110 protein-coding genes and 1 riboswitch (2 of these 111 running past the window's edge) are annotated in these 109,510 nt (G+C 73.4%); of the genes, 62 read left to right on the top strand and 48 right to left on the bottom strand.

What is annotated here, in order from left to right; all coding sequences use genetic code 11:
* Both ACFYUS_RS13105 and ACFYUS_RS13100 read left to right on the top strand, forming a co-directional pair.
* Positions 1–891 carry the 3' portion of a DEAD/DEAH box helicase gene (locus ACFYUS_RS13105; protein WP_388849651.1) on the top strand. Its footprint begins 1,623 nt before the window's first position, so only the last 891 of its 2,514 coding nucleotides appear in the window; its start codon lies off the left edge, out of view; the stop codon is at positions 889–891.
* A gap of 12 nt (positions 892–903) precedes the next feature.
* Positions 904–1,767, top strand: coding sequence for an acyl-CoA thioesterase (locus ACFYUS_RS13100; RefSeq protein WP_388849648.1), 864 nt, complete (start codon positions 904–906; stop codon positions 1,765–1,767).
* 12 nt (positions 1,768–1,779) lie between these two features.
* Here the strand turns inward: ACFYUS_RS13100 and ACFYUS_RS13095 are convergent, their stop codons facing one another.
* Positions 1,780–2,850: an RNA ligase (ATP) gene (locus tag ACFYUS_RS13095; RefSeq protein ID WP_388849645.1), complete on the bottom strand. Its 1,071-nt coding sequence runs from the start codon at positions 2,848–2,850 to the stop codon at positions 1,780–1,782.
* A gap of 149 nt (positions 2,851–2,999) precedes the next feature.
* Between ACFYUS_RS13095 and ACFYUS_RS13090 the strand changes: the two genes are divergently transcribed.
* Positions 3,000–3,737 carry a hypothetical protein gene (locus ACFYUS_RS13090; protein WP_388849641.1) on the top strand — a complete coding sequence of 246 codons (738 nt, stop codon included), beginning with the start codon at positions 3,000–3,002 and terminating at the stop codon, positions 3,735–3,737.
* Here the strand turns inward: ACFYUS_RS13090 and ACFYUS_RS13085 are convergent.
* A complete protein-coding gene (locus ACFYUS_RS13085) occupies positions 3,726–3,953 on the bottom strand; it encodes a DUF6011 domain-containing protein (protein WP_388849638.1) in 228 nt (75 codons plus the stop codon). The genes ACFYUS_RS13090 and ACFYUS_RS13085 overlap by 12 nt on opposite strands.
* A gap of 36 nt (positions 3,954–3,989) precedes the next feature.
* Between ACFYUS_RS13085 and ACFYUS_RS13080 the strand changes: the two genes are divergently transcribed.
* Positions 3,990–4,472 (top strand): glutathione peroxidase, encoded by a 483-nt coding sequence (locus ACFYUS_RS13080; RefSeq protein ID WP_388849635.1) that lies wholly within the window; start codon positions 3,990–3,992, stop codon positions 4,470–4,472.
* A complete protein-coding gene (locus tag ACFYUS_RS13075; RefSeq protein WP_388849632.1) occupies positions 4,465–5,232 on the top strand; it encodes a putative protein N(5)-glutamine methyltransferase in 768 nt (255 codons plus the stop codon). The genes ACFYUS_RS13080 and ACFYUS_RS13075 overlap by 8 nt, the downstream gene beginning before the upstream one ends.
* Positions 5,233–5,289: 57 nt before the next feature.
* On the opposite strand, the gene ACFYUS_RS13070 is transcribed toward ACFYUS_RS13075, so the two are convergent.
* A complete protein-coding gene (locus tag ACFYUS_RS13070) occupies positions 5,290–6,663 on the bottom strand; it encodes a cytochrome P450 (RefSeq protein WP_388849629.1) in 1,374 nt (457 codons plus the stop codon).
* 157 nt (positions 6,664–6,820) lie between these two features.
* Between ACFYUS_RS13070 and ACFYUS_RS13065 the strand changes: the two genes are divergently transcribed.
* Positions 6,821–7,291, top strand: coding sequence for a VOC family protein (locus ACFYUS_RS13065; RefSeq protein WP_388849627.1), 471 nt, complete (start codon positions 6,821–6,823; stop codon positions 7,289–7,291).
* 7 nt (positions 7,292–7,298) lie between these two features.
* Here the strand turns inward: ACFYUS_RS13065 and ACFYUS_RS13060 are convergent, their stop codons facing one another.
* Positions 7,299–8,513 (bottom strand): acyl-CoA dehydrogenase family protein, encoded by a 1,215-nt coding sequence (locus tag ACFYUS_RS13060; protein ID WP_388849625.1) that lies wholly within the window; start codon positions 8,511–8,513, stop codon positions 7,299–7,301.
* Positions 8,514–8,675: 162 nt separating this feature from the next.
* On the opposite strand from ACFYUS_RS13060, the gene ACFYUS_RS13055 reads away from it, so the two are divergent.
* Positions 8,676–9,323, top strand: coding sequence for a TetR family transcriptional regulator (locus ACFYUS_RS13055; RefSeq protein ID WP_388849623.1), 648 nt, complete (start codon positions 8,676–8,678; stop codon positions 9,321–9,323).
* Positions 9,324–9,361: 38 nt separating this feature from the next.
* Here the strand turns inward: ACFYUS_RS13055 and def are convergent, their stop codons facing one another.
* Positions 9,362–9,919, bottom strand: coding sequence for a peptide deformylase (gene def / locus ACFYUS_RS13050; RefSeq protein ID WP_388849621.1), 558 nt, complete (start codon positions 9,917–9,919; stop codon positions 9,362–9,364).
* A 126-nt stretch (positions 9,920–10,045) separates the two neighbouring features.
* Here def and ACFYUS_RS13045 point away from each other — a divergent pair, with 126 nt between their 5' ends.
* The 5 genes from ACFYUS_RS13045 to ACFYUS_RS13025 all read left to right on the top strand — a co-directional run bounded on the left by ACFYUS_RS13045 (position 10,046) and on the right by ACFYUS_RS13025 (position 14,729).
* Positions 10,046–11,293 (top strand): MurT ligase domain-containing protein, encoded by a 1,248-nt coding sequence (locus tag ACFYUS_RS13045; RefSeq protein WP_388849619.1) that lies wholly within the window; start codon positions 10,046–10,048, stop codon positions 11,291–11,293.
* Positions 11,294–11,312: 19 nt separating this feature from the next.
* Positions 11,313–12,041: a type 1 glutamine amidotransferase gene (locus tag ACFYUS_RS13040; RefSeq protein WP_388849617.1), complete on the top strand. Its 729-nt coding sequence runs from the start codon at positions 11,313–11,315 to the stop codon at positions 12,039–12,041.
* A 158-nt stretch (positions 12,042–12,199) separates the two neighbouring features.
* Positions 12,200–13,225, top strand: coding sequence for a 6-phosphofructokinase (locus tag ACFYUS_RS13035; protein WP_388849614.1), 1,026 nt, complete (start codon positions 12,200–12,202; stop codon positions 13,223–13,225).
* Positions 13,226–13,327: 102 nt separating this feature from the next.
* On the top strand, positions 13,328–14,278 hold the full coding sequence (locus ACFYUS_RS13030) for a cytochrome c oxidase assembly protein (protein ID WP_388849611.1): 951 nt from the start codon (positions 13,328–13,330) through the stop codon (positions 14,276–14,278).
* Positions 14,279–14,525: 247 nt separating this feature from the next.
* Positions 14,526–14,729 (top strand): hypothetical protein, encoded by a 204-nt coding sequence (locus tag ACFYUS_RS13025; RefSeq protein ID WP_388850615.1) that lies wholly within the window; start codon positions 14,526–14,528, stop codon positions 14,727–14,729.
* A gap of 4 nt (positions 14,730–14,733) precedes the next feature.
* On the opposite strand, the gene ACFYUS_RS13020 is transcribed toward ACFYUS_RS13025, so the two are convergent.
* A complete protein-coding gene (locus ACFYUS_RS13020; protein WP_388849608.1) occupies positions 14,734–15,759 on the bottom strand; it encodes a DUF3048 domain-containing protein in 1,026 nt (341 codons plus the stop codon).
* A gap of 78 nt (positions 15,760–15,837) precedes the next feature.
* Here ACFYUS_RS13020 and ACFYUS_RS13015 point away from each other — a divergent pair, with 78 nt between their 5' ends.
* Positions 15,838–16,527, top strand: coding sequence for a lysophospholipid acyltransferase family protein (locus ACFYUS_RS13015; RefSeq protein WP_388849605.1), 690 nt, complete (start codon positions 15,838–15,840; stop codon positions 16,525–16,527).
* On the opposite strand, the gene ACFYUS_RS13010 is transcribed toward ACFYUS_RS13015, so the two are convergent.
* Positions 16,496–17,173, bottom strand: a complete 678-nt coding sequence (locus ACFYUS_RS13010; protein WP_388849602.1) for a 2-phosphosulfolactate phosphatase — start codon at positions 17,171–17,173, stop codon at positions 16,496–16,498. The genes ACFYUS_RS13015 and ACFYUS_RS13010 overlap by 32 nt on opposite strands.
* 113 nt (positions 17,174–17,286) lie before the next feature.
* Between ACFYUS_RS13010 and ACFYUS_RS13005 the strand changes: the two genes are divergently transcribed.
* The gene (locus tag ACFYUS_RS13005; protein WP_388849599.1) at positions 17,287–18,321 is read left to right on the top strand and encodes an NAD-dependent epimerase/dehydratase family protein; all 1,035 of its coding nucleotides are present in this window, start codon (positions 17,287–17,289) and stop codon (positions 18,319–18,321) included.
* A gap of 63 nt (positions 18,322–18,384) precedes the next feature.
* On the opposite strand, the gene ACFYUS_RS13000 is transcribed toward ACFYUS_RS13005, so the two are convergent.
* From ACFYUS_RS13000 to ACFYUS_RS12965, 8 genes are all read right to left on the bottom strand, one after another.
* Positions 18,385–19,962 carry an alpha/beta hydrolase gene (locus ACFYUS_RS13000; protein ID WP_388849596.1) on the bottom strand — a complete coding sequence of 526 codons (1,578 nt, stop codon included), beginning with the start codon at positions 19,960–19,962 and terminating at the stop codon, positions 18,385–18,387.
* 142 nt (positions 19,963–20,104) lie between these two features.
* Positions 20,105–20,848, bottom strand: a complete 744-nt coding sequence (locus tag ACFYUS_RS12995) for an urease accessory protein UreD (protein WP_388850582.1) — start codon at positions 20,846–20,848, stop codon at positions 20,105–20,107.
* Positions 20,845–21,522, bottom strand: a complete 678-nt coding sequence (gene ureG, locus ACFYUS_RS12990; RefSeq protein WP_388849592.1) for an urease accessory protein UreG — start codon at positions 21,520–21,522, stop codon at positions 20,845–20,847. Before ureG ends, ACFYUS_RS12995 begins: the two co-directional genes overlap by 4 nt.
* A gap of 25 nt (positions 21,523–21,547) precedes the next feature.
* Positions 21,548–22,210 carry an urease accessory protein UreF gene (locus ACFYUS_RS12985; protein WP_388849589.1) on the bottom strand — a complete coding sequence of 221 codons (663 nt, stop codon included), beginning with the start codon at positions 22,208–22,210 and terminating at the stop codon, positions 21,548–21,550.
* A complete protein-coding gene (locus ACFYUS_RS12980) occupies positions 22,210–23,931 on the bottom strand; it encodes an urease subunit alpha (protein ID WP_388849586.1) in 1,722 nt (573 codons plus the stop codon). The genes ACFYUS_RS12985 and ACFYUS_RS12980 overlap by 1 nt, the downstream gene beginning before the upstream one ends.
* On the bottom strand, positions 23,924–24,262 hold the full coding sequence (locus tag ACFYUS_RS12975; protein WP_388849583.1) for an urease subunit beta: 339 nt from the start codon (positions 24,260–24,262) through the stop codon (positions 23,924–23,926). Before ACFYUS_RS12975 ends, ACFYUS_RS12980 begins: the two co-directional genes overlap by 8 nt.
* A 13-nt stretch (positions 24,263–24,275) precedes the next feature.
* Entirely contained in the window at positions 24,276–24,578 is a 303-nt protein-coding gene (locus tag ACFYUS_RS12970; RefSeq protein WP_388849580.1) for an urease subunit gamma, read from the bottom strand.
* 163 nt (positions 24,579–24,741) lie between these two features.
* Entirely contained in the window at positions 24,742–25,374 is a 633-nt protein-coding gene (locus tag ACFYUS_RS12965) for a TetR/AcrR family transcriptional regulator (protein WP_388849577.1), read from the bottom strand.
* Positions 25,375–25,480: 106 nt separating this feature from the next.
* On the opposite strand from ACFYUS_RS12965, the gene ACFYUS_RS12960 reads away from it, so the two are divergent.
* A complete protein-coding gene (locus ACFYUS_RS12960) occupies positions 25,481–26,488 on the top strand; it encodes an ABC transporter permease (RefSeq protein ID WP_388849574.1) in 1,008 nt (335 codons plus the stop codon).
* Between the two features lie 75 nt (positions 26,489–26,563).
* Here ACFYUS_RS12960 and ACFYUS_RS12955 read toward each other — a convergent pair whose 3' ends face one another.
* Positions 26,564–26,842 carry a type II toxin-antitoxin system Phd/YefM family antitoxin gene (locus ACFYUS_RS12955; protein ID WP_388849571.1) on the bottom strand — a complete coding sequence of 93 codons (279 nt, stop codon included), beginning with the start codon at positions 26,840–26,842 and terminating at the stop codon, positions 26,564–26,566.
* 66 nt (positions 26,843–26,908) lie between these two features.
* Between ACFYUS_RS12955 and ACFYUS_RS12950 the strand changes: the two genes are divergently transcribed.
* The 4 genes from ACFYUS_RS12950 (at position 26,909) to ACFYUS_RS12935 (ending at position 29,382) form a co-directional block, all read left to right on the top strand.
* Positions 26,909–27,526: an ATP-dependent Clp protease proteolytic subunit gene (locus ACFYUS_RS12950; protein ID WP_388849568.1), complete on the top strand. Its 618-nt coding sequence runs from the start codon at positions 26,909–26,911 to the stop codon at positions 27,524–27,526.
* A 7-nt stretch (positions 27,527–27,533) separates the two neighbouring features.
* The gene (locus ACFYUS_RS12945) at positions 27,534–27,839 is read left to right on the top strand and encodes a hypothetical protein (protein WP_041128054.1); all 306 of its coding nucleotides are present in this window, start codon (positions 27,534–27,536) and stop codon (positions 27,837–27,839) included.
* 400 nt (positions 27,840–28,239) lie between these two features.
* Positions 28,240–28,361: riboswitch (cyclic di-AMP (ydaO/yuaA leader) on the top strand.
* Positions 28,362–28,364: 3 nt separating this feature from the next.
* Positions 28,365–28,841 carry a C40 family peptidase gene (locus tag ACFYUS_RS12940; protein ID WP_388849564.1) on the top strand — a complete coding sequence of 159 codons (477 nt, stop codon included), beginning with the start codon at positions 28,365–28,367 and terminating at the stop codon, positions 28,839–28,841.
* 97 nt (positions 28,842–28,938) lie between these two features.
* Entirely contained in the window at positions 28,939–29,382 is a 444-nt protein-coding gene (locus ACFYUS_RS12935; RefSeq protein WP_388849561.1) for a cytidine deaminase, read from the top strand.
* 8 nt (positions 29,383–29,390) lie between these two features.
* Here the strand turns inward: ACFYUS_RS12935 and ACFYUS_RS12930 are convergent, their stop codons facing one another.
* Positions 29,391–29,828, bottom strand: a complete 438-nt coding sequence (locus tag ACFYUS_RS12930; RefSeq protein ID WP_388849557.1) for an ATP-binding protein — start codon at positions 29,826–29,828, stop codon at positions 29,391–29,393.
* A gap of 170 nt (positions 29,829–29,998) precedes the next feature.
* Positions 29,999–31,192: an 8-amino-7-oxononanoate synthase gene (locus ACFYUS_RS12925; RefSeq protein ID WP_388849554.1), complete on the bottom strand. Its 1,194-nt coding sequence runs from the start codon at positions 31,190–31,192 to the stop codon at positions 29,999–30,001.
* 143 nt (positions 31,193–31,335) lie between these two features.
* Between ACFYUS_RS12925 and bioB the strand changes: the two genes are divergently transcribed.
* The 8 genes from bioB to ACFYUS_RS12885 all read left to right on the top strand — a co-directional run bounded on the left by bioB (position 31,336) and on the right by ACFYUS_RS12885 (position 38,651).
* The gene (gene bioB, locus ACFYUS_RS12920) at positions 31,336–32,586 is read left to right on the top strand and encodes a biotin synthase BioB (protein WP_388849551.1); all 1,251 of its coding nucleotides are present in this window, start codon (positions 31,336–31,338) and stop codon (positions 32,584–32,586) included.
* Positions 32,579–33,859, top strand: coding sequence for an adenosylmethionine--8-amino-7-oxononanoate transaminase (locus tag ACFYUS_RS12915; protein WP_388849548.1), 1,281 nt, complete (start codon positions 32,579–32,581; stop codon positions 33,857–33,859). The genes bioB and ACFYUS_RS12915 overlap by 8 nt, the downstream gene beginning before the upstream one ends.
* 49 nt (positions 33,860–33,908) lie before the next feature.
* Positions 33,909–34,640, top strand: coding sequence for a dethiobiotin synthase (gene bioD / locus ACFYUS_RS12910; protein ID WP_388849545.1), 732 nt, complete (start codon positions 33,909–33,911; stop codon positions 34,638–34,640).
* Between the two features lie 4 nt (positions 34,641–34,644).
* A complete protein-coding gene (locus ACFYUS_RS12905; RefSeq protein ID WP_388849542.1) occupies positions 34,645–34,989 on the top strand; it encodes a VOC family protein in 345 nt (114 codons plus the stop codon).
* 10 nt (positions 34,990–34,999) lie between these two features.
* A complete protein-coding gene (locus tag ACFYUS_RS12900; protein WP_388849539.1) occupies positions 35,000–35,653 on the top strand; it encodes a class I SAM-dependent methyltransferase in 654 nt (217 codons plus the stop codon).
* A 40-nt stretch (positions 35,654–35,693) separates the two neighbouring features.
* Positions 35,694–36,122, top strand: a complete 429-nt coding sequence (locus ACFYUS_RS12895; protein ID WP_388849536.1) for a GNAT family N-acetyltransferase — start codon at positions 35,694–35,696, stop codon at positions 36,120–36,122.
* A gap of 172 nt (positions 36,123–36,294) precedes the next feature.
* Positions 36,295–37,635: a hemolysin family protein gene (locus ACFYUS_RS12890; protein ID WP_388849533.1), complete on the top strand. Its 1,341-nt coding sequence runs from the start codon at positions 36,295–36,297 to the stop codon at positions 37,633–37,635.
* Positions 37,632–38,651, top strand: coding sequence for a hemolysin family protein (locus tag ACFYUS_RS12885; RefSeq protein WP_388849530.1), 1,020 nt, complete (start codon positions 37,632–37,634; stop codon positions 38,649–38,651). The genes ACFYUS_RS12890 and ACFYUS_RS12885 overlap by 4 nt, the downstream gene beginning before the upstream one ends.
* 51 nt (positions 38,652–38,702) lie before the next feature.
* On the opposite strand, the gene ACFYUS_RS12880 is transcribed toward ACFYUS_RS12885, so the two are convergent.
* Positions 38,703–39,719, bottom strand: a complete 1,017-nt coding sequence (locus ACFYUS_RS12880; RefSeq protein WP_388849528.1) for a maleylpyruvate isomerase N-terminal domain-containing protein — start codon at positions 39,717–39,719, stop codon at positions 38,703–38,705.
* Between the two features lie 64 nt (positions 39,720–39,783).
* On the opposite strand from ACFYUS_RS12880, the gene ACFYUS_RS12875 reads away from it, so the two are divergent.
* The 3 genes from ACFYUS_RS12875 (at position 39,784) to mug (ending at position 42,682) form a co-directional block, all read left to right on the top strand.
* Positions 39,784–40,566: an SGNH/GDSL hydrolase family protein gene (locus ACFYUS_RS12875; RefSeq protein WP_388849525.1), complete on the top strand. Its 783-nt coding sequence runs from the start codon at positions 39,784–39,786 to the stop codon at positions 40,564–40,566.
* Between the two features lie 119 nt (positions 40,567–40,685).
* Complete coding sequence (gene purB / locus ACFYUS_RS12870) at positions 40,686–42,128, top strand: adenylosuccinate lyase (protein ID WP_179199748.1); 1,443 nt, start codon at positions 40,686–40,688, stop codon at positions 42,126–42,128.
* 62 nt (positions 42,129–42,190) lie between these two features.
* Positions 42,191–42,682, top strand: a complete 492-nt coding sequence (gene mug / locus ACFYUS_RS12865; protein WP_388849521.1) for a G/U mismatch-specific DNA glycosylase — start codon at positions 42,191–42,193, stop codon at positions 42,680–42,682.
* Positions 42,683–42,697: 15 nt separating this feature from the next.
* Here the strand turns inward: mug and ACFYUS_RS12860 are convergent, their stop codons facing one another.
* Positions 42,698–43,135 carry a hypothetical protein gene (locus ACFYUS_RS12860; RefSeq protein ID WP_388849518.1) on the bottom strand — a complete coding sequence of 146 codons (438 nt, stop codon included), beginning with the start codon at positions 43,133–43,135 and terminating at the stop codon, positions 42,698–42,700.
* A 151-nt stretch (positions 43,136–43,286) separates the two neighbouring features.
* Between ACFYUS_RS12860 and ACFYUS_RS12855 the strand changes: the two genes are divergently transcribed.
* Positions 43,287–44,444 carry an ROK family transcriptional regulator gene (locus tag ACFYUS_RS12855; RefSeq protein WP_388849515.1) on the top strand — a complete coding sequence of 386 codons (1,158 nt, stop codon included), beginning with the start codon at positions 43,287–43,289 and terminating at the stop codon, positions 44,442–44,444.
* Positions 44,445–44,490: 46 nt separating this feature from the next.
* Here ACFYUS_RS12855 and ACFYUS_RS12850 read toward each other — a convergent pair whose 3' ends face one another.
* Both ACFYUS_RS12850 and ACFYUS_RS12845 read right to left on the bottom strand, forming a co-directional pair.
* The gene (locus ACFYUS_RS12850) at positions 44,491–45,231 is read right to left on the bottom strand and encodes a GntR family transcriptional regulator (RefSeq protein ID WP_388849512.1); all 741 of its coding nucleotides are present in this window, start codon (positions 45,229–45,231) and stop codon (positions 44,491–44,493) included.
* Positions 45,232–45,477: 246 nt separating this feature from the next.
* Positions 45,478–46,368, bottom strand: coding sequence for an RNA polymerase sigma-70 factor (locus tag ACFYUS_RS12845; protein WP_388849509.1), 891 nt, complete (start codon positions 46,366–46,368; stop codon positions 45,478–45,480).
* Between the two features lie 157 nt (positions 46,369–46,525).
* On the opposite strand from ACFYUS_RS12845, the gene ACFYUS_RS12840 reads away from it, so the two are divergent.
* Complete coding sequence (locus tag ACFYUS_RS12840) at positions 46,526–47,356, top strand: alpha/beta fold hydrolase (RefSeq protein ID WP_388849506.1); 831 nt, start codon at positions 46,526–46,528, stop codon at positions 47,354–47,356.
* Positions 47,357–48,289: 933 nt separating this feature from the next.
* On the opposite strand, the gene ACFYUS_RS12835 is transcribed toward ACFYUS_RS12840, so the two are convergent.
* The gene (locus ACFYUS_RS12835; protein WP_388849503.1) at positions 48,290–49,267 is read right to left on the bottom strand and encodes a helix-turn-helix domain-containing protein; all 978 of its coding nucleotides are present in this window, start codon (positions 49,265–49,267) and stop codon (positions 48,290–48,292) included.
* A 108-nt stretch (positions 49,268–49,375) separates the two neighbouring features.
* On the opposite strand from ACFYUS_RS12835, the gene ACFYUS_RS12830 reads away from it, so the two are divergent.
* The 6 genes from ACFYUS_RS12830 to ACFYUS_RS12805 all read left to right on the top strand — a co-directional run bounded on the left by ACFYUS_RS12830 (position 49,376) and on the right by ACFYUS_RS12805 (position 59,767).
* Positions 49,376–50,491, top strand: coding sequence for a saccharopine dehydrogenase family protein (locus ACFYUS_RS12830; RefSeq protein ID WP_388849500.1), 1,116 nt, complete (start codon positions 49,376–49,378; stop codon positions 50,489–50,491).
* Position 50,492: 1 nt separating this feature from the next.
* Positions 50,493–51,902 (top strand): PLP-dependent aminotransferase family protein, encoded by a 1,410-nt coding sequence (locus ACFYUS_RS12825; protein WP_388849497.1) that lies wholly within the window; start codon positions 50,493–50,495, stop codon positions 51,900–51,902.
* A 278-nt stretch (positions 51,903–52,180) separates the two neighbouring features.
* Complete coding sequence (locus ACFYUS_RS12820) at positions 52,181–53,773, top strand: alkaline phosphatase D family protein (protein ID WP_388849494.1); 1,593 nt, start codon at positions 52,181–52,183, stop codon at positions 53,771–53,773.
* A 69-nt stretch (positions 53,774–53,842) separates the two neighbouring features.
* Complete coding sequence (locus tag ACFYUS_RS12815; protein ID WP_388849491.1) at positions 53,843–55,219, top strand: SWIM zinc finger family protein; 1,377 nt, start codon at positions 53,843–53,845, stop codon at positions 55,217–55,219.
* Between the two features lie 103 nt (positions 55,220–55,322).
* Positions 55,323–58,250: a DUF6493 family protein gene (locus ACFYUS_RS12810; protein WP_388849488.1), complete on the top strand. Its 2,928-nt coding sequence runs from the start codon at positions 55,323–55,325 to the stop codon at positions 58,248–58,250.
* 89 nt (positions 58,251–58,339) lie between these two features.
* Positions 58,340–59,767, top strand: coding sequence for a GNAT family N-acetyltransferase (locus ACFYUS_RS12805; RefSeq protein ID WP_388849485.1), 1,428 nt, complete (start codon positions 58,340–58,342; stop codon positions 59,765–59,767).
* Here ACFYUS_RS12805 and ACFYUS_RS12800 read toward each other — a convergent pair.
* The gene (locus tag ACFYUS_RS12800) at positions 59,679–60,905 is read right to left on the bottom strand and encodes a trans-sulfuration enzyme family protein (RefSeq protein ID WP_388849482.1); all 1,227 of its coding nucleotides are present in this window, start codon (positions 60,903–60,905) and stop codon (positions 59,679–59,681) included. The two genes, ACFYUS_RS12805 and ACFYUS_RS12800, sit on opposite strands and share 89 nt — an antisense overlap.
* 59 nt (positions 60,906–60,964) lie before the next feature.
* On the opposite strand from ACFYUS_RS12800, the gene ACFYUS_RS12795 reads away from it, so the two are divergent.
* The 3 genes from ACFYUS_RS12795 (at position 60,965) to ACFYUS_RS12785 (ending at position 63,735) form a co-directional block, all read left to right on the top strand.
* Entirely contained in the window at positions 60,965–61,462 is a 498-nt protein-coding gene (locus ACFYUS_RS12795; protein ID WP_388849479.1) for an Lrp/AsnC family transcriptional regulator, read from the top strand.
* Positions 61,463–61,511: 49 nt separating this feature from the next.
* Positions 61,512–63,215 carry a DUF885 domain-containing protein gene (locus ACFYUS_RS12790; protein WP_388849476.1) on the top strand — a complete coding sequence of 568 codons (1,704 nt, stop codon included), beginning with the start codon at positions 61,512–61,514 and terminating at the stop codon, positions 63,213–63,215.
* A gap of 70 nt (positions 63,216–63,285) precedes the next feature.
* The gene (locus tag ACFYUS_RS12785) at positions 63,286–63,735 is read left to right on the top strand and encodes an Lrp/AsnC family transcriptional regulator (protein ID WP_388849473.1); all 450 of its coding nucleotides are present in this window, start codon (positions 63,286–63,288) and stop codon (positions 63,733–63,735) included.
* Here ACFYUS_RS12785 and ACFYUS_RS12780 read toward each other — a convergent pair.
* The 3 genes from ACFYUS_RS12780 to ACFYUS_RS12770 form a co-directional block, all read right to left on the bottom strand.
* Positions 63,725–66,757, bottom strand: coding sequence for an AAA family ATPase (locus ACFYUS_RS12780; RefSeq protein ID WP_388849470.1), 3,033 nt, complete (start codon positions 66,755–66,757; stop codon positions 63,725–63,727). The genes ACFYUS_RS12785 and ACFYUS_RS12780 overlap by 11 nt on opposite strands.
* Positions 66,754–67,923: an exonuclease SbcCD subunit D gene (locus tag ACFYUS_RS12775; RefSeq protein WP_388849467.1), complete on the bottom strand. Its 1,170-nt coding sequence runs from the start codon at positions 67,921–67,923 to the stop codon at positions 66,754–66,756. Before ACFYUS_RS12775 ends, ACFYUS_RS12780 begins: the two co-directional genes overlap by 4 nt.
* Positions 67,924–68,080: 157 nt before the next feature.
* Positions 68,081–68,707: a YigZ family protein gene (locus ACFYUS_RS12770; protein ID WP_388849464.1), complete on the bottom strand. Its 627-nt coding sequence runs from the start codon at positions 68,705–68,707 to the stop codon at positions 68,081–68,083.
* A 169-nt stretch (positions 68,708–68,876) separates the two neighbouring features.
* Between ACFYUS_RS12770 and ACFYUS_RS12765 the strand changes: the two genes are divergently transcribed.
* Positions 68,877–69,317 (top strand): CoA-binding protein, encoded by a 441-nt coding sequence (locus ACFYUS_RS12765; RefSeq protein ID WP_388849461.1) that lies wholly within the window; start codon positions 68,877–68,879, stop codon positions 69,315–69,317.
* 12 nt (positions 69,318–69,329) lie between these two features.
* Here the strand turns inward: ACFYUS_RS12765 and ACFYUS_RS12760 are convergent, their stop codons facing one another.
* The gene (locus tag ACFYUS_RS12760; RefSeq protein ID WP_388849458.1) at positions 69,330–69,893 is read right to left on the bottom strand and encodes a YbaK/EbsC family protein; all 564 of its coding nucleotides are present in this window, start codon (positions 69,891–69,893) and stop codon (positions 69,330–69,332) included.
* 139 nt (positions 69,894–70,032) lie between these two features.
* The gene (locus tag ACFYUS_RS12755; RefSeq protein ID WP_388849455.1) at positions 70,033–70,605 is read right to left on the bottom strand and encodes a helix-turn-helix domain-containing protein; all 573 of its coding nucleotides are present in this window, start codon (positions 70,603–70,605) and stop codon (positions 70,033–70,035) included.
* A gap of 104 nt (positions 70,606–70,709) precedes the next feature.
* Here ACFYUS_RS12755 and ACFYUS_RS12750 point away from each other — a divergent pair, with 104 nt between their 5' ends.
* Positions 70,710–71,573 (top strand): EamA family transporter, encoded by an 864-nt coding sequence (locus ACFYUS_RS12750; RefSeq protein ID WP_388849452.1) that lies wholly within the window; start codon positions 70,710–70,712, stop codon positions 71,571–71,573.
* Positions 71,574–71,582: 9 nt separating this feature from the next.
* On the opposite strand, the gene ACFYUS_RS12745 is transcribed toward ACFYUS_RS12750, so the two are convergent.
* Positions 71,583–72,350 carry an acyltransferase gene (locus ACFYUS_RS12745; RefSeq protein WP_388849449.1) on the bottom strand — a complete coding sequence of 256 codons (768 nt, stop codon included), beginning with the start codon at positions 72,348–72,350 and terminating at the stop codon, positions 71,583–71,585.
* 147 nt (positions 72,351–72,497) lie between these two features.
* Between ACFYUS_RS12745 and ACFYUS_RS12740 the strand changes: the two genes are divergently transcribed.
* On the top strand, positions 72,498–73,025 hold the full coding sequence (locus tag ACFYUS_RS12740) for a gamma carbonic anhydrase family protein (protein ID WP_388849446.1): 528 nt from the start codon (positions 72,498–72,500) through the stop codon (positions 73,023–73,025).
* A 148-nt stretch (positions 73,026–73,173) separates the two neighbouring features.
* Here ACFYUS_RS12740 and ACFYUS_RS12735 read toward each other — a convergent pair whose 3' ends face one another.
* On the bottom strand, positions 73,174–73,827 hold the full coding sequence (locus ACFYUS_RS12735) for a DedA family protein (RefSeq protein ID WP_388850579.1): 654 nt from the start codon (positions 73,825–73,827) through the stop codon (positions 73,174–73,176).
* A 249-nt stretch (positions 73,828–74,076) separates the two neighbouring features.
* On the opposite strand from ACFYUS_RS12735, the gene ACFYUS_RS12730 reads away from it, so the two are divergent.
* Complete coding sequence (locus ACFYUS_RS12730) at positions 74,077–74,607, top strand: hypothetical protein (RefSeq protein WP_388849443.1); 531 nt, start codon at positions 74,077–74,079, stop codon at positions 74,605–74,607.
* 51 nt (positions 74,608–74,658) lie between these two features.
* On the opposite strand, the gene ACFYUS_RS12725 is transcribed toward ACFYUS_RS12730, so the two are convergent.
* The gene (locus tag ACFYUS_RS12725) at positions 74,659–75,102 is read right to left on the bottom strand and encodes a DUF4442 domain-containing protein (RefSeq protein WP_388850576.1); all 444 of its coding nucleotides are present in this window, start codon (positions 75,100–75,102) and stop codon (positions 74,659–74,661) included.
* A 121-nt stretch (positions 75,103–75,223) separates the two neighbouring features.
* Here ACFYUS_RS12725 and ACFYUS_RS12720 point away from each other — a divergent pair, with 121 nt between their 5' ends.
* Both ACFYUS_RS12720 and ACFYUS_RS12715 read left to right on the top strand, forming a co-directional pair.
* On the top strand, positions 75,224–76,354 hold the full coding sequence (locus ACFYUS_RS12720; protein ID WP_388849440.1) for a hypothetical protein: 1,131 nt from the start codon (positions 75,224–75,226) through the stop codon (positions 76,352–76,354).
* Positions 76,355–76,481: 127 nt separating this feature from the next.
* Entirely contained in the window at positions 76,482–77,804 is a 1,323-nt protein-coding gene (locus ACFYUS_RS12715) for an MFS transporter (RefSeq protein ID WP_388849437.1), read from the top strand.
* Here the strand turns inward: ACFYUS_RS12715 and ACFYUS_RS12710 are convergent.
* The 3 genes from ACFYUS_RS12710 to ACFYUS_RS12700 form a co-directional block, all read right to left on the bottom strand.
* Positions 77,766–78,611 (bottom strand): spermidine synthase, encoded by an 846-nt coding sequence (locus tag ACFYUS_RS12710; RefSeq protein ID WP_388849433.1) that lies wholly within the window; start codon positions 78,609–78,611, stop codon positions 77,766–77,768. The two genes, ACFYUS_RS12715 and ACFYUS_RS12710, sit on opposite strands and share 39 nt — an antisense overlap.
* A 77-nt stretch (positions 78,612–78,688) precedes the next feature.
* Positions 78,689–79,558, bottom strand: coding sequence for a patatin-like phospholipase family protein (locus tag ACFYUS_RS12705; RefSeq protein WP_388849430.1), 870 nt, complete (start codon positions 79,556–79,558; stop codon positions 78,689–78,691).
* Positions 79,559–79,614: 56 nt separating this feature from the next.
* Complete coding sequence (locus ACFYUS_RS12700; protein WP_388849427.1) at positions 79,615–80,316, bottom strand: DNA alkylation repair protein; 702 nt, start codon at positions 80,314–80,316, stop codon at positions 79,615–79,617.
* A 118-nt stretch (positions 80,317–80,434) separates the two neighbouring features.
* Here ACFYUS_RS12700 and ACFYUS_RS12695 point away from each other — a divergent pair, with 118 nt between their 5' ends.
* The 7 genes from ACFYUS_RS12695 to ACFYUS_RS12665 all read left to right on the top strand — a co-directional run bounded on the left by ACFYUS_RS12695 (position 80,435) and on the right by ACFYUS_RS12665 (position 89,888).
* Positions 80,435–81,190 (top strand): TVP38/TMEM64 family protein, encoded by a 756-nt coding sequence (locus tag ACFYUS_RS12695; protein ID WP_388849424.1) that lies wholly within the window; start codon positions 80,435–80,437, stop codon positions 81,188–81,190.
* Between the two features lie 93 nt (positions 81,191–81,283).
* Entirely contained in the window at positions 81,284–82,159 is an 876-nt protein-coding gene (locus ACFYUS_RS12690; RefSeq protein WP_388849421.1) for an undecaprenyl-diphosphate phosphatase, read from the top strand.
* 366 nt (positions 82,160–82,525) lie between these two features.
* Positions 82,526–84,424 (top strand): FHA domain-containing protein, encoded by a 1,899-nt coding sequence (locus tag ACFYUS_RS12685; RefSeq protein WP_388849418.1) that lies wholly within the window; start codon positions 82,526–82,528, stop codon positions 84,422–84,424.
* Positions 84,425–84,586: 162 nt separating this feature from the next.
* On the top strand, positions 84,587–86,101 hold the full coding sequence (locus ACFYUS_RS12680; RefSeq protein WP_388849415.1) for an SDR family oxidoreductase: 1,515 nt from the start codon (positions 84,587–84,589) through the stop codon (positions 86,099–86,101).
* A 70-nt stretch (positions 86,102–86,171) separates the two neighbouring features.
* On the top strand, positions 86,172–87,083 hold the full coding sequence (locus ACFYUS_RS12675; RefSeq protein ID WP_388849411.1) for an SDR family oxidoreductase: 912 nt from the start codon (positions 86,172–86,174) through the stop codon (positions 87,081–87,083).
* 40 nt (positions 87,084–87,123) lie between these two features.
* Complete coding sequence (locus ACFYUS_RS12670) at positions 87,124–87,612, top strand: MarR family winged helix-turn-helix transcriptional regulator (protein WP_388849408.1); 489 nt, start codon at positions 87,124–87,126, stop codon at positions 87,610–87,612.
* 200 nt (positions 87,613–87,812) lie between these two features.
* A complete protein-coding gene (locus tag ACFYUS_RS12665; protein ID WP_388849405.1) occupies positions 87,813–89,888 on the top strand; it encodes an MMPL family transporter in 2,076 nt (691 codons plus the stop codon).
* Here ACFYUS_RS12665 and ACFYUS_RS12660 read toward each other — a convergent pair.
* Positions 89,876–90,769 (bottom strand): oxygenase MpaB family protein, encoded by an 894-nt coding sequence (locus ACFYUS_RS12660; protein ID WP_388849402.1) that lies wholly within the window; start codon positions 90,767–90,769, stop codon positions 89,876–89,878. The genes ACFYUS_RS12665 and ACFYUS_RS12660 overlap by 13 nt on opposite strands.
* 217 nt (positions 90,770–90,986) lie before the next feature.
* Between ACFYUS_RS12660 and ACFYUS_RS12655 the strand changes: the two genes are divergently transcribed.
* Both ACFYUS_RS12655 and ACFYUS_RS12650 read left to right on the top strand, forming a co-directional pair.
* Entirely contained in the window at positions 90,987–92,360 is a 1,374-nt protein-coding gene (locus tag ACFYUS_RS12655; protein ID WP_388849399.1) for a cryptochrome/photolyase family protein, read from the top strand.
* Positions 92,361–92,566: 206 nt separating this feature from the next.
* Positions 92,567–93,190, top strand: coding sequence for a sigma-70 family RNA polymerase sigma factor (locus ACFYUS_RS12650; protein ID WP_388849395.1), 624 nt, complete (start codon positions 92,567–92,569; stop codon positions 93,188–93,190).
* Positions 93,191–93,241: 51 nt separating this feature from the next.
* Here ACFYUS_RS12650 and ACFYUS_RS12645 read toward each other — a convergent pair whose 3' ends face one another.
* Both ACFYUS_RS12645 and ACFYUS_RS12640 read right to left on the bottom strand, forming a co-directional pair.
* The gene (locus ACFYUS_RS12645) at positions 93,242–94,243 is read right to left on the bottom strand and encodes a MerR family transcriptional regulator (RefSeq protein WP_388849392.1); all 1,002 of its coding nucleotides are present in this window, start codon (positions 94,241–94,243) and stop codon (positions 93,242–93,244) included.
* A gap of 72 nt (positions 94,244–94,315) precedes the next feature.
* Complete coding sequence (locus ACFYUS_RS12640) at positions 94,316–94,909, bottom strand: flavin reductase family protein (protein WP_388849389.1); 594 nt, start codon at positions 94,907–94,909, stop codon at positions 94,316–94,318.
* Positions 94,910–94,977: 68 nt separating this feature from the next.
* Between ACFYUS_RS12640 and ACFYUS_RS12635 the strand changes: the two genes are divergently transcribed.
* Positions 94,978–95,424 (top strand): nuclear transport factor 2 family protein, encoded by a 447-nt coding sequence (locus tag ACFYUS_RS12635; protein WP_388849386.1) that lies wholly within the window; start codon positions 94,978–94,980, stop codon positions 95,422–95,424.
* 57 nt (positions 95,425–95,481) lie between these two features.
* Positions 95,482–97,092 carry an apolipoprotein N-acyltransferase gene (lnt, locus tag ACFYUS_RS12630; protein ID WP_388849383.1) on the top strand — a complete coding sequence of 537 codons (1,611 nt, stop codon included), beginning with the start codon at positions 95,482–95,484 and terminating at the stop codon, positions 97,090–97,092.
* On the opposite strand, the gene ACFYUS_RS12625 is transcribed toward lnt, so the two are convergent.
* Positions 97,037–97,942: a Gfo/Idh/MocA family protein gene (locus ACFYUS_RS12625; protein WP_388849380.1), complete on the bottom strand. Its 906-nt coding sequence runs from the start codon at positions 97,940–97,942 to the stop codon at positions 97,037–97,039. The genes lnt and ACFYUS_RS12625 overlap by 56 nt on opposite strands.
* A gap of 53 nt (positions 97,943–97,995) precedes the next feature.
* Positions 97,996–99,222: an FAD-dependent monooxygenase gene (locus tag ACFYUS_RS12620; protein WP_388849377.1), complete on the bottom strand. Its 1,227-nt coding sequence runs from the start codon at positions 99,220–99,222 to the stop codon at positions 97,996–97,998.
* A gap of 116 nt (positions 99,223–99,338) precedes the next feature.
* Here ACFYUS_RS12620 and ACFYUS_RS12615 point away from each other — a divergent pair, with 116 nt between their 5' ends.
* The 3 genes from ACFYUS_RS12615 (at position 99,339) to ACFYUS_RS12605 (ending at position 101,195) form a co-directional block, all read left to right on the top strand.
* Positions 99,339–99,956, top strand: coding sequence for a TetR/AcrR family transcriptional regulator (locus ACFYUS_RS12615; RefSeq protein WP_388849374.1), 618 nt, complete (start codon positions 99,339–99,341; stop codon positions 99,954–99,956).
* Positions 99,957–100,024: 68 nt separating this feature from the next.
* The gene (locus ACFYUS_RS12610) at positions 100,025–100,561 is read left to right on the top strand and encodes a DinB family protein (protein WP_388849371.1); all 537 of its coding nucleotides are present in this window, start codon (positions 100,025–100,027) and stop codon (positions 100,559–100,561) included.
* Between the two features lie 154 nt (positions 100,562–100,715).
* On the top strand, positions 100,716–101,195 hold the full coding sequence (locus tag ACFYUS_RS12605; protein WP_388849368.1) for a hypothetical protein: 480 nt from the start codon (positions 100,716–100,718) through the stop codon (positions 101,193–101,195).
* A 19-nt stretch (positions 101,196–101,214) separates the two neighbouring features.
* Here the strand turns inward: ACFYUS_RS12605 and ACFYUS_RS12600 are convergent, their stop codons facing one another.
* The 8 genes from ACFYUS_RS12600 to ACFYUS_RS12565 form a co-directional block, all read right to left on the bottom strand.
* A complete protein-coding gene (locus ACFYUS_RS12600; protein ID WP_388849365.1) occupies positions 101,215–101,688 on the bottom strand; it encodes a hypothetical protein in 474 nt (157 codons plus the stop codon).
* A 70-nt stretch (positions 101,689–101,758) separates the two neighbouring features.
* A complete protein-coding gene (gene ung, locus ACFYUS_RS12595) occupies positions 101,759–102,442 on the bottom strand; it encodes a uracil-DNA glycosylase (RefSeq protein ID WP_388849362.1) in 684 nt (227 codons plus the stop codon).
* Between the two features lie 94 nt (positions 102,443–102,536).
* Positions 102,537–104,114 carry an ABC transporter substrate-binding protein gene (locus ACFYUS_RS12590; protein ID WP_388849359.1) on the bottom strand — a complete coding sequence of 526 codons (1,578 nt, stop codon included), beginning with the start codon at positions 104,112–104,114 and terminating at the stop codon, positions 102,537–102,539.
* 149 nt (positions 104,115–104,263) lie between these two features.
* On the bottom strand, positions 104,264–105,031 hold the full coding sequence (locus ACFYUS_RS12585) for an SDR family oxidoreductase (protein ID WP_388849356.1): 768 nt from the start codon (positions 105,029–105,031) through the stop codon (positions 104,264–104,266).
* 28 nt (positions 105,032–105,059) lie between these two features.
* On the bottom strand, positions 105,060–105,821 hold the full coding sequence (fabG, locus tag ACFYUS_RS12580; protein ID WP_388849354.1) for a 3-oxoacyl-ACP reductase FabG: 762 nt from the start codon (positions 105,819–105,821) through the stop codon (positions 105,060–105,062).
* 169 nt (positions 105,822–105,990) lie between these two features.
* Complete coding sequence (locus tag ACFYUS_RS12575; protein ID WP_367827267.1) at positions 105,991–106,374, bottom strand: DUF3037 domain-containing protein; 384 nt, start codon at positions 106,372–106,374, stop codon at positions 105,991–105,993.
* Positions 106,371–107,216, bottom strand: a complete 846-nt coding sequence (locus ACFYUS_RS12570; protein ID WP_388849349.1) for a HipA family kinase — start codon at positions 107,214–107,216, stop codon at positions 106,371–106,373. Before ACFYUS_RS12570 ends, ACFYUS_RS12575 begins: the two co-directional genes overlap by 4 nt.
* A 27-nt stretch (positions 107,217–107,243) precedes the next feature.
* The gene (locus ACFYUS_RS12565; RefSeq protein ID WP_388849346.1) at positions 107,244–108,047 is read right to left on the bottom strand and encodes a TetR/AcrR family transcriptional regulator; all 804 of its coding nucleotides are present in this window, start codon (positions 108,045–108,047) and stop codon (positions 107,244–107,246) included.
* Between the two features lie 185 nt (positions 108,048–108,232).
* Here ACFYUS_RS12565 and ACFYUS_RS12560 point away from each other — a divergent pair, with 185 nt between their 5' ends.
* A protein-coding gene (locus tag ACFYUS_RS12560; RefSeq protein ID WP_388849343.1) for a glycosyltransferase crosses the window boundary here: on the top strand, positions 108,233–109,510 show its beginning. Its footprint extends 1,350 nt past the window's final position; only the first 1,278 of its 2,628 coding nucleotides appear in the window; its start codon is at positions 108,233–108,235; the stop codon falls past the right edge of the window.

The raw sequence follows: 109,510 nt of genomic DNA, 5'->3' as shown, positions 1-109,510 counted from the left end.
TCGACGCTCGACGACCCGCGCCAGATCCTCGCCGCCATGCAGAACAAGGCGCGCGGGGAGGCCGTCGGGCAGATGAAGGCGGACGGCGTCGAGTACGAGGAGCGGATGGAGCGGCTCCAGGACATCTCGTACCCGAAGCCGCTGGAGGAGCTGCTCTGGCACGCGTACAACGTCTACCGGAAGTCGCACCCGTGGGTCGGCGACCACCCGGTGTCGCCGAAGTCGGTCATCCGTGACATGTACGAACGGGCGCTGACCTTCACGGAGTTCACCTCCTGGTACGAGCTGGCGCGCACCGAGGGCATCGTCCTGCGGTACCTGGCGAGCGCGTACAAGGCGCTCGACCACACCATCCCGGACGATCTGAAGACCGAGGACCTGGAGGACCTGATCGCCTGGCTGGGCGAGATGGTGCGCCAGGTGGACTCCTCGCTGCTCGACGAATGGGAGCAGCTGGCCAACCCGGAGGTCCAGACGGCCGAGGAGGCCCAGGAGAAGGCCGACCAGGTCAAGCCGGTCACGGCGAACGCCCGCGCCTTCCGGGTCCTGGTGCGCAACGCCATGTTCCGCCGGGTCGAGCTGGCCGCCCTCGACAACGTCGACGCGCTCGGCGAGCTGGACGCCGAGGCCGGCTGGGACGCGGACGCGTGGGGCGAGGCGATGGACGCGTACTGGGACGAGTACGACGACCTCGGTACGGGTCCGGACGCGCGCGGCCCGAAGCTGCTCGCGATCGAGGAGGACGCGGCGCACGGCCTGTGGCGCGTCCGGCAGACCTTCGCCGACCCGAACGGCGACCATGACTGGGGCATCAGCGCGGAGGTGGATCTCGCGGCCTCCGACGAGGAGGGCCGGGCGGTGGTCCGCGTGACGTCCGTCGGACAGCTGTAGGAGGAGAACCGGATGACGAACCCCGCCGAGAGGCTCGTGGATCTGCTCGACCTGGAGCGGATCGAGGTGAACATCTTCCGCGGGCGCAGCCCGCAGGAGTCGCTGCAACGGGTCTTCGGCGGGCAGGTCGCCGGCCAGGCCCTGGTGGCGGCCGGCCGCACCACGGAGGGCGACCGGCCGGTCCACTCGCTGCACGCCTACTTCCTGCGGCCGGGCCGTCCCGGGGTGCCGATCGTGTACCAGGTGGAGCGGGTCCGCGACGGCCGCTCGTTCACGACCCGACGCGTCACGGCGATCCAGGAGGGGCGGACGATCTTCAACCTCACCGCCTCCTTCCACAAGCCGGAGGAGGGCGCCTTCGAGCACCAGCTGCCGCCGAGGCATCTCACCGACCCGGAGACCCTGCCGAACCTGGCGGACGAGATCCGCGAACACCTCGGCACGCTGCCGGAGGCGCTGGAGAGAATGGCTCGTCGGCAACCCTTCGACATCCGCTATGTGGACCGGCTGCGCTGGACGGCGGAGGAGGTCAAGGGCGCGGACCCGCACTCCGCGGTGTGGATGCGGGCGGTGGGCCCCCTGGGCGACGACCCGCTCGTCCACACCTGCGCCCTGACGTACGCCTCGGACATGACGCTCCTGGACGCGGTGAGGATCCCCGTCGAACCCCTCTGGGGGCCGCGGGGCTTCGACATGGCCTCCCTGGACCACGCGATGTGGTTCCACCGGCCGTTCCGGGCGGACGAGTGGTTCCTCTACGACCAGGAGTCCCCCATCGCGACGGGCGGCCGGGGCCTCGCCCGCGGCCGCATCTACGACCGCGAGGGCCGGCTGCTGGTGTCGGTGGTCCAGGAGGGCCTGTTCCGGAAGCTCTGACCCCGGCTCAGGTCACTCGAACTCGGTGCCGCCCTTGCGGGTCAGGTAGGCCGGGCTGACCGCCTTGGCGATGGCCCGGCCGCCGGTGACCGGGCTGTACCGCTCGGTCGCGGGCCGGATGACGACGCCCTCCCGCAGGTGCGTCTCCCGGCCGGAGACGGTCTCCCGGCCGCTCGCGTGGGCGAGGACGGTGTCGAGGTCGTACGGGCCGGAGTACAGCCGCGGTACGAGGGGGACCTCGCCGCTCTCCAGGACCGCTTCCGGGTCGAGCCACCGCACCTGTCCGTCGATCTCGGCGGACACGTCGAAGAGCGCGTAGCCGACGGTCTCGGAGCGGGCGTCGGCGCCGTAGGCGAGGTCCTGCACCCCGGAGCCGTACACCTCGCCGAAGAGCCCGACCCTCCGCGCCCCGAGGCGTTTCGCGAGCCGCTCGGCGACGGCGGCGAGACCGTGGCCGTGGACGGCGCGCCAGTACAGGTTGCGCGGGTCCTCCTGGAGGGCGAGCCCCTTGGCCCCGAAGCCCTTGGAGGAGACCTGTACGCGGCCGTCCTCGGCGTGGAAGGTCAGCAGGCAGGCGGTGCCGTGCAGCTTCTCCGTCAGGACGACGGGCTCGCCGGCCTCGAACAGGTCCGGATAGCGCTTGAGGTTCTCGATGTCGACCCACGGCAGCAGGTCGGGAGCCGCCTCCACGTCCCCGTTCATCGTCGGCGGTATCGGCGGGACCCACTTGGTGATCCCGAGCACCTCCGCGAAGTCGGTCCCCTCGGCCGCGGCCGTCACGAGGTCGGCGTCCGCGAGCGCACGGGGCCGGCACACGATCCCCTGCGACAGCTCCCCGCGCAGCCGCACCGCCTTCACCCGGTCCGCGTTCCCTCCGGCGAGCCGCCCGGTCAGCCCCAGCTCGTCGACGAGCGCGAGGGGCAGCACGGCCTGCTCGGGGATGTAGACGGCGACATCGCCCGTCGTATAGGCCCCCTTGGCCACGACGGCCCGGTAGAGCCCGACCTGGGCGAGCTCCAGGGCGTCGGCGTTCGGATGCGGGTGGACGGTCAGGACTTCGGCGGTGACGCGCAGGGTCGACATGGTTCAGGACTCCGGTCGCTCGGGTTTCGATCTCATCGCGGCCCACCCTCGCGGGCCGGGAAACCGCTGGCCCACCGTTTTTGACGGCTGGTAACGTCCCTCTCTTCGCCCGGCGCGCCGCGCCGGCGGAGTCCCGTCAGGACCACGCCGTGACCTCTCCCGCCCTTGCCTCCGCCCTGCGCCGCGTCGACGCCGTCTTCGGCGGGAAGACCGCGCCCGCCGGGGGCTGCACCTACTGCTACGGCGCCGAGGAACTGGCGTTGCTCGCCGTACCCGGGGCACCACTGGGCGACGATCTGGTGCGGCGGTTCTTCCACGAGGTGCCCGACCACTTCGACGGCCATCCGGCCGTGGTCCGGCGGTTGCTGCCGGAGTTCTTCGCCTTCCTGGCGGCCGGCCGGTTCTCCGGCCTGGGGTACGGCCCGACCGGTCTCGGCCGGGTGAGGTGGCAGGAGTGGCCGGCCGAGCAGGCTGACGCGATCGCGAACTTCCTCGACGTGTGGTGGCGGGAGACGCTCGCCGATCCGGCGCCCGTGTACGGGGTGGGGGCGGTGTGGGACCTGTGCGTGGAGATCCACCAGTCGCTCGCCCCCGTGCACGACGTCTGGGCCGCCGCTCCCCGGGGCGGCACGGAGGACCGGCACCTCGGCGACTGGGTGGCGGACAGGATCGACGACCTGCTCCAGGACGACACCTGCGTCATGCCCTGGTACGTGGACCTGGACGGCGTGCTCCTGCCCGAACTCCAGACCTGGCTCGTCGAGCACGCCGTGCCCCGGCTCGCCGGGCACCCCGATCCGCTGCTCGCCCGGAAGGTCGCGCTGCTGGCGCTCGGGGAGGAGGGGCGCTGGGTGGCCCACTCCGAGCTGATCGCCTCAGCCGGCTGACGGGTCCATCCCCGGCAGCGTGTCCTGCTCCACCTCGTGGCGGCGGGTGCGGATGTCCGGGGCCGGCGGGTGCAGCTTGGCGTCGCAGGTGGGGCCCAGGCCCGTGCGGCGGGAGTCCGCGCCGGTGAGGGGGCGGCCGCAGAGCCGGCAGTACACCCGGCGCGGTCCCTTCTCCGGCGTGGAATCGATCGCGATTGCCAGTGGTTCGTCTCCCATGCTGAGATCAAACCCTATTCCGACGAGGAGCAGTCCATGAGCCTGTACGACATCCCCCTGAAGACGCTGGCCGGCGAGCCGGTCTCCCTTGCCGACTACCGCGACCAGGCGGTGCTGGTCGTGAACGTCGCCTCCAAGTGCGGGCTCACCCCGCAGTACGCCGGTCTGGAGCGGCTGCAGAAGGAGTACGGGGAGCGCGGCTTCACCGTGCTCGGGGTGCCCTGCAACCAGTTCGCCGGGCAGGAGCCGGGCAGCGCCGAGGAGATCGCGACCTTCTGTTCGGCGACGTACGGGGTGTCGTTCCCGCTCCTGGAGAAGACGGACGTGAACGGGGACGGACGCCACCCGCTCTACTCGGAGCTGGTGAAGGTCGCCGATGCCGAGGGCGAGGCCGGTGACGTGCAGTGGAACTTCGAGAAGTTCCTGATCGGCCGTGACGGGGCGGTCACCCGCTTCCGTCCGCGCGTCGAGCCCGAGGCCCCCGAGGTCGTCTCCGCGATCGAGGCCCAGCTTGTCTGACCTGGGGGTCGTCGAGCGGCTGCGGGCCGCCGGGTGCGTCTTCGCCGAGGAGGAGGCGGAGATGCTCCTCGCGACCGCCACCGGGCCCGCCGAGCTCGACCTGATGGTCCAGCGGCGGGCCTCCGGCCTGCCGCTGGAGCACGTCGTGGGCTGGGCCGGGTTCGCCGGGCTGCGGATCGAGGTGGACGGCGGGGTCTTCGTGCCCCGGCGGCGTACGGAGTTCCTCGTCGGGCAGGCGGTGGAGCTGGCCCGGCCCGGCGCCGTCTGCGTCGACCTGTGCTGCGGCTCCGGCGCGGCGGGCGCGGTGCTGCTCGACCGGGTCGAGGGCGTGGAGGTGCACGCCTCGGACATCGAGCCGGCGGCGGTGCGCTGCGCCCGGCGGAACGTCGAGCCGCGCGGCGGCCGGGTGTACGAGGGAGATCTCTTCGCCCCGCTGCCGGAGGGACTGCGGGGCCGCGTCGAGGTGCTGGTCGCGAACGTGCCGTACGTGCCGACCGAGGAGATCGGGCTGCTGCCGCCCGAGGCCCGTGACCACGAGCCGCACGTCACGCTCGACGGCGGGACGGACGGGCTCGACGTGATGCGGCGGGTCGCCGCCGAGGCTCCGGAGTGGCTGGCGCCGGGCGGGCACCTGCTGGTGGAGACGAGCGAGCGGCAGGCGGAGACGGCGCTCGCGGTGATGGCCGCGGCCGGTCTGGCGCCTCGGGTCGTCACCTCCGAGGAGTGGTGGGCGACGGTCGTCGTCGCGAGCAGGCCGTAGGGGGAGCGTCGGGAGCGGCCCCGCGCCGGGCCGCTCCCGCTTCCGCTTCCGGAGCGGCTACGCCGTCCTCGGCACGAGGCGGCAGCGTGCCGGGCCCTCCTGCGTGAGGGTGATCGCGGAGCCGACCGGCACCTCGGTGTCGACGACCTCCAGGCCGTACTTCTGGAGGATCATCGCCAGGGCGATCACCGACTCCAGCATCGAGAAGTGCTGCCCGATGCAGGCGCGCGGGCCGCCGCCGAAGGGGTACCAGGCGTACCGGGGGCGGGCCGCCTCCGCCTCGGGCGTGAAGCGGTCCGGGTCGAAGCGCTCCGGGTCCTCCCAGTAGGCGGGGTGCCGGTGGGTGACCCAGGAGGCGACGATGACGTCCGCGCCCGCCGGGATGGTGACGCCGTCGATCACGGTCTCCGCGACGGCGCGGCGGCCGGTGGCCGGGGCGGCGGGGAAGAGACGCATGGTCTCCTTGAGGACGCGGGTGATGTAGGGCAGCGCGTCGAGGTCGGCGGCGCCGGGGGTACGGCCGCCGAGGACCCGGTCGACCTCCTCGTGGGTCCGCTTCAGCACCTCCGGGTGCTTGGCAAGCAGGTGGAGGGCGAAGCCGAGGGACGTGGCGGTGGTCTCGTGCCCGGCGAGCAGGAAGACGAGGACCTGCTCGCGCAGCTCTGTGGCGTCGAAGCTGCCGTCCTCGGCGCTCTCGGCCTCGACGAGCAGGGTGAGGAGGTCGTCGCCCTCGCCGGAGGCCCGGCCGGAGTCGCGCCGCTCGGCGATGATCCGGTCGCAGACCTCGTAGAGCGCCTGGTGGACGGCGGCGGCCTTGCGGTTGCCGGGGGTGGGCCAGTCACGCGGGAACTTCACCGGGGAGTAGCCGCGGCGGAGCACGTACGCGCCGAGTTCGGGGAAGCAGCGCTCGACGATCTCGACGGCCGCGTCCACGTCGGTGCCGAAGAGGATGCGGGCGACCGCGCGCAGGGCGAGGCGGGTCATCTCGTGGAGGACGTCGACGGTCTCGGCGCCGCCGTCCTGCCATTCGCCGATGAGGGTGGTGACCTCGGCGGCGACGGCCCCCGCGTAGCCGTCGACGCGGCGCTTGGTGAAGAGGGGCTGGACGAGCCGGCGCTGGCGGAGGTAGTCCTCGTCCTGGCTGGTCAGCAGGCCGTTGCCGAAGGACTCGCGGATCTCCTGGTAGAAGGCGTTGTCCTTGCGGAAGTTGGCGGATTCCCCGGCGAGGACCTGCTGGGCTCCCTCGGCGGAGAAGACGCCGTAGAAGGTGGCACGGATCCCGGGCGGGCCGGCGGTCAGCTTCACGACGTCCCCGTGCTCGCGCTGGGCACGCAGGAAGGTGCCCAGCGAGTCCTTCTTGAGGTCGAGCATGGACCCGAGGAGCGGATTCCCCGCGAGCTGTGGTGCTTCGGTACCTGTGGTGGTGGCCATGATCGGTTCCCCCTTGATCGTCACTGGCCCGGTGATTGTCCCTCAGGAAGTAACGCACAGGCAGCCGGGGCCGAACAGCCTGTCGGATCCGGCCTTTTGGCGTGAAACGCTTGACGCTCCGGGCCCGTTGTCAGTGGCGTCTGCGAGGCTCGCCCCCATGGACGAGCGACCCGAACTGACGCTGCAACTGACCATCGACTGCGCCGACCCCCAGCGCCTGGTGCCCTTCTGGATGGACGCCCTGCGGTACGTCCCCGATCCGCCGCCCGCCGGCCATGCCACCTGGCGGGCGTACTGGGAGGCCATCGGCGTGCCGGAGGACGAGCTGGGCGAGGACGCCGGGGAGCTCCCGGAGTCCATCGTCGACCCGAAGGGGGTGGGCCCCCGGGTCTGGTTCCAGCACGTCCCGGACCCCAAGACCGTCAAGAACCGCGTCCACCTCGACCTCAAGGTCGGCGGCGGCCGCGAGGTCCCGCTCGCCGTCCGGCGCGAGCGCGTGGACGGCGAGGTGGCCCGGCTGACGGCGCTCGGCGCGACCGTGCTGTACACGATGGACGAGCCGAACGGCATGGACTACTACGCGGTGGTCCTCCAGGACCCGGAGGGCAACGAGTTCTGCCTGGTCTGAGCCGTGGCTACTTCGCGAGCGCGCGGCTGATCACCATGCGCTGGATCTCGCTGGTGCCCTCGAAGATCGTGTAGATGGCGGCGTCGCGGTGCATGCGCTCCACCGGGTACTCGCGGGTGTAGCCGTTGCCGCCGAGGATCTGGATGGCCTGGGCGGTGACCTTCTTGGCGACCTCGCTCGCGTACAGCTTGGACATGGAGCCCTCGGCGGAGGTGAAGGGCTTGCCGGCGGTGGCCATCCAGGAGGCGCGCCAGACGAGGAGGCGGGCGGCGTCGATCTGGGTGGCCATGTCGGCGAGCTGGAAGGCGACGCCCTGGTTCTCGATGATCGGGCGGCCGAACTGGACGCGGGTCTTCGCGTAGTCGAGGGCGACCTCGTACGCGGCGCGGGCGGTGCCGACGGCCATGGCGCCGACGGCCGGGCGGGAGGCCTCGAAGGTGGCCATGGCGGCGTTCTTCACGCGCTCGCCGCCCGCCTTGGCCTTCTCCCGGGCGCGGGCGAGCCGCTCGTCCAGCTTGTCCTTGCCGCCGAGGAGGCAGTGGCCGGGGACGCGGACGTCCTCCAGGACGACCTCGGCGGTGTGGGAGGCGCGGATGCCGTGCTTCTGGAACTTCTGCCCCTGGGAGAGGCCGGGGGTGTTCGGCGGCACGATGAAGGAGGCGTGGCCCTTGGAGCCGAGCTCGGCGTCGACGACGGCGACGACGACGTGGACGTTGGCGATGCCTCCGTTGGTCGCCCAGGTCTTGGTGCCGTTGAGGACCCACTCGTCCTTGGCCTCGTCGTACACGGCGCGGGTGCGCATGGAGGCGACGTCCGAGCCGGCGTCGGGCTCGGAGGAGCAGAAGGCGGCGACCTTGACGTCGTTCGCGTCGCCGTACATCTGCGGGACCCAGGTGCCGATCTGCTCCTCGGTGCCGTTGGCGAGGACGCCGACGGCGGCGAGGCCGGTGCCGACGATGGAGAGGGCGATGCCGGCGTCGCCCCAGAAGAGCTCCTCCATCGCCATCGGGATGCCGAGGCCGGTCGGGTCGAAGAACTGCTGGGCGTAGAAGTCGAGGGAGTAGATGCCGAGCTTGGCCGCTTCCTGGATGATCGGCCAGGGGGTCTCCTCACGCTCGTCCCACTCGGCGGCCGCGGGGCGCATCACATCGGCGGCGAAGCCGTGGAGCCAGTCGCGGACCTGCTTCTGGTCCTCGTTGAGTTCGAGCGTGAACTCGCCCATGTTCCCTCCCAGCATGACGTTACTTGCGGTAACAGCAGTCTGTTACCGGTGGGTAGAGGCTGTCAACCTGCAAGGGAGCCCTTCGGCCCGACCGGCGCCGGATCCCGGCCGGGTGTTACGTTGCGACAGCCTCACGAATCGCACGGGCGGGGAGACACGCACATGGACATCGCACACCGGGCCACCGACCAGCAGACGTCCGCCGAGCAGCGGCGCCGCGAGCTGTTGGAGGCGGCGGACCGGGTGGTGCTCCGGGACGGCCCCAAGGCCTCCATGAACGCGATCGCGGCCGAGGCGGGCATCACCAAGCCGATCCTCTACCGCCACTTCGGCGACAAGGGCGGCCTCTACCGCGCCCTCGCCACCCGGCACACGGACGCGCTCCTCGCCTCGCTCCGGGCCTCGCTCGACGCGCCCGCCGACCGGCGCCGCCGCGTCGAGGCCACCCTCGACACCTACCTGGCGTCGATCGAGGCGATGCCCCAGGTCTACCGCTTCCTCATGCACCCGGCGGAGGAGCCGCACCAGACCGAGCAGGGCTTCGACGTCGGCCGCCACTCGGCCCCGCTGCTCCGGCGCATGGGCGAGGAGCTCGGCCAGGTCATCGCCGAGCGCGTCGACCTGGGACCGGCCGCCGAGGCCCGCGCCCGGATCTGGGGGCACGGCATCGTCGGCATGATGCACGCGGCCGGCGACTGGTGGCTCGGCGAACGCCCCTGCTCCCGCGCGGACCTCGTCAAGGCCCTGGCCGACCTCCTGTGGGGCCGCCTCGCGGAGGCCGACGACCTCCCGGGCGGGCCCGGCTTCTAGAACGATCACCGGGGCGGCCCGGCTTCCGGGAGATCGGGCTAGGCGATCCGGTCCGCCCCGCTCCCCCACGGCTGCTTGCGGATCGTGCGCAGGAGACGTGACTTGCGCCACCCCGTGACGTGGTCCGCGTAGACCCCGCCCTCCAGGTGGTCCGTCTCGTGCTGGAGGCAGCGGGCGAAGAATCCCGTGCCCTCGATCCGTATCGGAGTGCCGTCCAGACGGACCCCCTCCACCACCGCGCGGTCGAAGCGGGGCGTCGGCGCCTCCAGGCCCGGCAGGGAGAGACAGCCCTCGGGGCCCCGGATCTCGTCGCCGTCCGCCTCCACCAGGCGCGGGTTCACCACATGGCCCAGGTGGCGGTTCTCCTCGTCGTCGGGGCAGTCGTACACGAAGACCCGCAGGCCCACGCCGACCTGGTTCGCCGCCAGGCCCACGCCGTGCGCCGCGTACATCGTGGCGAACATGTCCTCGACGAGCCGGGCCAGTTCGGGCCCGAAGTCGGTGACGGACTCACAGGGCGTGTGCAGTACGGGGTCGCCGAGGAGCGTCATGGCTCGGACGAGGCCGGAACTGCCGGGGATGGGGCGGTTTCGCATGGCCGTAAGGGTACGGTCCGCCGTGACCTCCCTGTTTCGTGCGGCCGCTCGACGGTGCCGCTGTTCGGGCTGCTGGCCGGATCTCGATAGGCTGAGCCCCGACCGACGCAAGGAGGATCAAGAACGATGTCTGGACACCCCGGTAATCCAGAGCCGCTGACGCCGCGTGCCAAGCTGGCCGTGACGGCGGGCAAGGCCGCGGCCGCGGTGTCGCGTGCGGCGGGACGCGGCAGCGGATCGGTGATCGGCGGCCGGGTGGCGCTGAAGCTCGACCCCGACCTGCTCGGACGGCTCGCGCAGCATCTGGACGTCGTCCTGGTGTCGGCGACCAACGGCAAGACGACGACGACCCGGCTCATCGCGGAGGCCCTGCGCGCCGCCGGGCCCGTGGTCTCCAACGCCCTGGGCGCCAACATGCCCGCCGGCATCACCTCGGCGCTGGCCGGCGGCACGGACTCCAAGTTCGGCGTGATCGAGGTCGACGAGAAGTACCTCGCCGGCGTCGCCCGTGACACCACGCCCAAGGTGATCGCGCTGCTGAACCTCTCGCGCGACCAGCTGGACCGCGCGGCCGAGACCCGGATGCTCGCCGAGAAGTGGCGCGAGGGCCTCAACGGCACGAAGGCCGTCGTCGTCGCCAACGCCGACGACCCGCTGATCGTGTGGGCCGCCTCCTCCTCGCCGAACGTGGTGTGGGTCGCGGCCGGCCAGGAGTGGAAGGACGACGCCTGGTCGTGCCCCGCCTGCGGCGGTGTGATGCAGCGTCCGGGCGACGACTGGTTCTGCGGCGAGTGCGGCTTCCGCCGTCCCGCGCCGAGCTGGGCGCTCAGCGGCGACCACGTGCTCGACCCGCACGGTTCGGCCTGGCCCATCCGGCTCCAGCTGCCCGGCCGCGCCAACAAGGCGAACGCCGCCACCTCGGCCGCCGTCGCCGCCGTCTTCGGGGTGCCGCCGCAGGTGGCCCTGGAGCGCATGTACCAGGTGCAGGCCGTCGCCGGCCGCTACGACGTGGTCTCCTTCCAGAACCGCGACCTGCGTCTGCTCCTCGCGAAGAACCCGGCCGGCTGGCTCGAAACGTTTTCCCTCATCGACGGCCCGCCCGCCCCGGTGATCCTCTCGGTCAACGCGCGCGGCGCCGACGGCACCGACACCTCCTGGCTGTGGGACGTGGACTACGGCCGGCTCGCCGGCCACCCGATCATGGTGATCGGCGACCGGAAGCTGGACCTCGCGGTCCGCCTGGAGGTCGCGGGCGTGGACTTCCGCGTCTGCGAGACCCTCGACGAGGCCGTCGCGATGGCCCCGCCCGGGCAGATCGAGCTGATCGCCAACTACACCGCCTTCCAGGACGTCCGCCGCCGCGTCGGCAACTGACCCGTAGAGGACTTGCAGCATGAGTGACAGCAGCCTGCGCCTGGTCTGGGTCTACCCGGACCTGCTCAGCACCTACGGCGACCAGGGCAACGCCCTCGTCGTCCAGCGCCGCGCCGAACAGCGCGGCCTCAGCGTCGAGCGCGTCGACGTCCGCAGCGACCAGCCCGTCCCCACCTCGGGCGACATCTACCTGATCGGCGGCGGCGAGGACCGTCCGCAGCGGCTCGCGGCCGAGCGGCTGCGGCGGGACGGCGGCCTGAGCCGGGCCGCCTCCAACGGCGCGATCATCTTCTCGGTCTGCGCCGGGTACCAGATCCTGGGCCACGAGTTCATCAACGACCTCGGCGAGCGCGAGCCCGGCCTCGGACTCATCGACGTGATCTCGACCCGCGGCGAGGGCGCCCGCTGCGTCGGCGACGTCCTCGCGGACATCGACCCGCGCCTGGGCCTCCCCCAGCTGACCGGTTTCGAGAACCACCAGGGCATCACCCACCTCGGCCCGACGGCCCGGCCGTTCGCCCGCACCGTCTACGGCAACGGCAACGGGACCGGCGACGGCACCGAGGGCGCGTACAACGACACCGTCTTCGGCACGTACATGCACGGCCCCGTCATGGCGCGGAACCCGCAGATCGCGGACCTGCTCCTGAAGCTGGCCCTCGACGTGAACGCGCTGCCGCCGACCGACGACCGCTGGTACGAGGCGCTGCGCGCCGAGCGCATCGCGGCGGCGAGCCAGCCCGCCTGAGTCAGCCCGGGCACCGCCGTTGGTCCCTCGTACGAACGTACGTTGTCCACTGTGCGGACATCCGGTTCGGCCCCGCCACCCTGCGGCGATAGGGTGGCGGGGATCCAGCCGGACGACGTGGTCCGGGAGTCGGCCCACGTTGCAAAGGTTTTTGGGCTATGCGCATTGGCGTACTCACCTCCGGCGGAGACTGCCCCGGTCTGAACGCTGTCATCCGTTCCGTCGTCCACCGCGCCGTCGTCGACCACGGCGACGAGGTCATCGGCTTCCACGACGGGTGGAAGGGCCTCCTGGAGTGCGACTACCGCAAGCTCGACCTCGACGCGGTGGGCGGCATCCTGGCCCGGGGCGGCACCATCCTCGGCTCCTCGCGGGTCCAGCCCGCGCACCTCGTGGACGGCGTCGAGCGGGCCAAGGGCCACGTCGCCGACCTCGGCCTCGACGCGATCATCCCGATCGGCGGCGAGGGCACCCTGAAGGCGGCGAACCTGCTCTCCGAGGCGGGGCTCCCGATCGTCGGCGTCCCGAAGACGATCGACAACGACATCGCCTCCACCGACGTCACCTTCGGCTTCGACACGGCCGTCACCGTCGCCACCGAGGCCCTCGACCGGCTGAAGACCACCGCCGAGTCGCACCAGCGGGTCCTGGTCGTCGAGGTCATGGGCCGCCACACCGGCTGGATAGCACTGCACTCCGGCATGGCCGCCGGCGCGCACGCCGTGGTCGTCCCCGAGCGCCCCTTCGACATGGACGAGCTGACCTCCCGGGTCGGCGCGCGCTTCGAGGCCGGCAAGCGGTTCGCGATCGTGGTCGTCGCCGAGGGCGCGAAGCCGCGCGAGGGCTCGATGGACTTCAAGACCGCCGGCACCGACATCTACGGCCACGAGCGCTTCACCGGCATCGCCAACCAGCTCTCCGCCGAGCTGGAGCGGCGCCTCGGCAAGGAGGCCCGCCCGGTCATCCTCGGCCACGTCCAGCGCGGCGGCACCCCCACCGCGTACGACCGCGTCCTCGCGACCCGCTTCGGCTGGCACGCCGTGGAGGCGGCGCACCGCGGCGAGTTCGGCATGCTGACGGCGCTGCGCGGCACGGAGATCACGATGGTTCCGCTGGCCCAGGCCGTGGAGACCCTCAAGACGGTCCCGGCCGACCGGTACGACGAGGCGGAGTGCGTGCTCTGACGACTCCCGTACGTCACAACCGCCCCCGGTCGCAGTCGCGGCCGGGGGCGGTTCTAGTCTGGTGCGGACAACAAGCGCGAATCGGGCTCCAGGAGTGTACGGATGGATCACAGCGGGCACGGCATGACGATGGATCTGCCGCCGTTCACGCTGGGGCGGGGCCTGGAGTTCTCCCCCGACCTCTTCTTCCTGATCGGATGCCTGACGGCACTCGGTCTGTACGGCTGGGGAGTGGTGCGGCTGCGGCGGCGCGGTGACGCGTGGCCGATCAGCCGGACGGTGTTCTTCACCGTCGGCGTGCTGACCATCGCCCTGGTGATGTGCACCAAGCTCAACGACTACGGCATGGTCATGTTCAGCGTGCACATGGTGCAGCACATGGTGATCTCCATGCTGTCGCCGATCCTGCTGCTGCTCGGCGCGCCGGTGACCCTCGCGCTGCGGGCGCTGCCGGTGGCGGGCCGGGGCTCGACGGGGCCGCGCGAGCTGCTCCTGAAGCTGCTGCACAGCCGGTACATGAAGGTGATCACGCACCCGGTGTTCACCATCTCCATGTTCATCGCGAGCCTGTACGCGCTGTACTTCTCCCCGCTCTTCGACTTCCTGATGGGCTCGAAGGCCGGTCACATCGGCATGATGGTGCACTTCCTGATGGTGGGCCTGGTCTTCTTCTGGCCGATCATGGGCGTGGACCCTGGCCCGCACCGGCCGGGGTACGTGATGCGGATGCTGGAGCTGTTCGCGGGCATGCCGTTCCACGCGTTCTTCGGCATCGCGATGATGATGGCGACCCAGCCGCTGGTGGAGTCGTACAAGAACCCGCCCGCCTCCCTCGGGATCGACGCCCTCGCCGACCAGAACGCGGCGGGCGGCATCGCCTGGGCGTTCAGCGAGATCCCGTCCGTGCTCGTGCTGATCGCGCTGGTCTACCAGTGGTACCACTCCGAGCAGCGGCAGGCCGTCCGCAAGGACCGGGCCGCCGACCGGGACGGCGACAAGGAGCTGGAGGCGTACAACGCGTATCTGGCGAGCCTGCAGACGCGGAGTCGCTGACCTTCGGATCCAACATCCCGGATCCAGGATGTTGGATCCAGGATGTTGGATCCGAACCCAGGATTTTGGATCCGAATCCAGGATTTTGGATCCACGGTCCCCTTCCGGGCCCGGTGCCGCTCACGGCGCCGGGCCCGGTTCGCGTTCCGGCGCACGCCGGAGCGTCCGGGGAGTAGCGCGCGCCCCTCTCGCGGGGCCACGATGGGACGGACGGCTTCCGCGGCCCCGGTCGGGAGGAGGCGGGCTGATGTCCGGTCCCACGAAGACGATGACGGTGCTGACCTGCGCGGCGCTGCTGCTGACGACGGCCTACACGGTGGCGCTCGGCAGCAGCGGCTGGCTCTGGTTCGGCCTGGTGGTGCTGGTCGTGGTGACGATCGGGATGGCGGCGGCGGACAGCACCGTACCTCCCGCTCCTCGGCCCCGCCCGCCGGACCCCGAGGCGTCCTGAGGTCCTAGCCGCGCGGGGCCAGGACGATCCAGACCTGGCCCGGCGCGAAGGGCAGGGGCGCTCCGTCCGGGGTGGTGAAGGTGGTGCCGGAGGAGGCCGAGGGGCGGGACCACCGGGCCTCGTGGGCGCGGCCGTCGCGCAGGACGAGCGCGGTGCCGCTGCCGACGGTCTCGCTGTACGGGGAGACCGAGCCGAAGCGGTCGTGGAACCGGGAGGGGCGGATCGTCACGCGCTGGACGACGACCGTCTCCGGGGTGAGCGGGCCCGTGTCGGTGGCGCGGGCCTCGCGGCCGTCCATGGCCACCCGCCAGGCCCGGTCGGCGGCGGACCAGGTGAAGGAGTAGCGGGCGGCCGGGTAGCGGACGGTCGAGGTCGTGACGGGGGTGCCGCCGGCCGGGTCGGGCCCGAAGCGGAAGCCGATGTCGTGGGGCTCGTCGGCCCCCGGGGCGGCGGCGAGGGCGCGGCCGGGGCGCAGGTAGAGGTTGTGCGGGGCGGGCCGGTCCGGTGAGCGCAGGAAGGCCTGGGGTGTGGTGCCCTCGGTGACGAGGTGGAGCGGTGCGGCCCGGAGGAGCGGGGTCAGGGCGGACTGGGCGCCGGAGTAGGCGAGGACCGGGTGGCCGAAGTCGCCGAGGAGGGCGATGTCGGACTCGCGGGCGCTGCGGACGGGGCCGGTGAGGTCGGGGAGGTGGGAGGAGTAGACGGCCATGAGCCGGGTGACTCCGCCCTCGACCTGTTCGACGTAGACGAGGTCGGCCTTGCCGAGCCCGGTGTGGGGGCGGGCCGCAGGCACGTTGTCGAGCTTGACGGCGAGGACGGGGGCGGGCTTCGCGGGAAGCCCGGTGAAGGGCGAGACGCCGGTGGGCGGGGTGGCGGGCGCGGTCGTCGGCGTGGGCGTCGGCGTGGGGCTCGGCTCCGAGGGACCCGAGCCGGAGCAGCCGTACAGCCCGGCCGCCGTCAGCGCGCACAGCAGCGCGGTGAGGACGCGACCGGGGCGCCCGGAGGGTGTCGTGGCCCTGCGCTCGCCTGTCATGTGACGCTCCCCCACCAGTGGACCACGGGCCCGCGCGGGGATACAACGGGGCGTGACGGACGACGAACGGGGGTCTCGGTGTTCTACCGGCTGATGAAGTACGTCCTGATCGGGCCGCTCCTCAAGCTGCTGTTCCGGCCGCGGATCGAAGGACTCGAACACATCCCGGAGGAGGGAGCCGCGATCGTCGCGGGCAATCACCTCTCCTTCTCCGACCACTTCCTGATGCCCGTGGTCCTGGACCGGCGGATCACCTTCCTCGCGAAGCAGGAGTACTTCACGGGCCCGGGTCTCAAGGGCCGGCTCACGGCCGCCTTCTTCCGCGCCGCCGGGCAGATCCCGGTGGACCGGTCGGGGAAGGAGGCCGGCCAGGCGGCGATCCGCGAGGGTCTCGGCGTCCTCGGCCGCGGCGAGCTCCTCGGGATCTACCCCGAGGGGACGCGTTCGCACGACGGACGGCTGTACAAGGGCAAGGTGGGGGTGGCGGTGATGGCCCTGACGGCCGGGGTGCCGGTGGTGCCCTGCGCGATGGTGGGGACCTTCGAGATCCAGCCGCCGGGAAAGGTCGTCCCGAGGATCCGCCGGGTCACCATCCGCTTCGGGGAGCCGCTGGACTTCTCCCGCTTCGCGGGGTCGGCGGGCGAGAAGGCCGTGGTCCGCGCGGTGACGGACGAGATCATGTACGAGATCCTGCGTCTGTCGGGCCAGGAGTACGTGGACGAGTACGCGGCGGTGGTCAAGGCAGCACGTGCGGACGCAGCACCATGAGCGAGTCCTCCGGGCTCGCCACCATGGCGAAGGGGAACCGGTCGACCTCCAGGCAGAGCGCGACGTCGTCGGGATGGGCTCCCTCGCGCATCCCCCGCGTCAGTTCGGCGGCGGCGCGCGATCCTGCGGCGCGGCGGAGGAAGTCGGCGGCGTCCGTCCCGGTCCCGGTGGCCCTCCGGGCGATGTACTGAGCGCACGCCAGGTCCTCGTCGGCGCGCCCGTCCTCGCCGGTGACCACGAAGGTGACGGTGTCGCTCCCGTGTGTCCGCAGGAGCCGGGCCGTCGCCTCCGCCACCACGAAGCCGGCGCACAGCACCAGCGACGCGTCCTTGACCGCGAGGGCGCCGACCGTCCCCGCCGTGGTCTTCTGCACGACGGTCCGTCCGGCGAGGTCGGCGGAGCGCAGCACGCCCGGCGAGTTGACCAGGTCGAACCCGGGTGCGGGCGGACCGTCCTTGAGGGCCACCCAGTCCGGATGGCGGGCCTTGAGCGCCAGGGCGTCGTCGAGCGACTCGGCGAGCACGATCTTCTCGGCCCCCTGGGCGAAGACCCAGGCGGCCACGGTGTAGGCGCGCATGACGTCGACGACGACCGCCACGGACGGGGTCTCGGTCAGCTCGCTGATGGCAAGGAATCGGGCGTCCATGCCGGTCATGATCACGTATGCCCGGTCCGGGCGCGGGAGAGTGCGCCGAGAGCGGATCCGCGCACGGCGCAATCCCCTGGGCCGCCGCCCGGCGCACCCCTAGCGTCCCTTGCATGACCAAGGGAAACGCGTTCGTGCTGGGTGCGACGGGACAGGTGGGGCGGGCGGCCGTGCGGGCGCTCGTGGCGGACGGCTGGGAGGTGACGGCCGCCTCGCGGGGCGGTGGCGGGGACGAGGGGTGGCCTGAGGAGGTCCGGTCGGTGGGGCTCGACCGGAACGAGGAGGGCGCGCTGGCGTCGGCGCTCGGCGAGGGGACCGACGTCCTGGTGGACATGGTGGCGTACGACGCCGGGCACGCCGCCCAGTTGACCGGGCTCGCGGACCGGATCGGCTCGGCGGTGGTGATCTCCAGCGGGGCGGTGTACGAGGACGAGCGGGGCCGCAGCTTCGACACCCAGGACCGGCCGGACGGCTTCCCGCGCTATCCGGTGCCGATCCCGGAGTCGCTGGCGACGGTGGCCCCGGGCGACGGCACGTACGGCACCCGGAAGATCGCCCTGGAGCAGGCGCTGACGGCGGCCGGGGAGCTGCTGCCGACGACGCTGCTGCGGGCGGGCGCGATCCACGGGCCGCACTGCCGGTCGCCGCGCGAGCTGTTCTTCGTGAAGCGGGCGCTCGACCGGAGGCCGGTGCGGGTGCTCGCGTACAACGGCCTGTCGCGGTTCCACCCGGCGGGCGTGGAGAATCTGGCCGAGCTGATCCGGCTCGCGGCGGCGAAGCCGGGCACGCGGGTGCTGAACGCCGCCGACGGGGAGGTGCCGACGGTCGCGGAGATCTCCGCGGCGGTGGACGCGGTCGTGGGCGTGGAGAGCGAGCTGGTGCTCGTGGACGGGCCGCCGCCGGTGGGCGTCGTGGGCGAGACGCCCTGGGGTCTGGACGCGCCGATCGTGTACGACATGACGGCGGCGGAGCGCGAGTTGGGCTACCGGCCGGTGGTGGGGTACGCGGAGTCGCTGCCGGCGACGGTGGAGTGGCTGGCGGGGCGGCTCGCGGGCCGGGGGTGGCTGGAGGCCTTCCCCAACCTCGCCAAGTACGGGCAGGACTGGTTCGACTACGCGGCCGAGGACGCCTGGCTCGCCTCGCGTTGAGGCACACGCGCGGAGGGGCGGCCGCCCTGTGGCGACCGCCCCTCTTTCTACGCCGTGCGGGTGTTACGGCTTGGGCGTGGCGTGCGGCTCGCACGTCACGTCCTGGCTGTCCACCTCACCGGTGAGCAGGTACGTCTCGACCCGCGGGTTGATGCACGGGTTCACCAGACCGGTGACGCCGTGCGAACCCGCGTTCTTCTCGGTGATGAGACGCGAGCCCTTGAAGCGCTTGTGCAGCTCGACCGCGCCGGCGTACGGCGTCGCCGCGTCACGCTCGGACTGGACGATGAGCACCGGCGGGAGGCCCTTGCCGGTCTTGACCTGGGTCGGCTTCTGCTGCGGCGCGGACCAGGTGGCGCACGGCAGGTTCATCCAGGCGTTCGCCCAGGTCATGAACGGGTACTGCTCGTGGAGGGCCGAGTTGTCCCGGTCCCACCGGTTCCAGTTCGTCGGCCACGCCGAGTCGGCGCACTCGACGGCGGTGTAGACCGCGTTGCCGTTCTCCGACGCGATGTTGCCGGCGGTGTCCGTGAGGTCCGCGGCGGCACCGTCGATCAGCGGCTGCGGGTCACCCGCGGCGTAGGCGCTCCAGGCCTCGGCGACCGGGACCCACGAGGAGTCGTAGTACGGCGCGCTCTGGAAGAAGCCGATGAGCTCGGCCGGACCGACCTTGCCGCCGAGGGGCTCCTTCTTCGCGGCGGCACGCAGGGTCACCCACTGCTGCTGGACCTTCTCCAGGGTGTCGCCGAGGTGGTAGGTGGCGTCGTTCTGGGCGACCCAGTTCATCCAGTCCTTGAGGCGACCCTCGAAGGCGATGTCCTGCTCCAGGTTGGCCTGGTACCAGATGTTGCTCTTCGCCGGGTTGACCACGCTGTCGACGATCATGCGGCGCACGTGGTTCGGGTACAGCGTGCCGTAGACGGCGCCCAGGTAGGTGCCGTAGGAGACGCCGATGAAGTTGAGCTTCTTCTCGCCGAGCGCGGCCCGGATGACGTCGAGGTCACGGGCGGTGTTGCGCGTCGTCATGTAGGGCAGCATGTCGCCGCTCTTCTCGGCGCAGCCCTTGGCGTACTCGGCGGCCAGCTTGCGCTGGGCGAGCTTGTCCGCCTCGCTGTCCGGGACCGGGTCGAGCTTCGGGCCCTTGACGAAGTCGGTCGGGTCGACGCAGGAGATGGGCGCCGAGTGGCCGACACCGCGCGGGTCGAAGCCCACGAAGTCGTACGCCTTCGCGGTGTTCACCCAGAGCGGGCTCTTGGTGGTGACCCGGCGCGGGAAGCGCAGGCCGGAACCGCCGGGGCCGCCCGGGTTGTAGAGCAGCGCGCCCTGGCGCTCGGCCGGGGTGCCGGTGGACACGGCGCGGTCCACCGCGAGCTTGATCTTCTTGCCGTGGGGCTTGGCGTAGTCGACCGGGACGGTGACCCAGCCGCACTGGATGGGCTTGGCGAAGCCCCAGTCGGCCGGGCAGTCCTGCCAGTCGATGCCGGCCTTCGCGGCCTCGGCGGCGGCGACGGTCGCGCCGCGCGCCTCGTCGTCACGGTCCTGACCGGTGACGGCACCGGCCGTCGGCGCCGCGAGCGCGGTCGCCATGAGCGTGCCCGCTATCAGAGTGCCGGCCGAGCCGAGCACTGCTGTGCGTCTCAATGGTCCTCCCCCAGAAGGAGTCTGTGTGTCCGGGGGATCCTTTCGTTTCCGGGGCTCCGGACGAAAGGTCGTACACGTGTTTCTTTACCTAACCAATAACCGGTGACAGGTGTACCGCTGAGCGGTGAACGATCGGAGACGGTCAGAACGGGGCGAACACGGACAGGGCTTCGTCGAGGAGCCGGCGCAGCGCGAGCGCGTCCGGCGCGACGGCGGTGACGAGCGCGGCGGGCCCCGCGAGCGGACTGACCACCGCGTTCTCTCCGTACAGCCGCGCCTCCACCGGCTCCTTCTCGAACGCCGGGTCGACGACGAGGAGTTGGCCGGTCGCCCGGTGGCCACCGAGGACCGCGCCGCCGTCCCAGCCCCCGGGCGCGCCGGGCCCGAAGGCCAGTTCCTGGTCGAACAGGGGGCGGCCGGCGCGGCGGACGGTGAGGCGGGTGGTGAGGGTGCCGGGCCCCTCACCGTGCCGGCCGAGGACCTGCTCCTCGCGGAGGACGAGCCGTGCCGTGGGCGCGAGGTCGACGGTGGTGCGCATCCGCAGGTGCGAGCCGGCCGCGGAGACGAGCTGCTCGGGCAGCCAGTGGAGCACCCCTTCCTCGCCGACGGAGATCCTCACGTCGTACGCGGCGGGTTCGGCGCTCCGGCCGGGCAGGGCCAGGGTGGCGGCGGCCGAGTCGACCAGGAGCCGGGCCCCGTCCCGTACCTCGGTCTCGATCGCGAGCCGGTCCCCGCCGAGCGGGGCGCTCATCGCCCCGACGACGGTGACCCGGGTGTACGGTCCGGCGGCCCGGGTGCGGCGCAGGGCGAGGGGGCCGTCGCTCACCAGGAGCGGCAGTCCCCCGTCGGCGTCGGCCGCGATCCGGGCGGTGGCGCGCAGGCTCACGCGGTCCACGCCGCGAGCTGTGCCCGGACCCAGTCGGCGACGGGTGCGACGCCGTTCTCGCCGCGCAGGGAGGTGAAGGCGACGGGCAGTTCGCCGCGCTGCTCCTTCGCGTCGCGGGCCATCCGGTCCAGGTCGGAGCCGACGTACGGGGCGAGGTCGGTCTTGTTGACGACGAGGAGGTCGGCGGTGGTGACGCCGGGCCCGCCCTTGCGGGGGATGTCGTCGCCGCCGGCCACGTCGATGACGAAGATCTGGGCGTCGACGAGGCCCTTGGAGAAGGTGGCGGTGAGGTTGTCGCCGCCGGACTCGACGAGGATCAGGTCGAGCGGCCCCACGGTGTCCTCGAGTTCCTCGACGGCTTCGAGGTTGGCGGAGATGTCGTCGCGGATGGCGGTGTGCGGGCAGGCACCGGTCTCCACGGCCTGGATGCGCTCGGGCGGCAGGACGGCGTTGCGGAGGAGGAACTCGGCGTCCTCGCGGGTGTAGATGTCGTTGGTGACGACGGCGAGGGAGAGGGTGTCGCGCAGCTCCCGGCAGAGGGCGGCGACGGTGGCGGTCTTCCCGGAGCCGACGGGTCCGCCGAGCCCGATGCGCAGGGCGCGGCGGGTGCCGTCGGGCCGGTGGGCGTCGGCGGAGACGGCGCCGTGGTGGGTGTGGGCGTGGTCGAGGTGCATGGGGGGGCTCCTGGGGTTCTGCGTGCTACGACGCGAAGAGGCGGACGGGCCAGGCCGCGTGCTGTTCGGCGGTGAGGTCGAGCAGCGGCGCGGAGGCGGCGGGCAGGGCGTCGACGCCCTGCCGGGCGGCCGCGGCGGCGCGTTCGGCGACCTGGTCCATCTCGGGCGCGAGGCGGGCGAGGACGGCGGTGGCCCGGTAGGGGTCGAGGCTGAGGAGGCGGACGGCCGCGGTCGCCGGGCCGCCGACCGTCTCGTACGCGACGCAGTGCGCCGCGTCCTCGGGACCGAGTCCGGCGGCGCGCGCGGCGGTGCCGAGGACGACGGGCTGGTGGGCGCCGCGCGGGAACGCGGCGGCGAGCGCGTCGAGTTCGGGGCTCGGCCAGGTGGCGCGGGCGGCCCGCATCAGCTGGCGGCCGAGCCTGCGGGCCGCGGCGCGCAGGGCCGCCGAGGGGGTACGGGCGTCGGCCGCCGCGTCGAGCTCGTACGGGTCGAGTCCGTGCGCGGCCCCGGCGGCGAGCGCCGCCGAGGTCAGGCCCGTGGTGTGCAGGCGGCCCCGGCAGAAGGCCTCCAGGTCGGCGGCGTCCTTGATGCGGCCGGCCTTGACGGCGGCCTCGGCGCCGCCCGAGTGGGCGTGCCCGCCGGCGGGGAAGCGCCCGTCGGCGAGCACGAGGAGAGCGGAGCGCGACATCAGAAGAGGAAGTAGCGCTGGGCCATGGGAAGTTCGGCGGCGGGGGCCGGTTCGACCGTCTCGCCGTCGATGGTCACCGAGAAGGTGTCGGCGTCGACCTCGACCCGGGGCAGGGCGTCGTTCTCGCGCATGTCGGCCTTGGTGACCCGCCGGGTGGAGCCGATGGCGGCGAACTCCTTGTGCAGGCCGAGCTTCCGGGGCAGGTCGTCCTCGATCGCCGCCTGGGCGACGAAGTTGACCGAGCCGGCCGCGGCGGCACGGCCGAGCGCGCCGAACATCGGGCGGGGCAGGACCGGCTGGGGCGTGGGGATGGAGGCGTTGGCGTCGCCCATCTGCGCGTACGCGATCTGGCCGCCCTTGACGACGACGAGCGGCTTCACGCCGAAGAAGGCGGGCTCCCAGAGGACCAGGTCGGCGAGCTTGCCGGGCTCGACCGAGCCGATGAGGTGGTCCATGCCCTGGGCGACGGCCGGGTTGATCGTGTACTTGGCGACGTAGCGGCGGGCCCGGTGGTTGTCGGCGGCCCCGTCGCCGGGCAGGGCGCCGCGCCGCTTCTTCATGACGTGGGCGGTCTGCCAGGTCCGCATGATCACCTCGCCGATCCGGCCCATGGCCTGGGAGTCGGAGGAGATGATCGAGATGGCGCCCAGGTCGTGGAGGACGTCCTCGGCGGCGATGGTGGAGGGCCGGATGCGGGACTCCGCGAAGGCGAGGTCCTCGGGGACGGCCGGGTTGAGGTGGTGGCAGACCATCAGCATGTCGAGGTGTTCCTCGATGGTGTTGACGGTGTGCGGCCGGGTCGGGTTGGTGGAGCTGGGCAGGACGTACGGCTCGGAGACGACGGTGATGATGTCGGGGGCGTGCCCGCCTCCGGCGCCTTCCGTGTGGTACGCGTGGATCGTGCGGCCCGCGATGGCGGCGAGGGTGTCGTCGACGAAGCCCGCCTCGTTCAGGGTGTCGGTGTGGATGGCGAGCTGGGCGCCGGTCTCCTCGCAGACGCTCAGGCAGGCGTCGATGACGGCGGGGGTGGCGCCCCAGTCCTCGTGGATCTTGAAGCCGAGGGCTCCGCCGCGCAGCTGGGAGTGCATCGCCTCCCGGGACGTCGTGTTGCCCTTGCCGAGCAGGCCGATGTTGACGGGGAAGGTGTCCAGGGCCTCGAACATCCGGGCCATGTGCCAGGGGCCGGGCGTGATCGTGGTCGCCTTGGTGCCCTCGGCCGGTCCGGTGCCGCCGCCGACGAGGGTGGTCACACCGGTGGCGAGGGCCTGCTCGACGACGGTCGGCGAGATGAAGTGGACGTGGGTGTCGACGGCGCCGGCGGTGACGATGCGGCCGTTGCCGACGATGATCTCGGTCTCGGGGCCGATGACGAGGTCGGGGTGGACCCCGTCCATGGTGTCGGGGTTGCCGGCCTTGCCGAGGGCGGTGATCCGGCCGTCCCGGATGCCGATGTCCGCCTTGACGACGCCCCAGTGGTCGATGACGACGGCGCCGGTGATGACGGTGTCCGGGGCGCCCTCGGCACGGGTGGTGCGGGCCTGGCCCATGGACTCGCGGACGACCTTGCCTCCGCCGAAGACGGCTTCCTCGCCGGCGCGGCCGGGGCCGCCGCAGCGGTCCTCCTCGATCTCCACGAGGAGGTCGGTGTCGGCGAGGCGGATGCGGTCGCCGGTGGTGGGGCCGAAGAGGTCGGCGTAGACGGCGCGGTGGAGGTCAGGCACGGTCGCCGTCCTTCGTCTCTGTGCTGTCGAGGGGTCCGGCGGTCTCGCCGCGCAGGCCGGGCACGATCCGGCGGCCCGCGATCGGGACGAGCTCGACCTCGACGGGGATGCCGGGCTCGAAGCGGACGGCGGTCCCGGCGGCGATGTGCAGCCGCTTGCCGCGGGCGGCGGCGCGGTCGAAGTCCAGGCCGGGGTTGACCTCGGCGAAGTGGTAGTGGGAGCCGACCTGGACGGGCCGGTCGGCGGCGTTGAGGACGGTCAGGCGGGTGACGGGGCGCCCCTCGTTGAGGGCGACGGGCCCGTCCGCGTACAGGATCTCTCCGGGGATCATCGGCGGCCGCCCGTCAGACGATGGGGTCGTGGACGGTGACGAGCTTGGTGCCGTCCGGGAAGGTGGCCTCGACCTGGACGTCGTGGATCATCTCCGGGATGCCGTCCATGACCTCCTCGCGGGTGAGCACCTTGCGTCCGGAGGCCATCAGCTCGGCGACGGTACGGCCGTCCCGGGCGCCTTCCAGGATGTGGGAGGTGATGAGCGCGACGGCCTCGGGGTGGTTGAGCCGCACACCGCGGGCCCGGCGCTTCTCGGCCACGTCGGCCGCCACATGGATGAGCAGGCGCTCCTGCTCGTGCGGGCTCAGTTGCACTCTTCCACCTCACAGTCGTCGACCGGGACGGGACCCGGACAGCTGCGGACCCTACCGACCGTCAACACTCTGTTGAACTGCGGAGATGCGGTACACGGCCAGACATTGCACGTTAGGGCGGAAGTTTTTCCGGCTCGTTAACTCCGGCTTTGCGTTCCCATGATCATCGGATCGACCGGGGTTCCCCGGGCGCGGGCATCGACATCAGGCCGCGCAGACCGTCCTCCAGGACCTCGACGGACACGTCGCCGAAGAGGGCCTGCTGGGCGATGAAGCCCTGGGCGGTGGCGATGAGGGTGCGTGCCACATGGTCGGAAGGGACGTCGGCGCGCAGGAGGCCGTTCTCGCGATAGGCGGCGACCAGCTTCGTCCAGACGGCCAGCATGCCCCGGTAGCCCTCCTCCAGGGTCTCCGCCAGCCGCTCGTTGCGGAGCGTCTCCGTCCAGACCTGGATGATCAGGCGCGCGAAGGCCTGCCGGTCGGCGCCCTCGATCCGCTCCTCCAGGAAGAGCCGGAGCACCGCGCCGAGGAGGACGTCGGGGGTGGGCGGCGGCGTGGCGCGGGAGGCCTCCTCGAAGGCGCCCCGGATCGAGGCGAAGGCCTCGGTCGCGATGGCCGCGATCAGCTCCTCCTTGCCGCGGAAGTAGCGGTAGACCGCACCCGCGGACAGCCCCACCTCGGCGAGCACGTCCTGCATGGACGTGGCGTGGAAGCCGTTGCGGGCGAAGCAGCGCGCGGCGCCGTCGAGGATCTGGCGGCGGCGGGCGTCGAGGTGTTCCTGGGAGACACGTGCCATGACCAGAACCTAAAACGAATGTTCATTCTTGACAACTTCCGAGCGGCGGCGCACGCTGAGGCCCCCAAGTAAAACGAACGATCCTTCTCTTTGAATCGAGGCCGTCATGCCCGCCGCCACCGCCCCCTCGGCCACTCCCCCGGCCGCCGCGGGGCGCAGAACCCTCGCGGTGCTCCTCCTGATACCGGTCGTCGCCGCCCTCGTCCTCACGGTCTTCGCCTGGCCCGCCGCGCGCATCGCGCCCCGCGACCTCCCGATCGGCGTGGCCGGGCCCGCCGCCGCGGCCGACGCGGTCGAGCGACGGCTCGGACGGCACGAGGGGGCCTTCGAGATCCACCGTTACGCGGACGCCGGCGCCGCCCGGGCCGCGATCGAGGACCGCGACGTCTACGGGGCCGTGGTCGTCACCCCGCGCGGTACGGAACTCCTCACCGCCTCCGCCGGGAGCCCCGTCGTGGCCGGGCTGCTGCGCGAGGCGGTGACCGCGGGGGCCCCGGCGGGGGCACCCGTCACGGTCACGGACGTCGTCGCCGCACCCTCCGGCGACCCGCGCGGCGCGGTGCTCGGCGCGAGCCTGCTGCCCCTGGCCCTCGTCGGGGCGGCCACGGGGGTCGCCACCGTCCTGCTCGGTCTGCGCGGGGCCCGGGCGGTCGCGGCCCTGGTGGGCGCGTCGGCGCTCGCGGGGCTCGTGGGCGCGGCGCTCGCGGACAGCTGGCTCGGCGCCCTGACCGGCGACTGGTGGGCCGAGGCCGGGGTCCTCGGCCTGACCGTCCTGGCGATCGGCTCGGCCTTCTCGGGGCTCGCCACGCTCTTCGGCAAGCCCGGCTTCGGGCTCGGCGCCGCCCTGACGATCCTGCTCGGCAACGCGTTCTCGGGGATGTCGAGCGCGCCGGAGCTGCTGCCCACGGGGATCGGCGCGCTCGGCCAGTGGCTGCCGCCGGGCGCCGGGGGCTCGGCCCTCCGGTCGGTCTCCGCCTTCGACGGCGCGGCGGCGGGCGGCCCGCTCCTCGTCCTCTCCCTCTGGGCGGCGGCGGGCCTGACCGCGACCGTGCTGGGGGCGCGGCGGCGCCCCGCGGAAGCGATCCCCGCGCCGGCTCCGGTGCCGGTGGGCTGAGGCCCGTACCCGAGACGGCCGCGCACCCCCGCTGTAGCGGACGGAGGTGCGCGGCTTTTCGCTCGCGTGCGCCCGTCAGGAGGCGCCGGGCTCCTGGTGGTGGGCGGCGATGCCGAAGCGGCGCTGTTCGCCGGGAGCGGAGTCGACCGGGTGGAGCCCGGAGAGGGAGCTGACCACCTGCTCGTCGGCGGGCTTCTCCGCCTCCTCCAGTCGTTCCAGGTCAGCGGCGGAGACCAGGGCGACGAGCGGCTTCCCGTGGCGGGTGACGACGACGCGCTCACCGCCGTACACGACGCGGTTGATGAGGTCGGCGAGCTCAGCCCGCGCTTGCGTCACCGGGATCTCGTAGGTCATGCTCCTCATCTTACGGCCTGTACGTCCTGTACATTTTTTACAGACAGCTGCTGGAGGTGCTCAGCCATGGACGCCCGATACGTTCTGCCCGAGTTCACGGAGCGGACCAGCTTCGGAACCCGGACCCTCGACCCGTACGCGAAGCTCCTCGAATCCCGGATCGTCTTCCTCGGCACACCCGTCGACGAGACCTCGGCCAACGACGTCATCGCCCAGTTCCTGCACCTCGACCACGCCGCCCCCGGCCAGGACATCGCGCTCTACATCAACTCCCCCGGCGGCTCGATCAGCGCCATGACCGCGATCCACGACACGATGCGGACGCTCTCCTGCGACGTGGAGACCACCTGCCTCGGCCAGGCCGGGTCCACCGCCGCCGTCCTGCTCGCCGCCGGCACCCCCGGCAAGCGGCTCGTCCTGCCCGGCGCCCGGATCACCCTCCGTCAGCCCGCCATGGACGAACCCCTCCGGGGACAGCCGAGCGACCTCGACATCCACGCGCGCGAACTGCTCCGGCTGCGCGCCCTGGTCGCCGGGATGCTCACCGAGTACACCGGACAGGGGCGGGAGCGGATCGACGCCGACATCGACCGCCTCACCGTCCTGGACGCACCGGCGGCCGTCGCGTACGGGCTCGTGGACCACGTGATCACGAGCCGGCGCGACGCCGGCGCGGCGCGGTGAGCCGGCCGTGGTGCCCGAGCTGCCTCCGCTGCCCGCGCTGACACGGGCCGAGGGCGAGCTGATCGACGCGTACCTCGAAGTCGTCGACCTGCTGGGGAAGATCAACCCATCCAGGGGTACGCATACCTATGGGGCGCTGCGCGCGGCACAGGCCCTGGTGGGACGCGCGGAGGCGCTGCGCGAGGCCCTGACGCTCATGCATATGCGGGGCGAGAGCGAGGTGCACGCGGACACCCTGGCGCGCGCCCTGCGGGTGTTGGACGGCGAGCGCCGCGCCGACCGCGTCACCGTCCCCCGCGCACGCGCGAGTTGACATTCCGGCATGTCGTGTCGAGGTCCGGTCGGCCGACACGGATCGCAGAATCGCTCCCTCGTTCGGCGTAGTCGACGAGTCGACATATGTGCCGGGTGAGTTGCGCAACAGGTGTACGCATCTGGCGGAATGGGACGTTCCACCCCTGGTGCGGGGCTCGTCGACCCCGCCTCAAGTGATCACGAAAGCACCCTGTCCACCCGATTGGATCAGTCGTGAGGAGCCTCACATATCGCCGTTTCAACTCGGATTTCGCCCTGGGTGTGAGTCAAGATCCCTGTCGACGACAAGCCCCCGCCATCCGAGGCGGGGCGGTCCGGGCGGACGCCGAGTCCTGCCGCTGTCCCGGACGTCTGGTCGACAGGAGTGGATCGGCAGGAGTGGAGGACCCAGGCAGTACGGGACGTACGCGCTGTTTCCGCAGCGGGGCCGTCCCTTGGGGTGAAGCCGCAGCCGCGGCCGGGCATCTTCGCCAGCCCGAACCCGACAGGTCATCCTTCGCAGGCGGCTGACGAAGGGTTGCGCATGACTGCGCAGATGCACGTCCCGTCCCTGCTGTCCCGGGCCGGAGCCGTCTCGGCTCTCACCCTCGCCGCCGTCGGCGGCACGTTGCTCGCACCAGGTGCGGCACCCGAGGCCCAGGCAGCGACGACCTACGCGAACAAGGCACTGAGCGTCGCCGCGTCCAAGAAGGGAGCCCCGTACCGGTACGGGAGCGCCGGACCCACCAGGTTCGACTGCTCCGGTCTGACGCTCTACGCGTACAAGAAGGCGGGCAAGTCGCTGCCCCGCACCGCGCAGCAGCAGTACAACAAGACCCGGCACGTCTCCGCGTCCAGCAGACAGAAGGGGGACCTGGTCTTCTTCCATTCCGGCGGGAACGTCTACCACGTGGGCATCTACGCCGGGAGCGGCAAGATCTGGCACTCGCCCAAGACGGGATCCTGGGTGAAGCTCGACAAGATCTGGACGTCGAAGGTCTACTACGGACGCGTCCGCTGACGCCCACCGGGCACTGACCGGTCGGGGGTGCGGTGGCGCCGCCGCACCCCCCGACCGGGCCCTACCGTCGCGACGGCCTTCTTCCTAGGATGCCGCGATGAAACTCGATCAAGCACTTGTCGACGCCGCCGTCGCCCAGCTCCAGAGGCGCTGGACACCGGACGAGCCCGGCGGGGCCGCCGCGGTCTACCTGGACGACGGCCGCGTCCTCACCAGCGTGGCGCTGGACAACATGAACGCCGGCGTGACCCTCTGCCAGGAGACCGGCGCCTACTGCCAGGCCTACACCCTCGACCGGCGGGTCACCGCCTCCGTCTGCGTCTTCCGCACCCCGGAGGACGGCCGCTTCGTCGTCCTGCCGCCGTGCGGCATCTGCCAGGAACGGCTCGCCCTGTGGGGCCCCGACGTCGAGGTGGGCGTCCCGGACCCCGAGGACCCCACCCGCTGGCACACCCGCACCCTGGCCGAACTGAACCCGTACTACTGGGCCCGCCAGTTCGCCGAGGGCGCCTGGCCCTCGTACGCACAGCACAGCGGCTGAGGCGGGCCCTAACGGATCGGGACCGGGGCGGCCGTCCACGGGAGGGTGATCCAGACCGTCTTGCCGCCCTCCTCGGTCGGCGTGACCGAGAGGCGGCCGCCCGCCTCCGCCGCCAGGGAGCGGATGATCACCATGCCCCGGCCGTTGTCCTGCTGGACCGCCGCCGGGAGCCGACGGGGCCAGCGCGGGTGGCTGTCGGTGACGCCGATGTGGAGGCGCTCCTCGCGCTCGAGACGGATGTCGACCGTGAACGTGGGCGACTGCCCGAAGGTGTGCAGGACGGCGTTGGTGGCGAGTTCGGAGACCATCAGACGGATCGCGTCCGTCAGCTCCCCGGCCTCGTCGAGACCCCAGCCGTCGAGGACCTCCGCGACGTACCGCCGGGCCGTGGGGACCGACGCGGGATCGCTCGGCAGCGTGACGGATGCTTCTTGGTGGTCTGCCATGGCGACGCTGTCCCTTTCCCGCCGGGGCTTCGACCCCGGATCGCGCTTCGCGCCAGAGTCCCACCGATCGTGCCGCCCCGGCAGGCGTTCCACCAAGATATGTCCCCATCTGTCGCCCGAAGCGGTGAACTCTGCCGTCCGTGACCGCCCTTGGGCCTCCGGACGGCCCGTCATGCCTTCGGCGCGGTCCGCAGGATCGTTTCCACGGCGCGCGCGATCTCCGCGTCCGTCAGATCGGCCCGGGCGGTGAGCCGCAGCCGCGAGATGCCGTCGGGGACGGACGGGGGCCGGAAGCAGCCCACGGCCAGGCCCTGTTCGCGGCAGTCCGCCGCCCAGCGCAGCGCCGCCTCCGGGGAGGGCGCGTGCACCGAGACGACGGCCGCGTCGGGCCGGGCCGCGGTGAGGCCGGCCCCGGTGAGCAGCCGGTGCAGGGTGGTGGCGACCGTACGGGCCCGCTCGGCGAGGCCCGGCTCGGCGGCGATCAGGCGCAGGCTCGCGAGCGCGCCGCCCGCGGCGGCCGGGGCGAGACCGGTGTCGAAGATGAAGGTGCGGGCCGCGTTCACCAGGTGCTCGATCACCCGGGCCGGGCCGAGGACGGCACCGCCCTGGCTGCCGAGGGACTTGGAGAGCGTGAGGGTGGCGACGACGTCCTCGTCGCCCGCGAGCCCGGCCCCGTGCAGGGCGCCCCGGCCGCCGTCGCCGAGGACGCCGAAGCCGTGGGCGTCGTCGACGACGAGCCCGGCGCCGTGCGCGCGGCAGGCGTCGGCGAGCTCCGGGAGCGGGGCCTCGTCGCCGTCGACGGAGAAGACGGAGTCGCTGACGACCAGGGCCCGCCGTCCCGGGTGCGCGTCCAGGGTCTTGGCGACGGCCTCGTGGTCGGCGTGCGGGACGACGACGGCCTCGGCGCGCGCGAGGCGGCAACCGTCCACGATCGAGGCGTGGTTGGAGGCGTCGGAGACGATCAGGGAGTCCCGGCCGCCGAGCGCGGTGAGCGCGGCGAGGTTCGCGGTGTATCCGGAGGAGAAGACGAGGGCCGCCTCGAAGCCGCAGAAATCGGCGAGTTCGCGCTCCAGGCGGGTGTGCAGCCGGGTGGTGCCGGTGACGAGCCGCGAGCCGGTGGAGCCGGCCCCCCAGCGCCGGGCCGCCTCGGCCGCCGCCTCGGTGACCTCGGTGCGGCGGGTGAGGCCGAGGTAGTCGTTGCTCGCCAGGTCCAGGACGTCCGACTCGGCCGCCCGCGGCCGCAGCGTCCGGACGAGCCCGGCCTCGGCCCGGCGGCGCGCCTCGGCGTCGGTCCAGCCGAAGGCGGTACGGCGCGGGCCCTCGGCCCGCGCGTCCTCGGCGCGTGCGTCCTCGTCCCGTGGCATGCGGCGATCCTTTTGTAGGCAGCGCACAGACCCTAACCGCAGGACGCCGGGACCGGGGTGTGGTCATCCACACACCTCTCTCGGAGCCGTTTGTTCGGATCCTCCTTGGCCCGGAGGCGGGCGGTAGGCAAGGATCTGCGGTTATGGACCTGCTGAACACGCTGGTGGAGAAGGGGCTGCGGCGCGAGCTGCCGACCCGTGAAGAAGCGCTCGCCGTGCTGGCGACCTCCGACGACGAACTGCTCGATGTGGTGGCGGCCGCCGGCAAGGTGCGCCGTCAGTGGTTCGGGCGGCGGGTGAAGCTCAACTACCTGGTCAACCTGAAGTCCGGCCTCTGCCCCGAGGACTGCTCGTACTGCTCGCAGCGGCTCGGCTCGAAGGCCGAGATCCTCAAGTACACCTGGCTGAAGCCGGACGAGGCCTCGCAGGCCGCGGCGGCGGGTGTCGCGGGCGGCGCCAAGCGGGTCTGCCTGGTGGCCAGCGGCCGCGGTCCGACGGACCGGGACGTGGAGCGCGTCGGGAAGACGATCGAGGCGATCAAGGAGCAGAACGAGGGCGTCGAGGTGTGCGCCTGCCTCGGTCTGCTCTCGGACGGCCAGGCGGAGCGGCTGCGGGAGGCCGGCGCCGACGCGTACAACCACAACCTGAACACGTCCGAGGCGACGTACGGGGGGATCACCAAGACCCACACGTACGCGGACCGGGTGGACACCGTGCAGAAGGCGCACGCCGCCGGTCTGTCGGCCTGCTCGGGTCTGATCGCGGGCATGGGCGAGACCGACGAGGACCTGGTCGACGTCGTGTACGCGCTGCGCGAGCTCGACTCCGACTCGGTGCCGGTCAACTTCCTGATCCCCTTCGAGGGCACCCCGCTCGCCAAGGAGTGGAACCTCACCCCGCAGCGCTGCCTGCGGATCCTCGCGATGGTCCGGTTCGTCTGCCCCGACGTCGAGGTGCGGATCGCGGGCGGCCGCGAGGTGCACCTGCGCACGATGCAGCCGCTGGCGCTGCACATCGCGAACTCGATCTTCCTCGGCGACTACCTGACCAGCGAGGGCCAGGCCGGTCAGGCCGACCTGGACATGATCGCGGACGCGGGCTTCGAGGTGGAGGGCGCCGGGACGACCACGCTGCCGAAGCACCGCGCGGACGCGCTCGCGGCGGCGGGCGCGACGGGCGGCTGCGGCTCGAAGGCCTCCGCCGGGTGCGGCTCCTCCGCGGAAGCGGAAGGCGCGGGCTGCGGCTCGCACGCCGAGGACGGCGGCGGCTGCGGTCCCTGCGGCGGTCACGCGGCGCCCTCCGCGGCTCCGGCGCGCACCGCCGACGAGGCCCGCACCGATCTGGTGGCCGTGCGCCGCCGGGGCGCCGGCACGGACCTCGCGCCGAATGCGTAACGACGAACTCCTCGCCCTGGACCGGGCGCACGTCTGGCATCCGTACGGCCCCATGCCGGGCCGTGCGGAGCCGCTGGTCGTCGCGTCCGCGTCCGGGGTGCGGCTCCGGCTCGCCGAACCCGCCGAGGGCCAAGGCGAGCTGATCGACGGCATGTCCTCGTGGTGGTCGGCGGTCCACGGCTACAACCACCCGGTGCTCAACGAGGCGGTGCGCGGCCAGCTGGAGAAGATGAGCCACGTCATGTTCGGCGGGCTCACCCACGAGCCGGCCGTCCGGCTCGCCGCCCGGCTCGTGGAGATCACCCCGGAGCCGCTGCGGCACGTCTTCCTCAGCGACTCGGGCTCGGTCTCCGTCGAGGTCGCGGCCAAGATGTGCCTCCAGTACTGGCGTTCCCTCGGGCGCCCCGAGAAGCAGCGGCTCCTCACCTGGCGCGGCGGCTACCACGGGGACACCTGGCAGCCGATGTCCGTCTGCGACCCGCAGGGCGGCATGCACGAGCTGTGGTCGGGGGTGCTCCAGCGGCAGGTGTTCACGGACGCCCCGCCGGCCGCCTACGAGGAGTCGTACGCCGAGCTGCTGCGGACCGCGATCGCCGAGCACGCGCACGAGCTCGCCGCCGTGATCGTCGAGCCGGTCGTGCAGGGCGCGGGCGGCATGCGCTTCCACGATCCGGCGTATCTGCGGGTGCTGCGCGAGGCCTGCGACGCGCACGACGTGCTGCTCGTGTTCGACGAGATCGCGACCGGGTTCGGGCGGACGGGCACGCTGTTCGCCGCCGACCAGGCCGGGGTCTCCCCCGATGTGATGTGCGTGGGCAAGGCCCTGACCGGCGGCTACCTCTCGATGGCGGCGACGCTCTGCACGAGCCGCGTCGCCGACGGGATCTCGCGCGGCGAGGTCCCGGTCCTCGCGCACGGGCCGACCTTCATGGGCAACCCGCTCGCCTCGGCGGTCGCCCTCGCCTCGATCGACCTGCTCCTCTCCCAGGACTGGCGGACCGAGGTCAAGCGGATCGAGCAGGGCCTGCGCGACGGCCTCGCCCCCGCGGCCTCCCTCCCGGGGGTCCGCGAGGTGCGGGTGCTCGGCGCGATCGGCGTCGTCCAGCTCGACCACGACGTCGACATGACGGCGGCGACGCGCGCGGCGGTACGGGAGGGCGTCTGGCTCCGCCCGTTCCGCGACCTCATCTACACGATGCCGCCGTACGTGACGGGAGACGAGGACCTGGCACGTATCTGCACGGCGGTGGGGGCGGCAGCGGCGGCGGGCTGACCGTCGCCCGCACCACCGGCACCTCGCACCCGCAAGAAAGGGACACCCCATGACCGTCATCGTCGTGACCGGCACCGGCACGGAGATCGGCAAGACCATCGTCACCGCCGCCGTCGCCGCCGTCGCCACCACCGCAGGACGCTCCGTCGCCGTCCTGAAGCCCGCCCAGACCGGCGTCGGCCCCGACGACCAGGGCGACGCCGACGAGGTCGTGCGGCTCTCCGGCGCCGCGGCCTCCGCCGAGCTCGGCCGTTTCCCGGAGCCGCTGGCCCCGGGGACGGCCGCCCGCCGGGCCGGGCTCGTGCCGGTCGGGCCCGGGGAGGTCGCCGAGGCCGCCCGGAAGCTGGCCGAGCAGCACGACCTGGTGCTCGTGGAGGGGGCGGGCGGGCTGCTCGTCCGCTTCGACGAGGAGGGCGGCACGCTCGCCGACGCCGCCGCGCTGCTCGGCGCGCCGGTCCTGGTGGTGGCCCCGGCCGGTCTGGGGACGCTCAACTCGACGGCCCTGACGGCGGAGGCGCTGCGGGCGCGCGGGATCGAGCAGCTGGGCGTGGTCGTCGGCAGCTGGCCGGACGCGCCGGACCTGGCCGCGCGCTGCAACCTCGCTGACCTGCCGGAGGCGGCGGGCGCCCCGCTGCTCGGGGCCGTACCGGAGGGTTCGGGGGCGCTCGACCCGGCGGCGTTCCGGGCGGCGGCGGGCGGCTGGCTGGCGCCGGAGCTCGGCGGCACCTGGGACGCCGGGGCTTTCGCGGAGGCGCAGGCGGCACCGCTCTCCGTACGCTGACGGCATGCGCGCACACGTTCAGGAGATCGTCTTCGACTGCGCCGACCCGGCGGCGCTCGTCCGCTTCTGGGCCGGGCTCCTCGGCGGGGATCCCGTCGACCGGAGCGCCGACTGGTCGTACGTGGATCCGCCGGAGTTCGTACGGATCGCCTTCCAGCGGGTGCCGGAGGGCAAGGCCGCGAAGAACCGGCTCCACCTCGACCTGGAGGTGGCGGATCCGGCGCGGGCGGCCGGGGAGGCGCTGCCGCTGGGGGCGGTCGCGGTCGGCGGGCTCGTCACCGACGAGCAGGGCTCCTTCCAGGTCATGCGGGACCCGGAGGGCAACGAGTTCTGCTTCGTGACGGGGTGAGGTGGTCCCCATGACACGCGCCGGCGCGTCTCCTCGCGTCCACCATCCGCTGTTCGCCCGCTTCTACGCCCGGTTGAGCGCCTCGGCCGACGCGCGGGGCGGACTCGGCGCCCTGCGGACGGAGCTGCTCGCCGGGCTCTCCGGCCGGGTCGTCGAGATCGGCGCCGGGAACGGCCTGAACTTCGCGTACTACCCGGCCGGGGTCACCGAGGTCGTGGCCGTCGAGCCGGAGCCCCATCTGCGCGGGCTCGCCGAGGAGGCCGCGCGCCGGGCCGCCGTCCCGGTGACCGTGCTGCCGGGGACCGCCGAGGCGCTGCCGGGGCCGGACGGCGCCTTCGACGCGGCGGTGGCCTCGCTGGTGCTGTGCACCGTACGGGACGTGCCGGTGGTCCTCGCCGAGCTGCGACGGGTGCTGCGTCCCGGCGGCGAGCTGCGGTTCCTCGAGCACGGGGCGGCGGACACGCCGGGGCTCGCGCGGGTGCAGCGGGGTCTGGACCGCACGGTCTGGCCGCTGCTGTTCGGTGGCTGCCACACCTCCCGCACCCCGCTCGCGGCGATCGAGGAGGCCGGTTTCGACCTCGTCTCGTACCGCGCCTTCGACGTTCCGGAGCAGGGCCCCCGGCTGCCGTCCTCCCCCTGTGTCCTGGGCACGGCCCGGCGATAATCCCTGGCACGGCCGCCGTACCGCCTGATGGGATTCGGCCATGATCGATGTGAAGATTCGCGCCGCCGTGACCGACGAGGCGGAGGCCGTCCTCGCCTTCTGGCGGGAGTCCGCCGAGGGCACCTCCATCTCGGACGACGTCCACGGGGTGACCCGGCTCCTGGAACGCGATCCCGAGGCGCTGCTCCTGGCCACGCTGCCCGACGGGCGGATCGTGGGGTCCGTGATCGCGGGCTGGGACGGCTGGCGGGCCTCGCTCTACCGGCTCGCCGTGCTGCCCTCGCACCGCCGGCAGGGCATCTCGACCGCGCTCCTGCGCGCGGCGGAGGATCGTTTCGTCGCGCTCGGCGGGCGCCGTGCGGACGCGATGGTCCTGGTGGCGAACGAGACGGCGCACGCCGCGTGGGGTGCCTCGGGCTACGAGCGGCAGGAGCAGTGGCGCCGCTGGGTGAAGCCGTTCGGAGGCTGACCACCGGGCGATCACCACGCCGTTTTGCCGACCCTTTACCATGGTGTTTCCTTCCGACGACCGAAAGGTGTGAGCGTCCGCCCATGGGCGAGCCCCCCAGTAGCACTGGTTCCGACCATCGACATCGAGCGATCCCTCTCCCGCTGACTGATCATGGGACGGAGGTGAACCGATGACCGAAGTGCTTCTGCTCGTGGTGGCGCTGCTGCTCGCTCTCGCGTGCGGTGCGTTCGTCGCGGCCGAGTTCTCCCTGACCACGGTCGAGCGAGGCGAGCTCGAAGCCGCCGTGGAGCGCGGCGAGCGGGGTGCGGCGGGCGCCCTCAAGGCCGTCCGCTCGCTCACCTTCCAGCTCTCCGGCGCGCAGCTGGGCATCACCGTGACCAACCTGGTCGTCGGCATGCTCTCCGAGCCCTCGATCGCCGCGCTGATCAGCGGCCCCCTGGAGTCCATCGGGCTCTCGCCCTCGACGGCCTCCTCGGTCGCCCTCGTCCTGGGCACCGCCCTGTCGACCGTCGTCCTGATGGTCGTCGGCGAGCTGGTCCCCAAGAACTGGGCGATCTCCTCGCCGCTCGCCGTGGCGAAGGTGGTGGGCACCCCGCAGCGCGTGTTCACGGCCGCCTTCAAGCCGTTCATCAGCCACCTCAACAACACCGCGAACCGGATGCTGCGCCGCCTCGGCCTGGAGCCGACCGAGGAGCTGGCCTCCGCGCGCTCCCCGCAGGAGCTGGTGGCGCTCGCCCGGCACTCCGCGAAGGAGGGCGCCCTGGAGGCGGACACGGCCGAGCTGTTCGTCCGTACGCTCAACCTGGCGGAGCTGCACGCGGAGAACGTGATGACGCCCCGCGTGCAGGTCACCGCCCTCGACGTGCAGGCCACCGCCGAGGACGTCGCCAACGCGACCCGCGCGACCGGCCTGTCCCGCTTCCCCGTCTACCGGGGCAGCCTCGACGCCGTCGTCGGCATCGCCCACATCAAGGACGTGCTCGCGATACCGGCCGAGGAGCGGCCCCGCCGCCGCATCGGCGAGATGCTCCGCGAGCCGCTGCTCGTCCCCGAGACGCTCACCGTGGACCGGCTGCTCGACCGGCTGTCCGGCAAGCAGACGATGGCCGTCGTCATCGACGAGTACGGCGGCACGGCCGGCGTCGTCACCCTGGAGGACATCGTCGAGGAGGTCGTCGGCGAGGTCCGCGACGAGCACGACCCGCACGAGACGCCGGACCTGGCGCAGGCGGGCGAGGACGAGGACGGGCGCGCGGTGTGGTCCGCCGACGGCGCCGCCCGTACGGACCAGCTGGCCGCGATCGGCCTGCGGGTGCCGGACGGCCCGTACGAGACGCTCGCGGGCGTCCTCGCGACGGAGCTCGGCCGCATCCCCACCGCCGGTGACAGCGTGGAGCTCGCCGGCTGGCGGCTCGACGTCGTCGACGCCTCGGGCCGGCGCGCCGCGCGCGTGCTGCTGCACGCCCCCGCGCACCCCGCCGAGGACGAGTCCGGGGAGGCCGGCCGATGATCGCGATCCAGCTGTTGATCGGTCTGCTGACGCTGGTCGTCAACGCCTTCTTCGTCGGCGCCGAGTTCGCCCTGATCTCGGTCCGCCGCAGTCAGATCGAGCCCCTGGCCGAGTCCGGGAACCGTCGGGCGCGCAGCGTCATCTGGGGCCTGGAGCACGTCTCCGCGATGCTCGCGGCGGCGCAGCTCGGCATCACGCTCTGCACCCTGGTCCTCGGCATCGTCGCCGAGCCGGCCATCGAGCACCTCCTCGAACCGGTCTTCAACGCGATCGGCGTGCCGCACGGCGTGGCCGCCACGGTCTCGTTCGCGATCGCGCTGGCCCTGGCGACGTATCTGCACATGCTGCTCGGCGAGATGGTGCCGAAGAACATCGCGCTCGCCGAGCCGACGCGCTCCGCGCTGCTCCTCGGGCCGCCCCTGGTGACGCTCGCGCGGACGCTGCGGCCGGTGATCTTCGCGATCAACGCCTTCGCCAACACCCTGCTCAAGCTGTTGCGGGTGGAGGTCAAGGGCGAGGTCGCGGCGACCTTCTCGGACGACGAGCTGGCCCGGATGGTCACCGACGCGGGCGACGCGGGCCTCCTGGACGACCGGGCCGCCGAGCGGCTGCACGACGCCCTGGAGCTGGGCCGGCGCCCGGTGCGGGACGTCGTGATGCCGGCGGAGAAGGTGGTGTACGCGCGGGTCGGCACCACTCCGGAGGAGCTGGAGGCGCTGTCGGCGCGGACCGGGTTCTCCCGCTTCCCGGTCCTCGACGCCGAGCGCCGCATCCTGGGCTATCTGCACGTCAAGGACGCCCTGGACGTCACCCCGCGCGATCTGCCGTTCCCGGTGTCGGCCCTGCGGCCGATCGCCCGGGTCCGCGCGGCGACGCCGCTGGACGACGTCCTCACCGCGATGCGCCGCAGCCGGACGCACCTGGCGGCCGTGCTCGACGAGGACGGCAAGCCGGCCGGCCTCGTGACCATGGAGGACGTGCTGCGCGAGCTGGTGGGGCGCCCGACGGCGCCGTGACCCGCACGGAGACGGAGGGCCCCGGGAGCGATCCCGGGGCCCTCCGGCGTGTCAGAGCGCGGTGGCGGCGAGCCAGTCGTCGAGCAGGTCCCGGTCGCCGGTGTGCGTGAAGCGCGGGTCGTCGGCCTCGTACCGGCGGTGCAGCAGGAGCAGCAGCTCCCCGGCGTCGGCCGCGACACCGGCGGTCGGCTCGGCGCCGCTCCCCCGGCTCCAGACGAACCCGCCCCCGCCGAGGACGAGGGTCCAGGCGGCGCCGGTGTCGCGGGCGGTGAGGCGGAGGACGGCGCCGTCGCGGCCGAGGTGGGCGAGGGGTTCGGCGATCCAGGGGACGTACGGGGCGTCGGTGAGGAAGTGGTCGATGGCGTCGGCGGCCGTGCGGGGGTCGATCGCCCCGGCGTCGCCGCCGAGGGCGAGCTCGGCGTCGGCGAGGTGGACGACCGCCTCGGAGAGCAGCCGCCGGGGGTGGTACCGGACGTGCGGGTCCGCCCCCGGCGACCAGAGCGGGAGGTCCGGGTCGGCGGTGCTCAGGGCCGTGAGCGCGCTCTCGGCACCGGCGGTCAGCCAGTCGGCGTACGCGGCGGGGTCCGCCGGCAGGTCGAGCGGGACGTCCCGCACGTGGACGCGGACGGCGGCCCGGGTCCGTACGAGGTGCTCGGCCCAGTGGTGCACGGCGCCGAGGTGCCGGGTGAGGTCCGCGAGGGTCCAGCCGGGGCAGGTCGGGACGGGGGTCGCGGGGTCGGCCTCCCGTACGAGGGCGGCGAAGCGCCGCACGTGCCCGGCGACGGCCTCGCAGGTCGCGGCGTGGGTGTCCTCGGTGAGGCCGAAGCCCTCGGAGACCTTGAGCAGCTCGTCCCGCCGGGGCCCCGCCGGCTGCCGCAGCGCGGCCTCGCGGAAGAGGCCGTCGAGGGCGCGGCGGTCGGCGGCGTCGAGTCCGCCCAGGGTGTACGCGGTGCTCTCCAGCCACTTCACGGCCGTGTCCGGATCGAGGACCTCGTCGTCGCAGGTCTCGACCACCGTCACCAGCTCCGCCAGCGCCTCGGCCAGCGTGCTCAGGAGCGCGTCGCTCATCGGGTTTCCCCTCCCGGGTTCTCCACGGCACCCCGCGCATACCGCACGGTATGATCGCTCCGCCATGGAGATCAATGCCACGTACAACAGTCTCGTCGCCGTCGGGGACAGCTTCACCGAGGGTATGTCGGACCTGAAGCCCGACGGTTCCTACCGGGGCTGGGCCGACGTCCTCGCGGGCCGGCTCGCGGCCCGCTCCCCCGGCTTCCGCTACGCCAATCTGGCCGTGCGCGGGAAGCTGATCGGTCAGATCGTCGACGAGCAAGTCGGCCTGGCCGCAGGGATGAAGGCCGATGTGGTGACCCTGGTCGGCGGGCTCAACGACGCCCTCCGGCCGAAGGTCGACATGGTGCGGGTGCGGGACCTGCTCACCGAGGCAGTGGAACGCCTCACACCTTCCTGCGGGCAGCTGGTCCTGATGCGCAGCCCCGGCCGCAACGGTCCGGTGATGGAGCGCTTCCGCCCCCGGATGGAGGAGCTGTTCACCCACGTCGACGCGCTCGCCGCCCGGCACGGCGCCCTGGTCGTCGACCTGTACGGGGCCCCGTCGCTCGGCGACCCCCGGCTGTGGGACGTGGACCGGCTGCACCTGACGGCCGACGGGCACCAGCGGGTCGCCGAGGCCGTGTGGCAGACGCTCGGTCTGGCGCCCGAGGAGGACTGGCGCGCGCCGCTGCCCCCGGCCGTGCGGCCCGGCTGGGCGAACCGCCGGATCGCGGACGCCCGCTTCGCCAAGGAGCACCTGGGCCCGTGGATCGGACGGCGTCTGACCGGCCGCTCCTCGGGCGACGGCCGCGCGCCCAAGCGCCCGGAGCTGCTGCCGTACGAGTCCCCGGCCGGTCCGTAGGGGTCACGCCCGCGCGCGCGTGCCCCGCGCCCCGTGGCGCGCGTGACCTGGGTCTCGTAGCAAGCTCCACACCGGACCGTGGCGCTGGCCTGCAGAAACCACCAGTAAACTCTATCCACGTGACTGCTGTGACTGCGAAGCCCCGCATCCCCAACGTTCTGGCCGGCCGCTACGCCTCCGCGGAGCTCGCCGTCCTCTGGTCCCCCGAGCAGAAGGTGAAGCTGGAGCGTCAGCTGTGGCTCGCCGTGCTGCGTGCGCAGAAGGACCTCGGGATCGAGGTTCCGGACGCCGCCCTCGCCGACTACGAGCGCGTTCTCGACCAGGTCGACCTCGGCTCCATCGCCGAGCGCGAGAAGGTCACCCGGCACGACGTGAAGGCCCGGATCGAGGAGTTCAACGCCCTCGCCGGCCACGAGCACGTCCACAAGGGCATGACCTCGCGCGACCTCACCGAGAACGTCGAGCAGCTGCAGATCCGCCTCTCCCTGGAGCTGATGCGGGACCGTACGGTCGCCGTCCTCGCCCGCCTCGGCAAGCTCTCCGCCGAGTACGCGGAGCTGGTCATGGCCGGCCGCTCGCACAACGTCGCCGCCCAGGCGACCACCCTCGGCAAGCGTTTCGCGACGGCGGCGGACGAGCTGCTCGTGGCCTACGCCCGCCTGGAGGAGCTGCTCGGCCGCTACCCGCTGCGCGGCATCAAGGGCCCGGTCGGCACCGCGCAGGACATGCTGGACCTGCTCGGCGGCGACGCCGGCAAGCTCGCCGAGCTGGAGCAGCGGATCGCCGGTCACCTCGGCTTCGCGCACGCCTTCACCTCGGTCGGCCAGGTCTACCCGCGCTCGCTCGACTACGACGTGGTCACCTCGCTGGTGCAGCTGGCCGCCGCGCCGTCCTCGATCGCCAAGACGATCCGCCTGATGGCGGGCCACGAGCTGGTCACCGAGGGCTTCAAGCCCGGCCAGGTCGGCTCCTCGGCGATGCCGCACAAGATGAACACCCGCTCCTGCGAGCGCGTCAACGGCCTGATGGTCATCCTGCGCGGCTACGCCTCGATGACCGGCGAGCTGGCGGGCGACCAGTGGAACGAGGGCGACGTGTCCTGCTCCGTGGTCCGCCGCGTCGCGCTGCCGGACGCCTTCTTCGCGCTCGACGGCCTCCTGGAGACCTTCCTCACGGTGCTCGACGAGTTCGGCGCCTTCCCGGCCGTCGTCGCCCGCGAGCTCGACCGCTACCTGCCCTTCCTGGCGACCACGAAGGTCCTCATGGGCGCCGTGCGCGCCGGCGTGGGCCGCGAGGTCGCCCACGAGGCCATCAAGGAGAACGCCGTCGCCTCCGCCCTCGCCATGCGCGAGCAGGGCACCGTGCAGAACGAGCTCCTCGACAAGCTGGCCGCCGACGAGCGGATCCCGCTGGACCGGGCGCAGCTCGACGAGCTGATGGCCGACAAGCTGTCCTTCACGGGCGCCGCCGCCGACCAGGTCGCCTCCGTGGTCTCCCGCATCGAGGAGATCCTCAAGCAGCACCCGGAGGCCGCCGCCTACACCCCCGGCGCGATCCTCTGACCCGGACTCCCCGGTTCACCCAGCAGGAGCTGGAGGCCGCTCGCGACCGCGTCGTTCCCGACGTGGTCGCGGGCGGCCTTTCCGTCCTCTTCTGCGGGATCAACCCGGGTCTGATGACGGCGGCGACGGGCCACCACTTCGCCCGCCCCGGCAACCGCTTCTGGCCGGTGCTGCACCTGTCCGGTTTCACACCCCGGCAGCTGCGCCCCGACGAGCAGGACGAGCTCCTCTCGTACGGACTCGGCATCACCAACGTCGTCGCCCGGCCCACCGCGCGGGCCGACGAGCTGAGCCGCGAGGAGTACGTGGAGGGCGGGCGCCTCCTCGTCGAGAAGGTGGAGCGCCTCGCGCCGCGCTGGCTCGCGGTCGTCGGCGTCACCGCGTACCGCACGGCCTTCGGGGAGCCGAAGGCGGCGATCGGGCCGCAGGAGCGGACGATCGGTTCCACCCGGATCTGGGCGCTGCCCAACCCGAGCGGTCTCAACGCCCACTGGACGGCGGCGACGATGGCCGAGGAGTTCGCCCGGCTGCGGGAGGCGGCGGAGGGCTCGTAGAGGTTCGGACCCGTCTCAGGGCGGGTCGACCTCGGTGACGACGGCGAGGAGCTGGAACGGCAGTTCCTTGTCCCCTGGGGAGACGCCGAGGCCTGTCCAGCGTCCGTCCGCCCGCCACAGCCACAGGTGTGGGGCGTGACAGCTGAGCGTGGACCACGGCTCCGGCATCTCCTCGCCGTCGTTGACCCGCTCCAGGACGGGCCAGAGGCTCAGCTCCTCCGGCGGGCCCCAGCGGGCGGTGAGCAGGGCGGCGAGCGCGTCCCGATCCGCCTCGTACTGCTCCTGGACGAGCACGCTGCGGAAACCGTCGTCCTCCCAGAAGTCCTCGCTCGTCGCGAGCTCCCCGACGTGGTAGCCGGGGCCGCTGTCGGCGGGTCCGGATCGCTCCGGTCGCGTCGGGAAGGCGCGGGTGCGGAGCAGGTCGATGGCCGCCAGGTGCTGTGCCGTGGTCATGGGACCAGTGAAGCGGCCACCACTGACAGTTGGCGTTCCGTCAGGAAGCGGGGCGCGCCCGCTCACGTTCCGCCCCGGGGGCGGCACTCGCCGCGATCGGGCGCATTGAGTACCATCCGCCGGAGAGGCGCACGAGCTGGGAGGAAACACTGTGGGGCGGCTGACCGGCGGGGATCCGTCTCTGCTGCGGCGGATCAACTCCGCGGTGGTACTCCATGCGCTGCGCGGCGCCGACGCGCCCACGCTCACGGATCTGACCCGGATCACGGGCCTGTCGAGGCCCACGGTCGAGGGGGTCGTCGAGGGCCTCATGGAGGGCGGGCTCGTCGTCGAGTCGGCGCCCGAGGAGGGCGAGGCCCGGCGGCAGGGACGTCCGGCGCGGAGGTTCCGCTTCCGTGCGGAGGCCGGTCATCTGCTCGGCATCGAGATCGGCCCGCACCGCGTGGCCGCCCTGCTCTCCGGTCTGGACGGACGCATCATCGGCGCCGGGTCCCGCGAGGTGTCGGAGACGGCGCCGGAGGACGAGCGGCTCGACCGGGTGCGTGCGGTCGTGGCCGACGTGCTGCGCAGGGCCGAGGTCCCCCGGTCCAATCTGCGGGCCGTGGGCGTCGGCACGCCCGGCATCGTGGAGGCCGACGGCACCGTACGCCTCGGCACGGCGCTGCCCGGCTGGACGGGTCTCGCGCTCGGCGAGCGGCTGCGGCGCTCCTTCCGCTGCCCGGTGATCGTGGAGAACGACGCCAACGCGGCGGCGGTCGCCGAGCACTGGAAGGGTGCCGCGACCGACTCCGACGACATCGTCTTCGTCCTGGCCGGACTCAGCCCCGGCGCCGGTTCGCTGATCGGCGGTCGGCTGCACCGCGGTTTCGGCGGGGCGGCCGGGGAGATCGGCGCCCTGCACCTGCTCGGCCGGGGCGTCACCCCCGAGCATCTCCTGTCGACCACGGACGAGCCGCTGCACCCGCTGGACGAGCAGGCGGTCGCCGAGGTCTTCGCGCTGGCCCGCGAGGGCGACGCGCGCGCACAGGCGGCGGTGGAGCGGTTCATCCAGCGGCTCGTGCACGACGTGGCGGCCCTGGTCCTGGCCATCGATCCCGAGCTGGTCGTCGTCGGCGGCTGGGCGGCCGGCCTCGACGGGGTGCTCCAGCCGCTCCGCGACGAACTGGCGCGGTTCTGTCTGCGGCCGCCGCGGGTGGTGCTGTCCCTGCTCGGTGAGGCCGCGGTCGGCACGGGCGCCCTGCGGCTCGCCCTCGACCACGTCGAGGAGCAGTTGTTCGCCGTCGAGCGCACGGTGACGGCCCGCCGCTAGGACCCCTGGGGGACCCGGCGGCGGGCCGGTTGCCGCGGCGCGGATCCTACGAGGCCATGACCAGGTCGACCGAGTCGCCGAAGGTGAGGCGGCAGGTGTCGGCGCGGTAGGTGGCCACGGAGACGGCGGCGGGACGCCCGGCGGAGAGGTAGCGGGTCGTCACGACGAGGACGGGCGCGCCCGGCAGCCGGTCGAGTTCCTTGGCGTCGTCGGCGCGGGCGGAGCCGAGTTCCACGGAGCGGTCCTGGCCGTCGAGGGCGAGGTGCTGGAGTTCACGGAGCACGGCGCGGGCGCGGGCGGGTCCGGCGGGCGCGTCGATGGCGCTGAGGCCCGGGACGGATCCGGCCGGCACGTAGAGCAGTTCGGCGGCGACGGGCTGGCCCTGGCTGATCCGGAGGCGGCGGACGACGTGCACCTGCTCGCCGGCCTCGGTCTCCAGGACGCGGGCGACGGCGGCCGGGGCCACGTCGGCGGCGGAGTCCTGGGACTGCCAGGCCTCGTCGGCGACGCCGGGCCAGGCGTGCTGGGTGGTGGAGACGTCGACGCCGACGCGCGGCGGGGCGACCGTGGTGCCGACGCCGCGGCGGCGCTGGAGGCGCCCTTCCAGCTCCAGCTGCTCCAGGGCCTGACGGAGCGTGGCACGGGCGACGCCGAAGCGCGCCGCGAGCTCGCGCTCGTTGGGGAGGATCTCCCCGACGGCGAAGTCCGAGTCGAGCGCTTCGCCGATCACTGTCTTGAGGTGCTGGTACTTCGGCTCCGGTACCGATGTGAGCTGCGTGGTCCCCACCCTGATCCTCCGCACATTCGCCGTGTCCCGCGGCGTTTTTCCGCGCCCTTGTTTATTAAAGGTTCCTGCACTAACTCTGCGACCATAAGGCGAGGCACCCCCTTGGTCAAGACCAATCCTCCGTCGGACGCCCCCGAATGTGACCCTCTGACCTAGATCGTTCACAGGACGTTCGCGCCCCCGTGAGCCCCGCGCAGCAAAAGGCCCCGCCTCCCCGGACGGGGGGACGGGGCGCGGGTGGTGCGGTCAGAGGCCGGCGAGGTGCCGGAGCTTGTCGGGGTTGCGGATGATGTGGACGCACTGGACGAGTCCGTCGCGCGTCTCGACCTGGAAGACGGTGTCGGGCCTCCCGTCGGCGAGGACGAGGACGGCGGGGGCGCCGTTGAGCTCCAGGAAGCGGAGGTCGTACCCGCTCCGGAAGTCCTGGGCGACGGCGGAGAGGAAGCGGCCGACCTTGTCGGCGCTCTCGATGATCCGCAGCGGCGCCTTGGACTTGCCGCCGCTGTCGCCGACGAGCCGCACGTCCGGGGCGAGGAGTGCGAGGAGCTCGCCGAGGTCGCCGCCGGACGCGGCGGCCAGGAAGCGCTCGGTGAGGTCGCGGCGCTCGGCCGGGTCGACGTCGTAGCGGGGCCTGCCCTCGTCGACGTGGCGCCGGGCGCGTCCGGCGAGCTGGCGCACGGCCGCCTCGGAGCGGTCGAGGGCGGTGGCGATCTCTCCGTACGGGAAGCCGAAGGCCTCGCGGAGCACGAAGACGGCCCGCTCCAGCGGGGAGAGGGATTCGAGCACCACGAGGACCGCGAGCGAGACGGAGTCGGCGAGCAGCGCGCGCTCGGCGGTGTCGGGGGCGGTGGGGCCGAAGTCGGTGACGAGGGGTTCGGGGAGCCAGGGGCCGACGTAGGACTCGTGGCGGGCCTGCGCCTGGCGGAGCCGGTCGATGGCGAGCCTGGTGGTGATGCGCACGAGGAAGGCGCGCGGCTCGCGGACAGCGGCCCGGTCGGCGGCGGTCCAGCGCAGCCAGGCCTCCTGGACGACGTCCTCGGCGTCGGCGGTGCGGCCGAGCATCCGGTAGGCGACGCCGAGGAGCATCGGGCGGTGCTCCTCGAAGAGTTCGGTGAGGGTGTCGGTGTCGGTGGGCACGCGTCCATCCCAGCCCACGCCACCGGCCGTGTCCAGTTTCCGTCCCCCGTCTTGAACTCCTGGCTACCGAACGGTAATTCTTCTCGCTGACGGGACGTCGGGAAGGTGGCGCCTGCCGGTGTCCTCGCAGCCGTCCACGACGAACCGAGGAGCCCGCATGCCCGCACGGATCGCGTTCACGATCGAGACCCCGGCGGGTCCCCGCAGCATGTCCCTGGCGTACGAGCGGCGGGGCGCGGGCGACCCCCTGCTGCTGCTCCACGGCATCGGGCACCACTGGCAGGCCTGGGAGCCCGTACTGGACGTCCTCGCCACCGAGCGCGAGGTGATCGCCGTCGACCTGCCCGGTTTCGGTTCCTCCGACGGGCTGCCGGAGGGCGTCCCCTACGACCTGTCCGTCGTCGTCCCCGCGCTCGGCGCCTTCTGCGAGGCCGTCGGCTTCGAGCGGCCGCACGTCGCGGGGAACTCGCTGGGCGGGCTGCTCGCCCTGGAGCTCGGCCGGGAGAAGCGGGTGCGCTCGGTGACCGCCCTCTCCCCCGCCGGCTTCTGGTCCGAGGGCGAGCGGCGGTACGCCTTCGGGACGCTGCGGGCCCTGCGCGGGGCCGCCCTGTCGCTGCCGGTGCCGGTGATCGAGCGCCTCTCGCGCACGGCCGCCGGGCGCACCGTGCTCACCAGCACCATCTACGCGCGGCCCGGCCGCCGTTCACCCGAGGCCGTCGTCGCCGAGACGCTCGCGCTGCGCGGGGCCACCGGCTTCCACCAGACCCTGGCGGCGGGCCGGGACGCCCTTTTCCGCGACGACGTCCCCTCGCTCCCCGTCACCGTCGCCTGGGGCAGCCGTGACCGGCTGCTGCTGCGCCGCCAGGGCGTCCGAGCCAAGCACACGCTGCCCGGCGCGCGCCTGGTGCGGCTGCCCGGCTGCGGCCATGTGCCGATGAACGACGATCCGGCTCTGGTCGCGCGCGTGATCCTGGACGGCAGCCGCTGAGCCCCGCCGGGACGCCCGGGTGAACAGGCCGGTGCCCAGGGCGGCGCCCGCGCCCACGAGGAGGCTGCCGGCCGCCTGCGGGAGGCCGAAGGCGCCGCCTCCGACCAGTGCGGCGCTCAGGGCGGCGGCGATCGGGATGGCCCCCGTATAGAGAGTGGCCCTCTCCATGCCGATGCGCTGGACGCCCATGTAGAAGAGGACGAATCCGACGACCGTGGCCAGGGCCGCCTGCCAGACCAGCGCCCCCGCCTCCACGGCCGTCGGCATCCGTACGAACCCGGCGCCGTCCACGACCAGGCCGACGAGCGCCGCCTCGGCCGCGCCGATCCCGCACACGGCGGCCGTCAGCAGCTTCGGGCCCAGGATCCGCAGGACCGGGACGGCGAGGACGGTGAACCCCACCTCGCCCGCGAGCGCCGCCACCGACCAGCCGATCCCGGCCGGATCGGTCCGCCCCCAGCCCTGCACGGTGAAGGCGCCGGCGGCGACGAGCAGCGCCCCGTACAGCACGGCGGGGGCGGGCCTGCGGCCCTCGGTCAGCGGGACCAGGACGGCGACGACGACCGGGGCGCAGCCGACCAGGACGCCGGGGACGGCGGGCTCGGCGGTCCGTTCGGCGGCGAGGACGGCGAGGTTGAAGCCGACCATGCCGACGGCCGCGAGGGCGGCGAGCCGCAGCCGGTGACGGGCGGTCAGGAGCCGCAGCGGGGCGAGCCCGCCACGGCCGAGCAGGGGCAGGAGGAGCAGGCAGGCGGCGGCGTAGCGGAGCGCCTGCCCGCCCGCGTACGGGTAGGCGCCGAGCAGGCTGTTGGCGGTGAAGGAGGCGCCGACGAGGGCGTAGGCGAGGGTCACGAGAAGGACCCCGCGCGGGGCGTTCGCGTTCATGCCTCCGACGCTAGGAGGCCGGGCGGCCCTGGTGGAGGTCCACTTCCCTCACGCCATCGGGGACCACTTCCCACCGGGGGCGGGGCGGGTCCGGGTGCGGAAGGTGCGGCGGTAGGTGTCCGGGGGGACGCCGACGGTGCGGTTGAAGTGGCGGCGGAGCGTGGTGGCGGTGCCCATGCCGGTGGCCTCCGCGATGGCGTCGACGCTGTCGTCGGTGGCCTCCAGGAGTTCCTGGGCGCGGCGGATCCGCTGGGTGAGCAGCCATTGCAGCGGGGTGGTGCCGGTCGCGGCCCGGAAGTGGCGGCCCAGGTGGCGCGAGCTCATCCGTGCCCGGCGCGCCAGGTCCTCCACGGTCAGCGGCTGGTCGAGCCGTGCGGCCGCCCAGGGCAGCAGTTCGGTGAGCGGGTGGTCGTCCCGGGTGGGCACGGGGGCGGTGACGAACTGGGCCTGGCCGCCGTCCCGGTGCGGGGGCACGACCAGGCGGCGGGCGACCGTGTTGGCGATCGCCGATCCGTGGTCGAGGCGGACGAGGTGCAGGCAGAGGTCCATCGCGGCGGCCTTGCCGGCGGAGGTGAGCACGGTGCCGTTGTCCACGTAGAGCACGTCCGGATCGACGTCCACGCGCGGGTACCGCTCGGCCAGGGCCTCGGTGTGCGCCCAGTGGGTGGTGGCGCGGCGGCCGTCGAGGAGGCCGGCGGCGGCCAGGACGAACGCGCCCGTGCACAGGGAGGCCACGCGCGCGCCCGCCTCGTGGGCCGCGCGGACCGCGTCGACCAGCTCGGCGGGCGGTTCCTCGTCGACGTCGGCCCAGCCGGGGACGATCACCGTGTCCGCGCACGGGAGCCGGTCGAGCCCGTGGTCGGGTTCCATGCGGAACCGCTCGACCCGCGCGGGGCCCGGTCCGCAGAGCGTCACGTCGTACCAGGGGACGTCCACCGCGTCCGGGGCGGAGCCGAACACCTCGTACGCGAGGGAGAGTTCGAAGTGCAGCATGCCGTCGGTGACGGCCAGCGCGAGCGTACCCATGTCCGGAATTGTACGGGGCACGTCGTTCCGGACACTCGCGACCGTCCGGAACGACCGCCAGGATGGCAGTAGTTGAAGGTTCGACAACAGGGAACGGCGGGAGAAGTCATGGGATCGGGTCAGCGGGTCGCGGTGTTCGGCGCCTATGGTCACACCGGACGCTTCGTGGTGGCGGAGCTCCTCGAACGGGGCTTCGTCCCGGTGCTCTCCGGCCGCGACGCCGACAAGCTGCGGACGCTCGCCGCGGCCCACGAGGGGCTCGACGCCCGTCCGGCGTCGGTCGACGACCCGGCCTCGCTCGACCGCGCCCTGGCCGGCGCGGCGGCCGTCGTCAACTGCGCCGGGCCGTTCGCCCTGACCGGCTCCCCGGTCGTCGAGGCCGCGCTGCGCGCCGGGATCCCGTACGTGGACGTGGCGGCCGAGATCGAGGCCAACGCCGACACCTTCGCCCGCTTCGCGGACCGCGCCCGCGCCGCCCGAACGGCCGTCGTCCCCGCGATGGCCTTCTACGGCGGCCTCGGCGACCTCCTCGCCACCACGGCCATGGGCGACTGGACGACGGCCGACGAGGTGCACATCGCGTACGGGCTGAGCAGCTGGCACCCCACGGCGGGAACCCTCGCGGCGGGCAAGGTCTCCCGGGAGCGCCGGGGCGGCCGGCACGTCCGCCACACCGGCGGCCGCCTCGAGTACCACGACGACGCGCTCCCGGTCCTGGAGTGGCCCTTCCCCGCACCCCTGGGCCCCCGGCCCGTCATCGGCGAGTTCACGATGGCCGACGTCGTGACCGTCCCCAGCCATCTGGCGGTGCCCGAAGTGCGCACGTACATGGCGGTCGACGCGGCCCAGGACCTCTCGGCGCCCGCCCCCTCGGCACCCACCCCGGTCGACGAGCGCGGCCGGTCCGCGCAGACCTTCCTCGTCGACGTCGTCGTCCGCTCCGGAAACGCGGAACGCCGGGCCGTCGCCGCCGGGCAGGACATCTACGCGATCACCGCGCCGCTCGCGGTGGAGGCCGTCCACCGCATCCTCACCGGCCGCACCCGGACGACCGGCGTCGCCTCGGCCGGCGAGATGTTCGACGCGCCCGACTTCCTCCGCGCCCTGTCCGGGCACCTGTCCCTGGACGTGAGCCACGAGCCCACGGGCGATCTCGGCATCATGGACCCCGACCGGGACCGATCGGCGAACTCCCGGACCGCGACGGCGAGAAGGGCCACGTGACATGAGGAGCCAGGGGCAGGCCGCCTGGGAGCTGCTGCTGCCGGCCGCCGCCGCGCCGGCGCGGCGGCGGGGACGGGCGCTGCAGGAGGCGCTGCGGGAGGCCGTGCGTTCGGGACTGCTCGCGGCCGGGACCCGGCTGCCGTCCACCCGGGCGCTCGCGGCCGACCTCGGCGTCTCGCGGGGCCTGGTCACCGAGGCGTACGAGCAGCTGACGGCCGAGGGGTACCTGCGCAGCGACCGGGGCGCGGGGACCTGGGTGGGCGAGGCGGCCAGGGCGGCCGTGCGCGGAGCCCGTGACCTGGCCGCCGGGACGCCCGGGGTCCGGGTCGACTTCCGCCCGGGGACCCCCGACCTGTCGCTGTTCCCGAGAAGCGCGTGGGCGGCGGCACAGCGGTCCGTGCTCGCACGGCTCCCCCACCCGGCGCTCGGCTACCCGGACCCGCGCGGACTCCCCGAACTGCGCGAGGCACTGGCCGCGATGCTGGCGCGACGGCGAGGCGTGGTCGCCGATCCCGAGCGGCTCGTGGTCTGCTCGGGCGTGGCACAGGCATCCACCCTGATGGGCTTCGTGCTCCGCGCGCGCGGACTGCGGCAGGTCGGCATCGAGGATCCCGGAAGCCCGGAACACGGGCGGCTGTTCGCCTCGACCGGCATGGAGACGGTATGGCTGCCGCTCGACGAGGAAGGCCTGCGTCCCGAGCCACTCGCCGACTCCGGAGTGCGGGCGGTCGTCGTCACTCCCTCGCACCAGTTCCCTTCCGGCATCAGCTGGTCCGCGGAACGCCGGGCCGCACTCCTCGACTGGGCACGCACGGTCGACGGCTACGTCCTGGAGGACGACTACGACGGCGACTTCCGCTACGACCGCGCCCCCGTCGGCGCACTCCAGGGCCTCGACCCCGAGCGGGTCGCCTACGCGGGCTCCGTCAGCAAGTCCCTGGCCCCCGGGATGCGGCTCGGCTGGATGCTCGTCCCCGAGGCCCTGCTCGGCGAAGTCGTCGAACGCAAGCGCACGATGGACCTCGGCAACCCCGTACTCGACCAGGCCGTCCTCGCCGAATTCGTGACCCGAGGCGGATACGACCGACAGCTCCGCCGCTGCCAACGCGCCTACCGGGAGCGGCGGGACGCCCTCCTCACCGCCCTCGCCGAGCACCTGCCGGGGACCGGAGTGAGCGGCATCGCCGCCGGACTGCACGTCATCGCGCGCGTACCGGCCCGCTTCGGGCCCCCGGAGCGGTTCCTCGCACGGGCGGCGGAGGCCGGAGTCGCACTGCGCCCGCTGGAGGAGTACGGCACCGCCCGGCCGGCCGACGGGGACGTACGGCTCGTCATCGGGTACGCGCACCTGGCGCCTTCGGCCGTCATGACGGGGATCCGGCTTGTGGCGGAGGCGTTGGGGCGCGGGTGAACGGGGGCCAGGATCCTGGATCCAAAATTCGAATGTTGGATCCAGGATTCGGATCCTGGATCCAAGGTCCTGGATCCAAGGGCCTGGATCCAGGATCCGGATGGTGGATCCAGGATCCCGAGCAGAGACGCTCGGGCGCGGGCGACCGGCCCCTGAGGCCCAGAGCTCCCCGAACGGCCATCTGTTCACGCGGGGTTCGTGTGGGCGCCGCACCCGGCCGTTAGGCATGGGACGGCGCACCGCCCACGGCCCGAACGACCGACCCCGGAGGCCCCTTCATGTCCCTTCCCGTGCCCGGCAACTCCCCTTCCCCCGCGCGGCGCAGTGTGCTGCGTGGTTCGTTCGCCGCGTCGGCGGCGCTGGCTCTCGGCGGTACCGGCTTCGCCGCGCCGGCGTTCGCGCTGTCGGGCCGGCCCCGGGCCGAGTGGGGTGTGCAGGCGGGTGATGTCACGGCCTCCGCCGGTCTGGTGTGGGTGCGGGCGGACCGGCCGGCGCGGATGCTCGTGGAGACCTCGGCGACCGAGTCCTTCCGGCACGTGCGCCGCCACCTCGGGCCGCTGATCGGCGCGGACACGGACTTCACCGGTACGACCGCCCTGCGCGGCCTGCCGGCGGGCGAGCAGATCCACTACCGGGTCACCCTCGTCGACCCGGACGATCCGCGCCGGGCGGGCGAGCCGGTCCTCGGCACCTTCCGTACGGCTCCGGACCGGCGCCGCGACGGGGTCCGCTTCCTGTGGTCCGGGGACATCGCGGGGCAGGGCTGGGGCATCAACCCGGACATCGGGGGCTTCCGGGCGTACGAGGAGATGCGCCGGCTCGACCCGGACTTCTTCCTGTGCAGCGGTGACACGATCTACGCCGACGGGGTCATCCAGCCGAGCGTGACCCTGCCGGACGGGCGGATCTGGCGGAACGTCACGACGCCGGAGAAGGCGAAGGTCGCCGAGACCCTGGACGAGTACCGGGGCAACTTCCGCTACAACCTCCTCGACCACAACGTCCGGGCCTTCAACGCGCAGGTGCCGTCGGTGGTGCAGTGGGACGACCACGAGGTGCGGAACAACTGGTACCCGGGGCAGATCCTGGACGATCCGCGCTACGCGGAGAAGGACGTGGACGTCCTCGCGGCCCGGGCCTCGCGCGCGTTCGGCGAGTACTTCCCGGTGTCCACCCTCCACGCGCGCGGGGAGGGGCGCGAGCGGCGGGTGCACCGGGTGGTGCGGTACGGGCCGCTGCTCGACGTGTTCGTGCTCGACATGCGCTCGTACCGGAACGCCAACTCGCCCGGCCGCCAGGCCGACGACACCACCGGCATCCTCGGTGCCGAGCAGTTGGCCTGGCTCAAGCGGGAACTGGCCGCGTCCAGGGCGGTGTGGAAGGTGCTCGCGGCGGACATGCCGATCGGCCTGGTCGTCCCGGACGGGGCGGCGAACTTCGAGGCGATCGCGCAGGGCGACCCGGGCGCGCCGCTGGGCCGGGAGCTCCAGATCGCGGAGCTGCTGCGGTTCGTGAAGCACCGGCGGATCACCGGCACGGTGTGGCTGACGGCGGACGTCCACTACACCTCGGCGCAGCACTACGCGCCGGAGCGCGCGGCCTTCCGGGACTTCGCCCCCTTCTGGGAGTTCGTGTCCGGCCCGCTGGCGGCGGGCGGTTTCCCGGCGAACGCCCTGGACGCGACCTTCGGTCCGGAGCGGGTGTTCGTGCGGGCGCCGGAGCGGGCGAACCTGTCGCCGATGGAGAGCCCGCAGTACTTCGGCGAGGTCGACATCGACGGCCAGAGCGGGGAGCTGACGGTACGGCTGCGCGCCGAGGGCGGGACGGTGCTGTTCAGCAAGGTCCTCCAGCCGGGGCTGGTCGGGCAGTAGCCCCTGGTCGGGGGTGGTGTGCCGCCTCGTTCCCGGTGGTTGTCAGTGGGGGGACCTAACGTCGTTCCCATGACGCGATCCGTACAGGCGCTCGCCTACCCCCGCCCGTCCGCGCTGGAGTCCACGGGCTCCGGCCGGCTGCTCGGGCTGGAGACGGCGGGGGGCCTCACGCCCGCGGGCGCCGAGGCCCACCCCCGCTTCTTCTCGGGCTTCCTGACCTCGCCTCAGATCGCCGCCCGGGGCCTGCTCGCGGTCGCCGACGTGGCCGCCGCCCGGTACGACCGGCCGCCGGCCCTGCCGGGGTCGCTCGACCCGGTGGTGACGGGGAACGGGGACCGGCTGAGGTTCGAGTCCTTCTCGGGCTGCGGCGGGGTGTACGCGCGCCTGGACGTGCTCGACGAGGGACTGGGCGGTACCGAGACGGGTCACGGCACGACGAACGTCGACGTGAACGACCCGCTGCGCGAGGCCCTGTCCCGGATGACCGGGGACGAGCCGCTGCATCTGCGGGTCGGCCCCGAGGAGCTGGCGGTGACCACGCTCTCCGGAGCGGTCGTGGAGAAGAAGGTCCCCCTGTCGGACCGCTGGCTGCGGGGCTTCGCGGAGGCGCAGGTCGCCTCGGTCCGGTTCGACCTGCGGGCCGAGCTGAGCGGGCCCGAGGCCGTCCGTTTCCTGCGGTCCCTGCCGCGCGGCCGGGCCCGGGGGCGCGGCCCGCTGTGGATCGCGCAGGCCGGGCGGGCCCTGCGCCCGACGACCCGGCCGGGCGCGGGCGCGGTGTGCCTGCCGGGGCCGGACCGGCTGGCCGCCCTGGAGCGGGTGCTGCGGCACGCGACGGGGCTCCGGGTGTACGGCCCGGTCCCGGACGGGACGCTCGCGACGGCGAGCGCCTGGGAGGTGACCCTGCCGGGCATGCGGCTCACGCTGACGCTGTCGCCCGACCCCGCGCGGGGCTTCTCCGGCGAGGGCGGTGTCCTGGAGGCGCTGGCCGCGGAGGAGGCGGCTCAGGACGCCGAGCTGATCGCGGTGCTGCTCGCCTGGGAACCGCGGATCGACCCGGCCGACCTCGCGGCGCAGGCCGGTCTGACCGTCGACCGGGTGCGGGCCGCGCTGACCCGGCTCGGCACGGCGGGACGCGTGGGGTACGACGTGGCGGACGCGGCCTACTTCCACCGCGAGCTGCCGTACGACGCGGACCGTGCCGAGCGGCACAACCCCCGCCTGGTGAGCGCGCGCCGGCTGGCCGCGGAAGGTGCGGTGGAGCTGGCCGGGGACCTGGCGGCGGTGACTTCGGGCGACCGGCGCTACCGGGTGCGGGAGCAGGACGGGGTGCTCGGCTGCACGTGCCGGTGGTGGGCGGACCACCGGGGACGGCGGGGGCCGTGCAAGCACGCGCTCGCGGTCCGGATGGCACGACGGGGGACGACGGGCGCCGCCGGGGCGTCGTGATGACGGGGAGATGACGGGGACACGGGCGGAACGGCAGGACGGGGCGAGGAGCAGGATGGGGGACGGGATGGGGAACGGAACGGTGTCGGTGACGGTGACGGACATGGGGACCGGAACGGGCGAGGCCGAGGGCGCGGTCGCGGTCGGCGCCGGCACGGCGGAGAGCCCGGGTACGGGCACGCCGGCCACGGGCACGCGGAACGCCGACACGGCAGACGGCCCGGGCACCGGCGCGACGGACGGCCCGGCCACGGGCACGACGGACGCAGACACCGCAGACGGCAGGGGCGCGGGCACGGCCACAACCACGACGGACGCCGACACCGCACACGGCGAGGGCGCGGCCACGGCGGACGGCGCGGGCACGGCGGACGGCCCGGACACAGGCGACGACTCCGGCGTCGAGAGGCTGCTCTCGGCGGTGCGCGCCGGTGAGGCCGGCCGTGTTCCGGCGCTCCTGGAGCCGCTGGACGCCGCCGAGCGCAAGCTCGCGCTCGTCCGGCTGAAGGCCCTGCGCGCCGAGGTGCGTGCCGGGAAGTGGGCGACGCCCCCGTACGTGCCGAGCCGCATCCGCAGCGCGCTGTACGTGGCGGGCGCCGGCTGTGTCCCGACGCCCGCGGCGGCCGCGAGCTGGCTCGGCGCGCGCGACCTCCAGCTCTGGGAGGAGGACAAGCCCCTGGCCCTCGCGGCGATCGGCGACCGGGACCCGGAGTGGGCGGCGGACCTGGCGGGGCGGCTGGCCGGGCGCCGGACCGTGGCGGAGAACAGTTACCCCCTGCTGCACGGGTTGATCGTCCGCGCCGGGTACACCGTTCCCCCGACCGACGGCTACGTCACCGGCTGGGCCTGGCACATCACCGACGACCGGCTCGTGGAGCGGCTCCGGGAGGATCCGCAGACGCCGGTTCTGGTGGCGCACGCGCTCGCGATGGCCGAGGCCCCCGAGCGGCTGACCCGGCCGCTCGGCCGCCGGCCGGAGAGGCACTGGCCCACGGCGCTGCGGACCCTCGTCGAGGAAGGGGTCCTGGACCGGGCGCAGCTCCTGGACGTGTGCGTCTCCCGGCTGCTGCGCGGCGGCCCCCTCCGGAGCCTGCGCCTCCCGCTGGAGATGGTGCAGCTGCTCGCACCGGACGCGGAGGAGCTGCGGGCGCGGATCCCGGACTGGGTCGGGATCGCGGCCGACGCGCCCTCGCTCGTCGCCGGGTACGCCCAGGACGTCCTGACGGAGCTCGCCTCGGCGGGGACGCTGCCGGTCGGGGCGCTGGCCGAGATGACGTCCGGCGTGCTCTTCCGTACCGAGAAGAAGCTCGTACGGGCCCAGTTGGCGCTGGTCGGCAAGGTGCTGGCGCGGGAGCCGGGAGCGGCCGGGGAGCTGCTGCCCGCGGTGACGGAGGCCTTCGGGAACGAGGACACCGAGATCCAGGAACGGGCCCTCAAGCTGGTCGGCCGTCATCTGCCGGACGTGGACGCGGAGACGCGGCGCGAGCTGGCCGAGGCCGCCGGGCTGCTGAGCCCGACGCACCGGCGGGCCGCCGAGGAGCTGTTCGGCGCGGACCTGGGGCAGGAGGAGGGCCTTCCGTACGAGGAGATCCTGCCGCCGGTCCCCGAGGCGCAGCGGGTCGCGCCCCCGGCGACGACCGTCGAGGCGCTGATGGCGGAGCTGGTGGTGAAGCGGCTCTCGGAGGAGCCCGTGGCGTTCGAGCGGGCGCTCGACGGGCTGGTGCGGCACGCGCACCGGGACCGGGCGGCTGTCGCGGAGGCGGTGCGGGAGGCCTTCCCCGCGCCCCGGTGGGAGCAGCAGACCCACTACTTCACCCACGAGGCCCATGGGATCCATGTGGTGCTCGCGGGGCTGCTCGGCCTGCTGAACCCGACGCTCGTCGACTTCCACCGGACGAAGGGACACGGCGCGGACTCCTGTCTCCACCAGGCCCTGTCGGGGGTCCTCGACGCCCGACTGTGGGAGGCCGCCGCCCTGGTCGGTACGGACGCGCTGCCGTTCCTCCTCGCCACGCCCACCTGGCACACGGGGGCGATCGACCCGCTGGTCCTGGTGGAGCGGCTGCGGGAGTACCGGGAGGCGGGCGTCGAGCCCGCTCCGGCCGATCTCGCGCAGGCCCTCCTCCGGGTGCTGCGGGCCGACCCGTCGGCCGGGCGGGCGGCCGAGGAGGCGGCGGCGCTCGGCACCGCGGCCGGCCGGCGGCTCGCCGCCTGGCTGCGGGAGGAGACGACCGTGGGGGCGACCGTGCGGTTCCTCCAGCGGGACGAGGACAAGACCCTGCGGAGGTACTACCTGTTCGACCGGATCGTGGTGGACCTCGGCGAGCGCCCGGTGGTGCGGGCGGAGTTCCCGCCCGCCTTCCAGTGGCTCGGGGGCGCCCTGGAGGCGACCCCCCGCCGCTGCCACCACTGGGTGGAGGGCCGGGCGCAGTGGGCCCCGGTGCTGCCGGCCGACCGCGAGCTGCTCGCGGCCTGTCTCCTGCCGACGCTCGCGCACTCCGCCGAGGCGGACGCGCGCGGCGCGACGGAACCGCTGACCGCGCTGGCCGAGGCCGACGGCCCGGTCGGCAGGGCGGTCCTGCTGGCCCTGGCGTTCGGTCTCGGCTGCGTGGACGCGGACGACCGGCTGCGCGCGGTGGACGCCGTGCTCGTCCTCGCGTCGCGGGGCGAGCTGAACGCCCGGCGGCTCGGCGAAGAGCTGGCGTGGCTGGTCGCGGAGGGCGCGGTCAAGCCGAACCGGCTGGCGGACGCGGCCCGTACGGCGGCGGCCACGGGGGCGTACGGGACGGTCTGGGCGATCCTCGAGGCGATGCTTCCGGAGCCGGCGACCCGGGCGAAGCCGGTACGGGGTCTCGGCGAGGTCCTCGCGGTCGCCGCCGACTGCGTGGAGCGGTCCGGGGCCCGCGGCGGGGTCGCAGGGCTCGAAGCGCTCGCCTCGGGGCGGGGTTCCTCGCAGCTGGTGGTGCAGGCCAGACGGCTGCTGGGCGCACTCCGCCAGGGGGCCGATCACCTTCTGACAGAAACGTCCTGAATCGGTCTTTAAGTCACCAGATCGGCGCTTTAACCCGTCAGTCACAAAGCGTTCGTGATCACGCAACACCGCTGGGTCACAGTGAAGCCATGACCGATGTGACGTCTTCGAAGAGCACCCGCCGTCCGCACCACTGGCGGCACGACCTGATCGAGCTCGCCGCCATGTTCACCGCCGTGGTGGTGGCCGACACGATCGCCAAGACCATCGCCAAGGGCCCCGACGGACCCTACCTCCTGGTCTTCTCGGCGATCGCGCTGGTCGCCACCGCCACGTTCCACACCTGGTGGGCGCGGCGGCACAGTCATGCCCCGCCCGCCGGTGACACCGGCGGGCACTCCGCCACGGAGGCCGTGACCGCACCCACGCGAAACGAGGAGGAGGAGTCCGGGGCGCCCGTGGAGACGACGCTGTGGCGGATGCGGACCACCGTCGCGGACACCCCGGGCACCCTCGCCGCGCTGTGCACGGCCCTCGCCCGCCTGGGCGTGGACATCCTCACCCTCCAGACCCATCCGCTGGGCGACGGCACGGTCGACGAGTTCCTGCTGCGCGCCCCCGCCGACCTCTCCGCACGGACCCTCGCGCACGAGACGGCGGCCGCCGGCGGCCGCGACACCTGGACCGAGCGGGCCGACGCGCACGACCTGGTGGACACCCCCACCCGGGTCCTCGGCCTCGCCACCCGTACCGCGCTCGACGCGGCCGAACTGCCGCTCGCGCTGCGCCAGCTCCTGGGCCGCTGCACGCTCCACTCCGTGCCGGCCGTCTCGCTGACCGGCCGCCCGACCGGCGAACAGGCCCCGGTCGAAGGCGTCCTGGAACAGACCGTGATGCGGCTGCGCGACCCGCACGGCGGCACCCTCGTCATCGAGCGGCCCTATCTGCCCTTCACCCCGACCGAGTTCGCCCGGGCCCGCGCCCTCGTCGAGCTCGACGCCCGGCTCGGCCTCCGCGTCCCGCACAGCCAGGACGTGCTGACCCTCCCCGAGGGCAACGAGATCACCGTCCGCCGCGCCGACCAGCGCGACCTGGCCGCCGCGCGCGCCATGCACGACCGCTGCTCGGCCCGCACCCTGGGCCTGCGCTACCACGGCCCGGTCGGCGACGCCGACCGCTACCTCGACCACCTGCTCAGCCCCCGCTTCGGCCGCACCCTCGCCGTCCAGACCGCCTCGGGCCGTCTCGTCGCCCTCGGCCACCTGCTGTGGGACGGCGACGAGACGGAGGTCGCCCTCCTCGTCGAGGACGACTGGCAGCGGCGCGGCATCGGCGCCGAGCTCCTCGGCCGCCTGGTGGCGATGGCCGGGGAGACCGGCTGCGACAGCGTGTACGCCGTGACGCAGTCCTCCAACACGGGGATGGTGGCCGCGATGCGGGCGCTGAACCTCCCCCTCGACTACCAGATCGAGGAGGGCACCCTGGTGATCACCGCCCGGCTGTCCCCGGCACCGCGACCGGCTGCCCGGACGCAGCAGGCGCAGTCTCACGAAGGGGCGCGGCGGGCGGAGCGCTGAGCGCCTGGGTCAGGTCGCGCCACAGGTCCTCGACGTCCTCGAGACCGACCGACATCCGCAGGAGCCGGTCGCTGACGCCGGCCGAGCGCCGGTCTCCCTCGGCCACGATCCGGTGGCTGATGGAGGCCGGGTGCTGGATGAGGGTGTCGACGCTGCCGAGGCTGACCGCCGGGGTGATCAGGCGCACTCCGGCGATGACGTCGTGCGGATCCCCGTACACCTCGAAGGCGATCATCGCGCCGCCGATCCGCGGGTAGTGGACGCGGGCGATCCGGGGGTCGGTGGCGAGTCGCCGGACGAGCTCCGCCGCCGACGAGGACGCCGCCCTGACCCGTACCGGAAGGGTGGAGAGGCCGCGGAGCAGCAGGTAGCCGGCGAGCGGGTGGAGCACCCCGCCGGTGGCGAAGCGGACCTGGCGGAGGGTACGGGCGAACTCCTCGTCGCAGGCGACGACCCCGCCCATGACGTCGCCGTGGCCGCCGAGGTACTTGGTGGCGCTGTGCAGCACGATGCGGGCGCCCTGCTCGACGGGGCGCTGGAGCACCGGCGTGGCGAAGGTGTTGTCGACGAGCAGCGGGACGGAGCCGCAGGAGTGGGCGATGGCCCGGATGTCGGCCTCGGCGAGGGTCGGGTTGGCGGGCGACTCGACCATGACGAGGCCGGTGTCGGGCCGTATCGCGTCGGCGATGCCCGCCGGGTCGGTCCAGGTCACCTCGGTGCCGAGCAGTCCGGCGTCCAGGAGGTGGTCGCTGCAGCCGTACAGCGGGCGGACCGCGACGACGTGCCGCAGGCCCTGGCTCGCCCGCGCGAGGAGCACGGCGGTGAGGGCGGCCATGCCGCTGGCGAAGGCGACGGCGGCCTCGGCGCCCTCCAGGCGGGCGAGGGCCTCCTCGAAGCGGGCCACGGTCGGGTTGTCGAGCCGGGCGTAGACGGGCGGGCCGTCGAGCCGGGCGCCCGTGGTGGCGAACTCGTCGATCCGGGCGGCCTCGGCCCGGGCGTCGTACGAGGGGTAGGTGGTGGACAGGTCGAGCGGCGGGGCGTGCACCCCGAGTCCGGCGAGGTCTTCGCGGCCGGCGTGCACGGCTTCGGTGGCAAGGGCCCTCGGGGTGACCGAGAGGCCGTGATCCATGGCGTCCATGGCGGCACTGTGAACGGATACCGGGAAGTAGCGGGAATTCGCCGTGCTACGTTCGCCAGATGGCCGATTCTGTCGTACTGGACGCGGTCGATCTGCACATTCTTCGCCTCCTGCAGAACGACGCCCGGAGCACCTACCGCGAACTCGCCGCCGAGGTCGGAGTCGCACCCTCCACCTGCCTCGACCGGGTGGCCCGGCTGCGCCGCACAGGCGTGATCCTCGGACACCAACTACGACTGGATCCGGCCAAACTCGGGCGCGGGCTCGAAGCGCTGCTTCTCGTCCAGGTCCGGCCCCACCGGCGCGAACTGATCGGTCCGTTCGTCGACCGGATCCGGGCCCTGCCGGAGTCCCGGGCGCTGTTCCACCTCACCGGACCCGACGACTACCTGGTGCACGTGGCCGTGGCGGACCCCGCCGACCTGCAGCGTCTCGTCCTCGACGAGTTCACCTCGCGCCGCGAGGTGGCCCGCGTCGAGACCCGGCTGATCTTCCAGCAGTGGGAGTGCGGCCCCCTCCTGCCGCCTTCCTCCGGCCCTTCCTTGTCAGCCGACTGACGCCGGACGAGGGTGACGCGGGCCCGCCGGAGGCGCCAGGATGACCCCCATGCCAGACACTTCCAGCAGCCTGCTGCCCCGCCAGGTCGCCGACGACTACGTCGACGCACTCATCGCCCTCGACCCGATCACCGGTACGTTCCTGGGAGTCAAGGAGAGCGCCGGACGGCTGCCGGACTTCTCGCCCGCCTGGCAGCGGGCGACGGCCGACCTCGCCCGCCGCACCCTCGCCCGGCTCGACGAGGCCGAGCGGACCCCGGGCGCGGACACCGACGCCGAGCGGCGCTGCGCCCGGCTGCTGCGGGAGCGGCTGACGGCGGAACTCGCCATCTACGAGGCCGAGGAGAGCCTCTGCATGGTCAGCAACATGCGCTCGCCCGCGCACAGCGTCCGCATGGTCTTCACCGTGATGCCGACGGGGACCGAGGAGGACTGGACGGCGGTCGCCGCCCGGCTGCGCGCGGTCCCGGCCGCGTTCGACGGCTACCGCACCTCGCTCGCGCTCGGCCTGGAGCGGAAGCTCTACGCCGGGCCGCGCCCCACCGCCACCTTCGTCGAGCAGCTCACGGAGTGGGCGGGCGGCGACAGCGGGAAGCCGGGCTGGTTCGAGGAGTTCGCCGCCGCCGGCCCCGCCGCGCTGCCCGCGGAGCTGAGGGCCGAACTCGCGGCGGCCGCGCGGGACGCCACCGCGGCCGTCGTGGCGCTGCGGGACTGGATGCGGGACGTGTACGCCCCCGCCGTCGCCGACGCGCCGAACACGGTGGGCCGCGAGCGCTACCAGCGCTGGACCCGCTTCTTCAACGGCACCGATCTGGACCTCGACCAGGCGTACGCGTACGGCTGGTCCGAGTACCACCGGCTCCTCGGCGAGATGCGGACCGAGGCCGAGCGGATCCTGCCGGGAGCGGGCCCCTGGGAGGCGCTCGCCCACCTCGACGAGCACGGCACCCACATCGAGGGCGTCGAGGAGGTCCGGGTCTGGCTCCAGGAGCTCATGGACGAGGCCATCGAGGCGCTCGACGGCACCCACTTCGAGCTCGCCGAACGGGTACGGCGGGTGGAGTCCCGCATCGCCCCGCCGGGCGGCGCCGCGGCCCCGTACTACACCGGCCCGTCCGAGGACTTCTCGCGCCCCGGCCGCACCTGGCTGCCGGTGGACGGCACGACCCGCTTCCCGGTGTACGACCTGGTGTCGACCTGGTACCACGAGGGCGTGCCCGGCCACCACCTGCAGCTCGCGCAGTGGGTGCACGTCGCGGACCGGCTCTCGCGCTACCAGGCGACCATCGGCAAGGTCAGCGCGAACTCGGAGGGCTGGGCGCTGTACGCGGAGCGCCTCATGGACGAGCTCGGCTTCCTGCCCGACGCGGAGCGGCGCCTCGGCTACCTCGACGGCCAGATGATGCGCGCGTGCCGGGTGATCGTGGACATCGGCATGCACCTCGGTCTGGACATCCCCGCGGAGTCGCCCTTCCACCCGGGCGAGCGGTGGACGCCGGACCTCGCACAGGAGTTCTTCCAGCTGCACAGCAGCCGTCCGCCGTCGTTCGTGGAGAGCGAGATGACCCGCTACCTGTCGATGCCGGGCCAGGCGATCGGCTACAAGCTGGGCGAGCGCGCCTGGCTGCTCGGCCGTGCCAACGCGCGGACCGCGCACGGCGAGGCGTTCGACGCGAAGGCCTGGCACATGGCGGCGCTCTCCCTGGGCCCGCTGGGACTTGACGACCTGGTGGACGAGATCTCCCGCCTCTGAGGTCCACGAGCGCGGGAATCCCCGGCCGTCCGCTTGATCGGCCGGGGATTCCCGCTGCAAGCTCTCCCCCATGAGCACCGATTACACGCCCGACGCCACCGACTGGCGGATCCTCGAAGCCCTCCAGTCCGAGGGCCGCGCCAGCTTCGCCGAGCTCGCCCGTACGGTGTCGATGTCGCCGTCCGCGGTGACCGAGCGGGTGCGGCGCCTGGAGGACGCCGGGGTGATCACCGGGTACGCGGCGCTCGTCGACCAGGACCGCCTCGGCCTGCCGATCCTCGCCTTCGTACGGCTGCGCTATCCGCACGGCAACTACAAGCCGTTCCACGACCTGCTCGACGCCACGCCCGAGGTCCTCGAGGCCCACCACGTCACCGGCGACGACTGCTTCGTCCTCAAGGTCGCCGCCCGCTCCATGAAGCACCTGGAGGGCATCACCGGGAAGATCTCCACGCTGGGGTCCGTGACCACCAGCGTCGTCTACTCGTCCCCGCTCCCCCGGCGGTCCCTCAGCCGCTGAGCGCGTCCCCTCCGGTGCGCAGCCGGACCGCCGAGCCCTGGCGCGCCTTGACGACCTCCAGCTGGGCCGGGATACGGCGCCGGAGGTCGCCGACGTGGCTGACGATGCCGACGCTGCGGTCCCGCTCGCGCAGCGAGTCGAGGACGTCGAGGACCTCGTCGAGCGTCTGCTCGTCGAGGCTTCCGAAACCCTCGTCGATGAAGAGGGTGTCGAGCCGGACACCGCCGGCCTCGTCGGTGACGACGTCGGCGAGGCCGAGGGCGAGGGCGAGCGAGGCGAAGAAGGTCTCCCCGCCGGAGAGGGTGGCCGTGTCGCGCTCGCTGCCGGTCCAGGCGTCGACGACGTGCAGTCCGAGGCCGGCCCGCTTGCCGCCGGAGCGCGCGTCGGAGTGGACGAGGGTGTAGCGGCCCGAGGACATGCGCTGGAGGCGGGCGCTCGCGGCCGCCGCGACCTGTTCGAGGCGGGCGGCGAGCACGTACGACTCCAGGCGCATCCGGCGCTCGTTCTCGGCGGAGGTGCCGGCGGTGAGGGCCGCGAGGCGGGCCACCCGGTCGTACTCCTCGCGCAGCGGCCCGAGGCGGCGGACCTCGGTGGCGGCCTGCCGGGAGAGTCCGGTGAGTCCCGCGGCCCGCTCGCGGGCGGCGGCCAGGGCGGAGTCGGCCTCGCGGAGCGCGCGCTGCGCCGCCGTGTGCGCGGCCTCGGCCCCGGCGGGGTCGGCGGGCGGCAGGGCCGCGGCCTCGGCCGTGCCGGGCTCGGCGAGCCGGTCCGCGACGGCGGCGGCCTCCGCCCGCCAGGCGTCCACGCGCTGCTGGAGGGTGCGGCGTTCGCCCTCGCCGAGGAGCGCTCCGGCGGCCTCGGCCGGGGTGGCGAATCCGGCGCGGTAGGCGGCGTCGGCGAGCCGGTCGTCGGCATCCTTGAGGCGCTGGGCGGCGAGTTCGGCGGCGCGTACGGTTCCGGCGGCGTCGACGAGGAGGGCGATGCGCCGCTCCAGGAGGGTGGCGTGTTCGGCCACCGTGGCGAACGCGCCGCGTCCCCGGGCGAGTTCCTCGTCGAGTGCGGACTGCTCCCGCTCCAGGGCCTCCCGGCGCGAGGTCCGCGCGGCGACCCGCTGCTCGGCCTCCCGCTGCGCGGCGACCCGTTCCTCGTGCTCCCGCTCGGCCCGCGCGAGCGCCTCCCGGGCGCTGTGGGTCTGCCCGGCGAGGGCGTGCGCCTCGGCGTGCAGCCGGGCCAACTCGTCCGCTTCGCCGGCGAGTTCGGTGACGGTGGGCTCCGGGGAATCGGCCCCCGCCCGGACCTCCGTACGCGCCGCGGACCAGGCCTCGCGGGTGACGGCGAGGTCGCGTTCGGCGGCCGTGCGGGTCTCCTCGGCGCGGGTGTAGGCGGCGTAGGCGGCGTCCTCGGTGGCGCGGTCGACGTGGTCGGCGGTGGTGCGGGCGGGGGCCGGGTGGGCGGTGGAGCCGCAGACCTGGCAGGGGTCGCCCGGGATGAGGGTGACCGCGAGTTCGGCGGCGATGCCCTCCAGGCGGCGGGACTTGACGTCGAGCCAGGTCTCGTGGGCGCTGTTGCGCCGTTCGCGGGCCTCCGCGAGGCGCGTCCCGGCGGCCCGGGTGTCCTCGGCGAGCGCGTCGCGGCGGCGGGCGGCGGCGAGCCGGCGGCGGGCGGGCTCCAGGCGGCCGGCGAGGTGTTCGGCGCGGGCGGCGGCGTCGCGGGCGGCCTCGACGCGTTCGCCGAGGGCCGTGCGGCGCGGTTCCCAGTCGGCGAGCCAGTCGGCCGCGTCCCGGAGGGCGTCCTCGTCGGCGCGCGCCTCCCGGGCGAGTACGGCGCGCTCCTGGGCGACGGCGGCCGCGCGGTGCTCGGCGCGGCGGGCCGCGTCGAGTCCGCCGAGCTCCTCGCGCAGCCGGTGTTCGAGGGCGGAGAGCTGTTCGGCGCCGGCCTCGGCGAGGTCGGGGGGCAGCTGGGTGCGGGCCCGTTCCCGGGCGGTGTGCGCGGCGGCGTGCTCGCGGTCGGCGTCCTGGCGCAGTCCGAGCGCGGGGGCCACCCGGTCGGCCTTGAGGCTCCGGTCGAGGGAGTCCTGGAGGCGGTCGCGCTCGGGTGCCTGCTCGGTGAGCCGCTCGCGGCGCCGGAGGGCGTCGGCGTGGCGGGCCTGCCGGGCGGCGAGGTCGTTCTCGGCGTCGAGGGCGGCGCGCGCGGCGGCCTGCCCGCCCTCGGCGGTGGCGAGGCGTACGCCCGCGATGTCGAGGGCCTCGCGGGCCTCGGTGCGGGCGACGGCGGCCCAGGTGAGGACGGAGTCGGCGAGCCCGGGGTCGCCGGGCCGGCCCTCGACGGGCGTGCGGGCGGCGTCGAGGCCGCCGGCGGCCTGGGTCATGCGGTGGGCGAGCGTGAGCAGCCGCGCGTCCCCGTCCTCGACCTCCTCCTTGGCGGCCTTGCGCAGTTCGGCGAGGCGTTCCTCGACGGCGGCGAAGCGGCGGGTGTCGAAGAGGCGGCCGAGGAGCTTGCCGCGCTTCTCGGCGTCGGCGCGCAGGAACGCGGCGAAGTCGCCCTGCGGGAGGAGGACGACCTGGCAGAACTGCTCGCGGCTCATGCCGACGAGCTGGGTGATCTCCTCCCCGATCTCCTGGTGGGAGCGGCTGAGCCCGGCCCACTCCCCGGTGGCGGGGTCGTACTCGCGGAGCCAGGTCTGGGCCTTCTCGGTGGTGAGGCCGCCGCCGCGTTTCTTGGGCCGCTGCTGGGCCGGGCGGCGGGTGATCTCAAGGCGTCGGTCCCCCACGGTCAGTTCGAGGAGGACCTCGGTGTACGTGCCGACGGGGGCGTGGTCGCTGCGCAGGGAGGTGCCCGGGTTCTGGCGGACGCCGGGCACGCTTCCGTACAGGGCGAAGCAGACGGCGTCGAGGACGGAGGTCTTGCCGGCGCCGGTCGGCCCGTGGAGGAGGAAGAGCCCGGCGGCGGACAGGGCGTCGAAGTCGACCTTCTGCGTGGCGCCGAAGGGCCCGAACGCGGTGATCTCCAGGCGGTGCAGCCTCACCGGCCCACCTCGCGCTCGGCCGTGTCGACGCGGACGTCGTCGAAGGCGCCGTGCAGGACGGCCCGTTCGGCTCCGTCGAGGGCGGCGCCGCCGCGTACGTGGGCCACGAAGTCCTCCGCGATCTGCTGGTCGCTGCGGTCCCGCAGGCGCTGGGCGTAGGAGGCGCCGGGGTCGTCCCCGGTCCGCTCGGGGTCGAAGACCAGGTTGAGGGTGTGGGGGAAGCGTGCGGTGAGCCGGGCCATGGGATCGGCGGGCCGCACGGGGTCGGTGAGGGTGGCCTCGACCCAGGACCGTTCGTGCGGGGTGAGCGCGGGGTCGGCGAGGAGGTCGTCGAGCCGCCCCCGGATGCGGGCGAGGGGGCGCGGGACGGGGCAGTCGAGGCGTACGTCGCCGGTGATCCCCCCGTCCTCGCCGAGGTCGATCAGCCACATGGTCTTGCGGTGGTCGGTCTCGGAGAAGGAGTACGCGAGGGGGGAGCCGGAGTAGCGGACACGCGGGGTGAGGGTCTGGCTGCCGTGGAGGTGGCCGAGGGCGACGTAGTCGACGCCGTCGAAGATCCCGGTGGGGACGGCGGCGACGCCGCCGACGGTGATGTCCCGCTCGCTGTCGCTGGGCGCGCCGCCCGCGACGAAGGCGTGGGCGAGGACGACGGAGCGGGTGCCGGCGGGCCGGCGGGCGAGGTCGGCGCGGACCCGGTCCATGGCGGCGGCGAGGACGGCCTCGTGGCCGGTCCTCTCGGCGCCGAGCCGCTCGCGGACGAGCGCGGGTTCGAGGTAGGGAAGGCCGTAGAGGGCGACCTCGCCGTGGGCGTCGGCCAGGACGACGGGGGTGCCGATGCCGTCGGGGTCGGTGCGGAGGTGGATGCCGGCCCGCTCGATGAGTCCGGCGCCGACGCCGAGCCGGCGGGCCGAGTCGTGGTTGCCGGAGATCATGACGGTGGGCACCCCGGCCTCGGCGAGGCGGTGCAGCGCGGTGTCGAAGAGCTCGACGGCGGGCAGCGGGGGCACGGCCCTGTCGTAGACGTCCCCGGCGACGAGGACGGCGTCGACGTCGTGCGCGTGGACGGTCGCCACGAGGTGGTCGAGGAAGGCGGCCTGCGCTTCGAGGAGGCCGACGCGGTGGAAGGACCGGCCGAGATGCCAGTCCGAGGTGTGCAGGAGCCTCATGCCGCCGTCCCACCCCGCATGTGTCCCGCTCCTCGCCGCCGGTTCCCGTCGTGTGCGCCCACCACGCTATCCCGAGCCGGGGTGTGGGCGGGGCCGGTCCACGCGTGCGCGTGGGGGCCGGCCCGGTGCGTACGCGCACGCGTGACGCGTCCCCGCGTCACGCGTCCCCGTACGCCTCGCCGCCGAGTTCGAAGGAGGCCGTGCCCGCCGTGGCGTCGGCGAGCCAGCCGCGGAAGGCGGGGACGTCCGCGTCCGGGAGGCCGATCTCGATCGTGACGGCGTCGGCGTACCGCACGTCGCGGACGGCGCGGCCGGTGGCCCGCAGGTCGTTCTCCAGCTTGCCCGCGCGCTGGTGGTCGACGGTGACGGTGGCGAGCCGGAAGCGCTGCCGGGTGATGGTGCCGAGCGCGTCGAGCGCCTCGCCGACCACCCCGCCGTACGCGCGGATCAGGCCGCCCGCACCGAGCTTCACGCCGCCGTAGTAGCGGGTGACGACGGCGGCGACGTACCGCACCTCGCGGCGCAGCAGCATCTGGAGCATGGGGACGCCGGCCGTGCCGCCGGGTTCGCCGTCGTCGCTCGCCTTCTGCACGGAGGCGTCGGCGCCGAGGACGTACGCGAAGCAGTTGTGCGTGGCGGTCGGGTGCTCCTTGCGGATCCGCGCGACGAACTCCTGCGCCTCCCGCTCGTCGGCGACGGGCGCGAGCGCGCAGAGGAAGCGCGAGCGGTTGATCTCGGTCTCGTGCACGCCCTCGCGGGCCAATGTGCGGTACTGCTCCTGCATCCGACCAGCCTACGTTCCGTACGGTCCGGCCTTGTCCGCGCGGCCCGGCCTTGCCCGTCGGCCCGTAGGGGACATCTCGGGGACGCTTCGTCGGGCGTACGGGAATCACGGCCCGGCGCGGCTCGTTCAACCGACAGACGGGGCGCGCCGACGAAAGGCAGCAGAAGCGATGAGCGTAGACACCACGACCACGGACCCCGCCGCGTACTCCGCGTCGGAGGCGGTGCGGCGGATCCTGACGTCCACGGGCGACACGTGGGCGGTGGTCGGCCTCTCCTCGAACCGGGCCCGCGCCGCGTACGGGGTGGCGGCGGTCCTCCAGCGCTTCGGCAAGCGGATCGTGCCGGTGCATCCGAAGGCGGAGACGGTCCACGGGGAGCAGGGGTACGCGTCGCTGGCCGACATCCCGTTCCCGGTCGACGTCGTCGACGTCTTCGTGAACAGCGACCTGGCGGGCGCCGTCGCCGACGAGGCCGTCGCGATCGGCGCCAAGGCCGTCTGGTTCCAGCTGGACGTGATCGACGACGAGGCGTTCGCCCGCACCCGTGAGGCGGGCCTCGACATGGTCATGGACCGGTGCCCCGCGATCGAGATACCGCGCCTGGGCTGAGCCCCGGGAGGTTCAGCCGACGGGGACGCCGAGGCCCTCCAGGACGACGGCGCCGGGGAGCTGGGCGAAGGCCTTGCCGGGGACGATGAGCTTGCCCCGGCGGCGGCCGCTGCCGACGAGGACCCACTCGGTGTCGACGACGGCGGCGTCGACGAGGAGGGGCCAGTCGGCCGGGAGGCCGATGGGGGTGATCCCGCCGTACTCCATGCCGGTCTCGCCGGTCGCGGTGTCCATCGGGGCGAACGAGGCCTTGCGGGCGCCGAGGTGCTTGCGGACGACGCCGTTGACGTCGACGCGGGTCGCCGACTTCACGAGGCACGCGGCGAGGGTCGTCGTCTCGCCGCGCCTGCCCGCGACGACCACGCAGTTGGCGGACTCGTCGAGGAGCTCGGGACCGTAGTGCTCCACGAAGACGACCGTGTCGGCGATGGCCGGGTCGGTGTCCACGTACACCAGCCGGTCGGCCTGGACGGGACCCGTCCAGGCGCGGACGGCGGCCGCGACGGGGCCGGTCAGCAGGTCGAGGCAGTCGGGGGCGGGCCGGGCGTCGTCGAAGTCTCCGATGGGTGCGCGCATGCGCTTCACGCTAACAACCACGGGAGGGCGTACGGCGGTCCGTCTCAGTGTGCGGGCGCCAGCGCGCGGTCCGTGCGCGGGCGTCCGTGCGCGGGCGTCCGTGCGCGCGTGGCAGCGCGTGGGCGTCGGTGCGTGGGCGTCAGCGTACGGGTGGGATGGAGACGGCCATCGTCATCTCGACCGGTTCGTCGCCGTCGTTGCGGTAGGAGTGCGCGACGTTGGCCTCGAAGACGGCCGAGGTGCCGGCGGGGAGCGGGTGTTCCTCGTCGTCGACGACGAGGGTGAGCGTCCCGGCGGTGACGTGCAGCAGTTCGACCGTGCCCTCCGGGTGCGGGTCGGAGGCGCTGCCGTCGCCGGGCATCAGGGTCCAGGACCAGAGCTCCAGGGGGCCGCGGGCCTCGGCGCCGACCAGGAGGGTGGTGTGGCTGCCGGTGGAGGTGGACCACATGCGGACGGCCTGGCCGGGCGGGACGAGCCGGACGTGGGGGCCCTGCTCGTAGTCGAGGAGGGTGGTGATGGAGACGCCGAGGGCGTCGGCCAGCTTCACGGTGGTGCCGACGCTGGGGTTGGTCCGGGCCTGCTCGATCTGGATGATCATGCCGCGGCTGACCCCCGCCCGTGCGGCGAGCGCGTCCAGGGTGAATCCCCGCTCCTTGCGCCAGCGCTTCAGGTTCCGGGCGAGCGACTGCGTGAGCTGGTCGAGGTCCGACACATTCCGTCCAATATTCTGAATGACAGAGTTCAATGCACTGAACTACGGTGGGGTGCACCCGATGGTTCACTGCACTGTACTGCCGCACGCCCCTGCGAGGATCCATGACCGCCCTGTTCGCCCTGGCCACCAGCCTTCTGTGGGGCCTCGCCGACTTCGGGGGCGGGCTCCTCACCCGGCGGATCCCCGCCCTCACCGTCGTGGTGGTCTCCCAGGCCCTCGCGGTCCTCGTGCTCGGCACGATCGTCCTCGCGACCGGCGCCTGGACCGAAGCGGGACCCCAGCTCTGGTACGCGGTCGGCGCGGGCGTCGTCGGCCCGGCCGCCATGCTCGCCTTCTACAAGGCGCTCGCCCTCGGCCCGATGGGCGTCGTCTCCCCGCTCGGCTCCCTCGGGGTCGTCGTCCCCGTCTCCGTCGGCCTCCTCGTCGGCGACCGGCCGGGACTGCTCCAGTTCGCCGGGATCGCGGTGGCGATCCTCGGCGTGGTGCTCGCGGGCGGACCGGAGCTGCGCGGGGCGCCCGTCCAGCGCCAGGCCGTCCTCCTGACCCTGGTCGCGGCCTTCGGCTTCGGCTCGGTGATGACGCTCATCGCCGAGGCGTCCACGACCGTCACGGGCCTGTTCCTCGCCCTGTTCGTGCAGCGCGTCACCAACGTCATGGTGGGCGGCGGGGCCCTGTACGCCTCGGTGCGGCGCGGCGGCCGCGCGCTCCCCGAGGGCGGCCCCCCGGTCGTCCGCGCCGCGCTCCCGGCCCTCGCCTTCGTGGGCCTCGCGGACGTCGCCGCCAACGGCACGTACGCGATCGCCGCCCAGCAGGGCCCGGTCACGGTCGCCGCCGTCCTCGCCAGCCTCTACCCGATCGTCACGGCCCTGGCCGCCCGCGGCGTCCTGAAGGAACGCCTCCGCGCCGTCCAGGCAGCGGGCGCGGGCCTCGCCCTGGTGGGCACGGTCCTCCTCGCGACGGGGTGACCGCGCGGGTCACGACGGCACGGACTCCGAACTGCCCGCCCGCTGCGCCTCCCACACCGCGAGGGCGGCCAGCTGCTCCGGGGTGACGTGTTCCGGGATCGGGACGGGAGCGGGGGTGCGGAGCGGGGGCTGCCAGCCGGTCTCCGGGGTCCAGCTGCGGACGACCTTCGCCGGGGCGCCCGCCACCACCGAGTGGTCCGGGACCTCGCCGCGCACCACCGCGCCCGCCGCGACGACGACGTTCCGCCCGAGGCGCGCGCCGGGGAGGATCACCGCGCCCGTGCCCAGCCAGCAGCCGGGGCCGATGGAGACCGGTTCGGAGCGGGGCCACTGGCGGCCGACGGGCTCGTCCGGGTCGTCGTAACTGTGGTTGGTCGAGGTGATGTAGACGTACGGACCGCAGTACGTGTCCGAGCCGATCGTCACCTTCGCGTCGGCGATGACGTGGCTGCCCCGGCCGAGGACGACGCCGTCGCCGAGGGTCAGGACCGTGTCCTTCCCGAGGTCGAGGTCCGGCAGCATCCCCGCCGTCAGCGTGACCTGCTCGGCGATGATGCAGCACTCGCCGATCTCGATCCATTGCTCGCCGAAGACCGTGCCCTGCGGGAAGGCGAGCCGGGTGCCCGCGCCGAGGCGGCGGAACCGCAGCTTCCCGGGGTGTTCGGCGGTGACGGAGCCGGCCTGCTGCACCCAGCGCCAGCCACCCTGCACGGCACGGGCGAGGACCCGGCGCCGCCAGGCGGCGAGGGATGAGAACGTGTTTCTGTTCCTGGGCACCCGGCCACCGTAGTCGGCGCCGTCGTGCCTGATCAGTGCGGTGCGCTGTGATGTCCGTCATGAGCACGGCATAGGCTGCGCCCGGGGGCATCCCCGGGCGTGACACGACGGCTGACGATCCCAGGATCCGACCATCAGGAGCGAACCATGACAGAGGCGTTGATCAGGGCAGTGGGCGGCAAGGAGCCGCAGATCGATCCGACCGCCTTCACCGCCCCGACCTCCGTGGTGCTCGGCGAGGTCACGCTCGGCGCCCGCGCCAGCGTCTGGTACCACGCGGTGCTGCGGGCGGACTGCGGTCCGATCGCGATCGGCGAGGACTCCAACATCCAGGACAACTGCACCGTCCACGTCGACCCCGGCTTCCCCGTCTCCATCGGCGACCGGGTGACCGTCGGCCACAACGCGACCGTGCACGGCTGCGTCATCGAGGACGATGTCCTCGTCGGCATGGGCGCGACGGTCCTCAACGGGGCCCGGATCGGCGCCGGCTCGCTCGTCGCCGCCCAGGCGCTCGTCCCGCAGGGCATGGAGGTCCCGCCGGGCTCGCTGGTCGCCGGCGTCCCCGCCAAGGTGCGCCGCCCGCTGACCGACGAGGAGAAGGCGGGCATCCAGCTGAACGCCGAGATGTACCTGCTGCTCGCCAAGGGACACACCGAGGCCTTCGAGGACTGAGAGCCGGCCTCACCGGACCGAGGACCGAGAGCCGGCCCCACCGGACCGAGGACCGAGAGCCGGCCCCACCGGACGCCCCACCGGTACGACGGAGGGCGGCACCCGATCCCGGGTGCCGCCCTCCGCTCCGTACGCGTACGGTCCGCGCTCAGTCCGCCGCCGGGACCGGCTCCGGCTCCGTGGCCCCGGCCCGCTGCGCCGCCGCCTTCTTGGCGCGGTTCTTGATCACCAGCATCGAGACGATGCCGATCAGCACGGCGAGGACCAGGCCCAGCCAGGAGAAGCGCTTGAGCCAGGCCTCGGCGACGACGCCGACCGTGTAGATGACGGCCGTGGTGCCGCCGGCCCACACGATGCCGCCGAGGACGTTGGCGATGAGGAACTTCCAGTACGGCATCTGCAGCACGCCCGCGAGCGGACCCGCGAAGATGCGGAGGAGGGCGATGAAGCGGCCGAAGAAGACCGCCCACATGCCCCACTTCTGGAAGGAGTTCTCGGCGAGCCCGATGTTGGCCTCGCTGAAGTGCTTGGGGAACTTTCTGCCCAGCTTGGCGAGCAGCGGCCGTCCGCCCTTGCGGCCGATCGCGTAGCCGATCGAGTCGCCGACGATCGCTCCGGCGGTGGCGCAGGCGCCGAGGACGTACGGATTGATGTGTCCGTGTTGCGAGGCGAGCAGCGCCGAGCTCACGAGCACGATCTCACCCGGGAGCGGGATGCCCAGGCTCTCCACCCCGATCACCACCGCCACGAGGACGTAGACGGCGACCGCGGGGATCGTCTCCAGCCATTCCTGCACGTGCAACGCGGTACCTCCCGTGACGACCGACCAGGTGTGCACCGCGTCGGGCACACCTGGGCAGCGTACCGGCTCCGGCGTGCCCGACCTCGACACGCCGAGGTGAGGGCATTGTCACCCGCCCGGGAGGCAACCCGGGAGCGACCGGGCCGTTCGCGCGCCGGGCGCGGCGTTCGGACGGCGGTGGCATAAGCACCGGTTAAGATCCCGCCGAGCCGGCGAACGGCTCGTCAACTCACAAGGGGGAAATGCAAGATGCTCCAGCGGATCACGCGCGTGGTCGCCGCACTCGCGATCACGGCCGCCGCCACGGTCACGGCCGCGGGCCAGGCCGTCGCGCGCAGCGAACCCACGGGAACCTTCTGCTACCAGGCGCACGTGCAGAACATCGGCTGGCAGGACTGGCGCTGCGACGGGGAGTGGGCCGGGACCACCGGCCGTTCCCTCGCCGTCGAGGCCGTCCGTTTCCATGTGCAGCCGGGCAGCTCCATCCGGTTCTGCGCCATGGCGCACCGCGCGAACTACGGCTGGGACAGCCGCCAGGTCTGTGTGAACGGCTCGCACACGACCGATCAGATCGGCGTCGACGGGGTGAACGTCGCGATGGAGGCGATCATGTTCGCCAGCTCGCCCACGCTGAACGCCGACGCCCACGTCCGCAACATCGGCTGGCAGGGCGGCGCGGGCTACATCGGCTCGACCGAGTACAACACGCTGCCCAGCTACATCATCGGCACCACGGGCCGTGGCCTGCCGATGGAGGCCTTCTGGTTCCAGGTCGCGTGACGCGCGTGGCCCCCGCTCCGGCGGGGGCCACGGTGCGCACGCCGCGACGGACTACGCCTTGCCGTGGGGGCGCAGGGTCCAGACGACGGTCATCTCACCGGTCACGGCGCCGTCCTCGCGGGTGATGTCGATCCGCACCGGGAACTCCGGCCGCTGTCCCGCGTCGAGTTCGGCGACGACCTCGGCGGCGGGGCGGCCGAGGGTGGCGGTGGCCGTGACGACGCCCATGGCGAGCTTCTTGTAGCCGATCTCGGCGCTGACGGCGAGCGGCACCGCGCGGCCCAGCTGGTCGCCGAAGGCGGCGAGCACGATGGCGCCGCTGGCGGACTCGGCCAGGGTGAACATCGCTCCGGCGTGCGGGCCGCCGACGTGGTTGTGGTAGGCGGGCTGGTCCGGGAGGCGCACGACGGCGCGCTCGGCGGTGGTCTCCAGGAACTCCAGGTTGAGGGTTCCGGCCATGGGGACCGTGGCGGCGAGCATCTCGCCGACGGACATCTGGTCTGCGCTCATGGACCGTGATGTTACCCACGAGTAGCAGCCTTGGCCATCCCTTGCCCGTCCCCGGCCCGGGGGCGGGCGTGGTCGTGCGGCCCCCGCACCTCTATGGTTACTGGCCATGTGGCCAGGACAGCAGCCGCCCGGGGGCGAGCAGAACCCGCAGGACCAGAGTCAGAACCCTTACCAGCAGTCGGGGTACCAGCAGCCGAACCCGTATCAGCAGCCGCCGACCCAGCCCGGGTACCCGCAGCCGCCGACACAGCCCGGCTATCCGCAGCAGCAGCCCGCGCAGCCCGGTTATCCGCAGCAGCAGGGCTACCCGCAGCAGGGGTACGCCCAGCAGCCGGGCTACCCGAACCCGTACCAGCAGCCGACCGTGCCGCAGCAGTACGCGGTGCCGGGCGGCCCCGGACAGCCCGGCGGGTCCGGCGGGGGGAAGAAGAGGACGACGGTCGTGGCGATCGTCGCCGCCGCGGCCGTGGTCGTCGCGGCCGGAGTCACCGCGTTCCTCGTGCTCGGCAAGGACGACGACAAGAAGAACGTCGCCGACGACAAGCCGTCCACCACGGCCACCGCCTCCGCGAACCCCTCCTCCGCCCCGGCGCCCGACCCGAGCCAGTCGATCGCCAACCCGCGTGACGGCGCGGCCCAGCAGCCGACGATCCCCGGCTGGAAGGTCGTCTACAACCCCAAGTACGGCACCCTCTTCGACGTGCCGCCGGAGTGGGACGTGCTGAAGCCGGGGTCGATCTACTTCTTCGAGGACGAGAAGAAGCACGACGGCACCCCGCTGGTGACGATGTCCGGGCCCACGCGCTACAAGAGCAACTGGTGCTCGTACGACACCGACAAGAACGGCACCCCGGAGACCTGGGACCTGGCCGCCGCCGGCACCAAGGGCGGCCAGGGCGCCAAGGACACCGCGTCCGCCGCGCGCGGCGAGGCCGGCACCTGGGTGTGGGGCGGCTACGCGCAGCACATGCCGCAGAGCACCATCAAGATCACCAAGCCGGTGCCGTACACGACGAAGTCCGGTCTCACCGGCAGCCTGGCGACCGCCACGGCGCCGGGCGTCAAGAAGCGCAACAAGTGCGAGTCGGACGGCAAGTCCTACGCCTTCACCTTCAAGAACGCCGCCGGCGACTTCTCGACCTGGGTGCTCTACGGGGCCGACGGCGTCAAGGACGAGCTGCCCGACGCGACGATCCGGCAGATCCTCTCCACGGTCCGGCTCGCGCCCTCCTCCTGACCCCTCCGTCCACCGGGTCCGGCCGCGCCGGACCCGGTGGGCGGGCTCACCGAGCGGCACCCCTCGGACCGACGCACCGTCCGAATATCGGTTGGCGGGACGGGGAGGAGCCGGGGATAGTCCCGGGGTGACCACTCCCGCCGCCTCCCCCCGCCGAGGAGCAGCCCGCTCCCGCCGCCCCGAGTGGGCCGGCCGCAACTACCTCCTGCTCACCGCCGCCACGATCGTGACCAACCTCGGCACGCACGGCGCGCTGATCGCCACGACCTGGGCGGTCTTCGACTCCGGGGGCGACGCGGGCGACGTGGGTCTCGTCGCCATGGCGCGGTTCGCGCCGCTGGTCCTCTTCCTGCTCATCGGCGGCGCGGTGGCCGACCGGGTGCCCCGGCACCGGGTCATGGTCGCGGCCAACGCCCTCAACTGCGTCTCCCAGGCCGCCTTCGCCGTCCTCGTGCTCTCCGGCGAGGCCCGCATCTGGCAGATGATGGTGCTCACCGCGCTCTGCGGCACCGGCCAGGCCTTCTTCAACCCGGCGGCCGAGGGCATGCTCATGTCCAGCGTCAGCGGGGAGCAGGCGAGCCGCGCCTTCGCCGTCTTCCGGATGGCGATGCACGGCGCCGCCATCGGCGGTGCCGCGCTCGGCGGCGCGCTGGTCGCCTTCGTCGGCCCCGGCTGGGTCCTCGCGATCGACGCGGTCGCCTTCGCCGTCGCGGGCGGCCTGCGGTCCTTCCTCGACGTGAGCGGCATCCCGGACCGCGCTCCCGGCGGCGGGCTCTTCGCGGATCTGCGGGAGGGCTGGCGGGAGTTCGTCGGCCGACCCTGGCTGTGGTCGATCGTCGCCCAGTTCTCGGTGGTGGTGGGACTGATCGGCGCCGTCGAGTCGGTGTACGGACCGCTGGTCGCCAGGGACGCGCTGGGCGGCTCGCGCCCCTGGGGCATCGCGCTGGCCGCGTACGGGGCGGGGACGGTCGCGGGCGCCGTCCTGATGACCCGGTGGAAGCCGCGCCGGATGCTGTTCGTCGGGACCCTGTGCGTCTTCCCGATCGCGCTGCCCTCGGCGGCGCTCGCCGTGCCGCTGGACGCGGCGGGCCTGACGGCGGCGATGTTCGTCAGCGGAGTGGCGATCGAGGTCTTCGGCGTCTCGTGGATGACGACCATGCACCAGGAGATCCCCGAGGAGAAGCTGTCCCGGGTCTCCGCCTACGACTGGTTCGGCTCGACGGCGCTGCTGCCGCTGTCCACGGCCCTCGCCGGCCCGGCGGAGAGCGCCTTCGGCCGGAGCGAGGCGCTGTGGGGCGCGGCGGCACTGATGACCGTCGTCACCGCGCTCGTCCTCCTCGTGCCGGACGTACGGAACCTGACGCGGCGCCCGCACACGAAGGAGGTCGCGGGCGCCTCCGCCCAGGAGACCTCAGCCGATGCCGAAGGCGCCCTCCGGGGGAACGGGTGACGGTACGGCCCCGGCGTCGAGGACGGGTTCCGCGCCGCCGGTGAACCGGGCGAGCGTCTCCCCGTGCTCCACGCGCGCGGGGAAGGCGTCGGCCGCCGCGCGCCGCGCGAGGTGGGCGATGTCGATCGCGCGGCCGGAGGCGACCAGGACGGCGTTCCCGAAGCGCCGGCCGCGCAGCACGGCGGGCTCCGCGACGAGCGCCAGCTCCGGGAAGACGGCGGCGAAGGTGGCGAGCTGGGAACGGAGGAACGGGAAGGGCGCCCCGTCGGCGAGGTTGGCGGCGTACAGCCCGCCGGGCCGCAGCACGCGCCGGACCTCCCGCGCGTACTCGACGGAGGTGAGGTGCGCGGGCACGCGCGAGCCTCCGAAGACGTCGCCCACGATCAGATCGGCCGAGGCGTCCGGTGCCGCCTCCAGCCAGGCCCGGGCGTCCGCCCCGTGCACGGTGGTCCCCGAGCCCTCGGGCAGCGGCAGGTGCTCCTCGACGAGGGCGAGCAGCCCCCGGTCCGCCTCGACGACGTCCTGACGCGAGCCGGGCCGGGTGACGGCGACGTACCGGGGCAGCGAGAGCGCCCCGCCGCCCAGGTGCAGCACGTCGAGGGGCGCGCCGGACTCGGCGGCGCCGTCGACGACATGCGCCAGACGCCGCGCGTACTCGAACTCCAGGTACGCCGGATCGTCCAGGTCGACGTACGACTGCGGCGCGCCGTCGACCGTCAGCAGCCAGGCCCGCTCCCGGTCGACGTCGGGCATGAGGCGCGCGGTGCCGTGGTCGACTTCGCGGATGACGGGGATGTGCTCGTTCACGCGTTCATTGTGCCGCCACCGCTGCCGTGCCCGGTGCCGGGCGCCCGCACCGCCGCCGCGCCCACGGCGGTGAGCCGTCAGCCCGTCCAGACGGCGGCGACGGCCGAGGCGTGGGCCGCCGCCTGCTCCCGCCCCGCACGCGCCGCCGCCGCCCGGTGCGCGGGGTCCAGCGCGTTGCGTCCGATCGCCTTGCGGGACGCCGCGTCCGGCGTGATCACCTCGACCCGCGCCCCGCCCTCGGCGAGGTCCGCGCCCTGCCGGGCCGGCGAGAGCACGACCTTGCTGCCCCGGGCGCTGGGGGCGACGACGACGATCCGGTCGTAGCCGGCGGCGAGGTGGGCGTTGGCCGTGGAGTGGATGCCGCCGTCGATCCAACGGCGCCCGCCGACGGTCGCCGGGGGCCAGACGCCGGGGATGGCGCAGCTCGCGGTGACGGCGTCGGTCAGCGGGACCCCGCTGTCCTCGTCGTACGCGGTGAGCTCGCCGGTGGCCGCGTCGACCGCGGTGACGAGCAGCGGCCGTGCGGGCCAGTCGGTGACCCCGCCGAGCCGCCGGGCGACGGTCGCGCGCCGGTCCTCCTCGGGGACGGTGGTCGCGTCGAGGGCGAGCCGGCCGAGCCTGCGCCCGTACTCCTCGGGGGTACGGGACCGGAGGACGGCGACGGCGTACCGGAGGATCGTCCGGGCCCCGAGCCGTACGGCGGGCTCGGTGACCTCCCCGTCGAGCTGCTGCTCGTACAGCGCGTGGAGCCCGCCCTTCCCGGCGGCGAGCTGTGCTCCGACGACCGCCCCGGCGGAGCTGCCGACGATCAGATCGGCGGTGCCCGGATCGATCCCGGCGTCGAGGAGCCCGCGCAGCACCCCGATCTCCCACGCGCCTCCGACGAGCCCTCCGGAGCCCAGCACCAGCGCCGTCCGCTTCCCCGTCCGCTTCTCCGTCTGCGTCATGGACCAAGTCTGGCGCAGGAGTTGACCGGGGCCGCGGCCGGGGTGGGGTCAGTGGGTCAGAGGTTCTTGAGGGCCTCGCGGACGGAGAGCGGGGAGAGGCGGGAGCCGTGGGCGGCGACGAAGGCGCGGACTTCGGCGGGGGCCGTCTTGCCGTACTCGCGCAGGCTCCAGCCGATGGCCTTGCGGACGAAGAAGTCGGGGTGGGCCGAGCGGCGCAGGCAGTGGGCGAAGAGCCGGTCGGCGTCGGTGGCGTCCTTGTGGCGGAGCTGGTGGAGGAGGGCGGTGCGGGCGACCCACAGGTCCTCGTCGTCGATCCACGTGTCCATCTCGCCGGCGAGGGCGGGGTCGGCCGCCACCAGGCCGCCGACGACATGGGCGGCGAGGTGGTCGACCGTGTCCCACCAGGAGACGGTGGTGACGAGCCTGCGGGCGACCGGCAGGAAGCCGGAGGAGCAGCGCTTCACGTGCCGGCGCAGGTAGTCGACGGCGAAGTAGTGGTACTCGCGCTCGGGGAGGGCGAAGCAGCGCAGGGCGATCGCGGCGCAGTCGGTCTCGTCGGGGCGCGGGGTGCCGTCGAGGACCGTACGGGACAGGGCGCGGCGCTCGGGCGTGCGGATGCCGAGGAAGGGGGCCACGCCCTTCATGTACGCGACCATCTCCTGGGCCCGGAAGGGGTTCCCCGCGGCGGGGTAGACCGTGGTGAGCCGCTCCAGGACGGTGTCGGCGAGGGTGCTCGCGGGCGGCGCGGTGTCGGTCATGGGGCCCTCTCGGTCACGGCGCGCCCCAGGAGCGCGCCCGGACGGACATGACGCACGTCCGCGAGGGACATGACGCACATTACGGCGATCATACGGACGCGTCCGTTACTCTCCCCGAATGCTCGCTCCCGTGCCCCGGCCGCCGGGCTCCCTCGCCGTCCGCTGCTCCCGGGCCCTGCTCTCGCCCCGCTCACGGCTCTCGCTGCTCGCTCTGCTGCTGCTCACCGCGGCCACCCTCGTGGTGCTGTACGAGCCGCAGCGGATGCTGTCCTCGGGCTGGCCGCCGCACACGAGCGGCGCCGGGGCGGTGCTGCTCTTCGCTCTCGCGTACGGGGCGTGCGCGGCGGCGTTCGTCCCGCGGCCGGTGCTCAATCTGGCGGCGGGCGCGCTCTTCGGTTCCGCGGCCGGTCTGACGGGGGCGCTGGCGGGGACGGTGCTGGGCGCGGGGATCGCGTTCACGCTCGGCCGGTTCCTGGGGCAGGACGCGCTGCGGCCGTTCGTACGGGGCCGGTGGCTGACGGCCGCGGACGGGCAGCTGAGCCGGCACGGTTTCCGTTCGATGCTGGCGATCCGGCTGTTCCCGGGGGTGCCGTTCGCGGCGGCCAACTACTGCGCGGCCGTCTCCCGGATGGGGTACGTGCCGTTCCTCCTGGCGACGGCGCTGGGTTCGCTGCCGAACACGGCGGCGTACGTGGTGGCGGGCGCCCAGGCCGGTTCGCCGGGCTCGCCGGCGTTCCTCTTCTCGGCGGGGTTCATCGTCCTGTCGGGCCTCGGCGCGGCGGTGGTGGCCTGGCGCAAGCGGCACGGCCTGCGGGCCGCCGCCCCGGCTCCGGCCGAGGCGCCCGAGCAGGTGCGGGAGCCGGCCCTCCCGTAGCACCACGGGCTCGCCATGGTCCCGTCATCTTGGGCATGTACGCTGCGCTCGACCTTCTGACCGCACACGTACAAACGGGACGGCCCTAGCCCCATGAGTTGGTTCGAATCGTTCATCCTCGGACTCGTCCAGGGGCTGACGGAGTTCCTTCCCATCTCCTCCAGCGCGCACCTCCGTCTCACCGCGGCCTTCGCCGGCTGGGAGGATCCGGGTGCGGCCTTCACCGCGATCACGCAGATCGGCACGGAGACCGCAGTCCTGATCTTCTTCCGCAAGGACATCGCCCGGATCGTCTCGGCCTGGTTCCGCTCGCTCACGAACAAGGCGATGCGCTCCGACCACGACGCCCAGATGGGCTGGCTGGTGATCGTCGGCTCGATCCCGATCGGTGTCCTGGGCGTCACGCTCAAGGACCAGATCGAGGGCCCGTTCCGTGATCTGCGGCTCACCGCCGTGACGCTGATCGTCATGGGCATCGTCCTCGGCGTCGCCGACCGGCTCGCCGCCCGCGACGAGATAGGCGGCCGGCACCGGGCCGCGCGCGAGCGCAAGACCCTCAAGGACCTCGGCGTGCGGGACGGCCTGATCTACGGCGTCTGCCAGGCGATGGCCCTCATCCCCGGTGTCTCCCGGTCCGGCGCGACCATCTCCGGCGGTCTGCTCATGGGCTACACCCGCGAGGCCGCCGCCCGCTACTCCTTCCTGCTCGCCATTCCGGCGGTGCTCGCCTCCGGTGGAATGGAACTGAAGGACGCGGCCGCGGACGGCAGCGTCTCCTGGGGACCGACCATCTTCGCCACGATCGTCGCCTTCGCCGTCGGCTACGCGGTGATCGCCTGGTTCATGAAGTTCATCACCACGAAGTCCTTCATGCCGTTCGTGATCTACCGGATCCTGCTCGGCATCCTGCTGCTCGTCCTGGTCGGCGCGGGAGTCCTCAGCCCGCACGCGGGCGAGTCCGCCGGCTGACGAGGCGACGCGGAAGGGCCCGCACGGTCACAGCCGTGCGGGCCCTTCCGCGTCGGAGGCCTTCTGCGTCGGAGACCGAAGGCGGCCGACGCGGCCGCGGGCCGGTCTTCGCCGCCGAGCGGCAGCAGAGCTTCTGCACATCGGCCCCAGCCGTCCCCGTCGGAACTCCACTCCCCCGTCTTCACCAAATGGTCACCGTGTGATGACCAATGGGTCCGCACGCCTTCTCATCCGCCTCGTGGCGCGAATACCATAGCCCTGCGTTCCGGTCCGCTCGCCGTGTGTGACGCAGGGGGTGCTGTTCGTCCGGGTGGCCGGTTTCGCGATTTCGTCATCGGATCCGTGACTCATGGAATTGGGTGACCCATGCCTCCTCGGCTCGTCGGCCATCAGGGCTCTCTGGCGGGACAGCAGTTTCCGATCGGCGCCACACCTCTCACCCTGGGTCGCAACGTCGACAACAGCGTGGTGATAACGGTGGGGAACGTCTCGCGCTTTCACGCCGAGGTGCGTCGCGAACGCCACGGATTCATCCTCTACGACAGCGGCAGCAGCAATGGAACACGCGTCAACGGGACGCGTGTCACCTCGCACGAACTGCAGCCCGGAGATCTCATCGAGATCGGCACCGAGACGTTCCGCTTCGAAGCCGCCGACGCGATGGAGACCATCCTCGACCTCTCCGTGCTCGGGCCGGTCACTCCGTCCGAGGCCACCCTCGCGGCGGGGCCGGTCCTGAACGTCACGGTGACCGGCGGCGGCCCCGTCGGTCTGAGCTTCGCCCTCCTCCTGGAGAGCCTCATGGGCCCCCGCGTGGCGATCACCGTGTACGACGGCCGGTGGGTGCGGGACGGGACGAAGGTCGTCTGGAAGAGCGAGGGGCAGGGCAATGTGCGCCGGCAGCAGGTCGTCACGGTGCAGAGCCGCCAGTACCTGAACCTTCCCGAGGAGGTGCAGGCCCGGCTTTTCCGCGGCGACGCGTTCTCCGAAATGTGGCCGGTCGGCCCCGATTCGCTCCGTGGCCACAAACCGAGGAACCTCCGGATCGCCTACATCGAGGACACCCTCCTCGAATTGGCCAACGAGAAGGCGGAGCGGATCCGGCTGGTTCCCGAAGTCTTCGACCCGGCCGAGTATCACGGGGCGGAGCCCCGGGGGCATGTACTCGCCGTCTGCGAGGGGAGTCGCTCCCGGACGCGCGAGCATTTCACCGACAAGTTCGGCAACGCCGACAAGTCCGTCTACTCGCTCTCCGGGCAGCACATTCAGGATGTGGTCCTGGGCCTGCGCGTCAGATCGACCCTGACGGACCCCATGACGGTCCTGTTGACCGTGGCCCAGAACCGCTTCCTCCTCAACGCCCTGCGCGGCGAGGGTTTCCTGAACATGCGGCTCACCGACGCCGAGGCCACCGAAGTGGTCGGAATCGACCCGGTCCGGCACGTCTTCGAGGAATGCATCGCCTCACGCCCGTGCGTCATGGGACGGGACGACCACGGCGACTTCCAGTGCTCGACGCACAGCACGCTCTTCCTGCCCGCCATGGTCAGGGGTTCGGCCCTGTGGAAGCGGGTGAAGGAGGGGCTGGCGCTGTTCGGCGTCGCCGAGCGGGACCTGAGCGCCGTCACGGCCTTCCGGCTCGACATGGTGCAGCGGCCACGGTTCACCACCCGGCTGTTCCCGGCCACGTCGACCACCCCGGGGACCTACGGCTTCCTCCTCGGCGACGCCGCCAACGCGATCCACTTCTGGCCCGGCCGCGGGCTCAACAGCGGTCTGGGCTCGGCCATCTCCCTGGCCCGGTCCCTCAACGGCGGCTGGACCGGCCGGGCGTTCCGGGACGCCGACTTCGCCCGGCACGAAGCGGCCATGTCCATGCTCCAGTACCGGCACAAGAGCCGCGCCTGGAACACGATGATCACCACCGACGAGAACGGCGTCAGCCGCGCGATCAAGGAGAAGATCGCCCAGAGCATCGAGGAGTCGGAGGGGAAGGACCTGGAGCGGGACGCGGACATCGACGCGCTCATGGAACGGCTGCGGGGAATCCGCGACCGGCTGGCACCGCGCGTTCCCGGCATGCCCGACGACGCGACCCTCCGGAACCACCTGGAAACGCTCGGCTCCTCCACCCTGCGGACCCTGTGGGAGAGCGGAGCCTGGGACACCCTGATGGTCGGCGGCGAAGAGGTGGACATCGACATCTTCTACCAGCAGGCCGTGCCGGCCACGACCGACCCCACCAGGGCCCCCGCCCCGAACTGATCGCGCGAGCGCCCGTCCGTCCCGCCCGGCTGTGACCCGGGGCCGAAGCGGGAGGCCCGCTCGTTCGACGCCGGGGGCACGGCCGCATCCGTAAGCACCCGCCGAGGCGAAGAACCGGCGTAGGACGTGTACGCCAAGGCGATCGGCGAAACGGATCAGCGCATGAACACTCCCAGCCCGGCCGGAGGCGCCCGCTGCCTGGTCACCGGCGCGACCGGCTACGTCGGGGGCCGCCTGGTGCCGGAGCTCCTCGACGGCGGTCACCGCGTGCGCTGCCTCGCCCGGCATCCGGACAAGCTCCGTGACTTCCCCTGGGTGGACCGGGTGGAGGCGGTGCGCGGTGACGTCACCGACGCCGTGAGCCTCCGCAGGGCGCTCGACGGCGTCGACGTCGCCTACTACCTCGTCCACTCCATGAGCTCGACGGCGGAGTTCGAGGACAAGGACCGCCGGGCCGCCCGTGTCTTCGCCGCGGAGGCCCGTTCCGCCGGGGTGCGACGGATCGTCTACCTGGGCGGCCTCACCCCGCGCGGAGTGCCGGAGGGCGAGCTCTCGCCGCACCTGCGCTCCCGCGCCGAGGTGGGTCGCATCCTCCTGGGCTCGGGCGTCCCCACCACAGTGCTGCGGGCCGCCGTCGTCATCGGCTCCGGATCGGCCTCCTTCGAGATGCTGCGGTACCTGACGGAACGGCTGCCCGTCATGGTCACGCCCAGCTGGGTCGGCAGCAGGGTCCAGCCCATCGCCGTACGCGACGTCCTGCGGTATCTGGTGGGGAGCGCCGACATGCCCTCCGACGTCAACCGGACCTTCGACATCGGCGGACCCGACGTGCTCAGCTACCGGGAGATGATGGTGCGGTACGCCGAGATCGCCGGCCTCCGCAGGCGCCTCATCGTCCCCGTGCCCGTCCTCACCCCGCGGCTGTCGAGCCACTGGATCGGTCTCGTCACACCGGTGCCGGCCTCCCTGGCCAAGCCCCTCACCGAGTCGCTCCGGCACGAGGTGGTGTGCGACGAGCACGACATCGCCCGGTACGTTCCCGACGGACCCGGGCGGCCCATCCCCTTCGAGGACTCCCTCCGTCTCGCCCTCCGCCGGGTGCAGGACGCCCAGGTCACGACCCGCTGGTCCTCCGCCTCGCCGCCCGGCGCGCCGAGCGACCCGCTGCCGACCGACCCGGGCTGGGCGGGCGGCAGCCTCTACACGGACGAACGGTCACGCGCCGTCGACGCCGACCCGAACGCGCTGTGGAGGGTCGTCGAAGGCGTGGGAGGGGAGAACGGCTGGTACTCCTTCCCGCTGGCCTGGGCCGTCCGGGGCTGGGCCGACCGACTCGTCGGCGGAGTGGGACTGCGGCGCGGCCGCAGGGACGCGACGCGTCTCCGGGTCGGCGACGCCCTGGACTTCTGGCGCGTGGAGGAGATCGGCCGCGGACGGCTGCTCCGTCTCCGGGCCGAGATGCGCCTGCCCGGCCTCGCATGGCTGGAGATGATCGTCGAACGGGACGAAGCGGGCCGTACGTCCTACCGGCAGCGGGCGATCTTCCATCCGAAGGGCCTCGCGGGCCAGGCGTACTGGTGGAGCGTCTCCCCGTTCCACGCCGTGGTCTTCGGCGGCATGGCCCGGAACATCGCCCGGACCGCCGAGGCGGAGAGCGGGCGGCGGGACGGGCAGTGATCACCTCCGCGTGCGTCCGGGTGCCGTGGAAGGCCCGCTCCGCACACACCGACACGAGGAGGCCGCGGCGATGAGCCGTTCATGGGACCTGCAGGGACGTACCGCGGTCGTCACGGGCGCCGCCCGAGGCCTGGGAGCGGGCCTTGCCCGCCGACTCGCCGACCGGGGGATGGACGTGGCCCTGCTCGGCCGGGAGGCCGCCACCCTGGAGGCGGTCGCCACGACCCTCCGGGCGCGGAGCCACGTCGTCGAGGTGGACGTCACCGACGACGCCGCTCTGCGCCGGGCCGCGGACGAGGTGACCCGGCGCCTCGGCGCCCCGTCGGTCGTCATCGCCAACGCCGGCGTGGCCGAAGGCGGCCCCTTCGAGACCTCCGATCCGGACACCTGGCGCCGGGTCATCGAGGTCAATCTCGTCGGAAGCGCCGCGACCGCGCGTTCCTTCCTGCCGGGACTGCGGGCCACGCGGGGCTACTTCCTGCAGATCGCCTCGACCGCCGCCTTCGGCGCGGCCCCCATGATGAGCGCCTACTGCGCCTCCAAAGCCGGGGCCGAGGCCTTCGCGCGTTCCCTCCGCGCCGAAGTGGCCCACGTGGGCGTCGCCGTGGGCGTGGCCTACCTGCACTGGACGGACACCGACATGATCCGCGACGTCGACCGCCACACGGTCCTCCGGGAACTGCGCGGACACATGCCCGCACCCGCGCGCCGGGTCTACCCGGTGGACCGTGTCGCGGCCTGGATCGGCCGAGGGGTCGAGCGCCGCTCCTCTTCCGTCTACGCGCCCCCGTGGCTCCGGCTCGCCCAGGCCGGGCGCCCGGTCTTCCCCCTCGCCGTCGACCTCCTGTCGCGTCGTGAACTGCCGCGCCTCATGGGCGAGTCCGCTTTCGAGCAGACCGGTCTGCTCGGCCACGGCGGTCGCATCGAAGAGGCTTCGCTCTTCCGTTCCGCCACCGGACCGGAAGCGGGTGACGCCCACTGATCGCGGGTTCCCGGGGGAGGCTTCCGCATAGGCTTGCCCCGTGGGCGACGGGCAGGCGGGGAAGAGCGTGACGGAGAACGGGACCAGGGCCGATCTGCAGGCCTTCGCGGTCGCCCTGCGCCGGACGGTCGGTGAGGTGAACCGTCTGGTGCACGGCTTCGCCTCCGCGGAGAGCCTGCATCCCACCGATGTCCACGCGCTCTCGTTCGTGCTCGACCACCCCGACACGGCCACTCCGGGGCTGCTGAGGGAGCATCTCGGCCTGACCTCGGGCGCGGTGACCGCCTGCCTGGACCGTCTGGAGAAGGCCGGCCACATCCGGCGCAGCAGGGCGGACGACGACCGGCGGGTGGTCCGCATCCACTACGTCCCGGGAGCCCGGGCCGTGGCGCGGGCCCACTTCATGCCGCTCGCGCAGGCGGCGGACCGAGCGCACGACCGGTTCACCGAGGACGAGCTCGCGGTCGTACTGAGATACCTGGACGCGCTGAACGAGGAACTCGGCGAGCTGCGCGCTCCCCGCCGCTGACGAGCGGTCGGCACCCCGGGTCTCGGCGCCGCGGGTGCGGTGCCGGTGCATCCATGTCGTGCGGGTGCGCGGAAGGGATGACCGAGGCGTGAGGTGCGGGCGCCGTCACGCCACCCGGTTGCGGGGTTCGCGACGGACCGTGCTTCATTTTGCTTCAATCATTGAGATTGTTGATTGTCGAGAGACTTGGGGGTCCTGCCGTGTCCACACCCTCGCGGTGGGCGAGCGGACTGCTGCCGCTGCTGGTGCTCGTCGTCTGGCTCGCCGTCGGAGGCGGGCTCGGTCCCTACGCGGGCAGGCTCGGAGAAGTGGCGACCAACGACCAGGCCGCCTTCCTGCCCCGCAGCGCGGAGTCGACCCAGGTCCTCCGGGCCCAGGAGGCGTTCCGTCAGGAGGAGACCCTGCCGGTCCTGGTCGTCTGGACCGCCGAGAGCGGCGGAGGAGCCCTCGGTCCTTCCGCAACGGCGGACGCCACCCGGGTGCTGGCCTCCCTGAAGGGCGCCGAAGGGGTGGTCGGCGCGCCGTCGCCGGCCTTCCCCGCCGAGGACGGGGAGGCCCTGCGGGGAATCGTCCAGCTCCGCCCCGACCTCGGCGACCGGCTGCCCGCCACGCTGGACCGGGTCGAGGCGGCGGTCTCCGCCGTGCCGGGGACCGAGGTGTGGCTGGGTGGCCCGGCCGCCTCCCAGGCGGACCTCCGGGACGCCTTCGCGGGCATCGACGGTCTCCTTCTCGTCGTCGCCCTGGTGACCGTCCTGGTGATCCTGCTCCTGGTCCACCGGAGCGTCCTGCTCCCGCTGGTGATCATCATCGGTGCCGTCTTCGCCCTCGGTCTGGCCTGCGCCCTCGTCTACGTGCTCGCCGACCACGACGTCGTGCGGGTCGACGGCCAGGTGCAGGGCATCCTGTCCATCCTGGTCATCGGCGCGGCCACCGACTACGCCCTGCTGCTGGCCGCCCGCTACCGGGAGGAGCTCGGCGCACGGGACGGCGACCGGGTGCCTGCCATGCGGGCCGCCCTGAAGCAGTCGTTCGGCCCGATCCTGGCCAGCGCCGCCACGGTCGCGCTCGGTCTGCTCGCCCTGCTCCTCAGCGACCTCACCAACAACCGGGCGCTCGGCCCCGTCGGCGCCATCGGCATCGGCTGCGCCGTCCTCAGCGCGGTGACGTTCCTCCCCGCCGCCCTGGTCCTCCTCGGACGGGCCGCCTACTGGCCGGCCCGCCCCCGGGCGACCGTCGGGGACGACGCGCACCCCGCCTGGCGCAGGGTCGCGGCGCTGGTCGACCGCACACCGCGCAAGGTCTGGGCCGGTTCCCTCGCGGCGCTGCTCGCCTGCGCCGCCTTCTCCTTCACCCTCGACTCCCGGGGCGTCCCGCTCGACGAGATCTTCGTCAAGGACGCCCCCTCCGTCGCCGCCCAGCAGCGCCTGGGCGAGCACTTCCCCGGCGGCGCCGGCAACCCCGCCGTCGTCATCGCCGACGCCGACGCGGCGGAGACGGTCAGGGCCGCCGCGAAGGCCGTCGACGGAGTCGACTCCGCGACCCTCTTCACCGTCCCCGGCACCCGACGGACGCTCGTCGCCGACGGGCGCGTACGGATCGACGTCACCCTCGCGGACGCCGCGGACTCCGATGCCGCCGAGCGCGCCGTCGCCGATCTGCGCGGCGCCCTGCACGCGGTGCCCGGCGCCGACGCCCTCGTCGGCGGCTTCACCGCCCAGCGGTACGACACCCAGGTCACCGCCGCACAGGACAGGAGGCTCATCGTCCCGGTCGTGCTGGCGATCATCCTGGTGATCCTGGTCGGCCTGCTGCGCTCCCTGCTGCTGCCCGTGCTCCTGGTGGCGACGGTCGGCCTCAACTTCCTGGCCACGCTGGGCGTCTCCGCCCTCGTCTTCGAGCACGTCCTCGGATTCACCGGCACCGACGCCGCCGTCCCCCTGTACGGCTTCGTCTTCCTGGTCGCCCTCGGCGTCGACTACAACATCTTCCTCATGTCACGGGTGCGCGAGGAGACGGCGCTGCACGGGACGCGCGAGGGCGTGCGCCGGGGACTGGTCGCCACGGGAGGCGTCATCACCTCGGCGGGTGTCGTCCTCGCCGCCACCTTCGCCGCGCTGGGGGTCATCCCGCTGGCGTTCCTGGTCCAGATCGCGTTCATCGTGGCCTTCGGCGTCCTGCTCGACACCCTGGTGGTCCGCTCGCTCCTGGTGCCGGCCCTCGTCCGGGACATCGGCCCCGCGGTCTGGTGGCCGGGCTCGCTCCGTCACCGGCCCTGACCCGGGGCGCTCGTGGCCGTCCGGGCGGGCGGGCGGGGCATCACCCAGCGGATCAGCGCGGTGACGACGAGGCCGCCCCGCCGCGCGAAGGGCAGGAGCAGCCGGATGCTCACCGGCAGGGTGAGGAACTCCCTGGCCCAGGAGGGCAGGAGGTCCACCGCGGCGGCCGCGAGGAGGGCGTAGGGAACGCGCACCGGCCACGGCAGCGGCGGCGCGGCCAGCAGGTAGTGGGCCGTGGCCGCCGACTCCTCCGTGGCCGCCAGCTCGGGGCGCCGCCGGTCCAGCGCCTCGACGAGAGCGGCCTCGGTCAGGGGCGGCCGGGGGACGCCCAGCCGGCGGGCGACCGACGCCATGTCCTCGACGTAGGCGTCCCGCCGGGCCTCGGTGAGCGGGGCCCGGCCGTACTCCTGGTACGCCCGCAGGAAGCAGAAGGCCTCGGCGATGTGCACCCAGGCGAGCAGTTCCGGATCCGAGGCCCGGTAGGGCACCCCGCCGGACGTCGTCCCGGTGACCCGGGCGTGCACCCCGCGCACCCGCGCGACCGCCCGCTCGGCGTCCTCCACCGGCCCGAACGTCGTCTCCGCCAGGAAGGTGCTGGTGCGCTGGAGGCGCCCCCAGGGGTCACCGCGGAACCCCGAGTGCGCCCATACGGCGGCCATGGCGACCGGATGGAGGGACTGCAGGAGGAGCGCCGCGAGCCCTCCGACGTACATCGAGGCGTCCGCGTGCACGACCCGGATCGGCCGGTCCGGGGCGAACCAGCGCGGACCCGGTGTGTCGTGGATCCGGGCACGCTTCCGATGGGCCGTGGGTCCGGCCACTCGCAGCAGCAGCGCTTCCCCGGCCCTTCCACGCAGCCTGTCGATCAGCACCAGGGACACGGGAACCGCCTCTTGTCCCCCTTACCCGCCACGCGGCGCGCCCATGCGGCACGGCCCCTGCCCGGGACGCGGGGCCACCGGTGTCCTCCGGCCCGGAGAAGGCGGCCGCCCCCGCGCGCATCCGGCAGGCGGGGCAGCGCCGAACCGCGGAGGTGGGAATGGGAAATCCATACGCCGACGGCGCGCTCGCGACCGGCGGCCGAGCAGGGAGGACGCGATGACCGTCGCCGTCGTTCTGTACACCTCCGACCTCCGGGTGCACGATCACCCGCCGCTGAGGGCCGCGCTCGACGGGGCGCAGGAGGTGGTGCCGCTGTTCGTGCGTGATCCGGCCGTGGACCGGGCGGGCTTCGCGGCCGCCAACCGGCTGGCCTTCCTCGCGGACTGTCTGGTGGACCTCGACCGGGCGCTGAGGGAGCGGGGCGGCCGACTCGTGGTGCGGAAGGGCGACACGGTGTCCGAGGTGAGGGCGCTGGTGCGGCAGACCGAGGCCGACGAGGTCCACCTGGCCGGCGGTGTGACGGCCTTCGCCCGGGCGAGGGAGGAGCACCTGCGCAAGGTGCTGGAGGAGGACGGCTGCCGGCTGTACGTGCACGACGGCGTGGTGGACGTCGTGCCGCCCGGTGACGTCACCCCGCAGGGCTCGGACCACTTCGCGGTCTTCACGCCGTACTACCGGCGCTGGGCGGGCGAGCCCCTGCGCGCACCGCTGTCCGCCCCGAGGGAGGTGCGCGTGCCGACGGGGGTGCGGTCGGAGCGGATGCCCGGGCGCTCCGGAATCGCCGGCGTGTCGCCGGGGCTCGCCGCGGGAGGGGAGAGCGAGGGCCGCAAGCGGCTCGCCTCCTGGCTGACGGCGCACGGTGACGCGTACGAGCAGCGCCACGACGACCTGGCGGGGGACGCCACGTCACGTCTCTCGCCGTACCTCCACTTCGGGGCCGTCTCCGCCCTGGAGGCCGTGCACCGGGCCAGGAAGCGCGGCGGTGCCGGAGCGGAGGCCTTCGTGCGCCAGCTGTGCTGGCGCGACTTCCACCGCCAGGTGCTCGCCGCCCGGCCCCGGGCGGCGGGCGCGGACTACCGTCCTCGTCACGACCGCTGGCGCCGGGGCGCCGGGGCCGAGGCGGACCTGGCGGCGTGGCGCGAGGGGCGGACCGGCTATCCCGTCGTCGACGCCGCGATGCGGCAGCTCGCCCACGAGGGCTGGATGCACAACCGCGGCCGGCTGCTCACCGCGTCCTTCCTCACCAAGACGCTGTACATCGACTGGCGGGAGGGCGCCCGCCACTTCCTCGATCTGCTGGTGGACGGCGACGTGGCGAACAATCAGCTCAACTGGCAGTGGATGGCCGGCACGGGGACGGACAGCCGCCCCAACCGCGTCCTCAACCCCGTGCTCCAGGGCAAGCGGTACGACCCGGACGGCGTCTACGTCCGGCGCTGGGTGCCGGAGCTCGCCGGCCTCGGCGCGCCGACCGTCCACGAGCCCTGGCGCCTCTCCGGCCTGGATCGGGCCGCCTACGACTACCCGGACCCGCTGATCGGGCTCTCCGAGGGGCTGGAGCGCTTCCGCCGGGGCCGGGGGACCTCCTGAGCGGAGCCGCGTCTCCTGGCGCGGACGGGCGGATCGATGCGCATCGCTCGCATTTCGATGCGGAAACGATGCGAGTTGAAGGGCGGGGGGCTCTCGCCGGAACGTGAGGACACGGAATCGACGAGGTTCCGCCGTACCGCCGCTCCGAGACCGGCGGTCGTACGTCCCGGTGGTCGCCCGCGCCGCCGCCCGGAGGAGGAACCGTCATGACCGCGCACCGGACGACCGGCCGCCTCGCCACCTCGACGGAGCCCCGTGCCCACCGCGCGAGGCGCGACACGGCGGCCGAGGACGACCGGATCGCCCGAGGGCTGGTCCAGGGGGACGAGCGCTGCCTGGACGCGGCCTACCAGCGCTGGGGACGACTCGTGCACACGCTCGCGGCCCGTGCCCTGGGCGACCACCGCGAGGCGGAGGACGTCACCCAGCAGGTGTTCGTCGCCGCCTGGCGGGGCCGGGCGAACTTCCGTCCCGACCGGGGAACCCTGCCGGCCTGGCTCACCGGCATCACCCGCCGGAAGATCGCCGACGCGCTGACCGCCCGCACCCGGCGCACCGAACTCACCGCGGCCCTCGGCGCCGCCCTGGAGCACACCGGCGACTCCCACGAAGGCCCCGAGCGGATCATCGACCGGCTCGTCGTCACCGAGGAACTGGCCCGGCTCCCCCGCGTCCAGCGCGACGTCCTGGAGCTCGCCTACTTCGCCGACCTGACCCAGACGCAGATCGCCGACCGCACCGGCATGCCGCTCGGCACGGTCAAGAGCCACGCCCGCCGCGGCCTCCAGCGGATGCGCCACAGTCTCGCCCCCGCCGCGACCGGCGGGTGAGCGGACCCGAGCGGCGGCGAGGGGCGACCCGTCCCCGCCCTTGAGGCGGCCTCACTCCTTCGCGCTCACGGCCGGTTCCCCGTACAGCCGGGAGATCACGTCGATCGCCTCGGGCAGCCCGGTGGGACGCACCGTGCCGGGGGCGGGGGGCCGGCCGAGCCAGCCGGGGCCCGCGAGCAGGACCACGGGGGCCCTGCGTGCTCCCCGTACCCCGAACGCCGTCCCCGCGACGTGCCGGGCCAGGGCGTGGTTCGCGGTGGACCTCGCCTGGGACCAGAGGGCGACGGCGGCCGGACCCGAACGTCGCACCGCCGCGTCGAGGGCCTCCGCGGGCACCGCCGCGCCGAACATCCTGGTCGGCAGGCCCCGCTCGGCCAGTCCCGCCGCGAGTGCCTCCAGGGGCAGCGAGTGCTGCTCCCCGGGGACGCACGCCAGCACGACCGGAGCGGCCGGGGACGCCGTCGCCGGGCCGGTCACGGCGGCCCGCCGCAGCGCGGTGGAGATGTGCCAGGAGAGCAGGTGCTCCACCTCGACGTAGCGGTCTTCGGACGACGCCCACTTGCGGCCCACGGCGTGCAGCGTCGGGACCATGACCTCCTGCCACGCGGTGACCAGGCCGTGCTCGGCCAGCGCCTCCTGGAGCAGCCCTTCCATGGCGGGGCCGTCGAGGCGTACGGCGGCGCGGGCGAGCCCGCGGGCCTCCTGCCGTACGTCGCCCAGCGGCAGGCCGCTGCCGGGTCCGGGCCGGCGGGCCCTCCCGGGGGCCACGGGGGCCACGGGGGCCACGGGGGCGTCGGGAACGGTCGGCTCCGCCGAGGTCCGCGCCTGCCGGGCGGCCCTCGCGGCCTCGGCGGGCGGGACGCCCGAGGCCGTGAGACGGCACATCTCGTCGAGCATCGCGATGTCCGCCGGGCTCCACCGCCTGTGCCGTCCGTCCGCGCGTACGGCCGGGCCGATGCCGTACCGCTGGTCCCAGGAACGCACCGTGGTGGGAGAGACGCCCAGACGCCGTGCCACGGCACCGGTCGTGATCCCGTGAGCCGTATCGGACATGTCACCCACCCTACGAGGTCCGGACGATGCGGAAACGATGCGAGCAGGGGAGGTCCGCGCGGGCTGAGGCCCTCAGCCCCGGTAGGGCACCCTGGCGATCTCCTCGATGCCGCCCAGGGTGCCCCATTCGTTCTTGCCGAGTCGCGTCAGGGGGCGCATCAGGGTCATCTCGGGGTGGCCGCCGATCATGACGGACTCGTCGACCGCCGCGTGCACGACCCGGCCGAAGACGACCGTCGAGTCGCCGATCCGCAGCGTGCTGTGCAGCTCGCACTCCAGGGCCACCGGCGACTGGGCGACCCGCGGCGGCTTCACCCGCAGGCTCGGCTCCCGCTCGATGCCGCACGCGTCGAACTCGCTCACCCCGCGCGGGAAGTCCGTGGCCGTGGCGTTGATCCGCTCGAAGAGCCCCTCGGGGGCGAGGTTCACCACGAACTCCCCGGTCTCCTCCACGTTGCGCAGCGTGTCCTTGCGCCCGACCGAGGTGAACTGCACGACCGGCGGCGCGACCGAGGAGATGGTGAAGAAGGAGTGCGGGGCGAGGTTGTCCGTCCCGTCCGCCGAGGCCGTGGACACCCAGGCGATGGGCCGGGGCACGACCGTGGCGGTCAGCAGCCGGTAGAAGGAGGTGCGGTCGGTCAGTTCGGGATCGATGTTCACGCGCATGGCCGCCAGTATGACCGGCCTCGTTCCGACCTCTTGGCCCCTGGCCTCCGCTGCCCGACACTGAGCCGATGACGCAGCGCGTGGACCTCGCGACCGTGATGGACCGCTTCGCCCTCGACGACCTGGTCACCGGCTACGCGGCGGCCGTGGACGAGGGCGACTGGAACGCCTACCGGGGCCTGTTCGCCCCGGACGGCAGGGCCGACTACCGGGGCTCGGGCGGGATCGAGGGGCCGGCGGCGGAGGTCGCCGAGTGGCTGGCCGGGACGCTGCCCCTCTTTCCCGTACGCCAGCACCTCATCGTGAACCGGCGGGTGCGGTTCACGGAGCCGGGCGGCTATCCGGAGACCGGGGACCGGGCGGACGTCGCCGCCGACTACGTGAACCCGATGCGGTTCGCCTCCGGCGAGGACTTCGTCTGCGGCGGGCGCTACGCCTTCGCGGCCCTCCGCACCGCCGACGGCTGGCGGCTGACCTCGGTCGTCGTCGACGAACGCTGGCGCCGTCACGGCTGACCCGGCCCCGGACGCCGAGGCGTCGCGGACACTTGAGGCATCGACGGGAGGCACGTCATGCGTGGTCCGTTCGTGATCCGCCGCCGTGGAGGCCGGGCCGACCGCTCCCCCGCTCCCCGGCGTGCCGGGCACGGGGCCGCGCGCTCCCTGCTCGCCGCCTGCTGCGGCGCCCTGCCCGTGCTCGCCTTCCCGGCTCCCGGGCTCTGGTGGTGGGCCTACCTGGCGCTCGTCCCGTGGCTGCTGCTGATCCGTACGGCGCCGGGGGCCCGCCGTGCCGGTCTCGACGGCTGGTCCGGCGGTCTCGGCTTCATGCTGGCGATGCACCACTGGCTGCTGCCGAGCCTGCACGTCTTCCTGCTTCCGCTGGCCGCGCTGCTCGGTCTGCTGTGGCTGCCCTGGGGGTGGCTGGTCAGGGGACTGCTCGGCGGCACCCCCTCGCCGCTGCGGGCGGGCGCGGCGCTGCTCGCGGTGCCCTCGGGCTGGCTGCTGATCGAGCTGGCCCGTTCCTGGGAGGGGCTCGGCGGACCGTGGGGGCTTCTGGGGGCGAGCCAGTGGCAGGTCCCGGCGGCGCTGCGGCTCGCCTCGGTCGGCGGGGTGTGGCTGGTGAGTTTCCTCGTGGTGGCGGTGAACACGGCCGTGGCCCTGCTCGTGGCGGCGTCGGGGCGGCGTTCCGTCGGGGCGGTGGGGCTCGTGGCCTGCGCCCTGGTGGCGGGGACGGCCGCCTGGGGCGTCCCGGCCCCCCGGGAGAGCGGCTCGGTACGGGTGGGCCTCGTGCAGCCGGGGGTGTTCGACGGCCCCGGCGGGCCCGGGGCGCGCCTCGCGCGGGCCGAGGCGCTGACCCGTTCCCTCGCCGGGCAGCGGCTGGACCTGGTCGTGTGGGGCGAGAGCGGGGTGGGTGCCGATCCGACGGGCGACCCGGCGCTCGCGGCCCGGCTGGCCGCGCTGTCGCGGGCGGTGGGCGCGCCGCTCCTGGTGAACGTGGACGCGCGGGCCGCCGGCCGTCCCGGCATCTACAAGAGCGCCGTCCTGGTCGGCCCGGCGGGCCTCACGGGGCAGCGCTACGACAAGATGCGGCTCGTCCCGTTCGGCGAGTACGTCCCGGCGCGCCCGCTCCTGGGCTGGGTGACGTCCGCCGGCCGCGCCGCGAAGGAGGACCGGCGGCGCGGCACCGAGCCGGTGGTGATGACGCTGCCCGCCCGTGCGGCCGGCGCGTCCCCGCTCCGGGTCGGTCCGCTGATCTGCTTCGAGTCCGCGTTCCCCGACATGAGCCGGCGGCTCGCCCGCGACGGGGCCGATCTCCTGGTCGTGCAGTCGTCGACCAGTACCTTCCAGGACAGCTGGGCGCCCGCCCAGCACGCCTCGCTCGCGGCCCTGCGCGCGGCCGAGACGGGCCGGCCCGTCGTGCACGCGACGCTCACCGGGATCAGTGCCGCGTACGGTCCCGACGGCCGCCGGATCGGGCCGGTGCTCGGCACGGACGCGAGCGCCGCCGTCGTGCGCGAGCTGCCGCTCTCGGGGACGACGACGGCCTATGTCCGGTGGGGCGACTGGCCCTTGTACGGGGCGCTCGCGGTGGTCGGCGCGGTGTGCGCCGCCGAGGGCGCGGGCGCGCTCAGGACGACTGGGCCAGCGCTTCGCGGACGACGCGCTCGCACAGCTCGTGGGTGAGCAGGGCGTCGCGGGCGCTGAGCACCCGGCCCTGCCGTACCGAGTCGAGGAAGGCGAGGGTCGCCTGCTCGATGCCGCGCTGCCGGGCGACGGGCACCCAGTCGCCGCGCCGGCGCACGGTCGGCTGCCCCTTGTGGTCGACGACCTCGGCGAGGTTGAGGACCTGGCGCTTGGTGTCCTGCCCGGACACCTCCAGGACCTCCTCGGTGGAGCCGTTCATCCGGTTCATCATGCCGATGGCGGTGAAGCCGTCTCCGGAGAGCTGGAGCACCACGTGGTGCATGAGCCCTTCGCGGATCCGGGCCCGCACGTCGATGTGCTCGACCTCGCCGGGCACCAGGAAGCGCAGGGTGTCGACGACGTGGATGAAGTCGTCGAGGACGAAGGTGCGGGGGTCCTCGGGCAGGCCGATGCGGTTCTTCTGGAGGAGGATCAGCTCGCGCGGGTGGTCGAAGCACTGGGCGTAGCTGGGGGCGAGGCGCCGGTTGAAGCCGACGGCGAGGCTGACCGAGCGCTTCTCGGCGAGCTCCACGATCCGCTCGGAGTCGGCGTACTCGTACGCGAGGGGCTTGTCGACGTACGTGGGGACGCCGGCTTCCAGGAGCCGGGCGGCGATCTCGGCGTGGGCGGCGGTGGAGGCGTGGACGAAGGCCGCGTCGAGCCCGGCGGAGATCAGCGAGTCGAGGTCGGCGTGGCGCCGCTCGGCGGGCAGGTGCAGGGTGTCGGCGACCCGCTCCAGGGTCGCCGGGGTGCGGGTCTGGAGGTGCAGTTCGACTCCGGGGAGGGTGCCGAGGACGGGAAGGTAGGCCTTCTGCGCGATGTCGCCGAGTCCGATGCAGCCAACCTTCACGGGGTCTCCCTTGTCGTCCACCGGCCCTTGCCCGTAAGGGCCGTTCGCGCCGGTCAGCTTACGCGGGACGGATCATGCGCCGAAGGTGCCGGGTCGACCGGCGGGCGCCAGTCGCAGATGCCGTCGAAGCCGCGCAGGGCGAGGCCGGGCCCGAAGCGGGAGACGGCGCTGACGGCCGCGGAGCGCAGGGCGACGGCGGGGCGGGCGGCGAGCATGGTGAGCGCGCCGGTGCGGGCGGCCTTGCGGACGATGGCGGTGGTGCGGGGCAGCCGGTCGGCGGTGTACGCGGCGAGCGCGCGGCCCGGCGCGAAGTCCGGGGCGGTGCGGGCGTGGTGGGCGAGGACGACGGCGTCCTCGACGGCCTGGTTCCCGCCCTGGCCGAGGCTCGGCATCATCGCGTGCGCGGCGTCGCCGAGGAGGGCGACCCTGCCCCGGTGGAAGGCGGGCAGCGGGTCGGGCATGTGGTGGACGTCGTGCCGCAGGATCCGGTCGGGCTCGACGCCCGCGAGGATCTCGGGGACGGGGTGGTGCCAGTCCCCGAAGAGCCGGAGCAGTTCGGCCTTCTCGTCGTCGGGCGCGTGGCCGCCGGCGGGGGCCACGGCCATGGCGTACGCGTAGACCCGGCCGTCCTTGAGCGGCTGACTGCCCCACAGCCTGCCCGCGCCCCAGGTCTCGTGCGGGGCGAAGGGGCGCCCGGGGGCGGGGACGACGACGCGCCAGCTCGTGGCGCCGGAGTAGCGGGGTCCGGGGTGGTCGGGGAAGAGCGCCTTGCGGGTCGCCGAGTGGATGCCGTCGGCACCGAGGACGAGCTCGGCCTCCAGCTCGCCCGGGGCCGCGGTCCCGGGGGCGGCGACCGTGACGCGGGCGGGGCGGTGGTCGTCGCCGGGGTCGGTGACGGTGGCGGTCACGCCGGTGCGGACGACGCCCTCGGGGAGGGCGGAGGTGAGGATCTCGACGAGGGTGGCGCGGTGGAGGAGGACGAGGGGCCCGCCGAAGCGGTCGGCGGCGGCCTTGGCGTCGGTACGGGCGAGCCAGCGGCCGCCGGGGGTGCGCATGCCGCCGTCGCCCTGCCAGGCGGAGAGCGCGCGGACGCGGTCGCCGAGCCCGATGACGTCGAGGGCGCGCTGCGCGTTGGGGGCGAGGGCGATGCCGGCGCCGACGGGGGTGAGGTCGGCGGCGCGTTCGAGGACGGTGACCCGCCAGCCGCTCCGGTGCAGGGCGACGGCGGCGGTGAGTCCGCCGATGCCGGCTCCGACGACGACGGCGCGGTGCTGTTCCATGGCTGCTCCTCGGATCGGGCGGGACGAACGGGCGGATCGACGCTCACTACAGGTGTAGTGAGCTCGACGCCATGACCGTACTACAGCTGTAGTGGGGTCGGTAGTAGGTTGTCCCCATGACCTCAGCCACCGCCGGGACCCCGGCCCCGGAGTCCCCCGTCTCCCGCGCCGAGCGGATCGGCGACGCCGCCCTCGCCCTCCTGGTCGAGCGGGGGATGCGGGGCCTGACCCACCGCGCCGTGGACGAGCGGGCGGGGCTGCCGCAGGGGTCGACGTCCAATCACGCCCGCACCCGCCAGGCCCTCCTGGAGACGGCCGTACGGCGTCAGGTCCAGCGGGAGGCCGAGGTCCTCACCCCGCACGAGCTGCCGGGCCCGCGGAGCGGCGGCGACGCGCTCGTCGACGCGCTCGCGCTCGCCCTGCACCGCTACCTCACCGACCACCGCTCGCTGCTGGTCTCCCGCTACGAGCTGGCCCTGGAGGCCACCCGCCGCCCCGAGCTCCGGAGCTTCTTCGACACCGCCGGGGCGACCTTCCACACCCCGCTGATCGCGATGATGACGGAGGCCGGCTCGCCGGAGCCCGAACGGCACGCGCTCTCCCTGATCGCCTGGTGCGAGGGGCTGATGTTCTCCTGCGCGGCGGGCTCCTTCCACGCGGCGGTGCCGAGCCGCGCGGAACTGCGCACCGGCTTCGACGAGTTGCTGCGCGGCATGCTCGGGGACCGGCCCTGACACGCGCGCCCGGCGCGCGCTCCGGCACCGGCCGCGCACCCTGGCGCCCTCCGCGATCATGGGAGACGATGCCGCCCATGACCACCGAACACACCGAGACCGTCCCGCGCGTCGACCCGGCCACCACCACGGGCGAGCGCGAGGCGCTGGAGCAGTGGCTCGACTTCCACCGCGCGACCCTCGCGATGAAGTGCGAGGGGCTGGACGACGCCCAGCTGCGCACCCCGTCCGCCCCGCCCTCGGACCTCAACCTCCTCGGCCTGGTCCGCCACATGGCCGAGGTCGAGCGCGGCTGGTTCCGCCGCGTCCTGGCCGGCGAGAAGGTGCCGTGGATCTACTCGACGGAGGAGGACCACGACCGGGACATCCACGTCACCGACGAGGACACCTACGAGGAGGCCCACGCCACCTGGCAGGCCGAGATCGCCCGCGCGCGCGAGCTGGCGGCCGGCCGTGACCTCGACGACCTGGGCGTGGGCGAGCACCGCACCGGCCGCACGTTCAACCTCCGGTGGATCTACCTCCACATGATCGAGGAGTACGCCCGTCACAACGGCCACGCGGACCTCGTCCGCGAGCGGATCGACGGCGCGACCGGCGACTGACCCCGTACCGGCCACCGGTCCGGGGGACCGGCCCCGGGCAGGTCAAGACCGGGCCCCGCACGGCTCACCCGTGCGGGGCATTCCCCGCCGGTAGGGGCGCGAAGATCGCTACCGGACCAGCAGAGTTGCGCGGGTGCATGGAACCCGAACCACAGTGAAGATCCTGGTCGGGGCGGCGGTCGCCGCCCTCGCCGGCTGCGTCTCGGTGGACGCCCCGCCGACGGCGCCCGCCCCCGCGCCCGCGGCCGACACCGTACGCCCCGCCCAGGACGTGGCACCGCAGATCGTCGAGGGCCCGGCCCGCGAGGCGCTCGAAGCGGCGCTCCCCGCTCCCCCGCCGTCCACCGCGCCCCGCGCGACGCCTCCGGCGGAGCGGCACCGGCGGGCGGCGGCGCCTCCCCGGCCGCAGACCCCGCACCCCGCCCCCGTACCGGAGGGGCACGAGCGTCCGCGCCCGGCACTCCGGCCGGACCTTGCCGAACTGCCGGAGCTGAGGGGGCTGCCGGAGCTCAGGGGACTGCCGAAGCACCCGCCGGTCTCCCGGGCGGGCGTCTGCGACCTGGGCGAGCGGTACGGCGGCTGGGCCCCCGGCAGCGATCAGGCCAGGATCTGCCACGGCGCGTACGGCCGGTGAGCCTCCTCCACGGGGCGCTTCACACGCCCCTGAGCCGTAGCTCCAGGCGCTCGATCGCGGCCCGCACCCCGTTCCCGTAGCCGTCGTCGTCGAGGTGGTCCGAGGCGGCGCGGGCCCGGTCCAGATGGACCCGCGCGGCGTCGGGCCGCTGGAGCTTGACGTAGTCGGCGGCCAGGTTGAGATGGAGCGAGGGGTACAGCGCCCGGAGCGCGGCCGCCGAGTCGTGCGCGGCGAGCCGCTCCTCGGCGAGGCCCTCGGCCGCGCTCAGCGCCCGCAGGTCCCAGGCGAGCTCGGTGTCGGGATCGTCCTGGGCGTCCGCCATGTAGTGCGCGAGGGTGCAGCGGTGCAGGGGGTCGCCGTCCGGGCCGATCTGCTGCCACAGCAACCCGAAGCGGTTGCGGGCCTCCTCGCGGTCGCCGCCGTGGAGCAGCATCATGGCCTGCCCGATCCTGGTCATGACCCCGTCGTCCGACACCCGCTGCTGCTCGGTCACCGCACCCTCCGCCCGCTCACCCACTGGGACTGACGACGCTAGCCGCAGCGGGCCCGGATCGGGCCGAGGCTCAGCCGAGGTCCGGGATGCGCCAGTCGATCGGCTCGTGTCCCTGGGCCGCGACGGCCTCGTTGATCTGGGTGAAGGGGTGCGATCCGAAGAACTTCTTCGCCGACAGCGGCGAGGGGTGGGCACCCTTCACCACGACGTGCCGCTCCTCGTCGATGAGCGGGAGCTTCTTCTGCGCGTAGTTGCCCCACAGGACGAAGACGGCGGGGTCGGGACGGGAGGCGACGGCGGTGATCACCGCGTCGGTGAACTTCTCCCAGCCCTTGTTCTTGTGCGAGTTCGCCTCGCCGGAGCGGACCGTCAGCACGGCGTTGAGCAGGAGGACGCCCTGCTCGGCCCACGGCATCAGATAGCCGTTGTCCGGGACGGGGAGGCCGAGCTCCGCGTGCATCTCCTTGTAGATGTTCCGCAGGGAGGGCGGGGTCTTCACGCCGGGGCGGACGGAGAAGCAGAGGCCGTGGCCCTGCCCCTCGCCGTGGTAAGGGTCCTGACCGAGGATCAGGACCTTCACCTTGTCGTACGGGGTGGCGTCGAGGGCGGCGAAGACCTCGTCCTTCGGCGGGAAGACCGGCCCCTTGGCGCGCTCCTCCTCGACGAACTCGGTGAGCTGGGCGAAGTACGGCTTCTGCAGCTCCTCGCCGAGGACACCCCGCCAGGACTCGGGCAGCATGCTGGTGTCGGTCACGGTCACAACCTCCGGTGGACGTTCGTGTTTCTCCGTCCGAAAACCTACCGGGGGCCACTGACAGTGGCCCCCGGCAGGTCGTGGGCGAGGTCCGCTACCAGCTGGCCCGGCGGCTCAGCTCCCACATCTGCATGACCGTCTGCGGGTCGAGGGCGCGCTCGCCGCCGCCGATGTCCTCGCCGGCCGCGATGTACAGCTTGCCCTGCCACAGGGGCAGCAGCCGGACGTCCTGGACCATGATCTCCTGGGCCTCCACGAACTCGTCCGTGACGGTCCCGCGGTCGCTCTCGCGGCGGGACTTCGGGATGAGTTCGCCGGTGATCCGGGGGCTCTCGTAGGGCGTGCCGAGGACGTTCTCCTTGCCCACGAAGGGGGCGACGAAGTTGTCCGGGTCCGGGAAGTCGGGGAACCAGCCGCGGCCGAAGACCGGGTACTCGCCCTTCTGGTAGCCCGCCTGGAACTCCTTCCAGGGCTTGCCGTGCAGGGTGACCTTGAAGAGGCCGGAGTCCTCCAGCTGCCGCTTGAGTTCGGTGAACTCGGCGGCCGTCGAGGAGCCGTACCGGTCGGTGGCGTACCAGAAGTCCAGCGCGACGGGCTTGGTGATGCCGGCGTTGCGGAGGATCTTCTTCGCCTTGTCCTTGCTGGGCGAGCCGTAGCGGTCGAAGAACTTGGTGGTGTGGGCGGCGATTCCCTTGGGCACCATCGAGTACAGGGGCTCGGCGGTGCCCTGGTAGACCTTGTTGACCAGTTCGTCGCGGTCGACGAGCTGGGCGATGGCCTTGCGGACGGGGAGCTTGGCGACGGACTCGTCCTGGGTGTTGAAGACCAGGTAGCGGATGTCGGCGCCGGTCGACTCGATGAGCTGGAGCTGCTTGTTCTCCGGCTTGTCCTCCTGGAGGTTGACGACCTCCTCGGCGGTGAGGCCGCGGTAGGTGGCGTCGATCTCGTTCTTCCGGAGGGCGGTGACCATGGCGTCGGAGTCGTCGAAGTACTTGATCGTGACGCCGCCGTTCTTCCGGTCGGCGAAGCCCTTGTAGAAGGGGTTCTTCGTCAGCTCGGCCGACTTGCGCTCGGTGTACGAGTCGAGGACGTACGGTCCCGAGCCCATGATCTTGCCGTCCTTGCGGAGCTGGTCCGCCGGGTACTCGGCCGGGTCCACCAGCGACATCGCGGGGGTGGCGAGGATGAACGGGAAGGTGGCGTCCGGCTTGTTGAGCCGGAAGACGACGGTGCGGTCGCCGACGGTCTCGATCTTGTCGAGCGAGCCGAGCATCCCGTTGGGGCCGCCCTTGACATTGATCGTGCGGATGCGCTCGATCGAGTACTGCACGGCCTTGGCGTCCAGCTTGTGCCCGTTGGAGAACGTGAGGCCCTCCACGAGCTTGCACTCGAAGACCCGGCTGGAGGTGTCCGTGAACTTGCAGTCGGCGGCGTCCGGCTGCGGGGTGGTGCTGCCCGTCGGGAACGCGACCAGAGTCTGGAAGACATTCCGGAAAAGCTCCCAGGAATTGTCCCAGGCGGCGGCCGGATCAAGCGTGGAGGGAGAACTCATCGTGCCGACGACGATTCTCTGATCCCCGGCGGATTCACTGTCCGAGAAGACACCGCATCCGGTTACCAGGGATATGGACACAAGGGCTGCAGCGGCCTGCAGACTGGTCCGGTTGAACACGTGCACGCTCCTCGTTCAGCCAGGGGTCGGCCGACCATACCGCAGCACCCCGCCAGGTCAATCTTCGAGTCCGGCGGGGCACTTGAGGCATTCGACGTATAACCGGGGTCAATCCGGACAGGAGATTCCGGAAAGTGTCCGGTAATCGGTCACCCGACTCCGGCGTTCAGGAAAATGCCCCCGTCGACGACGAGCGTCTGGCCGGTGATCCACTCCGACTGTGACGAGGTGAGGAAGGCTGCGGCGCCTCCGATGTCCTCGGGCTCGCCGAGCCGGCCGAGCGGATAGGAGGCCGCCGCCTCCACCTCGCGGCCCTCGTAGAGCGGCCGCGCGAATTTCGTCTTCACGACGGCCGGAGCGATCGCGTTGACCCGCACGAGCGGCGCGAATTCATGCGCCAGCTGAAGGGTCAGATTGATCATCGCGGCCTTGCTCACGCCGTACGCGCCGACGAAAGGCGAGGCCGAGATGCCGGCGATCGAGGCGATGTTCACGATCGCCCCGCCGTGCTCCTTCTGCCAGGCGTGCCAGCTCCGCTGCGCGAAGCCCAGCGCGGAGATCACGTTCGTCTCGAAGACCTTGCGGGCCACCCCGAGGTCCAGGTCCGCGAGGGGCCCGAAGACGGGGTTCGTCCCGGCGTTGTTGACGAGGAAGTCCAGGCGGCCGAAGCCGTCCATCGCCGCCTCGACGGCGGCGGCCTGGTGGGCCTCGTCGTGCGCCTTGCCGGGGACCCCGATGACCCGGTCGGCCCCGAGCCGCTCGACGGCCTCCTTGAGGGCCTCCTCGCCGCGCCCGGTGATGACGACCCGGTCGCCGCGGGCGACCAGGGCCTCGGCGACGCCGTAGCCGATGCCCCGGCTGGCGCCGGTGACGAGGGCGACCTTGCCGGACAGCTCCGGCCGTTCCTGTGCGCTCATGTGCGTCTCCTCCTGTCGCTGCCGGTCGTCAGTCGAGCGGTCCGCCGGCCACGTACAGGACCTGGCCGGAGACGAAGCCGGCGTCGTCGCCCGCGAAGAACGCGATCGCGTTGGCGACGTCCTCGGGGCGGCCGACCCGCGCCACCGGGATCATCGAGGCGGCGGCGGCCTGGAAGTCCTCGAAGCCCATGCCCACGCGCTCGGCGGTCTGCGCGGTCATCTCGGTGACGATGAAGCCCGGGGCGACGGCGTTGGCGGTGATGCCGAACTTGCCGAGCTCCTTGGCGAGGGTCTTGGTGAAGCCCTGCAGACCCGCCTTGACGGCCGAGTAGTTGGCCTGGCCGCGGTTGCCGAGCGCCGAGGAGGAGGAGAGGGAGACGATCCGGCCGAAGCCCGCGTCCACCATGTGCTTCTGGACGGCCTTGGCCATCAGGAAGGCGCCCTTGAGGTGGACGTTCATGACGATGTCCCAGTCGGACTCGGACATCTTGAAGAGCAGGTTGTCGCGGAGCACGCCCGCGTTGTTGACGAGGATCGTCGGCGCGCCGAGCTCGGCGGCGATCCGCGCGACGGCGGCCTCCACCTGGGCGCTGTCCGAGACGTCGCAGCCGACCGCGAGGGCGGTGCCGCCCGCGGCGGTGATCTTCTCGACGGTGTCCTTGCAGGCCGCCTCGTCGAGGTCGAGTACGGCGACGGCGCGGCCCTCGGCCGCAAGGCGGAGCGCGGTGGCCGCGCCGATACCCCGTGCGGCACCCGTGACGACGGCTACGCGCTGCTCGGTGGTGGACATGCTTGGTTCTCCTCGCCCTTGGATCGTCCCTGGATGCGGTCCGTACCGGCGGCCCGCTCGCTCTCCCGCACATGAGCGACCGCTTAGTATCGTCCGCAGACGAGACGCTAGAAGCCCTGGCACCCGGTGTCAACGGCCCACCGGGTGCACCGGGTCATTCCCTGTACTCCTACCGGACGAGAAGGTCGAGCAGCCGCTCCACCTCGGCCTCGGGGTCGGCGGTCAGACCCGTGTGGACGGGTCCCGGCTGCACGACCGTCGAGCGCGGCGCGATCAGCCAGCGGAAGCGCCGCCCCGCGTCGTCGCGCGCGGCCTGGCCCGCCGCATCGCCGCCCAGGCAGACCCCCTCGACGGCGCGCAGCGCGGCCCGTACGCCGGTCACGTCGGCGGCCGGGTCGAGCACCGCCAGCTTGGCCTCGTCCAGATGCGTGCGGGCGGCCACGAAGGACCGGGCACGGCAGTAGACGACCACTCCCGCGTTGAAGCACTCGCCGCGCTCCACCCGCGGGACGACGCGCAGCAGCGCGTACTCGAAGACATCGCGGTCGGTCACGTCGTGCTGTCCTTCTCGGTGGAGTGCTTCCGGGGCGCGAGGCGGTCGGCGAGCCAGCCGGGCGGCTGCTGCGGCCGGCCCTCGCTGCGCGGTCCGAGCGTGATCCGCTCGTGGATGGTGGCGGCGCGCGGCAACAGGGCCTCGACGTACGCGGCGCGCAGCTCGTCCGTGCTGTCGAAGCCGGGCTCGTCGACGAGCCACTCGTCGGGGACCTCGGCGGCGACCTCCTCCAGGAGCTCGCGGGTGACGAGGGGGGCGAGCTCGGCGGCCGCGGCGGCGATGTCCGGGGCGAAGGGGGCGAGGGCGTGGTCGGAGGCGTCGTACGGCTTCGCGGCGGAGGCCTGGGCGCCCGGCCAGTTGTGGTGCCAGATCATGGTGGCGCCGTGGTCGATGAGCCACAGGTCGCCGTGCCAGACGAGCATGTTCGGATTGCGCCAGGACCGGTCGACGTTGTTGATCACCGCGTCGAACCAGACGACCTTCCCGGCCTCCTTCGGGTCGACCTCGTACGCGAGCGGGTCGAAGCCCAGCGAGCCGGGCAGGAAGTCCATGCCGAGGTTGAGCCCGCCGCTCGCCTTGAGCAGCTCCTGCACCTCCTGGTCGGGCTCGGAGAGCCCGATGACCGGGTCGAGCTGGATGGTGACGAGCTCCGGCACCCGCAGGCCGAGCCTGCGGGCGAGCTGCCCGCAGACGACCTCGGCGACCAGGGTCTTGCGGCCCTGACCGGCTCCCGTGAACTTCATGACGTATGTCCCGTAATCGTCGGCCTCGACGATCCCGGGGAGCGAGCCGCCCTCGCGCAGGGGCGTGACATAGCGGGTCGCTGTCACCTCTGTAAGCATTCGCCCAGGGTATCGGCGTGGTGATCCTCAGGGCCCGGGCGTCCGCCCGGACCCGCCCCCGGCAGGAGGAGCGTCCGCGCGGGCGGCGGACGCGGCCAGGATGCGGTCGAGGAGCGCGTCGAGGCCGTCCGTCAGCTCCTGGTAGCCGCCCTTCTCGGCCAGGGAGGGCGCGGTCTCGCGCAGCCGGGGGAGCTCGCGGGCCGGCATCAGGTGCAGGCCGAGGCGGAAGGCCGGGTCGGGCTCGTCGGGGTTGTCGACCATGGCCCGCAGGTCGCTGAAGATGTAGCCGAGCACCCAGGCGGTGACCGCCCGGTAGGCGGTGACGACGCCCTGCGCGTCGAGCCCGGCGCGGTCGAGGAGGGCCAGCACCCGCTCGTGGGCCTGGAGCACCGCGAGGGGACGCCGGGCCAGCGGGACGGCGAGCAGCCGCGTGGCGAGCAGTGGCACGACGTGCGGGTGGGCGAGGGAGATCCGGTAGAGGGCGCAGGCGCCGCGGCGGAGCTCGGCGCGCCATTCGGGCAGGTCGGGCGCCTGGCCGAGGGGGGCGGGCTCCTCACGGGCGAGGTCCTCGTCCAGTTCGGTGTAGAGCTGTTCGACCAGGCCGTCCAGGAGCGCGTCCTTGCTGGGCGCGTAGCGGTACAGCGCCATCGCCTCGACGTCGAGCTCGGCGGCGACCCGCCGCATGCTCAGGGCCGACAGGCCCTCGCGGTCCACCACGTCGAGGGCCGCGGCGAGCACGCGTTCGCGGCTCAGCCGGCGGCGGCCCCGGCGGCGCTCCGTGGCATGGCCGATGTCCACCTTCCTGCGGTCCGGCTGGGTGCTGCTGGCCATGGGGCGCCTCCGGGCTCGATGTCGCGATGCGACTGCTCCGACTATATCCGAATGCCGCTAAACGCTACGTTTACACCATAAGTGGACATTTATTGACAGGCGTGACACGGCGGAGCAATATGTATGTTTAAAACGTAGACGTACGGCGACAGCCCTCCGCACGGTCGCCGCAGGAGGCCGCTGACATGGACGGCAACCGCATCCCCCGCACCGAGTGCTCCGAACTGAACGACCCGCGTCCGCGCGTTCGGCCCCGTCTGACCCTCGTCATCCCGACGCGCAACGAGCGCGAATCCGTACCGCTGCTGCTGCGCGCCCTGGAACCGGCCTTCGACGGGCTGCCCGTCGAGATCCTGTTCGTCGACGACAGCGACGACGACACACCGGCGACGGCCGCGCGGCACGCCCCGGACTGCCGGCTGCCGGTCCGCCTCCTCCACCGGCCGCAAGGCGCCCGGGAGGGCGGTCTGGCGGGAGCGGTCCTCGCCGGCGCGCGCCACGCCCGGGGGGAGTGGGCCCTGGTCATGGACGCCGACCTCCAGCACCCGCCGGAGGCCGCCGCCGCGCTGGCCCGCACGGCTCTGGGACACGGCGTCGACATCGTGGTCGGCACCCGCTACGCAGGATCCGGATCGACCGGTGACGGACTCGACGGCCCCGCCCGCCGGCTCGTCTCCCTCGGCAGCACGATGCTCGCCAAGGCGTTCTTCCCCCGCCGGCTCGCCGGCGTCAGCGACCCGATGAGCGGGCTCTTCGCCTTCCGGATCGCCGCGACCGACCTGGACCGGCTCAGCCCCCTCGGCTTCAAGGTGCTCCTCGAACTGCTCGTCAGGCACCCGGGCGCACGCGTCGCCGAGGTCTCCTACCGCTTCGCGCCCCGCGCGGCCGGCACCTCCAAGGCCTCGCTCCGCGAGGGGCTGCGGTTCCTGCGGCACCTGGCCCGGCTGCGCCGGCCCGCCCCCGGCGCGGGCCGGGGCGGCGGCACCGGCCGCCACGCGGCACCCGACCGCCCCGGCCTCGGCACCACCGGGCGGTTCCTGGCCTTCGGGCTCGTCGGCCTCAGCGGCATCGCCGTCAACACCGCCGCCCTGTGGTTCTTCCACTCCGTCGTGGGACTCCACGAGCTCCTCGGCGCGACGCTCGCCACCCAGGTGTCCTCCCTGTGGAACTTCGCCCTCCTCGAAACGCTGGTCTACCGCGGCGGCGAAAGCGGCGGCAGGCGCGCGGTCCTCGGCCGCGGCATCGCCTTCCTCGCCCTGAACAACCTCCTGCTGCTCGGCCGCCTGCCCCTCCTGGAGCTGTTCGTCCTCGCCGGGGTCGGACTGCTCACCGCCAACGTGCTCAGCCTCGTCGTGCTCTTCGTGGCCCGGTTCCTCTTCAGCGACCTGCTGATCTACCGCCGTCGCCGCGAGGACCGGCCCCGCCGCGACCCGGTGCGCGTCCTCGTCGCCCCCGGCGCCACC

The sequence above is a fragment of the Streptomyces sp. NPDC004284 genome (assembly GCF_042874035.1).
Taxonomy (GTDB): Bacteria; Actinomycetota; Actinomycetes; order Streptomycetales; family Streptomycetaceae; genus Streptomyces.
Note: the sequence above shows the minus strand (reverse complement) of the source record. Positions and strands in the feature narration are given on the sequence as shown.

What these genes read in the sequence shown, in the direction of transcription:
- ACFYUS_RS12690 (WP_388849421.1), top strand. Translation starts at nt 81,284, where the DNA reads ATGAGTTGGTTCGAATCGTTCATCCTCGGACTCGTCCAGGGGCTGACG.
- ACFYUS_RS12695 (WP_388849424.1), top strand. Translation starts at nt 80,435, where the DNA reads ATGCTCGCTCCCGTGCCCCGGCCGCCGGGCTCCCTCGCCGTCCGCTGC.
- ACFYUS_RS12905 (WP_388849542.1), top strand. Translation starts at nt 34,645, where the DNA reads ATGCGCGCACACGTTCAGGAGATCGTCTTCGACTGCGCCGACCCGGCG.
- ACFYUS_RS12925 (WP_388849554.1), bottom strand. Translation starts at nt 31,192, where the DNA reads ATGCCACGGGACGAGGACGCACGCGCCGAGGACGCGCGGGCCGAGGGC.
- ACFYUS_RS13085 (WP_388849638.1), bottom strand. Translation starts at nt 3,953, where the DNA reads ATGGGAGACGAACCACTGGCAATCGCGATCGATTCCACGCCGGAGAAG.
- ACFYUS_RS12640 (WP_388849389.1), bottom strand. Translation starts at nt 94,909, where the DNA reads ATGCGCGTGAACATCGATCCCGAACTGACCGACCGCACCTCCTTCTAC.
- ACFYUS_RS13030 (WP_388849611.1), top strand. Translation starts at nt 13,328, where the DNA reads ATGGATCACAGCGGGCACGGCATGACGATGGATCTGCCGCCGTTCACG.
- ACFYUS_RS12765 (WP_388849461.1), top strand. Translation starts at nt 68,877, where the DNA reads ATGAGCGTAGACACCACGACCACGGACCCCGCCGCGTACTCCGCGTCG.
- ACFYUS_RS12835 (WP_388849503.1), bottom strand. Translation starts at nt 49,267, where the DNA reads ATGGGTACGCTCGCGCTGGCCGTCACCGACGGCATGCTGCACTTCGAA.
- ACFYUS_RS12585 (WP_388849356.1), bottom strand. Translation starts at nt 105,031, where the DNA reads ATGAGCGCACAGGAACGGCCGGAGCTGTCCGGCAAGGTCGCCCTCGTC.
- ACFYUS_RS12820 (WP_388849494.1), top strand. Translation starts at nt 52,181, where the DNA reads ATGTCCCTTCCCGTGCCCGGCAACTCCCCTTCCCCCGCGCGGCGCAGT.
- ACFYUS_RS13070 (WP_388849629.1), bottom strand. Translation starts at nt 6,663, where the DNA reads ATGGCCACCACCACAGGTACCGAAGCACCACAGCTCGCGGGGAATCCG.
- ACFYUS_RS13005 (WP_388849599.1), top strand. Translation starts at nt 17,287, where the DNA reads ATGACCAAGGGAAACGCGTTCGTGCTGGGTGCGACGGGACAGGTGGGG.
- ACFYUS_RS12935 (WP_388849561.1), top strand. Translation starts at nt 28,939, where the DNA reads ATGAAACTCGATCAAGCACTTGTCGACGCCGCCGTCGCCCAGCTCCAG.
- ACFYUS_RS12975 (WP_388849583.1), bottom strand. Translation starts at nt 24,262, where the DNA reads ATGATCCCCGGAGAGATCCTGTACGCGGACGGGCCCGTCGCCCTCAAC.
- ACFYUS_RS12955 (WP_388849571.1), bottom strand. Translation starts at nt 26,842, where the DNA reads ATGACCTACGAGATCCCGGTGACGCAAGCGCGGGCTGAGCTCGCCGAC.
- ACFYUS_RS13020 (WP_388849608.1), bottom strand. Translation starts at nt 15,759, where the DNA reads ATGACAGGCGAGCGCAGGGCCACGACACCCTCCGGGCGCCCCGGTCGC.
- ACFYUS_RS13080 (WP_388849635.1), top strand. Translation starts at nt 3,990, where the DNA reads ATGAGCCTGTACGACATCCCCCTGAAGACGCTGGCCGGCGAGCCGGTC.
- ACFYUS_RS12885 (WP_388849530.1), top strand. Translation starts at nt 37,632, where the DNA reads ATGATCGCGATCCAGCTGTTGATCGGTCTGCTGACGCTGGTCGTCAAC.
- ACFYUS_RS13100 (WP_388849648.1), top strand. Translation starts at nt 904, where the DNA reads ATGACGAACCCCGCCGAGAGGCTCGTGGATCTGCTCGACCTGGAGCGG.
- ACFYUS_RS12705 (WP_388849430.1), bottom strand. Translation starts at nt 79,558, where the DNA reads ATGACGCAGACGGAGAAGCGGACGGGGAAGCGGACGGCGCTGGTGCTG.
- ACFYUS_RS13095 (WP_388849645.1), bottom strand. Translation starts at nt 2,850, where the DNA reads ATGTCGACCCTGCGCGTCACCGCCGAAGTCCTGACCGTCCACCCGCAT.
- ACFYUS_RS12720 (WP_388849440.1), top strand. Translation starts at nt 75,224, where the DNA reads ATGTGGCCAGGACAGCAGCCGCCCGGGGGCGAGCAGAACCCGCAGGAC.
- ACFYUS_RS12930 (WP_388849557.1), bottom strand. Translation starts at nt 29,828, where the DNA reads ATGGCAGACCACCAAGAAGCATCCGTCACGCTGCCGAGCGATCCCGCG.
- def (WP_388849621.1), bottom strand. Translation starts at nt 9,919, where the DNA reads ATGCGAAACCGCCCCATCCCCGGCAGTTCCGGCCTCGTCCGAGCCATG.
- ACFYUS_RS12680 (WP_388849415.1), top strand. Translation starts at nt 84,587, where the DNA reads ATGAACACTCCCAGCCCGGCCGGAGGCGCCCGCTGCCTGGTCACCGGC.
- bioB (WP_388849551.1), top strand. Translation starts at nt 31,336, where the DNA reads ATGGACCTGCTGAACACGCTGGTGGAGAAGGGGCTGCGGCGCGAGCTG.
- fabG (WP_388849354.1), bottom strand. Translation starts at nt 105,821, where the DNA reads ATGTCCACCACCGAGCAGCGCGTAGCCGTCGTCACGGGTGCCGCACGG.
- ACFYUS_RS12730 (WP_388849443.1), top strand. Translation starts at nt 74,077, where the DNA reads ATGCTCCAGCGGATCACGCGCGTGGTCGCCGCACTCGCGATCACGGCC.
- ACFYUS_RS12760 (WP_388849458.1), bottom strand. Translation starts at nt 69,893, where the DNA reads ATGCGCGCACCCATCGGAGACTTCGACGACGCCCGGCCCGCCCCCGAC.
- ACFYUS_RS13045 (WP_388849619.1), top strand. Translation starts at nt 10,046, where the DNA reads ATGTCTGGACACCCCGGTAATCCAGAGCCGCTGACGCCGCGTGCCAAG.
- ACFYUS_RS12700 (WP_388849427.1), bottom strand. Translation starts at nt 80,316, where the DNA reads ATGACCGACACCGCGCCGCCCGCGAGCACCCTCGCCGACACCGTCCTG.
- bioD (WP_388849545.1), top strand. Translation starts at nt 33,909, where the DNA reads ATGACCGTCATCGTCGTGACCGGCACCGGCACGGAGATCGGCAAGACC.
- ACFYUS_RS12800 (WP_388849482.1), bottom strand. Translation starts at nt 60,905, where the DNA reads ATGGACGCCATGGATCACGGCCTCTCGGTCACCCCGAGGGCCCTTGCC.
- ACFYUS_RS13025 (WP_388850615.1), top strand. Translation starts at nt 14,526, where the DNA reads ATGTCCGGTCCCACGAAGACGATGACGGTGCTGACCTGCGCGGCGCTG.
- ACFYUS_RS12950 (WP_388849568.1), top strand. Translation starts at nt 26,909, where the DNA reads ATGGACGCCCGATACGTTCTGCCCGAGTTCACGGAGCGGACCAGCTTC.
- ACFYUS_RS12830 (WP_388849500.1), top strand. Translation starts at nt 49,376, where the DNA reads ATGGGATCGGGTCAGCGGGTCGCGGTGTTCGGCGCCTATGGTCACACC.
- ACFYUS_RS12840 (WP_388849506.1), top strand. Translation starts at nt 46,526, where the DNA reads ATGCCCGCACGGATCGCGTTCACGATCGAGACCCCGGCGGGTCCCCGC.
- ACFYUS_RS12570 (WP_388849349.1), bottom strand. Translation starts at nt 107,216, where the DNA reads ATGCTTACAGAGGTGACAGCGACCCGCTATGTCACGCCCCTGCGCGAG.
- ACFYUS_RS12960 (WP_388849574.1), top strand. Translation starts at nt 25,481, where the DNA reads ATGCCCGCCGCCACCGCCCCCTCGGCCACTCCCCCGGCCGCCGCGGGG.
- ACFYUS_RS12565 (WP_388849346.1), bottom strand. Translation starts at nt 108,047, where the DNA reads ATGGCCAGCAGCACCCAGCCGGACCGCAGGAAGGTGGACATCGGCCAT.
- ACFYUS_RS13035 (WP_388849614.1), top strand. Translation starts at nt 12,200, where the DNA reads ATGCGCATTGGCGTACTCACCTCCGGCGGAGACTGCCCCGGTCTGAAC.
- ACFYUS_RS12915 (WP_388849548.1), top strand. Translation starts at nt 32,579, where the DNA reads ATGCGTAACGACGAACTCCTCGCCCTGGACCGGGCGCACGTCTGGCAT.
- ACFYUS_RS12900 (WP_388849539.1), top strand. Translation starts at nt 35,000, where the DNA reads ATGACACGCGCCGGCGCGTCTCCTCGCGTCCACCATCCGCTGTTCGCC.
- ACFYUS_RS12770 (WP_388849464.1), bottom strand. Translation starts at nt 68,707, where the DNA reads ATGCAGGAGCAGTACCGCACATTGGCCCGCGAGGGCGTGCACGAGACC.
- ACFYUS_RS13010 (WP_388849602.1), bottom strand. Translation starts at nt 17,173, where the DNA reads ATGGACGCCCGATTCCTTGCCATCAGCGAGCTGACCGAGACCCCGTCC.
- ACFYUS_RS13055 (WP_388849623.1), top strand. Translation starts at nt 8,676, where the DNA reads ATGGACATCGCACACCGGGCCACCGACCAGCAGACGTCCGCCGAGCAG.
- ACFYUS_RS12750 (WP_388849452.1), top strand. Translation starts at nt 70,710, where the DNA reads ATGACCGCCCTGTTCGCCCTGGCCACCAGCCTTCTGTGGGGCCTCGCC.
- ACFYUS_RS12620 (WP_388849377.1), bottom strand. Translation starts at nt 99,222, where the DNA reads ATGGAACAGCACCGCGCCGTCGTCGTCGGAGCCGGCATCGGCGGACTC.
- ACFYUS_RS12805 (WP_388849485.1), top strand. Translation starts at nt 58,340, where the DNA reads ATGACCGATGTGACGTCTTCGAAGAGCACCCGCCGTCCGCACCACTGG.
- ACFYUS_RS12685 (WP_388849418.1), top strand. Translation starts at nt 82,526, where the DNA reads ATGCCTCCTCGGCTCGTCGGCCATCAGGGCTCTCTGGCGGGACAGCAG.
- ACFYUS_RS12985 (WP_388849589.1), bottom strand. Translation starts at nt 22,210, where the DNA reads ATGTCGCGCTCCGCTCTCCTCGTGCTCGCCGACGGGCGCTTCCCCGCC.
- ACFYUS_RS12965 (WP_388849577.1), bottom strand. Translation starts at nt 25,374, where the DNA reads ATGGCACGTGTCTCCCAGGAACACCTCGACGCCCGCCGCCGCCAGATC.
- ACFYUS_RS12740 (WP_388849446.1), top strand. Translation starts at nt 72,498, where the DNA reads ATGACAGAGGCGTTGATCAGGGCAGTGGGCGGCAAGGAGCCGCAGATC.
- ACFYUS_RS12795 (WP_388849479.1), top strand. Translation starts at nt 60,965, where the DNA reads ATGGCCGATTCTGTCGTACTGGACGCGGTCGATCTGCACATTCTTCGC.
- lnt (WP_388849383.1), top strand. Translation starts at nt 95,482, where the DNA reads ATGCGTGGTCCGTTCGTGATCCGCCGCCGTGGAGGCCGGGCCGACCGC.
- ACFYUS_RS12810 (WP_388849488.1), top strand. Translation starts at nt 55,323, where the DNA reads ATGGGGACCGGAACGGGCGAGGCCGAGGGCGCGGTCGCGGTCGGCGCC.
- ACFYUS_RS12775 (WP_388849467.1), bottom strand. Translation starts at nt 67,923, where the DNA reads ATGAGGCTCCTGCACACCTCGGACTGGCATCTCGGCCGGTCCTTCCAC.
- ACFYUS_RS12875 (WP_388849525.1), top strand. Translation starts at nt 39,784, where the DNA reads ATGGAGATCAATGCCACGTACAACAGTCTCGTCGCCGTCGGGGACAGC.
- ACFYUS_RS12675 (WP_388849411.1), top strand. Translation starts at nt 86,172, where the DNA reads ATGAGCCGTTCATGGGACCTGCAGGGACGTACCGCGGTCGTCACGGGC.
- ACFYUS_RS12650 (WP_388849395.1), top strand. Translation starts at nt 92,567, where the DNA reads ATGACCGCGCACCGGACGACCGGCCGCCTCGCCACCTCGACGGAGCCC.
- ACFYUS_RS12610 (WP_388849371.1), top strand. Translation starts at nt 100,025, where the DNA reads ATGCCGCCCATGACCACCGAACACACCGAGACCGTCCCGCGCGTCGAC.
- ACFYUS_RS12825 (WP_388849497.1), top strand. Translation starts at nt 50,493, where the DNA reads ATGAGGAGCCAGGGGCAGGCCGCCTGGGAGCTGCTGCTGCCGGCCGCC.
- ACFYUS_RS12860 (WP_388849518.1), bottom strand. Translation starts at nt 43,135, where the DNA reads ATGACCACGGCACAGCACCTGGCGGCCATCGACCTGCTCCGCACCCGC.
- ACFYUS_RS13060 (WP_388849625.1), bottom strand. Translation starts at nt 8,513, where the DNA reads ATGGGCGAGTTCACGCTCGAACTCAACGAGGACCAGAAGCAGGTCCGC.
- ACFYUS_RS12785 (WP_388849473.1), top strand. Translation starts at nt 63,286, where the DNA reads ATGAGCACCGATTACACGCCCGACGCCACCGACTGGCGGATCCTCGAA.
- ACFYUS_RS12815 (WP_388849491.1), top strand. Translation starts at nt 53,843, where the DNA reads ATGACGCGATCCGTACAGGCGCTCGCCTACCCCCGCCCGTCCGCGCTG.
- ACFYUS_RS13040 (WP_388849617.1), top strand. Translation starts at nt 11,313, where the DNA reads ATGAGTGACAGCAGCCTGCGCCTGGTCTGGGTCTACCCGGACCTGCTC.
- ACFYUS_RS12880 (WP_388849528.1), bottom strand. Translation starts at nt 39,719, where the DNA reads ATGAGCGACGCGCTCCTGAGCACGCTGGCCGAGGCGCTGGCGGAGCTG.
- ACFYUS_RS12895 (WP_388849536.1), top strand. Translation starts at nt 35,694, where the DNA reads ATGATCGATGTGAAGATTCGCGCCGCCGTGACCGACGAGGCGGAGGCC.
- ACFYUS_RS12790 (WP_388849476.1), top strand. Translation starts at nt 61,512, where the DNA reads ATGCCAGACACTTCCAGCAGCCTGCTGCCCCGCCAGGTCGCCGACGAC.
- ACFYUS_RS12725 (WP_388850576.1), bottom strand. Translation starts at nt 75,102, where the DNA reads ATGTCCGTCGGCGAGATGCTCGCCGCCACGGTCCCCATGGCCGGAACC.
- ACFYUS_RS12655 (WP_388849399.1), top strand. Translation starts at nt 90,987, where the DNA reads ATGACCGTCGCCGTCGTTCTGTACACCTCCGACCTCCGGGTGCACGAT.
- ACFYUS_RS12635 (WP_388849386.1), top strand. Translation starts at nt 94,978, where the DNA reads ATGACGCAGCGCGTGGACCTCGCGACCGTGATGGACCGCTTCGCCCTC.
- ureG (WP_388849592.1), bottom strand. Translation starts at nt 21,522, where the DNA reads ATGCACCTCGACCACGCCCACACCCACCACGGCGCCGTCTCCGCCGAC.
- ACFYUS_RS12645 (WP_388849392.1), bottom strand. Translation starts at nt 94,243, where the DNA reads ATGTCCGATACGGCTCACGGGATCACGACCGGTGCCGTGGCACGGCGT.
- ACFYUS_RS12890 (WP_388849533.1), top strand. Translation starts at nt 36,295, where the DNA reads ATGACCGAAGTGCTTCTGCTCGTGGTGGCGCTGCTGCTCGCTCTCGCG.
- ACFYUS_RS12615 (WP_388849374.1), top strand. Translation starts at nt 99,339, where the DNA reads ATGACCTCAGCCACCGCCGGGACCCCGGCCCCGGAGTCCCCCGTCTCC.
- ACFYUS_RS12940 (WP_388849564.1), top strand. Translation starts at nt 28,365, where the DNA reads ATGACTGCGCAGATGCACGTCCCGTCCCTGCTGTCCCGGGCCGGAGCC.
- ACFYUS_RS13065 (WP_388849627.1), top strand. Translation starts at nt 6,821, where the DNA reads ATGGACGAGCGACCCGAACTGACGCTGCAACTGACCATCGACTGCGCC.